The following is a 109902-nucleotide window of genomic DNA, read 5'->3' on the forward strand; positions in this document are numbered from 1 at the left end:
CTTGGCCAGCTCGACGGCCTCGTTGATGGCGACGCGGTAGGGGACTTCGACGTGCTGGACGAGCTCGAAGCTGCCGATCAGCAGCACGGCGTGCTCGATGGGGGACAGCTCCGCCAGGGGCCGGTCGATGTAGGGCACGAAGCGCTCGCGCAGCGCGGCGGCCTGGCCGGCCGCCCCCTGCAGCAGGGTCTGGTACCACTGGGCGTCGGCCTGGTCGAAGTCTTCGCCATCGCGCACGTGGGCGTCGATCTCGCCCAGCTCGGCCAGATCGGCGCCGCCGCGCAGCAGCCAGGCGTACACGCCCTGCAGCGCGAATTCGCGCGCCAGACGGCGCGCGCTGCGGGCATTGGCGCGGCCGCCGGCGCGCGCGGGCTTGGACTCAGTCATCCACGTCCTCTTCGTCCTCGTCCTCGTCGTCGAAGTCGTCGTCCTCGTCTTCGTCGTCGTCCGATTCGGGCTCCAGGGCGGCCACCAGATTGGCCATCTCGACGGCGGCGCGGGCGCAGTCGCGGCCCTTGTCGGCCGCGCGGGCCTGGGCCTGCTCGTCGGTGTCGGTGGTGAGCACGCCGTTGGCGACCGGGATCCCGGTTTCCAGCGCGATGCGGCTGATGGCCGACGCCGATTCGTTGCTGACGATCTCGAAGTGGTAGGTTTCGCCGCGGATTACCGCGCCCAGGGCGATCAGGGCGTCGAATTCAAAGGTTTCGGCCATCTGGGCCAGGGTCACGCCCAATTCCAGCGCGCCGGGCACGGACACCACCATGACGTCGCGCTCGTCCACGCCCAGGGCGGCCAGCTCGTCCAGGCAGGTCTGCAGTTCGGCCTGGCCGATTTCCTCGTTGAACCGGGCGCGCACGATGCCGATATGCAGGCCCTCCCCGTTCATGTCGGGAGTCATCACGTAAGGGTTCATGGTCGCGATTCCTTGATCAGGTCGCGGCGTCGGATACGCCGGGTTCGTTATGGTAACCCGTAATGGTCAGGGAGAACCCTGCCATGCTGGGCATTTTGCGCGGCCGCGCCAGCAGCCGGGCCTGGCCCACGCCGAGGTCGCGCAGGATCTGCGCGCCGATGCCGAAGGTGCGCAGGCCGTGGCGTTCGCCGTCGGTGGCCGGCCGCCCGGCCTGGGCGTCGCCGCTGCGCGCCCAGGCATCGAACTGGGCGAACAGCAGATCGGCGTCGCCATGGCAGTTCAACAGCACCAGCACGCCGCTGGGCGAGGCCGCGATGGCGCCCAGGGCCTGGGGAATGGTCCAGCTGTGGCGGGTGGCGCCTTCGCACAGCAGGTCCAGCACGCTGGCGGGCTCGTGCACACGCACCAGGGCTTCCTGGTCGGGGCGGATGTCGCCGTGCACCAGCGCCAGGTGCGGCGCGTTCGAGGCGCGGTCCCGGTAGGCCACCGCCTGGAACGAACCCCAGGGCGTCTTCACCGGCCGCTCGACCAGGCGCTCGATCATGGATTCGTGCTCGCTGCGGTACTGGATCAGGTCGGCGATGGTGCCGATCTTCAGTCCGTGCTCGCGGGCGAAGACCATCAGGTCCGGCAGGCGCGCCATGCTGCCGTCGGGCTTGAGGATCTCGCAGATCACGGCGGCCGGCGTCAGGCCCGCCATGGCGGTGAGGTCGCAGCCGGCTTCGGTGTGGCCCGCGCGCACCAGCACGCCGCCCTGGACGGCGCGCACCGGGAAGATGTGGCCGGGCTGGACCAGGTCGGCCGGCCGGGCGTCGCGCGCCACGGCCGCCTGGATGGTGCGGGCGCGGTCGGCGGCGGAAATGCCGGTGCCCACGCCCTCGGCGGCTTCGATGGAGACGGTGAAATTGGTGCCGTAGCGCGTGCCGTTCTGGTTGGCCATCAGCGGCAGCTGCAGCTGGGCGCAGCGTTCGTGGGTCAGCGTCAGGCAGACCAGGCCGCGCGCGTGGGTCACCATGAAATTGATCGCGTCGGGCGTGACGAAATCCGCCGCCAGGACCAGGTCGCCCTCGTTCTCGCGGTCTTCCTCGTCCACCAGGATGACCATGTGGCCGGCCCGCAGCTCGTTCACGATCTCCTGGACCGGGGAAATATCGAAGGGCGGCTCGTTCGATGCCGCGCCGGATGCCATGTTCATGCCATACCTGTCGAATGGAAACGGAATGCGGGCATTTTAGCCCGTGCCTCAGGCCCTGTCGGTCTCGGGTCCGCCCAGCAGCGCGTCGGCGAACTCCGCCGCGACGAAGGGCTGCAGGTCCTGCATGCCCTCGCCCACGCCGATCCAGTACACGGGCACCGGCCGCACGCCCTGGCTGCCCGCCGCCACCGCCGCCAGCGTCCCGCCCTTGGCCGTGCCGTCGAGCTTGGTGACGACCAGGCCGGTCAGGCCCAGCGCGGCGTCGAAGGCGCGGATCTGCGCGAGCGCGTTCTGGCCGGTGTTGCCATCCACCACCAGCAGGATCTCGTGGGGCGCCGCCGGATCGGCCTTGCCGATGACGCGCTTGATCTTCTTCAGTTCTTCCATCAGGTGCAGCTGGGTCGGCAGCCGGCCGGCGGTATCGACCAGCACCACGTCCGCCGAACGCGCGCGCCCGGCGTTGACCGCGTCGAAGGCCACGGCCGCCGGATCGCCGCCTTCCTGGGCGATGACGGTGACGCCGTTGCGCGCGCCCCAGGCCACGAGCTGCTCGCGCGCCGCCGCGCGGAAGGTGTCGCCGGCCGCCAGCAGCACCGAGGCCTGGCGTTCCCGCAGGGCATGGGCGAGCTTGCCGATGGAGGTGGTCTTGCCCGCGCCATTGACCCCCGCGATCATGACCACCATGGGCGCGGCCTCGCCCACGACGAAGGGCTTTTCCAGGACCTTCAGGTGCTCGGCCAGGATGTCGCGCAGCGCGGCGCGCACGGCCTCGGGCCGCTCGATGCGCTGGCGCCGCACGCGCGCGCGCAGCTGCTCCAGCAGCTTTTCCGTGGCCTCGACGCCGGCGTCGGCCATGATGAGCGCGGTTTCCAGTTCCTCGAACAGGGCCTCATCGACCTTGACCCCGGTGAACAGGCCGCCCAGGCTCTGGCCGGTGCGCGACAGGCCGCGCCGCAGCCGGCCCAGCCAGGAGCCCGAGGACGCGGGCACGGCCGCCTCGGCGCTGGCCGCGCGGTCCAGCCGGACCAGGGGATCGGCGGTCTCGTCCGGCCGGTCCGACCAGGCGTCGGGGGGCTGGACGGGCGCCGCGGCGGGCGCCGGCCCGGCGCCCGAAACGAACTCGGACACGGGCTCGGCCGCCGCGGCCGGCGCCTCGTGCGCGGGCGCATCGGCGCCGGTTTCGGGCAGCCCGCCGGCATCCGCCGGCCAGGTGTCGGGCAGTTCGGTCGGCGCGACCGGCGCCACTTCCGGCGCGTCCGGGGATGCGGCGGCGCCGAGGGCTTCGTCCCGCCCGGGCGCCGCTTCCTGCGGCGCGGGCGCCTTCTTGCGTTTAAAGAAACTGAACATAGGCTTTACACTGAAAACGATCCGGCCAAGGCCCGGCACGGACCCAGCGGACCGCGCATGAAGAAACACCAGATCCGTATTGTAGGCGGTGCCTACCGCCGCACGCCCATTTCCGTCCCCGACGGCGATCACCTGCGCCCGACGCCCGACCGCGTGCGCGAGACCCTGTTCAACTGGCTGGCGCATTTCTGGGGCGGCACGTTCGCCGGGCGCCGGGTGCTGGACCTGTTCGCCGGCAGCGGGGCGCTGGGCTTCGAGGCCGCGTCGCGGGGCGTGGAGACCGCCCAGCTGGTCGAGCAGGCGCCGGCCGCGCTGGCCGGCCTGCGGGCCGTCCAGGCGCGCCTGAAGGCGCCCGCCATCCGCATCCACGCGGGCGACGCCTGCGCCTTCCTGCGCGGCCAGCAGGCCCCTTCCTACGACCTGGTGATGCTCGATCCGCCCTTCGGCGCGGGCTGGCTGGCGCGGCTGTGGCCCCTGCTGGACCGGGCCGTGCTGCCGGGCGGGCTGGTGTACCTGGAATCGGAGGCCGCCTGCGCGCCGCCGCGGGAATGGGAACTGCTGCGCCAGGGGCGGGCGGGCCAGGTGCACTACGGATTGATACGATTTGCTGCAACGCAAAAAAATATGAATAATGAACGTTTGGGGACACTCTGAACGGCCGCCCGCGCGTCCGGCACCCGGGAACCCCTGGATCCGCATACCGATTCCGTCAACCTATACGGAGACCGCATGATCACCGCCGTCTACCCGGGCACTTTCGACCCGCTCACCCGTGGACACGAGGACCTCGTGCGACGGGCGGCCAGCCTGTTCGACCAGGTCGTCGTGGGCGTGGCCCACAGCCAGAACAAACGGCCGTTCTTCACCCTCCAGGAACGCCTGGAGATCGCCGAGGAGGTCCTGGGGCATTACCCCAACGTGCGGGTGCGCAGCTTCGGCGGCCTGCTCAAGGATTTCGTGCGCGAGCAGGACGCCCGCGTCATCGTGCGCGGCCTGCGCGCCGTGTCGGACTTCGAGTACGAATTCCAGATGGCCGGTATGAACCGCCACCTGCTGCCCGAGGTCGAGACCCTGTTCATGACCCCGTCGGACCAGTACCAGTTCATCTCCGGCACCATCGTGCGTGAAATCGCCATCCTGGGCGGGGACGTCAGCAAGTTCGTGTTTCCGTCGGTGGAGCGCTGGCTGCACGCCAAGGCGAAGGTCCTGCGGGAAGCGCAGGACGCGGCCAACGGGAAATGAAGCCTAGCCGGGCCAGCTCACCGGCCCGGCGTCCGGATGCACCTTCACCAGCCGGCAGGGCTGGCCCAGCCACTGGGAAAACCAGGCCGCGGCCAGCTCGCCCTCGTCCACCACCCGGACGGCGCGGCCGCCGATCCGCGCGGTGCGCTCGACGCTGTCGTCGTCCTCGATCACGTCCAGCGGCACGTCCAGGCGCAGCATGCCGGCCGCGCGCAGCACCAGGTAGCCGAAGCGCAGGCTGATTTCCAGGCCCGCCAGGCCCGGTGCGCGGACGGCATCCAGCCAGCCGTCCCGGTCGTCGACCACCAGCCAGCGGCGGTCGTAGGGCCTGGCGGCCTCGTCCGCCAGGGCGGCCCCCCCGGCGATCGGCTGAAAAACGGTCTCGGTCGTCATCGCGTGTGCTTTCCTCGTGTCTCTCATTGTCCCAGCAGGCCCTTGAGGGCCTTGCCGATGCGCTCCACCGGATCGGCGCCGGCGGCCGGCGCGGCGGAATTCCGGGGGGCGGCGCCGGCCGCCTCCGGCTCGGGCGCCGGCAGGGCCTGATCGATCAGGTCCCGGCCCTGGAGCAGGTCCATCAGCCCCGATTTCAGGGCGCGCTGGATGGACGGATTGCGGATGTTGGACCAGTCCACGTCGTACTCGGGACGATCCCAGGCGCCGCGGATGCGGATGGGGATGGTCGAGCCCAGCAGCGGCGTCAGCGCGGCATCCAGGCCCTTGGGCAGCCGCGCCGCCACCTGGGCCTGCAGGACCAGGTCCAGGGTGCGGCCGGGCACGTCGATGCGCGCCGGCTTGCCCTCGGACAGCTTCACCAGGTCGGACACCAGGGACAGCTTCGACAGGGTGCCCTGGCCGTCCTTGAGATCGAGGCGGGCATCCAGGCTGCTGAAGGCGGTGCTGCGGCGGCTGTCGAACGGCGAGGCCACGGCGTCCAGGCGCCCCTTCAGGACGTTGCCCAGCGCCGCCGCCACCTCCGCCAGGGTACGCGCGGCGTCCACGCCCTGCACCGCGCCGTCGCGCACCTGCAGGGCCACCCGGCCCGCCAGCGAGCGCTGCAGTTCGTCCACCGTGGCGCCCTGGGCGCGCAGATCGATCTGCGCCGCGCCGCGCCCCGACAGCAGGCTCATGCCCGCCGCGGCCTGGATCAGGGGCGCCACGGCGATCTTGTCCAGGTTCAGCTTCAGGCCGAAGGTCTGGTCGGCCGCGGCGTTGAACTGGCCCGTGAGCGTGCCTTCGTACAGGCCGGCCGCGAGCCTGGAGACGGCCAGCGCGCCCTTCTGGACGCGCGCCTGCAGGCCCACGCCCGTCAACTGCACGTTGCGCACCCGCAGGTCGCCGATCTTCACGTCGCCTTCGATGTCCAGCCCCCGCAGGAAGGACAGGTCGACGGGCGTGGGCGCAGGCGCGGGCGGCGGCGCGGCGGCGGCCTGCTCCGGCGCCTTGTCCGCCGCCTTGTCCTTCGGGGCCTCCTTGCCGCCGCTGGCCGGCTTGGCCGCGGCGCCGGCGGACGGCGGCACGGGCAGCCAGCGGTTCAGATCGAGCTTTTCCGTATTGAGGGTGAAGCGGGTCTGGGGCTGGGGCGCGGTCAGCCCCGTGGTCTGGGACTTGAAGACGGCCTGCCCGCCGTCGATCACGGCGCTCAGGTCCGCCGACAGCAGGTCCTGCACCAGGTCCAGGTGCACGCTGCCGATCATGGGGAATTCATAGCTGCCGGAGGGCAGCGCCCGGTCGCGCACGCCCATGTCGCCCTTGATGGCGTTCAGGGCGCCCTTGCGCAGGGACATGTTCCAGGCCAGCGGCGAGGTCAGCTTCAGGTGCAGCAGGCGTTCGCCCTGGGTCAGCGCGCCGTCCAGGCTGGCGGCGCGGAACTGCCATTCGTTGGCGTTGCCCGACAGCCCTTCCAGGCCGAGCGAGACGGCCAGCGTGTCGTCGCCGGTCCATTTCAGGGTGCCGGTCACGGGATCGGCCTGGGCGGAATCGGGCGAAATCGCCAGGGCCGGCGCGTCCAGGGCCAGGTCCAGCGCGCGCTTGCGGTCCTGGCCCACGGCGCGCAGGGCGAGCTTGTCGATCTTGAGCGCGGTGTTGCGCTGGTCCAGGCGCAGCTGCGCGGCCGTCAGGCTGGCCTTCAGCCCCTGGATCGGATGGGCGCCGACGATGTTGCCGTTCAGGGCCAGCTCCAGGTTGTCGGCGGAAAAATGGCGGGCCTCGCCGTCGTAGGCCAGGTTGCCCCGCAGCGTGGCCTGCGACTGGTCCAGATTGCCCAGACGTCCGCTCAGCTGCACGTTGATCTTCTGCGCCGAATAGCCGCGCACGGCCGGGTTCAGGCGCAGCAGCGCCTGCGCCTGGAGCTGGGCGTTCTGCACCGGATCGTTGCCCGTGATCGCGGCCTTCAGGGACACGTCGAACGGCTGGTCGTAGGTGACCCGGCCGGTGTTCGCCTCGATCTGGTCGAAGACCGTGGACAGGCCGTCGCGCTGGTCGACGTACTGGACCCGGCCGGACTTCAGCTCCAGGCCGGCGATGTCGATGTTGAAGTCCGATCCGGCGCCGGACACCGCCGCCGCGGCGGCCATGGGCGCGGGCATGGCGGCGGCCGCCGACGCCGTCCGGGCATCCAGCAGGTCGCTGAAATTGAAGCGGCCCTGGGCGTCCCGCACGACATAGGCCTTCAGGCCGGTGACGGCCACGTGGTCCACCACCAGGCGGTTGGACAGCAGCGGCCAGATCGCCACCGCGAAGCGGGCGCTGTCGACGGAGACGAAGGTGTCCGGAGCGTCGCGTTCGGACAGGGACACGTCGCTGACGGACAGGCCGATGCGGGGGAACAGCGACAGGCCGATGTCGCCGCCGATGGTCAGCGTGCGCGCGGTGCGCTCGAACACGAAGGATTCCAGCCTGGACTTGTAGGCGTTCGGATTGAAGGTCAGCAGGAAGATCGCCAGCCCGACCACCGCCAGCAGCAGCGCCACGACCAGGCTGAACAGCACCCGCTTCAACCAGACATTCATATCGCAACCCGCATTCTGACCCGCCTCATCGATCCTCGCCGCCCGCACATGCCGCACGGCAAACGAAATGCTAACCCATGCCCGCGCGCGGCACGGCCGTTTGCGGCGCCCGGGCGCATTCTATTGCACCACATTGCATTTCGTAGAAGAATGCACAGGACTTTATATGACACGACGCTATATGAAAATAGGGCCATAGACCTTATGCTGCAACGGCATTCGCCGGTACGATGGTCGATCGCCCCATAAACACGCAGTTCAGAGGAGACTTCCCCATGACCCGCCGTTTCGAGACCCTGGCCATCCACGCCGGCTACTCCCCGGACCCCACGACCAAGGCCGTCGCCGTGCCGATCTACCAGACCACCTCGTACGCGTTCGACGACACCCAGCACGGCGCGGACCTGTTCGACCTGAAGGTGGCGGGCAACATCTACACCCGCATCATGAACCCCACCACCGCCGTCCTGGAAGAGCGCGTCGCCGCCCTGGAAGGCGGGGTGGCCGCGCTGGCCGTGGCCTCGGGCATGACGGCCATCACCTACGCCATCCAGACCCTGGCGCAGGCGGGCGACAACATCGTCTCCACCAGCAAGCTCTACGGCGGCACCTACAACCTGTTCGCCCACACCTTCCCGCGCCAGGGCCTGGAAGTCCGCTTCGCACCCCACGACGACGTCGCCGCCCTGGAGGCCCTGATCGACGAGCGCACCCGCGCGGTGTTCTGCGAATCCGTCGGCAACCCGGCGGGCAACATCATCGACATCCAGGCGCTGGCCGAGGCCGCGCACCGCCACGGCGTGCCGCTGATCGTGGACAACACGGTCGCCTCGCCCGCCCTGTGCCGCCCCATCGAATGGGGCGCCGACATCGTCGTGCACGCCCTGACCAAGTACATGGGGGGACACGGCACCAGCATCGCCGGGGCCGTCGTGGACAGCGGCAGATTTCCCTGGGCCGAGCACCGCGACCGCTTCCCCATGCTGAACGAGCCGGACCCGTCCTACCACGGCGTGGTCTACACGGAAGCCTTCGGGCCGGCCGCCTTCATCGGCCGCTGCCGCGTCGTGCCGCTGCGCAACACCGGCGGCGCGATCTCGCCCTTCAATTCCTTCCTGGTGCTGCAGGGCATCGAGACCCTGGCCCTGCGCATGGAACGCCACTGCGCCAACGCCCTGGCCGTGGCGCGCTTCCTGCGGGACCACCCCCAGGTCGCCTGGGTGAACTACGCCGGCCTGCCGGACCATCCCGAGCACGCGCTGGCGCAAAAATACATGGGCGGGCTGCCCGCCAGCATCCTGTCCTTCGGCATCCAGGGGGGCCGCGCCGCCGGCGCCCGCTTCATCGATGCCCTGCAACTGATCCTGCGGCTGGTCAACATCGGCGACGCGAAATCCCTGGCCTGCCATCCGGCCTCGACCACGCACCGCCAGCTCAGCCCCGAAGAACTCGCCCGAGCCGGAGTCGGCGAAGACATGATCCGCCTGTCCATCGGCATCGAGCACATCGACGACATCCTCGACGATCTGCGCCAGGCGCTGGACGCCAGCCGCTGATCCCGGCCCCGCGTTCCGCCTGAAACCCTCAAGACATCAAGGAAAACCCCATGCAGCAAGACTGCCACATCCCCGCCGGGAGGCCGCCATGCAGGTAGGCATCCCCCGTGAAACCCTGCCCGGCGAGACCCGGGTCGCCGCCACGCCCGAAACCGTCAAGAAGCTGGCCCAGGCCGGCCATCGGGTGCTGGTCGAGCGCGGCGCCGGCACGGCCGCCCGCCATCCCGACGCCGACTACGAAAAAGCGGGCGCCGAACTGGCCGACGCCGGCGCCGCCCTGGGCGCCGAGCTGGTCCTGAAGGTGCGCCGCCCCGACGCGGCCGAACTGGCGCGCATGAAATCCGGCGCCGTGCTGCTCGGCATGCTCGATCCCTTCGACCGGGACGGCCTGCAGGCCCTGGCGGGCGCGGGCCTGACGGCCTTCGCCCTGGAGGCCGCGCCGCGCACCACCCGCGCGCAAAGCCTGGACGTGCTCTCGTCCCAGGCCAACCTGGCCGGCTACAAGGCCGTGCTGCTGGCCACCCAGTACTACGGCCGCATCTTCCCCATGATGATGACCGCCGCCGGCACCCTGAAGGCGGCCCGCGTGGTCGTGCTGGGCGCGGGCGTGGCCGGCCTGCAGGCCATCGCCACCGCGCGCCGCCTGGGCGCCGTGGTGGAAGCCTCGGACGTGCGCCCCGCCGCGCGCGAGCAGGTCGAGTCGCTGGGCGGCAAGTTCATCGACGTGCCCTACGAGACCGACGAGGAACGCGAGATCGCCGAAGGCGTCGGCGGCTACGCCCGGCCCATGCCGGCCGCGTGGATGGCGCGCCAGGCCGCCCTGGTGGCCGAGCGCTGCAAGCAGGCCGACATCGTCATCACCACGGCCCTGATCCCCGGGCGCCCGGCGCCGACCCTGATCCAGCCGGACACGGTCGCCGCCATGAAGCCGGGCTCGGTCATCGTCGACCTGGCCGTGGAGCGCGGCGGCAACTGCCCGCTGTCGGTGCCGGGCGAGGTCGTCGAGCGCGACGGCGTCACCCTGGTCGGGCTGGCCAACCTGCCCGCCCTGCTGGCGACCGACGCCTCCGCGCTGTACGCGCGCAACGTGCTCGATTTCCTGAAACTCGTCATCGACGCCGAGGGCCGCTTCGTCCTCCCCGCGGACGACGACATCGTCAAAGCCTGCCTGGTCTGCAAGGACGGCCAGGTCCTGAGGAGCGCCTGATGGAAGCCGTCAACCCCACCCTGATCAACATCATCATCTTCGTGCTCGCCGTCTACGTGGGCTTTCACGTGGTCTGGAACGTGACCCCGGCCCTGCACACCCCGCTGATGGCCGTCACCAACGCCATCTCGGCCATCGTCATCGTCGGCGCCATGCTGGCGACCGGCCTGACCGACGGCGGCCTGGCCCAGTCGATGGGCGTGTTCGCCGTGGCCCTGGCCGCGGTCAACGTCTTCGGCGGCTTCCTGGTCACCCAGCGCATGCTGGAGATGTTCAAGAAGAAGGAACGCAAGGGAGGCCAGGCATGATCTCGGCCAACCTCGTCACCCTGCTCTACCTCGTCGCCTCGGTCTGCTTCATCCAGGCGCTCAAGGGCCTGTCCCACCCCACCACCTCGCGGCGGGGCAACGCCTTCGGCATGATCGGCATGGCGATCGCCATCGTGACCACGGCGGCGCTCATCGTCGGCCTGGCGCGCGACGGCGCCACCGCCGCCGGCCTGGGACGCGTGGTCCTCGGCCTGCTGGTCGGCGGCGCCATCGGCACCGTGCTGGCGCGCAAGGTCCAGATGACCAAGATGCCGGAGCTGATCGCCTTCATGCACAGCATGATCGGCCTGGCGGCCGTGGCCATCGCCACGGCGGTCGTGGCCGAGCCGCACGCCTTCGGCATCGCGGCCGTCGGCGCGCCGATCCCGGTCGGCAACCGGCTGGAACTGTTCATCGGCACTTTCGTCGGCGCCATCACCTTCTCCGGTTCGGTGATCGCCTTCGGCAAGCTGTCGGGCAAGTACAAGTTCCGCCTGTTCCAGGGCGCGCCGGTGGTCTTCCCCGGCCAGCACATGCTGAACCTGCTGCTGGCGGTCCTGATGCTCGCCTGCGGCTTCTGGTTCATGGCGACGCAAGCCTGGCTGCCCTTCATCCTCATGACGGCCATCGCCTTCCTGCTGGGCGTGCTGATCATCATCCCGATCGGCGGGGCCGACATGCCGGTGGTGATCTCCATGCTGAACAGCTACTCGGGCTGGGCGGCGGCGGGCATCGGCTTCTCGCTGAACAACCCGATGCTGATCATCGCCGGCTCGCTGGTGGGCTCCTCCGGCGCGATCCTGTCCTACATCATGTGCAAGGCGATGAACCGGTCGTTCTTCAACGTGATCCTGGGCGGCTTCGGCGCCGAGCCGTCCGCCGCGGGCACCGCGGACCAGGTCCAGCGCAGCGTCAAGTCCGGCAGCCCGGACGACGCCGCCTTCCTCATGAGCAACGCCGAGACCGTCACCATCGTGCCGGGCTACGGCCTGGCCGTGGCGCGCGCCCAGCACGCGCTCAAGGAACTGGCCGCCAAGCTCTCGGCCCAGGGCGTGACGGTGAAATACGCCATCCACCCGGTGGCCGGGCGCATGCCGGGGCACATGAACGTGCTGCTGGCCGAGGCCGAGGTCCCCTACGACCAGGTGTTCGAGATGGACGACATCAACGGCGAATTCGGCCAGACCGACGTGGTGCTGGTGCTGGGCGCCAACGACGTGGTCAACCCGGCGGCCAAGACCGACCCGAATTCGCCCATCGCGGGGATGCCGATCCTGGAGGCCTACAAGGCGCGCACCGTGATCGTCAACAAGCGCTCGATGGCGGCGGGCTACGCCGGCCTGGACAACGAGCTGTTCTACATGGACAAGACCATGATGGTGTTCGGCGACGCCAAGAAGGTCCTGGAGGACATGGTCAAGGCCCTCGAATAGGGGTCCTCGTCCTCCCGGGAAGGCCCGCGCATGCGGGCTTTCCCGCATTCCCGGAACGCCGTCTTCCGGGACCCTATCGTTTAGAATTCATCCTTGTCGCACTCTAGGCGCAGCCCACGACCATGCCCTTCCAGGAAGACGATCCCTGTCTGGTATCGCAATCACTCGAAATCAATTCCATCCTGCAGGGCCTGCTCAGCCAGCGCGTGCTGGTGCGTCTGGACATTCCCGGCAAGGCGGTCTCGATCATCTCCACGCTGCTCGACGTCGATCCGAAGAGCGGCACGCTGCTGCTGGACACCGCCTCCGAGGAGCAGATCAACACCCAGCTGCTGCGCGCCGAGGCCGTGCGCCTGCAAGGTTCGCTGGCGCGCGTGATGATCGAATTCTCGGGGCCGGTCAGCCCCGCCATGCACGACGGCAAGCCCGCCCTCTCGATGGCCTGGCCCACCCAGCTGCGGCGGGTCCAGCGGCGCGAGTTCTTCCGGGTGGACGTGCCGGCCAGCAGTCCCGCCCACTGCCTCATCGAGGACGCCTCGCTGCCCTCGGGCAAGGCCCGCTTCCGCATCGCCGACATCAGCGCCGGCGGCCTGCAGCTGGTGGACCGGGACAATCTCCTCACCCAGACGCCCGTGGGCACGATCTTCGACGAATGCACGCTGGAACTGCCCGCCGCCGGCGAACTGGACGTCGCCCTGCGCGTGCTGCGGTCCACCCACCTGATGCAGGACAACGGCAAGCCGCAGCACCAGGTCGCCTGCCGCTACTTCAACCTGCCGGACAACCGCCAGGTCGCCATCCAGCAGTACATCGTCTCCCTGGAACGCGCCGTCCTCGCCCGCCGCTGGGGCATGGAATGAACACCCGGCCCGTGTAAATATATTGGTTGAATATTTACCGCGTCTGTGAAATCATCCCCGGTATCGGACCCATGCGGGGTCCTGACCGGCAACCATCATGAACGCTTCCTCCTGTGACGTCGCCATCGTGGGCGGCGGCATCATCGGCCTGAGCTGCGCCCTGTACCTGCGCGAAGCCGGGCACGACGTCGTCGTGGTCGAACGCAACGACCCGGCCAGCGGCGCCAGCCGGGGCAACGCGGGCGCCCTGGCCTTCGCCGAAATCCTGCCGCTGGCCTCGCCGCGCATCATCCGCAAGGCGGTGCGCTGGCTGTTCGACCCGCTGGGGCCGCTCAGCCTGCCGCCCGCCTACCTGCCGCGCATCGCGCCCTGGCTGCTGCGCCTGTGGCGCGCCAGCTGGCCGTCGCATTACCGGGCCAACATCCAGGCCCAGGTCGCCCTGATCGGCCTGGCCGAACGGGAAATGCTGGCCATGCTGGCCCGCACGGGGCTGGAGCGCCACCTGGGCACCGAAGGCGTGCTGGAAGTCTACGAGGGCGCCGAGCGCTTCGCCGCCGCCCGGGAAACCGCCCGCCAGCGGCGGGCCCACGGCATCGAAAGCCACCCCGTCCAGGGCGCCGAACTGGCCGAACTGCAGCCCGGCCTGGCGCCGCGCTTCACCCACGGCATGCTGGTGCCCCGCTGGCGCAACGTGGACGACCCCCAGGCGCTGGCCGTGGACATCGGCCTGCGGGCGCAGGCGCTCGGCGCCCGGCTGCTGCGCCGCGAGGTGCGCGCCGTCGAGCCCGCCGCCGCGGGCGCGCGCCTGCTGCTGGACGACGGCACCGCCCTGCAAGCGCGCCGGGTGGTGATCGCCGCCGGCGCCTGGTCGCACCAATTGAGCCGTCCGCTGGGCGATCCCATCCCCCTGGAGACCGAGCGCGGCTACAACACGACCCTGCCGCCGGACGCGCTCGACCTGCGCCGCCAGATCACGTTTTCCGACCACGGCTTCGTGGTCTCGCCCCTCGCCTGCGGCATCCGCGTGGGCGGCGCCGTCGAGCTGGGCGGCCTGGAACGCCCGCCCGACTATCGCCGCGCCCAGGCCATGCTGGACAAGGCCAAGGCCTTCCTGCCGGCGCTGCGCACCGAGGGCGGCGAGCAGTGGATGGGCTTCCGGCCCAGCCTGCCCGACTCGCTGCCGGTGATCGGCCGCGCGCGGCGCCATCCGGACATCTTCTACGCCTTCGGCCACGGCCACCTGGGCTTGACGCAGTCGGCGGCCACCGCCCGCCTGATCCGCGACCTGATCGGCGGCCAGCCCACGGCCATCGATCCCGCCCCCTACCGGCCGGAACGCTTCTTCTGAGGACACATCATGCATCGCATCGCCATCCTGGATTCCCACACCGGCGGAGAGCCCACCCGGCTGGTGCTCGACGGCTTTCCCGACCTGGGCGGCGGCTCCATGGCCGAACGCCGCCGGCTGCTGGCCGAGCGGCACGACGCCTGGCGCAAGACCGTGATCCTGGAGCCGCGCGGCAGCGACGTGCTGGTCGGCGCCCTGCTGTGCGCGCCCGTGGATCCCGCCGCCACGGCCGGCGTGATCTTCTTCAACAACACCGGCTACCTGGGCATGTGCGGCCACGGCACCATCGGCCTGCTGGCCTCGCTCGCCTGGCTGGACCGCATCGAGCCGGGCGAGCACCGCATCGAGACCCCGGTGGGCACCGTCACCGCCACGCTGCACGAGGACGGCTCGGTCGGCGTGCGCAACGTCCCCGCCTACCGCCACCGCAAGGCGGTCGCCGTGGACGTCCCCGGCCACGGCACCGTGCGCGGCGACATCGCCTGGGGCGGCAACTGGTTCTTCCTGGTGGACGCCCCCGACCGCGTGGTGCCCGGCGCGGACCGGGCCGCGCTGACGGAATACGCCTGGGCCATCTGCCAGGCCCTGGACGCCCAGGGCATCCGCGGGCGCGGCGACGCGCGCATCGACCACATCGAGCTCTTCGGCGCCGACGAGGACGCCGACAGCCGCAACTTCGTGCTGTGTCCCGGCAAGGCCTACGACCGCTCGCCCTGCGGCACCGGCACCAGCGCCAAGCTCGCCTGCCTGGCCGCCGACGGCAAGCTCGCGCCGGGGCAGGTCTGGCGCCAGTCCAGTATCATTGGCAGTCAGTTCGAGGCCAGCTACGAGCCGGGCGAGGACGGCGAGGTCGTCCCGACTCTGCGCGGGCGCGCCCACATCAGCGGCGAAACCACCCTGATCCTGCAGGACGACGACCCCTTCCGCTGGGGCATCGAACCGCAGTCCTGATTCCATGACATCCGCATCCCCCACCGTCAAGATCCGCGCCACCGAGGCGGCCTACGACCGCATCGAGCAGATGATCGCCACGCTGCAGCTGGAACCCAACCAGCCCATCGTGGAAAGCGACCTGATCCAGATGACCGGCCTGGGCCGCACGCCCATCCGCGAAGCCCTGATGCGGCTGATCGCCAGCGGCCTGATCGAGCAGCAGCCGCGGCGCGGGCTGCGCGTGAGCGAGATCCGCATCGCGGAGCACCTGATCCTGATCGAGACGCGGCGGGTGCTGGAACGCCTGATCGCCGGATCGGCGGCGCGCCGCGCCACGGCGGGGCAGCGCGCCGCGCTGCTGCAATGCGCGCACGACATGACGGAGGCCGCGCGCCGCGGCGACCTGGAAGGCTACATGCGGGCCGACCAGGCGCTGGACCGCGTGACCCACGAGGCCAGCCGCAATCCCTACGCGGTGCAGGCCATCATCCCGATGATCATCCAGTGCCGGCGCTTCTGGTACGCCTACCAGCACGAAGGCGACCTGGAACGCGGCGCCCGCTGCCACCTGATGCTGGCCGAGGGCATCCACGCCAACGACCCGGACCGCGCCATCGCCGGCGCGGACGCGCTGATGGACTATCTGACGGAATTCACCCACACCGTCATCGAAGGATGAAAAAGGCGCCTTACGGCGCCTTTTTCATCCTCAGTTCACATACCAGATCGTCTTGACCTGCTGGTACTGGTCCAGGGCCTCCAGGCCGTTGTCGCGGCCGCCGAAGCCGGACTGCTTGTAGCCGCCGAACGGGGTGGTGATGTCGCCTTCCGAGAAGCCGTTGACCGACACCGTGCCCGCCTGGATGGCGCGCGCCACGCGCTGGGCGCGGCCCACGTCGCGGGTGTACAGGGACGCGGCCAGGCCGTAGTTGCTGTCGTTGGCCAGTTCGATGGCCTCGGCCTCGGTCTCGAAGGTGGACACGGCCAGGATGGGGCCGAAGACCTCTTCGCGGAACAGGCGCGATTCGCGCGTGACGCCGTCGAAGATGGTCGGTTCGACGTACCAGCCGCTGCCCAGCTCCGCATGGATGCGGCCGCCGTGCGCCAGGCGCGCGCCCTCGGCCGCCGCGCCTTCCAGGAAACCGCGCACCTTGTCGAAGTGCGCGCGCTCGACCATGGGGCCGATCTGCACGGACTCGTCCGTGGGCAGGCCGACCTTCCAGTCCGACAGGCGGGCGCGCAGGCGGTCCAGTACGGCGTCCTTGACGCCCGCCTGGACGATCAGGCGCGAGCCGCAGCTGCAGTTCTCGCCCATGTTCCAGAAGGCGGCGGCCAGCACGTGGTCCACCAGTCCGTCCAGGTCCGCGTCCTCGAAGATCACCTGCGGGCTCTTGCCGCCGCATTCCAGGACGATCTCCTTCAGGTTGCTCTCGGCCGAGTATTTCAGGAAATAGCGGCCGACCTCGGTGGAGCCGGTGAAGGACACCACGTCCACGTCCATGTGGCGGCCGAGCGCCTGGCCGACTTCCTCGCCCAGGCCGGTCACCAGCTGCAGCGCGGCGGCCGGGACGCCGGCCTCGTGGGCCAGCTGGGTCATGCGGTAGGCGCTCAGGGAAGTGAGCTCGGCCGGCTTGACGATGACCGAATTGCCGGCCGCCAGCGCGGGCGCGACCTTCCAGGCGTACATCTGGGCGGGGAAGTTCCAGGGCAGCACGGCCCCCACCACGCCGATGGGCTCCTTGACGATCAGGCCCGTGGCGGCCGGCCCGGTCGGGGCGATGCGGCCGAAGCACTTGTCGATGGCTTCGGCGTACCAGCGGAAGGTGTCCAGCGTGGCCGGCAGGTCCGTGTTCAGGCATTCGGTGATCGGCTTGCCGGCGTCGATGCAGTCCAGCGCCGCCAGTTCCTCGGCGTGGGCCTCCATCAGCTCGGCCCAGGCCAGCAGCACGCGCTTGCGTTCCGCGGGGGCGCGCTGCGACCATTCGCCGGACTTGAAGCTGGCGCGCGCCACGCGCACCGCCAGGTCCACGTCGGCGGCGGTGCCCGATTCCAGGGCGCCGATCACGCTGTTGTCGATCGGCGTGGTGTTGTCCATCCGGACGCCCGGCACGTCGTGGCCGGGGATCAGGTGTCCGGCCCACAGGCTGCCCGCGCGGGCCTGGGCGAAAATCTGTTCCTTGGTTTGCGGCATGGCGGTCTCCTCAGCCCTGGTAGGCGTCCAGCAGCGCCAGGAAGGCGCGTTCGTCCTGTTCCGGCAGCGGCGCCAGCGGCAGGCGCACCGGGCCGGCCTCGATGCCGTGGCGGCGGCAGCCGAGCTTGGCCTTCTGGTTGTAGTCGCCGGATTCCATGGACTGGATCACGGGATACATGGCGCTCATCAGGCGGCGCACCTCATCCCAGCGGCCTTCGCCCGCGGCCTTGACCATCGCGGCCTGCTCGGCCGGGAAGACGTTGGCGCCGCCGCTGATCCAGCTGCGCACGCCCCAGAACAGGAAGTCGGCCGCCATGTCGTCGGAGCCGCTGATGATCTGGAAATCCGGGATGCCGGCCTGGATCAGGGCCAGGGCGCGGTTGAAGCTGCCGCTGCTTTCCTTGATGCCGACGATGTTGGGGATGCGCGCGAGTTCGATCACCGTGTCCACGGCGATCTGCACGCCCACCCGCGCCGGGAAGTCGTACATGATGATGGGCAGCTGCGTGGCCTGCGCGACCGTGCGGAAGTGCTGCGCGATGCCGGCCTGCTCGGGCAGGCTGTAGGGCGGCGTGGACAGCATCAGGCCGTCGTAGCCCAGCGCCTCGGCCTGGTGCGCGTTGCGGATGGCCTGGGTCGTGGACAGGGCGTTGATGCCGGCGATCGCCGTCACGCGGCCGCGCGCGGCCTCGGCCACCGTGCTCAGCACGAGCTCGCGTTCCTCGTCCTCCAGCGCATAGTATTCGCCCGTGGTGCCGCAGGCCACGATGCCGGCGACGCCGGCCTCGATGAAGCGCTCCACCAGCCGGCGCAGCGCGTCGGCGTCGACGCGGCCGTCCGCCGCGAAGGGGGTGACGATGGGAACCAGGACTCCTTCGGTGTTCATGTGCTTTTCCTAAAACAAAAAGGCTGCCCGCGGACCGGGCGGGAACGGGGCGCGAGGCCCCGCGGTCGGATTCAGAACCCCACGACGCGCTGCGGCAGCCAGGTGGCCAGGGCCGGGAACAGCACCACCAGCGCCAGGGTGGCGATCTGGACCAGGATGAAGGGCACCACGCCCTTGCAGACCTGGCCGTATTTCATGTCCGGCGGCGCGATCGACAGCAGGTAGAAGATCGAGGACGCCATGGGCGGGGTCAGATAGCTGGTCTGGATGACGATGATCACCAGCGTGCCGAACCAGATCGGATCCACCCCGGCCGCCGTCAGCACGGGCAGGAACAGCGGCACGCAGATCAGCACGTTGGCGGTCCAGTCCAGCACGAAGCCCAGCAGGAACACGATGAACAGGAACAGCACCAGGGTGCCCGGCAGGCCCAGGCCCATGTCGGAGATCAGCCCCTGGATCAGGCGCGAGCCGCCATTGGCCGCGAAAATCCCCGTGAACATGATACCGCCGGCCACGATCAGCAGGATCATGGCGGAGATCCGCACCGTGATCGCCAGCGATTCCCGCATCACGCCCAGGCTGAACCTGCCATAGCAGATGCACAGGATCAGCGCGCCGATCGCGCCGACCGCCGCGGCCTCGGTGGGCGAGGCGATGCCGGCCATCAGCGAGCCCAGCACGGCCACGATCAGCAGCATGGTCGGCAGCAGGCCGCTGAACGTGATCTTCAGTTTTTCCATCACCGGCAGGCGCATGTCCGGGTCGTCGGCCCGGGGGCCTTTTTTCGGGTCCAGGATGCAGACGGCGATGATGTACAGGATGAACAGCCCCACCATCACCAGCCCCGGGAACAGCATGGCGGCGAACAGCTCGCCCACGGAGATCTGCGCCAGCGAGGCGTACACCACGGCCACCACCGAGGGCGGGATCATGGTGCCCAGCGAGCCGCCCGCGCAGATGGTGCCGGCGATCAGCGAGTTGTCGTAGCGGAAGCGCTGCATGGCCGGAATGGCCATCAGGCCCACCATGACCTCGACCGCGCCCACCACGCCGGCGGCGGCGGCGAACGTGGCCCCCATGGCGATGGTCGCCACGGCCAGGCCTCCGGGCAGCCGCCCCAGCCACAGCTGCATGGTGCGGAACAGCCGCGCGGCGATGCCGGAGCGCTCCAGGATCGCGCCCATGAGCACGAACATGGGGATGGCCGACAGGATGTAGTTGGTGGCGGCCGAATACAGGCCGCCGTAGAGCTGGTTGAACACCTGGTCGCCGAAGGCGAACCAGCCCGCGATCACGGCGGGGATGATGAGGGAAAAGGAAACCGGGATGCCCAGGAAGATGAGCAGGAACATCCCCGGAAACATCAGGGCGGCGATGGTCGGATTCATCAGTGGTCCTTCCGGGCGGCGGAATCCAGGCCGCGGAAGGCCTGCAGGCCCCCCACCGCCAATTGCAGGGTCAGGGCGATCAGCCCGAGCGCGATGCACAGATAGAACGGCCACATCAGCGGCGCCCAGGGGCTGACCGTCTCCACCTCGTGCAGCACCCAGGCCCGCCAGGTGTGCGATACGGCGATCCAGGACAGCATCCCGAAGAACGGCGCCAGGATCAGCAGGTAGGCGATGCCCTGGACTCCGCGGTTGAAGCGGACGGGCAGGCGGTTGCGCAGCACGTCGATGCGGATGTGGGCGTCTTCCCGCAGGACGTAGGCCACGCCCAGCAGGAAGACGGCGCCATTGGCCATGTAGGCGATGTCGAAGGCCCAGGCCGTGGGCGCGTCGAACACGTAGCGGGCGGCCACCTCGTAGACCATGGCCACGGTCAGGACGGCCGCCGCCACGCTGGCCAGCTGGGAGGCGCACCAGGACACGCCGTTCGCAAATCGGGTCAGGACATCGAGCATCTCGGCCTCGCTGGGTGCAGTCGCGGATCGGCCGCGGATCAATCGCGGATCAGGTAGCCGCTCTCGGCCTTCCAGCGCTTGTGATAGGCCTCGTATTCGGCCAGCACCTCGGCCATGTCCGGCTTGCCGGCGGCCTTCTGCGCCTCGGCCGTCTTGTGCATCCAGTCGTAGCCCGCGTCGGACAGCTGCTTCACGAACTCGGGACTGAGCGTGATGATCTCGTTGCGGCCGCTGCGGTACTTTTCCATGGCCTTCATGTCCGCGTCATAGAAATAGTCCAGGCTCTGCTCGGTGGTCAGGTGGGCGGCGGCCTCGATCAGCGGCTTCAGTTCCGCGGGCACCTTGTCCCAGGTGTCCTGCTTCACGACCACTTCCCACATGAAGGTCGGCTGGTGCACGCCCGGCACGACAATGTACTTGGCGGCCTGGTGGAAGCCTTCCGGCATGTTGGCCGACGGCGGCGCCCATTCCACGGCGTCCACGCCCTTGCGCTGCAGCAGCGTGTAGGTCTCACCCGGCGGCACCACGGTCGGCACGGCGCCGAAATAGTCGCGCATCACTTCCGCCCAGGGGCCGGAGGTGCGGTATTTCAGGCCCTTGAGGTCTTCCGCGCCGCGGATGGGCTTGTTGGCATGCGCCAGGATCTCGGAAGATCCGATGCCGACGATCATGGTCTTCAGGCCCTGGCCGGCGCGCAGCTTTTCCAGCCTTTCCTTGCCGCCGCCCTGGTACAGCCAGGCCTTGTAGGCGTCCGGCCCCATGCCGCCGGGGAAGCCCGAGAAAATGGCGTTCTGCGGGTCCTGGTTGACCAGGTAGCTGGAGGTGGAATGGCCCGCCTCGACCACGCCGTCGCGCACCGCGTCGAACACCTTCAGGGCCGGCACGATGACCCCGGCGCCGAAGGGCTGGATCTCGACCCGGCCCGCCGTCAGGGTCTTGACGTTGGCGGCGAAGCGCTCCAGGAAATTCTGGTAGAAGGGCGAACCCTCGGGCACCGAGGTCGGTACGCGCCAGGTCACGTCGGCCGCCGAGGCGGCGCCCATCGCGCACATCGTGAAGGCCGCCACGGCCAGGCTGCGAAACATTTTCTTCATGGTCTCCCCCTTGGATATGGAATACGCGACGGCCCTCCAGGCATGCGCGTTGGCACCAGTCTAATATCCAATAAATATATTTACAACATATCAAGGGTAAATACCGATGCCGCCGGCGGGGGAAAGCGGTCGTCCGGGGGAGGAGGAAGGAGAGGAAGCGGCCGGGTGCGGGCCGTGGCCGTGGCCGTGGCCGTGGCCGTGGCCGTGGCTGGGGAGGCGGGAGGCGGGAGGCGGGAGGCGGATTATGCTAGCCTCCCTCTCCTCACTTCACCGGAGCCACGCCATGCCGACCATGCACATCGAATTGTTCGAGGGCCGCACCCCCGAAAAGAAACGCGAACTCGTCCGTGCCCTGACCGAACGCACCTGCGAAGTCCTGGGCTGCGCGCCGGAATCGGTGGACATCATCCTGACGGAGATCAGCAAGGACCGTTGGGCCACCGGCGGCGTGTTCTGGTCCGAAAAAAACTGATTCCGCCCGGGCGGAACGCTCGCGCGATCCTGGAGCCGGCGGACGGCATCCCCGCCGACCCCGCGCCTCCGGCCGCCGGGCGGATCGGCTCCGGGGCCGGACGGACCCGGCGCATCGCCGTCACTGGCCGACCATGCGCTCGACCTTCTGGCGCAGTTCGGGATTCTCGCGCACGGCGCGGCTGATGCCGTTGTATTCGGCGACGCTCATGCCACCCGCTTCGACCTGGTCCACCATCTTCTGGTCGGCCTCGACGCGGACCGCCTGCTTGGCCGGCTCGTCCTGGGCGGCCTCGAGCTTGGGCTGATATTCCGCCGCCACGGCGCTGACCTTGCGCACGGCGGCCGCATAACGCTGCAGCTGCTCGTCGGTCGGCTGGTCCACGGCCTCGTAGGCCGTCTGCGCGCCCGCCGTCCGGGGCACCGCCAAAGGACCCGCCAAGCCCAACGCGATAACGGACGCGGCTAGAAAGCCTTTCATCAGCTGGCTCATCCTGTACTCCTGCATGACGTGATCGACCGCTTCATGATCGCGGCGGAGGCGGGGCATTTCAAGTTTCCCGATGTATGGGCCTGTGTCGTCATGACACAGGGATTTCCCGTCCCCTCCCGCCGCCGGCCCCCGCCCGCCGGTATGTATCGCAAAACCCATATTCGCACTATCAGGATCCCGGCATGCCCATGAGGCCAACACTTCGTTACGTTAGCGGGGCGCCGCATCAGGCGCGCGGCATCGCGGAACATCCGCCGCCATCCCTCTCGAAAACAATAGCACTGGAGACACTATGCAAAAACAGCCGCTGCGCCTGCTGGCCGCCACCTGCCTCGGACTGAGCGTATCCGCGGGCACCGCCCACGCCGCCAACTGGAGCGACAACTTCGTCGGCTACCGCTACAGCCCGTCGTACACGGAACCCACGAATCCGGAAACCATCACGAAGAACATCCTGTCCTTCACCCACGCCAGCGGCTACGACTACGGACAGAACTTCCTGAACATCGACATCCTGCAATCCAGCAGCAACGACCCGACGAACGGCGGCTCGCGCAACGAAAGCAGCACGGGAGGCGCGACCGAGGCCTACCTGACCTACCGGCACCAGTTGCTCCTGGACAAGGTCTTCGATCGGGACCTGGCCTTCGGTCCCGTCAAGGACGTCGCCTTGACGGCGGGCTTCGACCTGAGCACGAAAAGCACGGCGTTCGCTCCCCGCAAGCGCCTGCTGGTGCTCGGCCCGACGCTCAAATTCGACGTGCCCAAAGGCTTTGTCGACCTGAGCCTTCTCTGGGGCAAGGAATGGAACCATTGCGGCCTGGGCGCCCCGGCCTGCCCCGAGGCCAACGTCGCATTCGATCCGCAATGGATCGTGAGCCTGGCCTGGGGTCTGCCGTTCCAGGCCGGACGGGTCCCCCTGAAATTCCAGGGCTTTGCGAATTACAACAGCAAGAAGGGCCGCGACTACGCCGATGTGGCAACCGAGCCGGAAATCCTGGTGCGGGCTTCGCTCATGGCCGACGTCGGACAGATGATGTTCGACAAGAAGAACACGCTATGGGTCGGGGTCGGCTATGAATACTGGCACAACAAGTTCGGCAACCGCTACTTCGGCAACGGCGCGAAGAAGGACGGCATCCTGACGACCGCGCCCACGCTGCAGGTCGAATACCACTTCTGACCGCCACCCAGGGAACCATCCAGGAACCGCTACACTGGGGACTTGCGGTTTCCGGATGGAACATGAGACATGGATACGGATTTCTGGCTGCAACGCTGGGAGCACGGGCAGACCGGCTTCCATCAATCGCGCGTCATGCCGCTGCTGCAGAAGCACTGGCCCGGGCTCGGCCTGCCGGCCGGCAGCCGGGTGCTGGTGCCCCTGGCGGGCAAGTCCCTGGATGTCGCCTGGCTGGCGGAACAAGGCCACGCCGTGCTCGCCGTGGAACTGTCGCCGATCGCCGTCGGGCAGTTCTTCGAGGAACACGCGCTGCGGCCCGACATCCGCACCACGCCGCGGGGCACGCTGTACCGCGCCGGATCGATCGAGTTCCTGTGCGGCGACATCTTCGGCCTGGATGCGGCCACCCTGGCCGGCTGCGCGGCCTGCTACGACCGTGCCGCCCTGATCGCCCTGCCGCCGGCATTGCGCACGCGCTACGTGCGCCACGTCTACGACCAGCTGCCCGCCGGCTGCCGCACGCTGCTGCTGACCCTGGACTACCCGCAGGCGGAAATGGACGGCCCGCCGTTTTCCGTGCCGGAATCCGAGGTCCGCGCGCTCTACGGCGAGCGCTGGCGCATCGAACGGCTGGAGCACCGCGACATCCTCGACCAGGAGCCGCACTTCGCCGCCCGCGGCATATCGCGCCTGGGCACCGACGCCTACCGCCTGACGGCCACCTGAAGCCTGGAGCGATTCCCATGCGATTCCCGCATGAACAAAGGGGTTAAGCGGCGATAAACGAAATACTGGGGCGGCTATTGCCCGCTGCTGTATCGATCATGAGCCCAGGGTTTTCCCTAACATTGAGGGTATCCTTCCCCACACGGCGTACGCCGCCGAACCCTCATGAAAAACCTCAAGATCAGCACGCGGCTCGCCGCGGCTTTCGGCTTCATCCTGTTCCTGGCGCTGATCCTGGCGCTGATCGGCATCTGGAACGCATTCAACGCCCAATCGATCGCCGCTGAAGTCGGCCAGCGCCAGCAGGCCAGCCAGCTGATGGACCAATGGACCCGGGACGTGGACGTCCGGGCCAACCAGGTCATGGCCTACGCCCTGGCCTCGGATCCGAAGATGATCGGGTACTTCAAGCAGGGCATCGACGGCGCGACGGCGCGGATCGCGGACTACACGCGGCAGGCGGACGCCCTGTTCACCGTGCCTGAATCGCGCCGCCTCTTCCAGCACATCATGGACCAGCGCGCCAGCTACCTGAACACCCTGGACACCATCTACAAGGCGCTGGACGCCCGCCAGGCCACGGCCGCCCTCGACGTCGTCCGTGAACGGCTGCCGGAGATCAACCGGACCTATCTCGCCAGCATCGAGGCCCTGCGCAGCTACCAGCAGGAGCAGGTGGACCACGCCCAGCGGCGGGCGGCGGACCAGGCCGTGCTGAGCGAACGCATCCTCGCGCTGGCCACGATCCTGGCCCTGATCCTCGGCCCCCTGTTCGCCTGGCGCGTCATGCGCGCCATCACCGGGCCGCTGCGCCGCGCGGTCGCGGCCGCCGAGGCCATCGCGCAGCGCGACCTCAGCCATGAAATCCACGTGGATTCGGCCAACGAAATCGGCCAGCTGCTGAGCGCGCTGGCCACCATGACGCGCAACCTGCGCGGCGCCATGACCGAGGTGCGCACCGGCTCGGACGCCATCGCCTCGGCCTCAAGCCAGATCAGCGCCGGCAACCTGGACCTGTCCTCGCGCACCGAGCAGCAGGCCAGTTCCCTGGCCGAGACCGCCGCCACGATGGAGGAAATCACCGCCACCGTACGCCAGAACGCCGACAACGCCCAGCAGGCCAACACCCTGGCCGCCTCGGCCGCCAAGACCGCCACCGACGGCGGGGCCATCGTCGCCGAGCTGGTCTCCACCATGAGCGAGATCAACACCAAGTCCCAGCAGGTCGCCGACATCATCGGCGTGATCGACTCCATCGCCTTCCAGACCAACATCCTGGCGCTCAACGCCGCGGTCGAGGCCGCGCGCGCCGGCGAACAGGGCCGCGGCTTCGCCGTGGTGGCCTCCGAGGTGCGCGCGCTGGCCCAGCGCTCGGCCGGCGCGGCCAAGGAGATCAAGGGCCTGATCGACACCTCGGTGGAATCGACCGCCAAGGGCAACGAGCAGGCCTCGCGCGCCGGGGCCACGATGCAGGACATCGTCGACAGCATCAACCGCGTCACCGACATCATGGGCGAGATCAGCGCGGCCAGCCGCGAGCAGACCACCGGCATCGAGGAGATCAATGCCGCCGTCACGCAGATGGACGACGTCACGCGCCAGAACGCCAGCCTGGTGGAAGAATCGGCCGCCGCGGCTTCCAGCCTGCAGGAGCAGGCCGACACCCTGGCGCACCTGGTCGCCACCTTCACGCTGAGCCAGAGCGATGCGGCCGGCGCCCAGGGCGGCGCCCATGCGCGCGCCCGGACCGGTGCGCAGGCCGGTGCCCAGGCGGGCGCGCGCGCGGCCCAGGCGGAGGCCGCCGCCGCGGGCGCCGGCGCCGCACGCGCGGCCCAGCCGGCGCGCCTCCCCTCGGCGCCGGAAAAGGTCGTCAGTCCCGCGCCGCACCGGCCCCGCCACGACGCCCCGGCCGATGCGCCCGCGCCGCGCGCGGCCGCGAAGCCGGCCCTGCGCGCGCCCGGCAAGCCCGCTCCGGCCTCGGCCGCCACCGAGGAATGGACCGAGTTCTAGCACGAGCCTCAAACCTGGGCAGGGGCCGACCGCCCCGGGCCTGCGCACCGCGGGCCGCAGGCCGGCCATTTTCTTGACCCGCAGCATCTTTCCGCCCGTTTCCGACCGAACTGTGGCAGCACCGGGCGGCTGTTAGCCGATTTGAAAACGGAACAGCTTCGTACAATCGGACACAAACAATCGTTCGATCCGCAGCGGAAGGCTGCCAACGCGGGTTCAGGAGACATCCAGCCATGACGCGAGTACATCATGCGTAATATGAAGATCGGCACCCGACTGGCCCTGGGCTTCGGGCTCATCATCATCCTGTTGCTCATCATGTCGGCCATCGGCGCCTGGCGCATGATCGACAGCCAGCGGGCCAACGACAATCTCGAAGAACGGCAGACCGCGAACGCCCTGATCCTGCAATGGGCCCGCCAGGTGGAAGTCAACGCCAACCAGGCCCTGGCCGCCGCCAACCTGACCAATCCGGACGTGCTGGCGGTCTTCAAGAAGGGCATGGATACTTCGGACCAGAATGCGACCGACATCCGGGCGAAGATCGAGACCATGATCTCCACCCCCGAGGCCAAGACGCTGTACGACAACGCGATGAGGGTCCGCGAGGCCTACATCCAGGGCCGCACCCAGGCCTTCAAGGATCTGGACAACGGCGACTACGCCAAGGCCGATACCTTCTTCAACCAGGAAATGCCCAAGATCACGGCGCAGTACATCGCCGAGATCGACAAGCTGTCCCAGTTCCAGAGCAACGTCGTCGCCCGCCTGTTCGGCGAAAGCGAGCAGGACACCCGGCTGGGCCTGACCGTGCTGGCCGTGGCCACGCTGCTGGCCCTGATCCTCGGGCCGCTGTTCGCCTGGCGGGTGACGCGGTCCGTCACCCATCCGCTGCGGCATGCCGTGAAGCTGGCGGAAGCCGTGGCGCACCGCGATCTCAGCGCCGACGTCGTCGCCCGCGGCAGCGACGAGATCGGCCAGCTGCTGAGCGCGCTGGCCACCATGACGCGCAACCTGCGCAGCGCCATGACCGAGGTGCGCACCGGCTCGGACGCCATCGCCTCGGCCTCAAGCCAGATCAGCGCCGGCAACCTGGACCTGTCCTCGCGCACCGAGCAGCAGGCCAGTTCCCTGGCCGAGACCGCCGCCACGATGGAAGAAATCACCGCCACCGTGCGCCAGAACGCCGACAACGCCCAGCAGGCCAACACCCTGGCCGCCTCGGCCGCCAAGACCGCCACCGACGGCGGGGCCATCGTCGCCGAGCTGGTCTCCACCATGAGCGAGATCAACACCAAGTCCCAGCAGGTCGCCGACATCATCGGCGTGATCGACTCCATCGCCTTCCAGACCAACATCCTGGCGCTCAACGCCGCGGTCGAGGCCGCGCGCGCCGGCGAACAGGGCCGCGGCTTCGCCGTGGTGGCCTCCGAGGTGCGCGCGCTCGCCCAGCGCTCAGCCGGCGCGGCCAAGGAGATCAAGGGCCTGATCGACACCTCGGTGGAATCGACCGCCAAGGGCAACGAGCAGGCCTCGCGCGCGGGCGCCACGATGCAGGACATCGTCGACAGCATCAACCGCGTCACCGACATCATGGGCGAGATCAGCGCGGCCAGCCGCGAGCAGACCACCGGCATCGAGGAGATCAATGCCGCCGTCACGCAGATGGACGACGTCACGCGCCAGAACGCCAGCCTGGTGGAGGAATCCGCCGCCGCGGCTTCCAGCCTGCAGGAGCAGGCCGACACCCTGGCGCGCCTGGTCGCCACCTTCACGCTGAGCCAGAGCGATGCGGCCGGCGCCCAGGGCGGCGCCCATGCGCGCGCCCGGACCGGTGCGCAGGCCGGTGCCCAGGCGGGCGCGCGCGCGGCCCAGGCGGAGGCCGCCGCCGCGGGCGCCGGCGCCGCACGCGCGGCCCAGCCGGCGCGCATTCCCTCGGCGCCGGAAAAGGTCGTCAGTCCCGCGCCGCACCGGCCCCGCCACGACGCCCCGGCCGATGCGCCCGCGCCGCGCGCGGCCGCGAAGCCGGCCCTGCGCGCGCCCGGCAAGCCCGCTCCGGCCTCGGCCGACACCGAGGAGTGGACCGAGTTCTGAGTATTACAATCACGCATGATTCGTGCACGGCCCGCAATCGCGGGCCGTGCTTCATTCAGGAGACATCCGCCGTGAACATCCGCATCCCCGGTGCCGCCCTGGCTGCCGCCCTGGCCCTGGCCTTTCCGCTCCACGCCCATGCCCAGGTGAAAGTCGGCGTGGTGGTGTCCGCCACCGGCCCGACCGCCCTGGTCGGCATCCCCCAGAAGAACACGGTGCCGCTGCTGCCGACCCAGGCGGGCGGGCAGAACATCGAATACATCACGCTGGACGACGCCAGCGATCCGACGCAGACCGTCACGGCCTTCAAGAAGCTGATCACCGAGGCCCGCGTGGACGCCCTGATCGGCCCCACCGGATCGCCCAATTCCATGAGCGTGCTGCAGTTCGCCGCCGAATCCGGCACGCCGATGCTGGCGCCGGTGGGCGCGGCCTCGGTGGTGCTGCCCATGACCGAGCAGAAGAAGTGGGCCTTCAAGACCACCCAGAACACCGAGATCATCGCCCAGGCGCTGGTGCAGGACATGGTCGCACGCGGCATCAAGACCGTGGGCTTCATCGGCTTCGCCGACGCCTACGGCGACGACTGGTACCAGGTCTTCAGCCGCATGGCCAAGGACAAGGGCCTGAATCTGACCGTGGTCGAACGCTACCAGCGCACCGACAGCTCCGTCACCGGGCAGGCCCTGAAGCTGCTGGCGGCCAAGCCCGACGCCATCCTGGTCGCCGGCACGGGCGGCGCCGCCGCCCTGCCGCAGGCCACGCTGGCGCAGCAAGGCTACAAGGGCCGCTTCTACCAGACCCACGGCGCCGCCCTGCCCGCCTTCCTGAAGTTCGCCGGCAAGTCGGCCGAAGGCACCATCCTGGCCGCCAGCCTGATGCTCGTGCTGCCCGAGATCCCCGACAGCAATCCGTCCAAGCCCATCGCCCAGGACTACATCCAGCGCTACGAGGCGAAATACGGCGAGAAGCCCGCCACCTTCGGGGCCAACGTCTACGACGCCGGCCTGCTGCTGCAGCACGCCATCCCCGTCGCCCTGAAGTCCGCCAGGCCGGGCACGCCGGAATTCCGCCGCGCCCTGCGCGACGCCCTGGAGCAGACGCACGAACTGGTGGCCACCCAGGGCGTCTACACCATGAGCCCCGAGGACCACAGCGGCTTCGACCAGCGCGGCCGCGAACTCATCACCGTCAAGGACGGCGCCTGGACGCTGCTGAAGTAACCGCCGTCGGGCGCGCCGCCAGCGCCCTGCGCATGATGCACCCCCGCCTTTCATTCACAGTGCGGGGGGCGCTTTCAGGACTGAGCGTCCAGCTTCTTCTTCAGCGCTTCCAGCGGCAGCGCGCCGTTGACCCGGCTGCCGTCGGCGAAGAACAGGGCCGGCGTGCCCTGCACGTTCAGCTTGCGCCCCAGGGCCAGGTTGGCCTGGATCGGCGTGTCGCATTCGGCCTTGGCGGGGTTCGTACCGTCCAGCATCCAGGCCTTCCAGGCCTTGGCCGGATCGGCCGCGCACCAGATGTCGCGCGAGCGGGTGGTGGAGTCCGGCGACAGGATCGGGAACAGGAAGGTGTAGACCGTGACGTCGTCCACGTCTTCCAGCGTCCGGTGCAGCTGCTTGCAGTAGCCGCAGTTGGGATCCTCGAACACGGCGACCTGGCGCGCGCCGGTGCCCTTGACCTGCTTGATCGCGTGGTCCAGCGGCAGGCTGTCGAAGGCCACCTGCTGCAGGGCTTCGAGCCGCTCGGCCGTCAGGTCGCGGCGCGCATGGGCATCGATCATCGAGCCCTGCAGCACGTAGTCCACCTGGGCGTCGGTGTACAGCAGGTCCAGGCCCACCTGGACCTCGAAGATCCCGTTCATGGGCGTCACCCGCACGGCATCCACGTGGATGCCGGGAAAGCGCTGCTCGAAGGCGCGGCTGACGGCCTGGGCGGGCGCGGTGGACAGGACCTTGTCCGCCGCGCCGCCGCGCGCGGCCGGTTCGGCCGGCGTGACCGGCGTGGCCGGCGCGGCCTGATCGGAGGGCGGCCGGGTGCTCAGGACCTGGTCGCCGGAGGGCTGCGCCAGGGCGGACAGGCTGCCGCACAGCAGCAGCGCGGCCAGGCTCAGGGAGTATTTCATGGAATAGGACCTCAATGGAAAAACGGGCCGGCGTCCAGGGGACTGTGCGTACCGGACAGACCCTAGTCGCCGGCGGCCGCCCGGATCAGGCGGCGTTTCAGGAAAGGCAGGCCATCGACGAGACGCATGCCCTGGTTGCGGGCCCAGGCCACCGGGGCGTTGGACGTGCCGAACAGCCGGTGCAGGCCGTCGGTGACCAGGCCCATGGCGCAGACGGGCTCGGCCCGGCGGCGGCGGTAGCGCGCCAGGATCCGCGGGTCGCCCGGCGCGCGCTGGGGTTCGCGCGTGCGCAGGACGTCCAGCAGGTCCCGCACGTCGCCCAGGCCCAGGTTCAGGCCCTGCCCGGCAAGCGGGTGGACGCGGTGCGCGGCATCGCCCACCAGGGCGACGCCCGGGGCGATCATGGCGCTGCGTTCGAGCGTCAGCGGAAAGCCCTGGGGGCGCGTGCGCAGGCGCAGCGGCCCCAGGCGATCGCCCGTGATGGCCCGCGCATGCGCGGCGAAGAACGCCTGCTGGGCGTCGGCGTCCAGCGCCAGCCATTCGCGCGCCCGGCCTTCGTGCATCGACCACACCAGGGACGCCTGCGGACCGTCGGCCGTGTCCGGCATGGGCAGCAGGGCGAACACGCTGTCGCCGGTGAACCACTGGCAGGCGCGGTTCTGGTGCGGCAGGCCGATGTCCAGGTGCGCGACCACGCCCATGTCGCCGTACGGCGTGTAGTGATGCTCGATGCCGGCCGCCAGCCGCACCGGCGACCGCGCGCCGTCCGCGCCCACCAGCAGGGCCGCGTCCAGCACACGGCCCTGCGCGGTCGTGACGCGCACGCCCAGGCCGCGGGTCTCCAGGCGCTCGAAGCGGTCCTCGTGCCAGGCGATCCCCATGACCCGCACGGCCTGGTGGAGCGCACGCTCCATCTCGCCGGCCTCGACGATCCAGGCCAGGGTGTCGCGCGCGTCCTGCCAGGCGGACAGGTCCAGGCGGCCGTCGGCGTCGCCATGGACTTCCATGGCCTCGACGGCGGTGATGCGGCGCGCATCCATCAGCGGCCAGGCGCCGAGCCGGTCGAGCAGCTCGCGGCTGGCCGGCGAAATCGCATAGACGCGCGGATGGTAGTCGTCGGCCGCGCGCACGGCAGGGCTCTGGCGCGGCCCCAGCAGGGCGGCGGGCAGGCCCGCCCGGGCCAGCCCCAGCGCGCAGGCCAGGCCGGCGATGCCGCTGCCGCAGACGAGTATGGGTTCCTGAGTCTTCATCCGGTCATCTTACCGCGCGGCGGCGCGGCGCGCGTTGCGGCACGCCAAGGAAAACGGGTTTCACAGGCCGGCCGCCAGGCCGGCTCAGCGCGCCGACGGCGCCCCGGCGCGCGCCGGCCACAGCAGCCACATCCGGCCGGACTGCTTCATGCGGCCGGCGCGCGCGCCGGCCTCGTCGCCCGTGCCCCAATAGAAGTCGGCCCGGGCCGCGCCCTTGATCGCCGCGCCCGTGTCCTGGGCGAACACCAGCCGGCGCAGCGGCTCGGCCCCGCCCTGGGGGCCGGCTTCGAGGAAGACCGGCGTGCCCAGCGGCACGTAGGCCGGATCGACCGCGATCGCGCGCCGCGGCAGCAGCGGCACCCCGTAGGCGCCCCGGGGGCCGAGCTCCGGATCGACGATGGGCTCCTCGCGGAAGAACACCATGGCCGGGTTCACGTTCAGCAGCTCCGGCACGCGCTCGGGATGCGCGCGCGCCCAGGCCTTGATGTTCTGCATCGACGTCTGGGCCAGCGGCATCTCGCCCTGCCGGGCCAGCCATTGGCCGATGGAGACGTAGGGCCGGCCGTTGTGGTCGGCGTAGGCCAGCCGCAGCACCCCGCCATCGGGCAAAATGGCGCGCCCCGAGCCCTGGATCTGCAGGAAGAAGGCCTCGACCGGGTCGTCCGCCCAGACGATCACGGCCGGCTGCCGGGCCGGGTCGGAGGCGATCTGGGCGCGCGTGTCGTAGGGCACCACGCGGCGCCCGTCGAGCTTGCCGCGCACCCGCTTGCCGGCCAGTTCCGGATAGACCGAGCCGAGGTCGATGGTCAGCAGGTCGTCGGGCGTGGCGTAGAGCGGCCACTGGTAGGCGCCCCCGCGCGTGCGCGAGGCCCGGATGAGGGGCTCGTAATAGCCCGTCACCGTGCCGCTGGCGGCCTGCCCGGAAGCGTCGTCCAGCCGCCAGGGCCGCAGGTGGTCCTGCAGGAACCGGCGCACCGCCGGGCCGCCGGCCTCGGTCCCCAGGCCGGATTGCACCGCCGCCTGGCAGACCGGCTGCCAGGCCCGGGGCGCCGCGCGCGCCGGCAGCGCGAGCGAGCCCGCCACGGGCCGCATCAGGCCGCGGCAATCATTCAGCAGCGCCTTCCAGACGTGGTTCAGGTCGTCGCCCCCCCAGCCCGGCACGCCGTCCCAGGAAACCGCCGTGTAGCGTCCCTGCAGGGGCCGCACCGGCGTTTCCGGCAGGGCCGAGAGCGGCGGGACGACCAGGGGCTGCTCGACCGAAACCGGGGCGCCGGCCTCGCCGCCCGGCGCCGGTTCTTCGGGCGGCACCGTGGAACAGGCGCTCAGGACGACCAGCGCGGCAGCGGACAACCAGTGGATTTTCATTCCGGATTGCGGCACCCGGGGGTGCACTAAAATGAAGGCTGCAAAACCGTCATCATGACATATCCGGACCCTCCCCCGCCATGACCGAACTGCCCGCCGCCCGCATCGCCCCCAGCCTGCTGTCCGCCGACTTCGCCCGCCTGGGCGAGGAAGTCGCCGCGGTGGTGGCCGCCGGCGCCGACTGGATCCATTTCGACGTCATGGACAACCACTACGTCCCGAACCTGACCATGGGCCCCATGGTGTGCGCCGCCCTGCGCCCGCACACCACCGCTCCCATCGACGTGCACCTGATGGTCGAGCCCGTGGACGCGCTCGTGCCCGCCTTCGCCAAGGCCGGCGCGGACATCATCAGCTTCCACCCCGAAGCCTCGCGCCACGTGGACCGCACCCTGGCCCTGATCCGCGACCACGGCTGCCGCGCCGGGCTGGTGTTCAACCCGGCCACGCCGCTGGAATGGCTGGACCACGTCATGGAGCGCCTCGACCTGGTGCTGCTGATGTCGGTGAACCCGGGATTCGGCGGCCAGTCCTTCATCCCGCATACGCTGGACAAGCTCGCCCAGGCGCGCGCCCGCATCGACCGCTGGCGGGACCGGGGCGGCCAGGCCATCGACCTGGAAGTCGACGGCGGCGTCAAGGCCGACAACATCGCCGACATCCGCGCCGCCGGGGCCGATGCCTTCGTGGCCGGCTCGGCCGTGTTCGGCCAACCCGACTACCCGCGCGTGATCGCCGCCCTGCGCGAGGGCATCGCCCAGGGAGACGCCCGGCGCCGCGTGGCCGGCGCACAGGGTTCGTAACCAAACAGGGGCGGCATATTCTTCCTGGTGATGATACGATGACGCCCGCCGATGCCCGGGCGTCCACACGCGCCCCGACGCTCTCATGATTCACCTGGCCGCCGATCCGGCACGGCCGCTTTCCCCAGCGCGCGACACCATGCAATTTCCCGGAATTCTGTTCGACCTGGATGGGACCCTGCTGGACACCATCCCCGATCTGGCGGACGCCGCCAACGCCATGCGCCAGGACATGGGCCTGGCGCCGATCGCCGAGGACGTCATCGCCACCTACGTCGGCAAGGGCGTGGAGCAGCTGGTCATCCGCACCCTGGGCCACGACGGCCGTCCCGCCAGCGTGGACATGGTCATGCGCGGCCTGGCGCGCTACCAGGACCACTACCGCGCCCTGAACGGCCAGCGCAGCCGCGTGTATCCCGGCGTGGTGGCGGGCCTGCAGGCCTTCCGCGCCCAGGGCTCCCGCTTGGCCGTGGTCACCAACAAAGGCACCGAATTCACCGCTCCCCTGCTGCGCCAGATGGGCCTGGACGGCTATTTCGACGCGGTGGTCTGCGGCGATACCTGCGAGCGCAAGAAGCCCGATCCCATGCCGCTGTTCCACGCCTGCGACCTGCTCGGCATCGTGCCCGCCCAGGCCCTGTTCATCGGCGACTCGATCAACGACGCCCTGGCCGCCAACGCCGCCGGCATGCGCGTGCTGGCCCTGCCCTACGGCTACAACGAAGGCCGTCCCGTGCAGAGCCTGCCGGTGGATGCTATAGTTGATTCCATCGTCGCGGCCGCCCAGTGGGCCGCCGATGCGACTTCGCACACCGAACACGCATGAACATCATCCGTTATTACCCGATCACCGCCGGCGCCTATTGGCGCTGGTGGTGTTCTCGTTCCGGGTAATGATGGTCACCCGGCGCGCGGGGCTACCCGTGGCGCCCACCTGCAGCCCGGACCCTTGATCGGCCGGGCTGTTTCAATTCTGTCCCGGTCCATACCCCCACCCAGAGACCCCCATGACGGAAATCGAATTCAACGCACTGGCCGCCCAAGGCTACAACCGGATTCCGCTGATCGCGGAAACCTACGCCGACCTGGACACGCCCCTGGCGATCTACCTGAAGCTGGCCCATGCGGGACCGGAAGCCGGGCGCAACAGCTGCCTGCTGGAATCGGTGGTGGGGGGCGAACGCTTCGGCCGCTATTCCTTCATCGGCCTGCCGGCCAGGACCCTGATCCGCGCCACCGGCACCACCACCGAGGTCGTCACCCGCGGCCAGGTCGTGGAAACCCACGAAGGCGATCCCCTGGCCTTCATCGAAGCCTTCCAGAAACGCTTCCGCGTGGCCCTGCGCCCGGGCATGCCGCGCTTCGCCGGCGGCCTGGCGGGCTATTTCGGCTACGACACCGTGCGCCACATCGAGCCGCGCCTGGGCCCCTGCGTCAAGCCGCGCCCGACCGGCCAGCAGCCGGGCACGCCCGACATCATGCTGCTGCAGATCGACGAACTGGTCATCGTGGACAACCTGGCCGGCCGCACCTACCTGATCGTCTACGCCGACCCCCAGCAGCCGGAAGCCTACGCCCTGGCGCGCCGCCGCCTGAAGGCCCTGCGCGAGAAGCTGCGCACGCCCGTGGTCATCCCCTATGCCTACGCCAGCATGCAGACGCCCACGGAGCGCGACTTCAAGAAGGACGACTACCTGGCTGCCGTGCGCAAGGCCAAGGACTACATCGCCGCCGGCGACCTGATGCAGGTGCAGATCGGCCAGGTGATCGCCAAGCCCTTCCGCGACTCGCCGCTGTCGCTGTACCGGGCGCTGCGGTCGCTGAATCCCTCGCCCTACATGTACTACTGGAACTTCGACACCTTCCACGTCGTGGGCGCCTCGCCGGAGATCCTGGTGCGCCAGGACCGCGAGTTCGAGAACGGCCGCGCCCGCGAGATGGTCACCATCCGTCCCCTGGCCGGCACGCGCAAGCGCGGCGCCACGCAGGACGAGGACCTGCGCCTGGAGCAGGAACTGCTGGCCGACCCGAAGGAGCGCGCCGAGCACGTCATGCTCATCGATCTGGCGCGCAACGACATCGGCCGCGTGTCCAAGCCCGGCACGGTCGAAGTCACCGACACCATGGCCATCGAGCGCTATTCCCACGTCATGCACCTGGTGTCCAACGTGCGCGGCGAGCTGAACGACGGCATGAGCAACATCGACGTGCTGCGCGCGACCTTCCCCGCCGGCACGCTCACCGGCGCGCCCAAGGTCCGTGCCATGGAAATCATCGACGAGCTGGAACCCGTGCGCCGCGGCATCTACGGCGGCGCCGCCGGCTACATGAGCTACGGCGGCGAGATGGACCTGGCCATCGCCATCCGCACCGGCATCATCCGCGACGGCATGCTGTACGTGCAGGCCGCCGCCGGCATCGTCGCCGATTCGGACCCCGAAAAGGAATGGCAGGAAACCGAGGCCAAGGCCCGCGCCCTGCTGCGCGCCGCCGAGCAGGTGCAGTTCGGGCTGGACGAGCCTATCTAGGACCCCAAAAGGGGGGCGCTTCTTGCCTTGGGACGGCCCGGCGGCAAAAAGAAGGCCCCCACGCCGCGCAGGCGGCAAGCGGTCGGGCCCACGCGGTACGGTTTCAGGCGCGCACCAGCAGATCCGGCGTGATGTCGGCGATGGTGCGCGCGCCGGTCAGGGTCATGGCCACGCGCATTTCCTTTTCGATCAGGTCCAGCAGATTGGCGACGCCCGCCTCGCCGCCCACGGCCAGGGCGTACAGCCAGGCGCGGCCCAGCAGCACGCCGTCGGCGCCCAGCGCCAGCATGCGCACCACGTCCAGGCCGGTGCGCACGCCCGAATCCGCCAGCAGGGTGATCCGGCCCTTGACCGCGTCGGCGATCGCGGGCAGCGCGCGGGCGGTGGACAGCACCCCGTCGAGCTGCCGCCCGCCGTGGTTGGACACCACGATGCCGTCGGCGCCGAAACGCACGGCGTCGCGCGCGTCGTCCGGATCCAGGATGCCCTTGATGACCATCGGCCCCTGCCAGAAGTCGCGGATCCACTGCAGGTCCTTCCAGGAGATCGAAGGATCGAAATTGGCCCCCAGCCAGCCGATGTAGTCCTCCAGGCCGGTGGGCTTGCCCAGGTACCTGGACACATTGCCCAGGTCGTGCGGCCGGCCCCGCAGGCCCACGTCCCAGGCCCAGCGCGGGTGCAGGACGGCCTGGACGTAGCGGCGCAGGGCGGCGCACGGGCCGCTCATCCCGGCATGGGCGTCGCGGTAGCGCGCGCCCGGCACCGGCATGTCCACGGTGAACACCAGCGTCGACACCCCGGCCGCCCGGGCGCGCTCCAGCACGCTCTTCATGAAGCCGCGGTCCTTCAGGACGTAGAGCTGGAACCACAGGGGCCGGCTGATGGCGGGCGCGACCTCCTCGATGGGGCAGACCGACACGGTGGACAGGGTGCAGGGGATGCCCTTGCGGTCCGCCGCCCGCGCCGCCTGGACCTCGCCGCGGCGGGCGTACATGCCGGTCAGGCCCACCGGCGCCAGGGCCACCGGCATGGACAAGGTCTCGTCGAACAGCCGCGTGGACAGGTCCAGCTGCGACATGTCGTTGAGCACCCGCTGGCGCAGCGCCACGCCCGACAGGTCGCTGACGTTGTGCCGCAGCGTGTATTCGGCATACGCCCCGCCGTCGCCGTAATGGAACAGGAAGGGGGGCAGGCGGCGCCGGGCGGCTTCGCGGTAATCGGTGGAGGCGGAAATGATCATGATGTGAGAGAGAAAGGGGGCAAACGGGATGAACGGGCGCGCCGCGCCTCGTCTTCGTCGAGCTTGCGCACGCTGCCGTGCACGAACTCCAGGTGCCGCCAGACGGTCGTCCGGGCGGCTTCGGCGTCACCGCGCAGGATGGCTTCCATCAGCGCCTGGTGCTGGGCCGTCAGCTGATCCTGGGTATGCTGGATCAGGTACATGCGCTGGCGGTTTTCCGTGACGGTGGACCGCAGCAGCTCGAATACGCCGCGCATCATCTGCAGCAGCACCGCGTTGTGGGAGGCCTCGGCGATGGCCAGGTGGAAGCGGGCGTCGGCGCGCGCCGACAGGGCGGGATCGCCGCTGCTCTGGAAACGCACGATGTCCTCGAAGCAGCGCTGGATCGCCCGGCGGTCCTCCGCCGTGGCGCGCAGCGCGGCATGCCAGGCGGTGCCGCCTTCCAGCGCATGGCGGGCCTCCAGCACGTCGTAGCGGTATTCGGGGTCGTCGGACACCAGCTCATCGAGCGGCCGCACCAGGTGCCTGTCGGGCCAGTCGTCGGCGGCGGACTCGCGCGCCTGGACGTAGGTACCGCCGCCCTGCCGGCTGCGCAGCAGCCCCTGGCTGGCCAGCTGGCGGATGGCCTCGCGCACCGAGGGCCGCGAAGCCCCCAGCGCCTCGGCCAGCCGGCGTTCGGCCGGCAGGCGGTCGCCGGGCCGCAGTCCCTGTTCGTCGATCAGGGACCGGAGCTGTTCCGCGAGTCGGTCGGAAAGGCGCATGGCGAGAAGAAGCCGAAGGGATGCGAGGAGATTCGGGGGGATTCGATCGACGGCCGGTTCATCGATGTCCGATCCATTGCTTGCCGGTTTCCGGGGACCGGTTTCTGATGGACGGCTTATTGGTCTTACCATTTTCCCGGATCGTGAACCGGCCACCGCATTATAAAAATGCGGCACGGCCCAGGTCAATCTTTATCTGGATCTACGTTTACCCTGGAACCTCGCCAAAACCCAGTATTCAAGCGCATTTCCGGTAGAAAAGCAGCGTATGTCGTCCGCGCGCTCCAGCAACGGCCGCACACCTGTATATGCCCCGCCCACCCATAATGGTATGACCATTTAGAGGAAATCCCGGCCGAGCCCGATGAGCCGGGCGGATGCGGGGAAGGCGTAGGGAACGCCCGCGTCCACCGGTATTTACCCCGCTCGACAGCGCCCGCGCCGCACAGTAGAATGCTTGCCATGATTTCACACGCGACCGTGCACGCTTCGTTCTGGTGGCGCTCCTCCTAGGGGCGGCATCCTCATGCGTGATTCATCGCACCTTGCCGCCGTTCTGGCAGGCATAGGTCTTCGTGAATCTATCTCCGGTGCGGCGGCTCCTGACTCCAAGGAAGACCATGTCCGTATCGCATTCCCCTCTCCGCATCACCCGGCTTCCGCGGCCCGCCTCGCTGCGCGCGTCCGCTTCCCGACACTGACCAGGACGACCCGATCATGAAGCTGCTGATGCTGGACAACTACGATTCCTTCACCTACAACCTGGTGCAGTATTTCGGCGAACTCGGCGCCCAGGTCCAGGTCGTGCGCAACGACCAGATCGACCTCGCCGGCGTCGAGGCCATCGATCCCGACCGCATCTGCGTGTCGCCGGGGCCGTGCTCGCCGGCCGAGGCCGGCATCTCCATCGAGCTGATCCGCCATTTCGCCGGCAGGAAGCCCATCCTGGGCGTCTGCCTGGGCCATCAGGCCATCGGCGCGGCCTACGGCGGGCGCATCGTGCGCGCCCGGGAAATCATGCACGGCAAGGTCTCGCCCATCACGCACCGGGGCACCGACGTCTTCGCCGGGCTGCCGTCGCCCTACACCGTGACCCGCTACCATTCCCTGGCGATCGAGCGTGCCTCGCTGCCCGACTGCCTGGAGATCACCGCCGAGACCGCCGACGGAGAAATCATGGGCGTCGCGCACAAGACCCTGCCCGTCTACGGCGTGCAGTTCCACCCGGAATCCGTGCTCAGCGAACACGGCCACGCGCTGCTGCGCAATTTCCTGGAACTGTAGGGCGTCGGCGACGGTCCATTCCGAAAACGGGTTCCGCAGGCACGCAGACACAGGCACGCAGACGCAGCAGGCCCGCCGACATCCGGACACGCCGAGACACAGAAACGCAAAAACGCAGACACACGAATACACGAAGACAGAAGGAATCATTCATGCCGCCGATCACCCCCAACGAGGCCCTGGCCCGCTGCATCGAGCACCGGGAAATCTTCCACGACGAGATGCTGGAACTGATGCGCATGCTGATGCGCGGGGAAATGTCTCCCCAGCTGGCCAGCGCCCTGCTGATGGGCCTGCGCGTCAAGAAGGAGACCGTGGGCGAGATCACGGCGGCGGCCCAGGTCATGCGCGAATTCGCCCTGGCGGTGGACACCCCCTACCCCGAGGACCTGCTGGACATGTGCGGCACGGGCGGCGATGGCTCGCACACCTTCAACATCTCCACCGCCGCGATGTTCGTGGCCGCAGCCGGCGGGGTCAAGATCGCCAAGCACGGCAACCGCAGCGCCTCGTCCTCCTCGGGCAGCGCCGACGTGCTGGAAGCCCTGGGAGTGCGCATCGCCGCCACGCCCGCCCAGGTCGCCGAATCCATCGAGGCCACCGGCATCGGCTTCATGTTCGCCCCGGCCCACCACGGCGCGATGAAGAACGTCGCCGCCGTGCGCCGCGAACTGGGCGTGCGCACGATCTTCAACATCCTCGGCCCGCTCACCAATCCGGCCGGCGCGGCCAACCAGCTCATGGGCGTGTTCCACCCCGACCTGGTCGGCATCCTGGTGCGGGTGCTGCAGCGCCTGGGCTCGCGCCACGTGCTGATCGTGCACGGCAAGGACGGCATGGACGAGGCTTCGCTGGGCGCGGCCACCCTGGTGGGCGAGCTGAAGGACGGCGAGGTGCGCGAATACGAGATCCACCCCGAGGATTTCGGCATGACCATGGTGTCCAACCGCAGCATCAAGGTCGCCAACCGCGACGAATCCGCCCAGCTGGTGCGCGCCGCGCTGAACAACACGGCCGGCACGGCGCGCGACATCGTCGCGCTGAACGCGGGCCTGGCCCTGTACGCCGGCAACCGCGCCGACTCGATCGGCGCCGGCATCCGCCAGGCCTTCGAGCTGATCGCCTCGGGCGCCGCGCGCGACAAGCTGGAACAATTCCGCCAATACACGCAAAGGTTCTCCGCATGAACGACATTCTGGCCCGGATCCTGGACACCAAGCGCACCGAAGTCGCCACCGCGCGGCAGATGCGCAGCGAATCCGAAGTGCTGCGCGAAGCCCAGAGCCGCCAGGACATCCGCGGTTTCGCGCGCGCCATCGAAGACAAGATCGCGCAGGGCAAGCCCGCCGTGATCGCGGAAATCAAGAAGGCCTCGCCCTCCAAGGGCGTGATCCGCGAGGACTTCCGCCCGGCGGACATCGCCACCAGCTACGCCGGCCACGGCGCCGCCTGCCTGTCGGTGCTGACCGACGTGCAGTATTTCCAGGGCGGCTACGACCACCTGCGCCAGGCGCGCGCGGCCTGCAGCCTGCCCGTGCTGCGCAAGGATTTCCTGATCGACCCCTACCAGGTCATCCACGCCCGGGCGCTGGGCGCCGACTGCGTGCTGCTGATCGCCGCCGCCCTGTCGCCCGCCCAGCTGCGCGAGCTGGAGTCCGTGGCCGCGAGCCTGGGCATGGACGTGCTGGTCGAAGTCCACGACCGCGACGAGCTGGACGCGGCCCTGTCCCTGGACACGCCGCTGATCGGCATCAACAACCGCAACCTGCGCACCTTCGAGACCCGCCTGGAAACCACCCTGTCGATGCTGCAGGACCTGCCGGAAGGCAAGCGCGTCGTCACCGAAAGCGGCATCCTGCTGCCCGAGGACGTCGACCGCATGCGCGACCACGGCGTGCAGGCCTTCCTGGTGGGCGAGGCCTTCATGCGCGCGCCCGATCCCGGCATCGCGCTGCAGGAGCTGTTCTTCGCCCGCTGATGCCGAATCCGCCCCGCGCCCGCGCCCGCGGGCGGCGGGCCCCTGCACCGCTTTCGCTGCCGCCATGGCCTTTTCCCCCGACTGCCCGCTCTGCACTCCGGACCACGCCGCCCTGCTCTGGCAGGACGACCGCCTGCGGATCGTCCGCGTGGACGATCCCCGGCACCCCGGCTACCTGCGCATCGTCTGGCACCGCCACGTGGCGGAAAACACGGACATCGATCCCCTGGGCCGCCTGCACCTGATGCGCACCGTGTTCCAGGTCGAGCGCCTGCAGCGCGCCTTCCTCGCGCCCGACAAGGTCAACCTGGCCAGCCTCGGCAACCAGGTGCCCCACCTGCACTGGCACGCGATCCCCCGCTGGCGCGCGGATCCCTGCTTCCCGGACGCCATCTGGGCGCCGCCGCGGCACGATGCCGCCCGCGCGGCCGCCTGGGCCGATTTTGCCGCCGCGCTGGCCCCGCGCGCCGAGCGGCTGCACCGCTTCCTGTCGGCCCGGGGCCCGGCGGCCGACATCCCCGAGCCCGATGCCTGAGGCGCCCGGTCTTCCGCCCAGCCTTCCTTGACGGCCCGGCCATGCCGAAGATCCGGCCGGCGCCCTCGGGCGTGGTGTGATGACGATGTAGCCGAAAACGGAATGCCGATCGGGTTCAGGCGGATGCGCGGGGATGAAAAAAAGCGCCCCGAAGGGCGCTCGCGCTTTTTTGCGTCTTTGCGAACCGGGCCTGGGGACGGGGCCCGAACGGACCGATCCATCGGAGCCGCCCGCCGGACCCACCCGGCCGGCCCGCGGGACGGGCCGGATCGATCGATCCGGCCGAAGCCACTCAGTGGGAGCTGCGTTTCTGGCTGAACTTGCGCGCGGCGGCGGCCTGGGCCGCCAGCATGGCGAGCTCGGCTTCGACCACGGCGATGTCGGCCTTTTCCTTGGTGTTGCGCAGGGCTTCCTCGGCGCGCTCGCGCGCGGCGACGGCCTTGGCCTCGTCCAGGTCGGCCGCCCGGATGGCCGTGTCGGACAGCACCGTCACGGCGTGCGGCTGGACTTCCAGGATGCCGCCGGCCACGAAGATGTGCTCTTCGGTGCCGTCGGGACGCCGGATTTTCAGCGTGCCGGGACGCACGCGCGAGATCAGCGGCGTATGCCCCGGCAGGATGCCGAGGTCGCCCGACTCGCCCGGCAGGGCGATGAAGGCCGCCTCGCCGGAGAAGATCGAGGCCTCCGCGCTGACCACTTCGATGTGAAGAGTCGCCATGTGCAATCCTTATTGGAGGGTTTTGGCCTTCTCGAAGGCTTCGTCGATGCCGCCCACCATGTAGAAGGCCTGCTCGGGCAGCGCGTCGCACTCGCCCTCGACGATCATCTTGAAGCCGCGCAGGGTCTCGGCCAGCGGCACGTACTTGCCGGGCGAGCCGGTGAAGACTTCGGCCACGTGGAAGGGCTGCGACAGGAAGCGCTGGATCTTGCGGGCGCGGGCCACGGCCTGCTTGTCTTCCGGCGACAGTTCGTCCATGCCCAGAATGGCGATGATGTCGCGCAGTTCCTTGTAGCGCTGCAGCGTCTGCTGCACGGCGCGGGCCACGTTGTAGTGCTCTTCGCCGACGACCTGCGGGTCGAGCTGGCGGCTGGTGGAATCCAGCGGATCCACGGCCGGGTAGATCCCCAGGGCGGCGATGTCGCGCGACAGCACCACGGTGGAGTCCAGGTGCAGGAAGGTGGTGGCGGGCGACGGGTCGGTCAGGTCGTCGGCCGGCACGTACACGGCCTGGATGGACGTGATGGAGCCGGTCTTGGTGGACGTGATGCGTTCCTGCAGCTTGCCCATTTCCTCGGCCAGCGTCGGCTGGTAGCCCACGGCCGACGGCATCCGGCCCAGCAGGGCGGACACTTCGGTGCCGGCCAGGGTGTAGCGGTAGATGTTGTCCACGAAGAACAGCACGTCGCGGCCTTCGTCGCGGAACTTTTCCGCCATCGTCAGGCCCGACAGGGCCACGCGCAGGCGGTTGCCCGGGGGTTCGTTCATCTGGCCGAAGACCATGGCGACCTTGGATTCCGCCAGGTTGTCGAGCTTGATGACGCCCGCGTCGGACATTTCGTGGTAGAAGTCGTTGCCTTCGCGGGTGCGCTCGCCCACGCCGGCGAACACCGACAGGCCGCTGTGGGCCTTGGCGATGTTGTTGATCAGTTCCAGCATGTTGACGGTCTTGCCCACGCCGGCGCCGCCGAACAGGCCGACCTTGCCGCCCTTGGCGAAGGGGCACACCAGGTCGATCACCTTGATGCCGGTTTCGAGCAGTTCGACCGAGGGGGAAAGCTCGTCGAATTTCGGGGCGGCCTGGTGGATGGCGCGCTTTTCATCGGACTGGATGTCGCCGCGCTCGTCGATGGGACGGCCCAGCACGTCCATGATGCGGCCCAGGGTGCCGGCGCCCACGGGCACCGAGATCGGCGCGCCGGTGCCGGCCACGGACATGCCGCGGCGCAGGCCGTCGGACGAACCCATGGCGATGGTCCGCACGACACCGTCGCCCAGTTGCTGCTGGACCTCGAACGTCAGGCCCTTTTCCGCGAAGGCGGAGGACTCGTCGGTCAGGGTGAGCGCGTCGTAGATGTTGGGGATGCTGTCGCGGGGGAACTGAATGTCCACCACGGCGCCGATGCACTGAACGATGGTACCGTTGCTCATGTTTAGTCCTATAAGTATCTCTGGGTTGCCGGTGCCTGCGTCGATCAGACCGCGGCGGCGCCGCCCACGATTTCCGAAATTTCCTTGGTGATGGCCGCCTGGCGGGTCTTGTTGTAGACCAGCTGGAGGTCGCCGATGACTTTCTTGGCGTTGTCGGACGCGGCCTTCATGGCGACCATCCGGGCGGACTGCTCGCTGGCCATGTTTTCCGCCACGGCCTGGTAGACCAGGCCTTCGACGTAGCGCAGCAGCAGCTCGTCGATCACGGTCTGGGAATCCGGCTCGTACAGGTAGTCCCAGCCGTACTGGCTCTGCAGGGCGTCCTCGTCCTGGGACCCGGTCTGGAAGGGGTCTTCCAGGCCCGAGGGCAGCGGCAGCAGGCGGATGAAGCTGGGATCCTGCTTCATGGTGTTGACGAAGCGGCTGGTCGCCACGTAGACCGCATCCACCTTGCCGTCGATGAAGTCGTCGAGCTGGACCTTGATGGCGCCGATCAGGCGTTCCAGGTTGGGCGCGTCGCCCAGCTGGACTTCCGAGGACACCACGTTGACGCCGACGCGGTTGAGCAGCCCCAGGCCCTTGGAGCCCAGCGCCGTGGCCTGGACGCGCACGCCCTGCTGCTCGAATTCCTTGATCCGCGCCAGCACCAGGCGCGAGATGTTGGTATTCAGGCCGCCGCACAGCCCCTTGTCGGTGGTGACCAGCACGACGCCCACGGACGACAGCTTCGGGCGTTCCACCATGTAGGGGTGGGTGTAATCCGGGTTCGCCTGCATCAGGTGGGCCGCGATGGCGCGCACCTTGGTGGCGTAGGGACGGCCCATGCGCATCCGGTCCTGCGCCTTGCGCATCTTGGACGCGGCGACCATTTCCATCGCCTTGGTGATCTTGCGCGTGTTTTGCACGCTCTTGATCTTGGTTCGTATTTCCTTGATTCCGGCCATTCCACTATCCTGTCAGGGCGGTCCGGGACGCGCGCCGCGCGCCCCGTGCGCTACTTAAAACGTGCCGTGCTTCTTGAATTCCTGGATGGCGGCGCCCAGAGCGGCGTCGTCTTCCTTGGAGAGTTCCTTCACGTCTTCGATGCGCTGGATCAGGGCTTCGTGCTTGGCCTTCAGGTAGTCCTTCAGGGCCTTTTCAAAAGCCAGCACCTGGCCGACTTCGAGGTCGTCCAGGTAGCCGTTGTTGACAGCGTACAGGGCGACCGCCAGTTCCCAGACCTGCTGCGGCTGGTACTGGGGCTGCTTGAGCAGTTCCACCACGCGCTTGCCGCGTTCCAGCTGGCGGCGGGTGGCGTCGTCCAGGTCGGAGGCGAACTGCGCGAAGGCGGCCAGTTCGCGGTACTGCGCCAGGTCGGTCCGGATGCCGCCCGAGAGCTTCTTGACGACCTTGGTCTGGGCGGAGCCGCCCACGCGCGACACCGAGATGCCGGCGTTGATGGCGGGCCGGATGCCGGCGTTGAACAGGTCGGTTTCCAGGAAGATCTGGCCGTCGGTGATGGAAATCACGTTGGTCGGCACGAAGGCGGACACGTCGCCGGCCTGGGTTTCGATGATCGGCAGCGCGGTGAGCGAGCCGGTCTTGCCCTTGACGGCGCCGTTGGTGAACTTTTCCACGTATTCGGGGTTCACGCGGGCGGCGCGCTCCAGCAGGCGGGAGTGCAGGTAGAACACGTCGCCGGGATAGGCTTCGCGTCCGGGCGGACGGCGCAGCAGCAGGGACACCTGGCGATAGGCCCAGGCCTGCTTGGTCAGGTCGTCGTACACGATCAGGGCGTCTTCGCCGCGGTCGCGGAAGTATTCGCCCATGGTGCAGCCCGAGTAGGCGGCCAGGTACTGCATGGCGGCGGAGTCGGACGCGGCGGCGGCCACGACGATGGTGTATTCCATGGCGCCGTGTTCTTCGAGCTTGCGCACCACGTTGTTGATGGTGGACGCCTTCTGGCCGATGGCGACGTACACGCAGGTGACGCCCTTGCCCTTCTGGTTGATGATGGTGTCGACGGCCACGGCGGTCTTGCCGGTCTGGCGGTCGCCGATGATCAGCTCGCGCTGGCCGCGGCCGACGGGCACCATGGAGTCGATGGCCTTCTGGCCGGTCTGCAGCGGCTGCGACACGGACTGGCGGGCGATCACGCCGGGCGCGACCTTTTCGATCACGTCGGTTTCCTTGGCGTTGATCGGGCCCTTGCCGTCGATCGGGTTGCCCAGGGCGTCGACCACGCGGCCGCGCAGTTCCGGGCCGACCGGCACGGACAGGATCTTGCCGGTGGTCTTGACGGCGTCGCCTTCGGAGACGCCGACGTAGTCGCCCAGAATCACGGCGCCCACGGAATCGCGTTCCAGGTTCAGGGCCAGGCCGAACCGGTTGTTGGGGAATTCGAGCATTTCGCCCTGCATCACGTCGGACAGGCCGTGGATGCGGGTGATGCCGTCGGTGACGGACACGACCGTGCCCTGGGTGCGGACATCGGTGGATGCGCCCAGGCCTTCGATGCGGCTCTTCAGCAGTTCGCTGATCTCGGACGGGTTAAGTTGCATGGTAAGACTCCTGGAATCCTGTTGTATGGCCCGCCATCACGCGGCCAGCGTATCGCGCAGGGCGGCCAGCCGGGCCTGCACGGAAGTGTCGAGCACGTGATCGCCGACGGCGACGCGCACCCCGCCGATCAGTTCCGGGTCGACCGTCACCTGGGACTTGAGCTTGAGGCCGAACTTGCGCTCCAGCCCCTGCAGCAGGGCGGCCACCTGGGCATCGTCGAGCGGGTAGGCGCTGGTGATGCGCGCCAGGGCGGTGCCTTCGAGCTGGTTGCGCAGCAGTTCAAATTGCTCGGCCACCTGGGGCAGCGCCTGGACGCGGCCGTTCTCGACCACGAGGGCGACGAGATTGGCCGCCTGCGCGGGAAGCTCCTGGGGGACCAGGCCCGTCAGCAGTCCGGTGCGCTGCGCGTCGGACAGGCGCGGATCGGCCATGGCCTCGAGGACGTCGGGCATGCCGGACACCTGGGCCAGCAGCGACATCACGCCGGACCAGTATTCGAGCCCGCGCGCGTCGTCGCGCACGGATTCAAACAGGGCCTCGGCGTAGGGCCGCGCGATAGTGGATAGTTCAGCCATGACTCGCCCTGATTCAGAGTTGGGCCTGGAGCTGGTCGAGCAGCTCGGCGTGCGCCTTGGCATCGACCTCGCGGCGCAGGATCTGCTCGGCGCCCTTGACGGCCAGCACGGCCACTTCGGCGCGCAGGGTCTCGCGCGCACGCTGGACTTCCTGGGCGGCGTCCTGACGGGCCTGGGCGAGGATGCGGGCCTTTTCGGCTTCGGCTTCGCGGCGGGCCTGATCGATCAGCGAGGTGGCCTGCTTTTCGGCTTCGGCCAGGCGCGCGTGGTTTTCCGTTTTGGCAGCCGCTTCCATCAGACTGACGCGAGCCTGGGCCTGGGCCAGATCGGCCTTGCCCTTCTCGGCGGCGGCCAGACCGTCGGCGATTTTCTGGCGACGATCATCCATTGCCTTCGTCAGGGGCGGCCAGATGAATTTCATCGTAAACCAACCCAGAACGAAAAACACGATCATCTGGAAAAAGAGAGTCGCGTTTAAATTCACGGTCGTTTTCCTAATTTACCCGTTCGTGCCTCGCGGCGATTCCGCAAGGCACCTAATCCGGCCGCCCGCGACCCGCGCGGGCCGCCGACGAACCCCTGGCCTGCGGCAAGCGCCCAGGCCTGCGCCGACATCAGCCCACGAAGGGGTTGGCGAACGCGAACAGCATGGCCAGACCCACGCCGATCAGGAAGGCCGCGTCGATCAGGCCGACCAGCAGGAACATCTTGGTCTGCAGGGTGTTCATCAGTTCGGGCTGGCGCGCGGAGGCTTCCAGGTACTTGCCACCCATCATGCCGATGCCGATGCAAGCGCCGATGGCGCCCAGACCGATGATCAGACCGCAAGCGAGAGCAACGAACGCAACGTTGGTCATAACAACTCCTTGGTAAGTAAACGTTGTTTAGTCAAAAAATCAAGAACCAGAAATCAGGGCAAGCCCCGCGAGCCCGCCCGGGAAGCCCGGGCGAATTTTAGTGGCCTTCGTGCGCCTGCCCGATATACACCAGGGTCAGCATCATGAAGATGAACGCCTGCAGCAGCACGATCAGGATGTGGAAGATCGCCCATGCCGAACCGGCGAGCACGTGTCCGAACGCAAGGCTGATACTGGAAGCATTCGCCCCCGTCCAGGCACCACCCAGCAAGGCGATCAGCATGAACAGCAGTTCGCCCGCATACATATTGCCGAACAGCCGCATGCCCAGCGACACGCACTTGGCCGCATATTCGATGAGGTTCAGCAGGAAATTGAAGGGCGCCAGGACGAGCGCCGCGACGCCGTGCGCGTGGAAGGGCGCGGTGAAGAGTTCCTTGACGAAGCCGACCGGGTGCTTGATCTTCACGCCGTAGTACAGCATCAGGACCAGCACGCCCAGGGACATGCCGATGGGGATGTTGAGGTCGGCGGTGGGCAGGATGCGGTGGTAGTACAGCGGATCGGAGTGCTCGGCGCCCAGGCCGGTGATGCGGAAGATCCAGCCGGCCAGATCGACGGGGATCAGGTCGAGCGTGTTCATCAGCGTGATCCAGAGGAACACGGTGAGCGCCAGCGGCGCGGCGAACTTGCGCGTGGTTTCGTTGGGGATGATGCCCTTGGCTTCCTCGTGGACCATGCCCACGAGCATTTCGATGGCCATCTGGAAGCGGCCCGGCACGTCGGTGGTGGCCCGGCGCGCGGCGCGCCAGAGGAAGAAGATGACGATGGCGCCCATCAGGATCGACCAGAACAGCGAGTCGTAGTTGACGACGTCGAAGTTGGCGATGATGTCCTGCTTGTGCCCGAGATTGTTCAGGTGAACCAGGTGGTGCTGAATGTATTCGGACTGAGGCGTGCTTGCAGCGTCGGTCATCGGAAACCCTTTTTCGTATTCAAATCATGGCAGCCGGCGCAAGGCCAGCAGCACCACGTACCCCTTCATGACGCCCAGCAGGCCCAGCAGGAAGGCCAGCCAGTTCAGCCAGCCGCCCCACCGCCACGCCACCAGGACCACCACCCCCGCCACGACCAGCAGCTTGAGGAATTCGCCCCAGAAAAAGGCGAGCGATCCCGGGCGTTTCGGCCCGAAGTACCCCAGCAGCAGCCGCAAGGCGAACAGCGCATTGGGCACGAAATAGGCCGCCGCCCCGATGAGGGCGGAGAGCCCGGCGTCCTTCCCAGCAATTCCCCAGGCGCCCAGCACCACCAGCATCCCCGTGAATGCCTGGGCAGCCAGCGCCTGAAACAGACCGATCCGTGAACGGCGGGCGATGATCGCGCGATCCCGGTCGGACAGCGCCAGCGCCGCGACCGAAGACGCCCCGCCACCCAAGCCATCGCGCGGATCCGGCGCGGACCGATCATCCATAAAAGCCCGTTCACAACCAGGCACCCTAAAGCCCCCAAAACGCGGTCCCAAGGAATACCAGGCGATACAGTCAAACTATTGAATTATAGCTTTTTTTGGCGGGGCGTTCAGCGCCCCAGTCCAAAAGGCGCACCATTTTAGCCTAGATCGGCCTCCCGTGTCTCAGGCCGCACCCGCCCGACAGACTAGGCCGTTTCTCCGACGGCCGGCCGACCGCCCACCCGGCAAACGGCGTAGCGATTCCGGCCTATGGATGGCCGCGGGGCCGGCCCATAACATTCTCCACACGGCATCACAGTTCGACACGTTCGGCAAAGATCGTCGCAGCGGACAGGAGAAGCGCATGCGGTCCATGGGTTTGCGGCTCGGCATCATCATCGCGGCGCTGCTGGGCGCGGCGGCCGCCGCGCAGGAGCCCGGCCAGGAGCCGCGCGACCTGGACCAGGGCCGGATCGACAGCGATCCCCTGCGCGGCCTGGTGATCGGCCGGACCGTCACCGTGCTGGGCTGGGAATTCTACAAGAGTTTCTCGGAAATCTGGCAGGCGCTGTATCCCGATTCGCAGGACACGATCACCGTCATCGAACGGCCGACCGCCCAGTTCGGCAGCGAGATCTGGATCAGCTACGACAACCAGACCCTGTTCCACACCTTCCTGTCGCCCGCCCGCTCGCGGACGCGCCAGGAAAGCAAGGAGGCCGTCGGCATCGTCCACGACGGCATCGAATCCATCCACATTCAGCGCAGGTTCGTCCAGGACGCCGACCTGGGCCCGGAGGAGATGTAAATGAGCACGCACGAAGCGCACAAAACAGGTACGCACACAGGCAGCACAGGCAATCCGCACAGGGCCCGGGGCCGCCTGCAGGCCGCGCTGGCCGCCGCCGGGCTGCTGCTGTCGGGCACCGCCCCGGCGGGCCAGCTGGTCTACGTGCCGGTGAACCCGTCCTTCGGCGGCAATCCGCTGAACGGCTCCTACCTGCTGCAGAGCGCCCAGGCGCAGAAGCGCTACCCGTACCCCCTGGACGACCTGGGCCTGGACGGCAACGGCGAGATCAAGATCCTGAACGCCGGCACCGCCCCCATCATCCAGGTCGGCAACGGCGTCTACATCTACGACTCGACCAAGGGCCAGTGGATCCCCTTCGATCTGGACAGCCTGCCGGCCGGCGGCTCGGCCGCGGCGGCCAGCGCCGCCAGCCTGCTCGCGCCGGCCCAAAGCCCGGCGAGCATCGACAGCGGAGTCCTGCAATGAGCGCGCTGCCGATCCCCGCGCGCGCCCGGCGCGCCCGCCTCTGCCTGGCCGCGCTGGCCGCGCTCACGCTGTCGGCCTGCGCGCTGCAGAAGCCGGCGAACGTCTCGAACGAGGCGCGGCTGACGCCGGCCACGCCCTCGACGGTCGACCTCATGCGGCTGCCGCCGCCCCAGCGCAAGATCGTGGCGGCCGTCTATGGCTTCCGCGACGAGACCGGCCAGTACAAGCCGTCCCCGGACAGTTCTTTTTCCACCGCGGTGACGCAGGGCGCGGCCTCGATGCTGATGAAGGCCCTGAAGGATTCGGGCTGGTACGTGCCGGTGGAGCGCGCGGGCCTGCAGTCCCTGCTGACCGAGCGCCGCGTGCTGCGCGCGGTGGGCGAGCATCCGCAGGGCGGCGGGCAGCAGGGCGGCGGGCAGCAGGGCCAGGTGCCCAACCTGCTGCCGGCCACCATCATCCTGGAAGGCGGCGTCATCGCCTACGACAGCAACACCCGCACCGGCGGGCTGGGCGCGCAGTTCCTCGGGATCGGCCTGTCCACCCAGTACAGCGTGGACCAGGTCACCGTCAACCTGCGGGCGGTGGACGTCCTGAGCGGCGCCATCCTGAACAGCGTCTCGACGACCAAGACCATCTATTCGTACGAAATCCACCCCAGCTACTTCCGCTTCGTCAACTACTACGACCTGCTGGAAGTCGAGGGGGGCTACACCCACAACGAGCCGGCGCAGCTGGCCGTCAAGGAAGCCATCGACGCCGCGGTCATGCACCTGACCGTGCAGGGCATCAAGGACAACCAGTGGCGCCTGAAGAATCCAGGCGACTGGAACGATCCCCTGATCCAGCGCTACCTGGATGCCGAGAAGGACTACACCCTCACCGTGACGCCGCGGCAGGCCGCGGGGCCGGCGGGCGCCGCCCCGGCACAGGGCGACGGCCATGCGGCCACGCTGTAGCGGCATCCGCCATCCCGCGAATCAGGAGACCTCCATCATGCACGAATTCCTTCCGACCTCCCCGCGCCGGCCCGCCCGGCGGGGACTGGCCCTGTGCGCCGCCGCCCTGCTGGCCGCGGCCCCCCTGGCCGGATACGGCGCCGGCGCCGAGCCGGCCCGCCCGTCCGAACTGCCGCCGGCCGAACTCGGATCGGCGTCGCTGCGGGCAGACTCGGTCCAGCAGGGCGCGATGAACGCCAGCCGGATCCGCCAGCAGGGCGCGCGCTCGTCGGCTGCCGTCACGCAGCGGGGCGACGGCAACGGCGCCGCGATCACGCAGGCCGGCGCCGGCAACCGGGCGTCCGCCAGCCAGGCCGGCTCCGGCAACCAGGTGGAGATCACCCAGGTGGGCAACAGCGACACGGCCATCGCCCAGCAGGTGGGGAGCGGAAACCTGGCCGTGATCGAGCAGTACACCAGCAACGCCAGGGCCACGGTGGACCAGTTCGGCAGCATGAACGAGGCCCGGGTGCTGCAGAAGAAGCCGGGGTCTTCCGCCCCCGTCCTGCAGTTCGGCGACCGCCTGAAGATCACCGTGGTCCGGTAGGCCCGCCCCGGCGCCCATCCGCCCGGCCTTCCCGCTTTCCGCTTCCTGTTTTCCGGTTTTCCGTTTTCCGACGAAGCCCGGTCCAAGACCGCCGGGCGGCGTATTTCCCAAACCGGTCTTATCGACTCCTGAGGAGCATCATCATGAAAACGCAACTTCGCGTCCTGGCATCCGGTCTCGCCCTGGCTTTCGCCGGTTCGGCGGCATTCGCGGGCAGCACGGGCAGCACCGACCAGCGCGGCTTCAACAACGACGCGGCGATCACCCAGTCGTACAACACCAACGCGTCGGCCTACATCGACCAGGAAGGCGACCGCAACGTCGGCAAGATCAGCCAGACCGGCGTGATCGGCCAGGCCAAGATCTGGCAGGCGGGCGTCAACAACACGGCCGACGTGCAGCAGACGCACACGCACGCCCGCGCCGAGGTGGTGCAGAAGGGCAGCCAGAACGTGGCCAACGCGATCCAGTCGGACGGCTCCGGCCAGGAATCCTCGATCCGCCAGTCCGGCTTCAACAACACCGCCAGCACCTCGCAGAAGTACGACTCCTTCGCCGAGGCGAGCATCATCCAGGAAGGCGACCAGAACGTCGGCAACATCACGCAGAAGAACGGCTGGGGCCAGGAAGCCAGGATCTACCAGGCCGGCTTCAACAACACGGCCAACGTCAGCCAGACCGGCGCCTCGCTGTACGCCTCGGCGGTACAGAAGGGCAACATGAACGTCAGCACCATCACCCAGACCGGCTGGTAAGCCGCCGGGCCGGCGGCCCCGCGCCCGGGACGGCCGCCCCCGGCCGGCCCGGGCGCCTCCCTCCTCCGGCGCCGCAGCATCAGGAGACGACCATGATGGCAATGGATGCAGGCCTGCAGGTCTGGCTGGACACCGTGCCCGGCACGCGGCCCGGCATCATCATCCCCTACGTGCGCAGCCCCGAGGACGGCACCCTGCGCTACCAGTTGAGCGCCGTCCGGCAGGGGCGCAGCGGAACGTCCTCCCTCCAGCAAAGCGGCAGCGTGCCGCTGCGCGCGGACACGCCGACCGCCCTGACGCGATTTTCCCTTTCCGTCGGCGAACGGGACCAATGCCGGATCGAGCTGGTCCTGTACGCCAACGGACATCCGGCGGGCACGTACACCTTCGCGTGCCCCCGCACCCCCTGAGCCGCGTCCGCCATGAAGCCCGCCCGACCCGCCCGGCCGCCGGCCGCCGCGCTCATCGTGCTCATCGCGCTTGCAACGTGCGTCATCCTGGCACTGCCCGGCACGGCCGCGTGCGCCCCGACGCAGGCGACCCAGGCGATCCAGGCGACCCAGGCGACGCAAGGGACGCAAGGGACACGAGGGACGCAAAAGACGCAGGAGGCGCAGGATTACGACGCATTGATCCGGCAGGCCCGCGCGGGCGACCACCAGCCGGCGCTGGACATGCTGAAGCGGCGCCTGCAGCAGACTCCGGAAGACCGCCGCGCGCTGGAGGACTACGTCACGATCGCCGGCTGGGCGGGCCAGCCCCATGCGGCGCTGGAACTCGCCACCGCGGCCTACGAGCGGGCGCCGGACGCGCCCGGGGTGGCGCACGCCTACGTCCTGGCCCTGCGGCAGGCGCGGCTGCCCCGCGCGGCCCTGCGCATCGCGCAGGCGCATCCCGGCCTGGCCGACCCCGCCCTGGTCCGCGCGCTGCAGGCCGACGCCGCGGCCCAGCTGACCCGGACCGCGTCGGCCGACGCCCGGGGCGAGGCCGAGCGGTACGTCCTGGCGGACCGCGCCCTGGCCGAATACGACCGGCTGATTCCGCAATGGCGCGCCCTGGGCCCGCAGGCCCGCGGCGACGTGCGGCGCGCCGAGACGGACCGCCTGCAGGCCCTGCGCGCACGCGGCCGCATGAGGGACCTCGCGGCGGGCTACGAAGCCATGCGGGCGGAGGGCACGCCCGTCCCGGATTACGCGCTCGACGACGCGGCGAGCGCGTACCTGGCCCTGCGCCGGCCGGAAGAGGCCGCGCCCCTGTTCGAGCGCTCCCTGGCCTCCACCGCGGGCCAGGACGCGACGGCCCGGGCGGCCGGCCAGATCGGCCTGTTCTACGCGCTGTCCGAGTCGGACCGGACCGGCGCGGCCAACGCCGAGCTGGACCGGGCGCTGGCCGCGCTGCCCACCTGGGTCTGGATCAAGGGCGATCCGGTGCGCCATCCCAATCCCGCGAAGCTGGACGCCGAACTGGTGCGCGCCCTGGGCGCGCTGTACCAGGGCGATACGCTGGACGCCCAGGCCCGCCTGGACCGCATGGCCGGGGAAGCGCCCGGCAACACCGGCCTGCGCGTGGCGCGGGCGGAAGTCTGGCGCGCGCGGGATCTGCCGCGCCGGGCGGAAAGCGAACTGAAGATCGCCGAAACCCAGGCGCCCCGATCCATCGAGGTCGAGCTCGGCCAGGCCGAGACCGCCCTCGCCCTGCAGGAATGGCGCCAGGCCGGGCTGCTGCGCGACGACCTGATGGCCCGCTTCCCGGAATCCGCCGCGGTGCAGCGGCTGGACCGGGCATGGACCGCGCACCGGCAGGCCGAATGGCGGACCAGCGCCAGCCGGGGCGGCGCCAGCGGCGGCGCGGTGCTGGGCAGCCGCGAGGCGAGCATCGACACCGTGCTGTACTCGCCGCCGCTGGACGAGAACTGGCGCGCGTTCGCCGGCACCGGCTACGCCGAGGCCCGGTTCGAGGAAGGCACCGGCCATTACGCCTGGGCGCGCGCCGGCCTCGAATGGCGCGGCCGGGACCTGACGGCCCAGGTGGAAGCCTCGGGCAACCGCTACGGCCACGGCACCCGGGCCGGGGCCGCGTTCTCGGCCTTCGTGGACCTGGACGACCACTGGCAGGCGGGCGTGGGCGCCTCCCTGCTGTCGCGCGACACGCCGCTGCGGGCCTTGAAGCACGACATCAGGGCCAATGGCCTGAGCGCCTCCCTGCGCTGGCGCGGCGACGAGCGCCGGGAATGGACCCTGACCGTGGCGCCCGCCTTCTTCTCCGACGGCAACCGCCGCCTGGAGGCCGGCCTGTCCGGACGCCAGCGCCTGTACACCGCGCCCAGCGTGCGGATCGACGCGCTGCTGGACCTGTCCGCCTCGCACAACACGGCCGACGACGCCCCCTACTTCAATCCCCGCTCGGACCTGACGATCCTGCCGGCCCTGCAGCTGGCGCACACCCTGTACCAGCGGGGCGATGTCCGGTGGGAGCAACGGGCGCAGCTGGCGGTCGGCGCCTACGCGCAGCAGGGCTATGGCACGGGCGGCCTCTACACCCTCGGCTACGGCCTGCGCTACCGCCACGGTCCCGCGTTCGAGATCGGCTTCCTCGCCTCGGTCGCTTCGCGGCCCTACGACGGCCAGCGCGAGCGCAGCTTCAACTTCCTCGTCGACGCGACGATCCGGTTCTGACTCGGGAGCGCGCCATGCCACGATCCTTCACCTGCGGTCCGCGCCTGTTCCTGCTGGCGTGCTGCCTCGCGCTGCTCGCCGGCTGCGCGCGCGACATCCCGGCGTTCGTGCCGCCGGCCCAGAGGCCCGTGGCCGCCATCGACCGGCCCTGGCCCGCCAATCGCGTGCTGGCGCTGGCCTACCACGACGTGGAGGACAGCGATCCCGACCAGCGGTTCCTGGCGGTGCGCACGGACCAGCTCGTCGCCCAGCTCGAATGGCTGCGGAACAACGGCTACCAGGCCGTGTCCGTCGACCAGATCCTGGCCGCCGGCCAGGGTGGCGCGCCCCTGCCGCCCAAGGCCGTGCTGCTCAGCTTCGACGACGGCTACCGCAGCTTCCGCAGCCGCGTCTACCCCATCCTGAAGGCCATGGGCTGGCCCGCCGTCTGGGCGCCCGTGGGGCGCTGGATCGACACCCCGCCGGACCAGCCCGTGCGCTTCGGCGAGCTGCGGGTGCCGCGCGACCGCTTCGCCACCTGGGAGGACGTGCGGCAGATGGCCCGCTCCGGCCTGGTCGAGATCGCCTCGCACACCGACGACCTGCACCAGGGCATCCCCGCCAATCCCCAGGGCAACGCGGAGCCGGCCGCCGCCACGTACCGCTACGACGCCGGCGCGCGCGCCTACGAGACCCCCGCGGCCTACCGGCGGCGCATCGCGGACGACGTCCGGCGCATCACGCGCAAGATCCGCCAGGCCACCGGCAAGGCGCCCCGCGTCTGGGTCTGGCCCTACGGCGCCGCGAGCGGCGAGGCGCTGGACATCGTCCGCAGCCAGGGATACCGCATGGCCCTGACCCTCGACGGCGGCCTGGGCAGCGTGGATGCGCCGCTGTCCATGCCCCGCATGCTGGTGACGGACTCGCCCGACATGCCGGCGTTCGCGCGCTCCGTGCTGGGCGCCGAGTCCCGCGGCGACTTCCGCGTGGCGCAGGTGGATCTGGACTACGTCTACGATCCCGACCCGGCCCAGACGGACAGGAACCTGGGCGCCCTGGTGCAGCGGATCGCCGACCTGAAGATCGACACGGTCTTCCTGCAGGCCTACGCCGATCCCACGGGCGACGGCCTGGCGCGCGCCGTCTATTTCCCCAACCGCCGGCTGCCCATGCGCGCCGACCTGTTCAACCGCGCCGTCTGGCAGCTGCGCAACCGCGCCCGCGTGAAGGTCTACGCCTGGATGCCGGTGCTGAGCTTCGACCTGCCCGGCATCGGCCGCGTCCTGCGCCTGGACCCCGCACATCCGGACGCGCCTCCGGCGCCGGATCCCGCGCAATACCGCAGGCTGTCGCCCTTCGACCCGCGCGCCCGGGCGGCCATCGCGGACCTGTACGAGGACATGGCGCGCGCCGCGCCGATCGACGGCGTCCTGTTCCACGACGACGCCCTGCTGGGCGACTTCGAGGACGCCGGCCCGGCGGCGCTCGCCGCCTACCGGCGGGCGGGCCTGCCCGATTCGATCCCGGCGCTGCGCGCCGACCCGGACACCCTGCGGCGCTGGACGCGCTACAAGAGCCGCGCGCTGACCGATTTCACGCTCGCGCTGGCGCGGCGCGTGCGCGCCATCCGCGGGCCGCAGGTGGAGACCGCCCGCAACCTGTACGCCGAGCCGGTCCTGAACCCGGCCAGCGAAGCCTGGTACGCGCAGAACCCGGACGACTTCCTGCAGGCCTACGACTGGACCGTGCCCATGGCCATGCCGCTGATGGAGCGGGTCCCCCTGGCGCGTTCCGGCGCCTGGATCGACCGCCTGGTCGCGGCGATGCGGCAGCGCCCGGGCGCGCTGGAGCGCACGCTGTTCGAGCTCCAGGCCCGCGACTGGAGCGCGCCGGGCCGCCCGCCCGTGGACAGCCGGATCCTGGCCGGCTGGATGCAGCGCCTGCAGCGCGCCGGCGTGCGGCATTTCGGCTACTACCCCGACGATTTCGCGCACGACCGGCCGGCGCTGGAGACCATCCGGCCCGCGCTCTCGACCGCCTGGTATCCCCACCGCTGAGGAGAATCCGTGATGACGGACCGACTGTTCGCCTTCCTGATCCTGTGCCTGGTCGCGGGCGCGCCCTTCGGGGCGGCCCTGCTGTGGACGGGCAACCTGATCCTGGACTTCGTCTTCTTCTATCCGCTGTTCATGTCGGGCCTGTGGATGTTCGGCGGACTGTACTACTGGCTGCACTGGGAGCGGTACTGGCCCTGGGGCCCGGACACCGCCCCGCCAGCACTGCGCGGGCAGCCCTGGGTTTCCATCCTGATCCCCTGCCACGACGAGGCCGAGCACGGCGCCGACACGATCCTGTCGGCACTGGGCCAGCGCTATCCGCGGGTGGAGGTGATCGCCATCGACGACGGCTCCACGGACGACACGGGCGCCCTGCTGGACCGGCTGTCCGAGACGCACACGCGCCTGCGGGTGATCCATCTCGCCCGCAACCAGGGCAAGGCCATGGCCCTGCGCATGGGCGCGCTGGCGGCCCGCAGCGAATACCTGGTCTGCATCGACGGCGACGCCATCCTGGACCGCGACGCCGCGGCCTACCTGGTGGCCCCCCTGATCGACCACCCGCGGGTCGGCGCGGTCACCGGCAACCCGCGCATCCGCACCCGATCCACGCTGATCGGCCGGGTCCAGGTGGGCGAATTCTCGTCCATCGTGGGCCTGATCAAGCGCACCCAGCGCGTCTACGGCCAGATCTTCACCGTGTCCGGCGTGGTGGCCGCCTTCCGGCGCGGCGCCCTGGACCGGGTCGGCTACTGGAGCCTGGACATGGTGACCGAGGACATCGACATCAGCTGGAAGCTGCAGCGCGATCACTGGTCGATCTTCTACGAGCCGCGCGCGCTGTGCTGGATCCTGATGCCGGAAACGCTGCGCGGCCTGTGGAAGCAGCGGCTGCGCTGGGCGCGGGGAGGCGCCGAGGTCTTCCTGAAGAACCTCCCCGGCATCCGGGCCTGGCGCCACCGCCGCCTCTGGCCCATGGCGCTGGAATACTGCGTATCGACGATCTGGGCCTTCGCCCTGGCCCTGTCCCTGGGGCTGTGGGCGGCGGGCCTGTTCGTGGCCCTGCCCGAGCGCATCCACGTCGAGACGCTGATCCCGCCCGCCTTCACCGGCATGGCGCTGGCCGCGGCCTGCCTGCTGCAGTTCTGCGTCAGCGTCTTCATCGACCACCGCTACGAACGCGGCCTGTTCCGTTCGCTCTACTGGGTCATCTGGTATCCCCTGGCCTACTGGATGATCAGCCTGCTCACCACGCTGTGGGGCTTTCCCCGCGTCATGCTCCGGCGCCGCCGCGACCGGGCCCGCTGGAAGAGCCCCGACCGCGGCATCAAGGCGCCGACATCATGATGATCATCCAGACTCCCCGCTCCGCCCTCGCCGCCGCGCTCGACGGCCTGCTCACGACGCTGGCATGGGCCGCGTTCGGCTTCCTGTTCGCCTCGGGCGTCCACTCGATCATGGCGGGCACGGCGCATGCGGCCGCCAGCCCCGCCGTGTCCCGCCTGCTGCCGGACGCGCAGGCGCTGCTGGCCTACGCGCTGGTGGCGGCCTGCATCGGACTGCTGCTGTCCGCCTGGGCCTGCTACAACGCCGTGCGCTTCAGCGGCCTGCACCGGCGCAGGCCGCCGGGCGCCCCGGGGCCGGAGACGCTGGCGCGGCATTTCGGCGTCAGCCTGGCGCAGCTGCGGATCCTGCGCACCAGCCGGAGCCTCCTCATCCACCATACCGACGAAGGCCGGATCAGCATGATCGACTTCGCGCAGCGCCCGGCCGAGGACGCCGAGCCCGGGCACATGGCACTACAAATGCAACAATGATCCCTACAGATTGGTTATGAGTGGAAAGATTAGTCACACATGGAAAATTAAGGATTGTCAAATCCGCCTTACCCATCAAGAATTGAACACCCGTTTCACTGCGTGTAACCAAAGTCCTTCTCAAAGGAGCATCACGATGGTGACCATCACGGTAGTGGAGCCCAACGCGCTCCTGCGCATGGGACTCCTGACGCTGCTGCGTACGCTGGACTGCGCCTTCACCAGCACGGGCATCGACTACGCGCAGCTGTTCCACGACACTCCGCGGCGCAGGGAGACGGACCTGATGCTGCTGTCGGTGCCGGGCGTCTACGACCGGACGATCGAGCTCGTCACCGCGGCGCAGGAACACTATACGCCGCGCCGCCTCCTGCTGCTGTCGGAAACCTGGACCCTGCCCTACTCGCTGCTCAACCTGCCTCCCGTGCTGGCGGGGTACATTTCCAAGCACGCCTCGCAGGACGTGCTGAAGACGTCCGTCATGCTGGTCCTGGCCGGCGGCAAATGCTTTCCGCATCCCGACGCGCGCCCGGCCGACGTCCTGCAGCCCGACGGCCGGGAGCAGCCGAGGCGGCGCTGGTACGACCGCCTGGAACTGCCTTCCCTGCCCCGATGCGACGAGCCCCAGCCCGACAACCTCCTGCACCTTCCGGGCGGTGGCCACGCGCCGCCCGCGCCGCGAGCCGGAATCCAGGCCCTCACGCCCGAACTCGTCGCCCGCGAAGCCCCCATGCTGCACCTGACGCACCGCCAGTACGAAGTGCTGGTGCTGCTGGCCCAGGGCTACCCGCTCAAGAAGATCAGCCGGGAACTGAACATCTCGGTGGCCACCGCCAAGACCCACGCCGAGGCGCTCTACCAGCGCCTGGCCGTCAACAGCCGCAACGCCGCGGTCTACGCGGCCGTGTCGCGCGGCGCCACGCTGGGCTGGCACGACCCCGCCACGATGCGGCGCGATACGGCCGCCTAGGACGACAGGCACCACTGCGCGAGGACTCGCGCGGCCCGGCTGGCAGCGGCATCGGGCCGATAGCGCGTGACCGGCTGCTTGCACGCCAGGGCCTCGGGCAGGCACGCATCGCGGCGGATGGCCTGCGGCAGCAGGCGCGGCCCGTAGTGGTGGCGCCAATCCAGCACGACGTCGCACGCCAGCGGCCAGGACGGCTCGAAATCGTTGATCAGCAGGTGGCTGGCCGCGCCCAGGCCGATCTGCGCCAGCAGCACGTGGGCGGCGACGTCCGGCTGGGCGACCAGCACGTCCAGCGTGCTGCGGAAGCGCAGCGCGCGCGCCTGCCGGCCCGGATAGGCGGGACAGTCGAACAGCACCCAGTCGAAGTCCCCGGCCAGGCCGGGCAGGGCGCGCAGCCAGAAATCGTCGCCATGCAGCAGGGGCGACATCCCCGTGTCCTCGACGGCCGCGCGGCCGAACGGCACCAGCGCCAGGCCCGGGGCCAGCTCGAACGCCTGCTGGCGCCACTCGAACGGGAAGCCGGCGGCGACCCAGCCATGCCCGTCCCGGTGCGGCACGCCGAAATGCAGGCGCAGCAGGTCCGAGGCATTCAGGTCCACCAGCAGCACCCGCTGGCCCAGCGCATGCAGGGCATCCCCCAGCATCCCCGCGACCGTCGTGGTGCCCTCGCCGCCGCGCACGCCCGTCAAGGTGAGGATGTTCATCGCGCCGCGTCCGGATCGTCGTCCCGTGCGGACGGCGCGCGCCGGCTCCGGGCCAGGTAGCGGTCCATTTCCGCCAGCAGCGGCCAATGGGCCAGGGCCTGGCGGAACGACGGGCCGTCGGCCGGATCGGCCGGATCGGTCTCGCGCCGCGCCCGCGCGCCCGGATGCGCCCGCAGGGCGGCCGGGGCGGGGCCGCGGCCATGCAGCAGTTGTGTCTCAGCCATCGCACCCCCGTAACCAGGACCAGGTCGTTCAAGACATTCTGTATCCGGTGACGATAAGGGTTTTCCGGCGCACCCGTAAGGGATGAACGGCCGATCGGCCGTTCGGGCTAGGCCCGTCCATCCGCGGGAGGACGGGCCGGCGCCCCGGGGAGGAGCCGCGCCTAGCGGTGCTTGAAGTCCGGCTTGCGCTTTTCCACGAAGGCGCGCATGCCTTCCTTCTGGTCCTCGGTGGCGAACAGGGCGTGGAAATTGCGCCGCTCGAACAGCAGCGAGTCGTCCAGCGAGGCCTCGAAGGCGCGGTTGACGCATTCCTTGGCCATCATCACGGCCTGCAGCGGCATCGAGGCGATGGTCGCGGCGGCTTCGAGGGCCTCGTCCAGCAGGCGTTCGACCGGGACGATGCGCGACACCAGCCCGGCGCGCTCGGCCTCGGCGGCGTCCATCATGCGGGCCGTCAGCACCAGGTCCATGGCCTTGGCCTTGCCCACCGCGCGCGGCAGGCGCTGGGTGCCGCCATAGCCGGGGATCACCCCCAGCTTGATTTCCGGCTGGCCGAACTTGGCGTTCTCGGCGGCGATGATGAAGTCGCACAGCATGGCCAGCTCGCAGCCCCCGCCCAGCGCGTAGCCGGAGACGGCCGCGATGAGGGGCTTGCGGGCGCGGCGCAGCGCGTCCCAGTTGCCGCCCAGATAGTCGGCCTTGTAGACGTCCATGTAGGTCCAGCCGGACATGGCGCCGATGTCGGCCCCGGCGGCGAAGGCCTTCTGGCTGCCGGTGAGCACCATGGCGCCGATGCCGTCGTCGGCCTCGAAGGCGCGCACGGCGGCCGACAACTCATCGATGACCTCGTTGCTCAGGGCGTTCAGGACCTGCGGGCGGTTCAAGGTCAGCAGGCCGACACGGCCCCGGACCTCGACCTTGACGAACGATTCGCTCATGGTGCCTCCAAAGTAAACTACCGCTATGAAAAATGTGAAAGACGAACAGATGATCCGCTATCAGGTGCGGCTCGCCGACCCGGCCGGGCACCGCTACGCCGTCCGCCTGACGATCCCGCGCCCCGATCCGGCCGGCCAGAAACTGCGCCTGCCCGCCTGGATTCCAGGCAGCTACCTGATCCGTGATTTTGCCCGACAGATCGAAACTTTGCAGGCCCGCTGCGGCGGGCACCCGATCGAGGCGCGCAAGACCGACGGCAGCACCTGGCGCTGCACCCCCTGCGCCGGGCCGCTCACCGTGGACTACCAGGTCTACGCCTGGGACCTGTCCGTGCGCGGCGCGCATTTCGACGAAAGCCACGCCTTCTTCAACGGCTGCAGCCTGTTCCTGGCCGCCGTCGGCCAGGAATCGCAGCCCTGCCTGCTGGAACTGTGCCCGCCCGCCCATGCGCGCGGCTGGCAGGTCCACACCAGCCTGCCGTCCGCCGCCGGCCATCCGGACGCGGCGCCCCCGCGCGGCTTCGGCCTCTACCAGGCGCGCGACTACGACGCGCTGATCGACCATCCCGTCGAGATCGGCACGCCCCAGTGCGTCAGCTTCGAGGCTCACGGGGCGGTCCATGACCTGGTGTTCACCGGCCTGGCCCCCGGCCTGGACCTGGAGCGCATCGCCGCCGACGCGCAGAAGATCTGCGCCGCGCAGATCGAGTTCTTCGAGCCCGACACCCGCCGCGCGCCGTTCCTGGACAGCGCCGGGCGCTATGTGTTCCTGGTGACGGTCACGGGCGACGGCTACGGCGGCCTGGAACACCGCGCCTCCACGGCCCTGATCACCCGCCGCGCCGATCTGCCCGCGCGCGGCTGCGAGGCGCCCGAAGGCTACGTCACCTTCCTCGGCCTGCTCAGCCACGAATACTTCCACACCTGGAACGTCAAGCGCATCAAGCCCGCCGCCTTCGTGCCCTACGACCTGAGCCGCCCCAACCACACGGAACTGCTGTGGGTGTTCGAGGGCTTCACGTCCTACTACGACGACCTGATGCTGCTGCGCGCGGGCGTGATCGACGAGCCCGCCTACCTGAAGCTGGTCGGCCGCACGCTGGACCAGGTGCTGCGCGCCGGAGGCCGCCTGAAGCAGTCCGTGGCGGCCAGCTCCTTCGACGCCTGGACGCGCTACTACAAGCAGGACGAGAACTCGCCCAACGCCCTGGTCAGCTACTACACCAAGGGCGCGCTGGTCGCCCTGGGCCTGGACCTGGAAATCCGCCGCCAGAGCGGCGGCGCGCGCAGCCTGGACGACGTGATGCGCCTGATGTGGCGGCGCTACGGCCGCGACTTCTACCAGGGCCGTCCGCGCGGCGTGGCCGAGGGCGCCATGCCGGACCTGATCCGCGCCGCCACCGGCGCCGACGTGGCGGACTTCATCGCCCGCCACGCGCGCGGCCGCGAGGACGTGCCCCTGAAAGCCGCCCTGGCGCGCGCCGGCATCGAGCTGTCCGCCCAGCCCGAGGGCACCCGCCCCGAGCTGGGCGTGCGCACCCAGGCCGATCCGGCGGGCGTGCGCCTGGCCACCGTGTACGAACACGGCCCGGCGCACCGCGCCGGCCTGTCGGCCGGCGACCTGCTGATCGCCGCCGACGGCCTGCGCATCGCCGACGCCGCCGGCCTGGACCGCCTGCTGGACGCGCGCCGGCCGGGCGAGCGCCTCGCCCTGCACGTGTTCCGGCGCGACGAACTGCGGCGGTACACGGTGCGGCTGGGCAAGCCGGCCGTCCTGCGCCACCAGCTGCGGCGGGCCGGCCCGGCAGAAGCGGCCTCCGGCGCCCCGGAGGCCGCGTGAGCGCGCCGGGCGGACCCGGGCGCCCGGAAGGCGGCGGGGCCACCCGGCGCGTGATCCTCGACGCGCTGCGCGTCCAGGCCCCCATCGGCATGCTGGAGCACGAACGCCGCGCCGCGCAGCCGCTGACGATCCGAGCGGAATTCGACACCGACGCCGCGCGGCCCGTGGACGACGCCGACATCGGCACGGTGCTCGACTACCGCCTGCTGCGCGCCGCCCTGGTCGAGGAAGCCACGCGCGCCCACACCGACCTGCTGGAAACCCTGGTGGACCGCACGCTCGACCGCGTCCTGCGCGATTTCCCCGCCGTCCTGGAGGTTAAAATCCGCATCTGCAAGCCGCGGGCCTTCGACGACTGCACCGTCTGCATCGAACAGTCCCGCCGCCGCTGAACCCGTCTCCGCCCGCCCTATGACCACTTCCTTTCCGGCGCCGTCCGCGGCGGCCCCCGAATCCGCTCCGATCCAGGCCGCCGATCCCGCGCCGGTCCCGGGCGCCGGCGCCGCGCAGATCCCCGCCGCCAGCCAGGCCGCCGACGCGCAGCCGCGCGCGCCGCAGCGCCGCAGCGTCAGCGAGAACAAGCTCGTCAAGCGCCTGCTGCGCGAAACCGGCAAGGCCATCGCCGACTACGGCATGATCGAGAACGGCGACCGCGTCATGGTCTGCCTGTCGGGCGGCAAGGACTCCTACGGCCTGCTCGACATCCTGCTGACGCTGCGCCAGCGCGCACCCATCGACTTCGAGATCGTCGCCGTCAACCTGGACCAGAAGCAGCCCGGCTTCCCCGAGCACGTGCTGCCCGACTACCTGAGCGCGCGCGGCATCCCCTTCCACATCGAGAACCAGGACACCTACTCCGTCGTCAAGCGCCTGATCCCGGAAGGCAAGACCACCTGTTCGCTGTGCTCGCGCCTGCGGCGCGGCATCCTCTACCGCGTCGCCCGCGAGCTGGGGGCCACCAAGATCGCCCTGGGCCACCACCGCAACGACATCCTGGCGACCTTCTTCCTGAACCTGTTCTACGGCGGGCGCATGAAGGCCATGCCGCCCAAGCTGGTGTCCGACAACGGCGAGCACGTCATCATCCGGCCGCTGGCCTACGTGCGGGAAAAAGACCTGGCCGCCTACGCCCGGCTGCGCGAATTCCCCATCATCCCCTGCAATCTGTGCGGCTCGCAGGAAAACCTCAAGCGCAAGGAAGTGGGCCGCATGCTGGAGGAATGGGACCGCCACTTCGCCAACCGCACCTGGAACGTCTTCCGCGCCCTGTCGCACGTGGTGCCCTCGCACCTGATGGATCCGGCGCTGATGGACTTCGCCGGCCTGCGGCCCACGGGCCGGGCCGACGCCGACGGCGACCGCGCCTTCGACGAAGAGGACTTCCCCGCGCCGGCCTTCTCCGAGGACGAGGACGACGACATCCGGGACGCGGACGGCCCCGTCGAGCAGGTGATCGCCCGGCCGCGCGTGCGCAGGCCGGATGCGCCCTAGGACCGCCATGGTCCGCTGGACCCTCGCCGCCTTCGCGCTGGCCTTCATCGCGGGGGCGTTCTGGTGGCTGAGCCTGCAGCCGTCGAACGACCGCGACTGGGCCGACGAGGTTTCCCGCCCCCTGCGCGGCAGCATCCAGGGCTCCGTCGCCACGCTGCACGACATCCGCGATTTCGACTGGCGCAGCGACACGGACTACACCGCGCGCTGGCACGACGGCGTCTACGACCTGGACGAGCTCGCGTCCGTGGACATGGCGCTGTCCTACTGGATGGGACCGGCCATCGCCCACACGCTGGTGTCCTTCGGCTTCATGGACGGGCGCCACGTGGTGTTCTCCGTCGAGATCCGCCGGGAACGCGGCGAGGCCTTTTCCACCGTGGGGGGCTTTCTCAAGCAGTTCGAGCTGGCCATCGTGGCCGCCGAGGAGCGCGACATCCTGCACGTGCGCGCCGGCCCGCGCGGCGAGCAGGTCTTCCTGTATCCGATCCGCATGCCCGTGCCGGCCATGCGCGCCCTGTTCCGCTCCTACGTGGCGCGGGCCAACCGGCTCGCGGACGAGCCGCGCTTCTACCACACGCTGACGGCCAACTGCACGACCCTGGTCTACGACATGGTCCGCCCGCTGGTGCCCGGCCTGCCGCTGGACATCCGGCTGATCCTGTCGGGCTACCTGCCCGAATACCTGTACCGCCACGGCGGCCTGGACACCAGCCAGCCGCTGGAGGTCCTGCGCGCCCGGGCCGACATCACGCGGCGCGCCGCCCGGCCGGGAACCGCGGCGGAATTCTCGCGGCGCATCCGCGCGCCGGAGCCGGCGGGCGGGCCCGCGCCTCCGCCCCCGCCCCCGCCTCCGTCATGAATGCCCCGGCCATGGACGCCCCGGCCATCGGCGCCGCCGTTGCGGACGCCCGCGCCGCGCGCCCCCCCATCATGGGGCGCTCCGGAAGCGCGGGCCGGACATCCGCGGACCGGACATCCGCGGACCGGACATCCGCAGTCCGGACATCCCCGGCCCGCCTCGCGCGCTGGACCGGACTGCTGCTGGCGGCCTGCCTGCTGGCCGGCTGCGCCGGCGTCCGCATCCGCCCCGTGAGCACCCAGGAATTCATCACCCAGCGCCGCGGCGACATCCTCAGCTCCGGCGCGCTCAGCATCGCCGCGCGCGACACCCTGTCGGTCATCGGCCAGGACCCGGCCCCCTGCCGCCGGGACCCCGCGCCCTGCATCGAGGCGCTGTCCAGCCCCTCGGGCCTGGGCACGGAAAAACGGCTCTCGGCGCTGGCGGAACTGTGGCTGGCCCGGGCCTTGAACGAGGACGTCCCCGACAGCGCGGCCGGCCTGGACACCTACCTGCAGGCGGCCCGGCACGCCTACGCCTACCTCTTCCACACCGAGCGGCCGCCCGCCCTGCGCACCTTCGAGGACCGCCAGACCCAGGTGCGCGACTACTACAACTACGCCACCCAGCAGGCCTCGCTGAAAGCCTACCGCCATTACCGGGAGCACCCGGCCGAGCTGCGGCGCGGCGGGCCCGGGCTGCGGACGGCGAACTGGCGGCTGCGCATCCGCAACGCCGACCTGCGCCTGCCCGAGGGCGAGCGCCTGCCCGACGAGCTCATCCCCGCCAGCACGCTGACCTTCCGGGGCCTGCGCAGCATCTACCGGCGCGACGGCCTGGGCGCCGAACTGGTCGCGGTCACCCGCACCGGCCGCGAGGACGCGGAAGACCTCCGGCAGCCCTGGAGCGAGCCCGCCTTTCCGGCCGTGACCGCCGTCCTGTCGTTCCCGGGAAACGACCTGGAGGCCGTCCTGCGCACCCGCGAGGCCGCGCTCACGGTCTACGACCCCTACCGGCACGACGCCATCCGGCTGGCCGGCGACACGGTGCCGCTGGCGGCCAACTTCACTTCCGGCTACGGCCTGTGGCTCGCCCGCTCGGGCTTCGCCGCCCAGGCCATCCGCAACGTCCTGGGCAGCGCCGACGGCCTGCGCGCGCCGCGCATCTACCTGCTGCAGCCCTACGATCCCGAACGGCGCATCGTGCTGATGCTGCACGGCCTGGCCAGCAGCCCCGAGGCCTGGGTCAACGTGGCCAACGAAGTCCTGGGCGACGAGGAACTGCGCCGCAACTACCAGATCTGGCAGGTCTACTACCCCACCGGCCAGCCGCTCGCCTACAACAACCAAGCCATCCGCCAGGCGTTCCGGGACACCCTGGCGCACTTCGATCCCGACCGCGCCGCGCCCGCCAGCCGCGACATCGTGCTCATCGGTCACAGCATGGGCGGCGTGCTGGGCCGCCTGCTGGTGTCCTCGTCGGGCAACGTGCTGTACGACGCCATCCAGGCGCACTATCGGCCGGGGCCGGACCTGCAGGCCCGGATCGTGCGCGACTTCGGCGGCCTGCTGCACTTCACCCCGGTCGCGGGCATCAGCCGCGCGGTGTTCATCTCCGCGCCGCACCGCGGCACGCCCTACGCCGACAACAACCTGGCGCGGCTGGCCTCGTCGCTGATCCGCCTGCCCGTGACCCTCCTGGAGCAGTTCGGCGGCCTGACGCGGATGGCGCAGCCGGGCAAGGCGGACCGCGCCCTGGTGGCCAACGGCATCGACAACCTGAGCGAGACGGACGACTACCTGCAGTTGAGCAACGCCATGGCGATCTCGCCGGCCGTGCGCTATCACAGCATCATCGCCCGCCGCTCGGAGGCCGGCCCGCTGGAGGATTCGGACGACGGCCTGGTGCCCTGGCGCAGCGCCCACCTGGACGGCGCGGAATCGGAAAAAATCATCCCGGGCTCGCACAGCGTCCAGGAAACCCCGCCGGCGATCCTGGAAATCAGGCGGATCCTGGACGAGCACCTGCGGACGCTTGCGCCGTCCCGCTGAGGGCCCGCTCGCGGGCCGGGCGCGCATGCCGGGCCCGCCATTCGCTGGGCGACAGCCCGAAGCGGCGGCGGAAGGCGTGGCTGAACGCCGAGGTGTCGATGAACCCGTGCGCATAGGCCAGCTCGCCGATCTGGCGCGTACAGGCGGGATCGGCCAGGAGTTCCCGGCACCGCTCCAGGCGGGCGCCGAGGATGTAGTCCGCCGGGGTGAGCCCCCGGGCGGCGAACAGCTTGTACAGATAGCGGCGGGACATCCGGAAGCGCCGCGCCAGGGTATCGGCGTTCATCGCGCCGTCGTGCAGGTGCTCGTGCACGTGATGCAGGATGACGCGCAGCTGGCCCTGGCGGACGTCCTCCAGGCTCGACGCGCCGCCCCCGTCGGCATGCTCGCCCAGGCTGAGGGCGAACAGCCGCATCACCGTCGAGGACACCTCGAACGCCAGCTCCGGCCCCAGCGCCGGGCCCTGGGACACCAGCGCCCGCAAGGCGTCCATGGCGACCCGCGCGCTGCCGCTGCCCGAGCCGAAGCGCCGGGCGAGCTGCGACTGGATCCAGGGCTCCCACACGGAGAGCACGTGCGCTGGCACCTGCAGCACGAGGAAATGCGCATTCGGTTCTTCGCTGATCTCGTAGGGCCGCGAGGTGTCGTAGATGCCCCAGTCGCCCGGATCGAGCAGGGCCGAGCGCCCGTCCTGCGCGATCAGCGTGCGGCCGGAGATCTGCACGCTGAACTTGTATTGCGCGCTTTCGGAGCGGCTGGCCAGCACGCGGGTGCGCCGCACCCGCTGCGCCGACGTCACCAACTCGGAGACCTGGAGGCAGCCGAGCGTCTCGTTGGCCGCCAGATTGCGGAACGGGCCGTTGCCGCCGGGCTCGACTTCGAGGGGCACGAAATGCTCGGAAATCGCGTCGGCCCAGGCGCAGCGCGTGTCGAACCGCCGCAGCGGCGTGCGCAGCCACGTCGGCTTGAAGGCGGAGACCGCAGATTGAGGCATGGGAGCGGACATGGTGTCGATCTCTCCTGCTAATATCTAAGCAATCTACCCTCCGGAAAGGATCACGGCCAGCAGGGCAAACCCCTAGCCGGACGTCCGGAACCGGACACTCCGGCGCGGATCGAAGCGGCGCGCACCTGGCAAGCCCCGGCCGCACCGGAACCGGGGGTCAGTTCGATCCATAGAGATACGGGGCGGGCGTCAGGCCCATCTGCTGCAGCCGGGCTTCCAGCCGCCGCCGCTCGGCCACCACGTCGTCGAAGCGGTACGGCCGCGCCGCCCCCACCTCGCCGGCCGTGAACGGCCTGAAATCGGGCGCCAGCGCGTCCGGGCTGTAGTTGGCGACCATCCAGTTCAGGACGTCCGCGAGCTCGGCGTTGCCCAGCTGCGACTGGGCGGCGCCGGGGACGCGGATCATGTATTCCCGGCCCTCGGGCAGGCGGGTGAACAGGCCGATCGAATTGCGGAAGCTGGGCACCGCGTTGCGGGCCACGCCTTCGCCGTCGTAGCGGTGACAGCCGCCACAGTTGAGCATGTAGTCCTTGTAGGCCGATACGCTGGCCCCCATGGACTCGATCGCCGCATGCCGGGCGGGCCCGGCTTCCCCGGCCATGGCCGCGGCCGACAGGGCCAGCGCCAGGCAGGGGAGCAGACCGGTCCGCAGCGCGCTCGTGAACTTGGACATGATCCGCTCCCCCCGGGGTCAGTTCTTGCCCAGCCCCACGATGGTGGAGACCGTGCAATGGTACGTCGTGTTGCTGTTGGCCATGCACCAGTTCACGTCGTTGTGCAGGAAGAACTCGTAGCCCGGCCGTTCGCGCACCTGGCCGCCGCAGTAACAGCGGCCGCAGGCCGTCTTGCCGCAGCAGTCGTGGTAGCTAACCAGATAGTCCTTGCCGTCCTTGGGATTGTGGCAGGTGCCGACCCACGAGATGGGCGAGGGCTCGCTGCCCGGCGGGCACGTGGTGGCCGAGCCGCCGCAGCAGGTGCACAGGAAGCCGTCCACCGCGCAATAGCGCCAGTAGTCGCAGGAGGCGAGTTCTTCCTCGGTCGCGGTCTCCAGGTCCGTCTTGGGCGCCGCTTCGGCGGCGCGGGCGATCCGGGCGACCGGCAGCACCGGCATCACGAAGGCCGTGCCCACGAACACCTTGCCGATCGAGCACAGCACGCTGCGCCGCGACGAAGCATGGGCCACCTTGCGGGTCAGGGATTCACCGAAACGATCAAGCCAGCGCATTGCCATTCTCCTTGCGTACGATTTCCTGGACCTGCGTGCCGCGCTCCAGCCATTCCTGAGCCGAGGCCACGCCGATCTCCTTGGCCGTGAACAGGCTTTCGAGCTGTTCGCGGGAATTGATCAGGCCCTTGGCCCGGACGATGCCCTGCTCGTCGATCAGGATGGCGTAGGGCAGCTTGCTGACCTGGAAGCGCATGCCGATCTCGGTGGACAGGACGTAGGGGAAGGGTTCCAGGCCGGCCTTGCGGTAGAAGGCCAGGTGCTCGGGCATCTCGCCGTCGCTCGCCAGGACGATGTCCAGCCAGGCGGCCTCGGTGCGCGCCACCGACTTCAGGATGGGCAGCAGCTTCTTGCACACCGGGCAGGTGGGGGACACGAAGAACAGCAGCTGGCCGCGTCCGCCGCCGTAGCCGATGCGCTGGGCGCGGCCCAGCAGGTCGTCGAGCTCGAATTGCGGCGAGGCGGCGCCCACCGCCGGACCCTTGTCGATGGTCAGGGCGCCCATCGGCGCAACCCGCTCGTACAGCACGCCGATCTGGCGGGACAGCGCCAGCACCACCAGCAGCAGGGCCAGCACCACGGCCCACAACACGATATTGGATACGATCAATGCCGTCATGATTGACTCCTTTTGCGCATCTCGAGATGGGATGCGAGCAACTGGTTGAAAGCGAGATAGAGGCCGATCAGGGCCAGCGACATGCCGAAGAAGGTGATGCCGTCCAGCCACACCAGGTCGCGCGGCGAAGGACCGCCGGCCTGGGGCCACGCGAGCAGGGCCAGGACCGCCAGCAGGCCGTTGCGCAGCACGACCCACCAGGACAGGCTGGTCGGCGCCTGCGACAGGCCGCCGCAGCCGCAGTCGATGTCGGTGCGCCCGCGCAGCAGGTTCACGGCCACGCCCAGCGAGGCCGCGGCGAGCACGGCCAGGGCCGTCAGGATCCCCGCGGTGCGCGCGGCGGGCAGCAGCAGGAGCCCCCCGGCGAGCACTTCGGCGGCGATGAACGCCAGGGCGAAGGGCCGCTGCAGTACGGCGGGCATCAGGCGGTAGCCGGCCACGGCGGCCTCGAAGCCGGCGAAGTTGCGCAGCTTGTGCAGGGCGCCCAGCCAGAAGAGCGCGGCCAGCACGGCCAGTGCGGCATACGCGATGACGGGATCACCCATTGCCGCCTCCCGCATAGCCCATCACCTGCAGGGCGGTCTCGCCCGCGGCCGTGATGGTGCGCAGGAGCTTGGGCTCGGGCGCGGAGATGTCGTAGATGTTGACGTTCCCGCCGTCCAGGGTCAGCAGCTGGGGCTTCTTGCCCGGGATGACGGACATGGACAGCGCGTCCTTGCCCGGCACGCGGGCCACGCGCTTGCGGGTCTTCAGGTCGTAGACCCAGATCTCGGCGGCGGGATTCTTGTGCGAGCCCTCGACGCCGTCGGGATGCATGAAGACGTACAGGCGCTCGCTGCGCGGCTCGACCGCCAGCAGGTTGTAGCCGCCCGGCACCCAGTGCTTGGCCCGGTCCGCTTCGTCGAGCAGCGACCAGAGCGGCTCGAACTTCATGGAACCATCCTTCTGCGGCCGGGCCGTGTAGACGTTGCCGTAGAAGGACACGAACACCAGCCCGTCCGACAGGCGGCCCGGCGTGATGAAGATGGGGTCGTCCTTGACGGGGAACATGGGCTCGCTGCGCTTCTGCGACGCCACCTTGCCGTCGTCTCCCAGCGTGATGGTCAGCAGGGCGCCGTCGCCGCAGATCGTGGAGAAGCTGCGCGGCGTGCCGGGCACGGGAATGATGCTCCAGCAGCCGGCCGTGGCGGTGATCTCGTCGACGAAGGCGCCCTTCTTCATGTCCACCACGCTCACCGAGGCCGCCGGCGTGGCGTTCTGCACCAGGACGAAGCGGCCGTCGCCGGTCTGGCGGAACATGCCGTCGTAGTTCAGCGAACCGGCCCGCTTGGGCGGGATCTTGATCTCGCGCACGAAGCTGAGCTTGTCATTGTCCCAGACCTCGACCACGTCGGTGCGTTCGCCGCGGGTGACGCGCTCGAAGTAGGTGGTGGTGACGTAGACCTGCTTGCCGTCCTTGGACAGCTGGGCATGGCCGTTGAACGAGGTCGGGATCATGCCCAGGAATTTCCCGGTGCCGCGGTCGTACATGTTGAGGCGGCTGTCGGTCAGGTGGAAGAACACGGCGTCCATCACGTAGATGCGCTCGGCCGGGTCCACCTTGACGGAATGGCCGCCGGTCAGCTGCTCGACCGGCAGGGGCGGGGCGGCCTGGACGCCCACGGCGGACCCCAGCAGCAGGGCCGCCGACAGCAGGCCGGCCCCGGTCGGGATCCTGAAGGGTGTTTTTTTCATGGCATGAGTCTCCTGGGTTCGGCCTAGAAGGCGTAGACGTAGCGCAGCTGCACGCCGCGCATGCGCGGACCGTTCTCGACCTTCAGGTCGTGGATGTACTGCAGCTGCACCTGGTTGGCGTCGTTGATCTGGTGGGTCACCTCGAAGGCGAGCTGGTGGTTGTTGGCGCGCGAGACCATCTCGACGCCATCGACCTTTTCGCGGCCGCCGGTCTCGTAGCGGTAGCGCATGCCGACGTAGGTGCTTTCGGTGATGTTGGTCGATGCCAGCGCCATGAGGCGGATGGCCGGCGACTTCTTCAGGGTGCTGCCGTAGTAGTTGTCGTTGTCGCCGAAGAACTCGAATTCGGCCACGGCTTCGAGGAAGGTCGATTCCCCGATCCCCTGGACGAAGGCGAAGTCCTGGAGGGTGGTCCAGCGGTGCTTGCCCGGCGAGGCGTCGGCCTGGCCGCCGCGGTACAGGCCCGTGGGCACCGTGATGAACGGCTCCCAGGCGAACCAGGTCTTGGTCTGCTCGTTGTTGACGAACCAGACCGCCGCGCCCAGCTGGGCGTCGCCCACGCCCGTGACGCGGTCGTCGGGCATGCCGCTGACGCCGATGGTGGTGCGCAGGGCGGGCAGGATCAGCTCGTACTGGACGGTCTTGCCCAGGATCTCGCTGAAATACATGGGCCGCAAGACCAGGCCCTGCACGTCCACGGTGGGCCCGTCGGGAACCCGTTCGCCGCGGTCGTAGAAGCCGTGGGAACTCAGGCCGAGCAGGTAGGTGGCGAACACGCTGGTGCCCGGGGGCGCCGGAATCCAGTCCCGCGCGCTGGGGTCTCCGGCGTGGGCCGTGCCCGCCGCCGCCAGGGCCGCGGCCAGCGCGAACCGGCGCATGGTGCGCATCATCGTCATGCTAAGTCTCCTCATGGCCGGCTTCGGAGCCGGCTCTGCTGGAATGAAAAAAACGCTAGATCATGGAACTGCTTGAATGGCTCGAATATTGCTCGATTACTGCTCGAATTTCTGGAGTTTCTGGAATTTCTGGAATGAAATCCGGAGCCGGCCCGAAACCGGGCCTCAGGCCGCCCCCGGGTAGGCGATGCAGACCGACTTGGTCTCGATGTAGTTGTCGATCACGGCGCGGCCATGCTCGCGTCCGATCCCGGACTGCTTGTAGCCGCCGAACGGCATGCTCGGATCGAGCATGTTGTGGGTGTTGACCCAGACCGTGCCGGCCTGGATGCGCGGCACCAGGCGGTGCACGCGTCCGAGGTCGTTGCTCCAGATGCTGGCGCCCAGGCCGAAGCGCGTGTCGTTGGCCAGGGCCACGGCCTGGTCCTCGTCGCGGAACCGCGCGGCCACGACGACCGGGCCGAAGATTTCCTCGCGCACGATGGAGGCGTCGGGCGCCGCGCCGTCGAACACCGCCGGACGCACGAAATAGCCCGGGCCGTCCCAATCCCGCCCGCCCGCCACCAGGCGCGCGCCCGAGGCCTGGCCGGCCGCGATGAAGTCGGACACCCGCTGGCGATGGCGCGCGGACACCATGGGGCCGATCTGCGTGTCCGGATCGAAGCCGGAGCCGATCCTGAGGCCGTCGGCCACCGCCGCCAGGCCTTCCAGCACCCGGTCGTAGAGGCTGTCCTGGATAAACAGCCGCGAGCCGGCCGTGCAGACCTGGCCCTGGTTGAAGAAGATGGCGCCGGCCGCGCCCTGGATGGCCTGGTCGATGGGGCAGTCGTCCATGATGAGGACCGGCGACTTGCCGCCCAGTTCGAGCGAGACGCGCTTCATGCCGTCCATCGCAACGCGGCCGATGAGCTTGCCGACCTCGGTGGAGCCGGTGAAGGTGATCTTGTCGATGTCCGGATGGGCGACCAGCGCCGCGCCGGTGGTCTCGCCCCGGCCCGTGATCACGTTGACCACGCCGGGCGGGAACCCGACTTCCAATGCGAGCTCCGCCAGGCGGATGGCCGTCAGCGGGGTTTCCTCCGCCGGCTTGAGCACGACCGTGCAGCCCGCCGCCACGGCCGGCGCGATCTTCCAGACGGCCATCAGCAGCGGAAAATTCCAGGGCACGACGGCGGCGACCACGCCCACGGGCTCCGCCCGGGTATGCGCGTGGTAATGGATGCCGGGCGGAAAGGGGATCGACAGGTTCAGGCTTTCGCCGGTGATCTTGGTGGCCCAGCCCGCCATGTAGCGCAGCCACTGGGCGCTGGCGCCGACTTCGAGCATCTGGGACAGGCCCAGCAGCTTGCCGTTGTTGAGCGTCTCGAGCCGGGCCAGGGCCTCGCCTTCGGCTTCGAGGCGGTCGGCCAGGGCGAGCAGCAGGCGCTCGCGGCCCGCCGGCGGCATGGTGCGCCAGGCGGAGGACTCGAAGGCGCGGCGCGCTGCCTGCACCGCCTGATCCACCTGGGCCGGGCCGGCCTCGACCTGATGGGCAATGACGTCGCCCGTGGCCGGATCATGAACGGGCAGCCGGCCTTCCCCCTGGGTGCACGGCTTGCCGTCGATGATCATGTGCTCACGAATGGCGGCCTGCTCGGGGCGCGTATCCGTCGCGGTCATGTCTACCTCTTCCTGGAATTGATTTACAACCAAAGCATACCCGCGCCCGCCGGCCGGCGATTGTCCCGCCGTGCACCGAAAGATGTCCCGCCGTGCACGCACCGCCCGGCGCGGGGGCACGCGGGGGAAGCCCGACGAGGGCGCGGGGAGGGACGCGCGGGACGCCGTGCGGACGGACCCGCGCCTGCGCCGGCTAGGGATGCGCCGGCCGCGCGCCGCCCGCCAGGATGTCCACCCCGGCGAGCCGTTCCTTGACGAAATCGATGAACACCCGCGCGCGGGCCGGCATCATGCGGGACGGAAACAGGGCCGCCATGGGCATGGGCGCGAAGGACCAGTCGGGCAGCACCCGGACCAGGCCGCCGCCCTTCATGTCCTGGATGGACAGGGGCACGATGCCCATGCCCGATTCCCCCATGCGGCGCAGCATCAGCACCTGGTTCAGCGCGATCCGCCCCCGCACCCGGACCTGCTGCTCGCGCCCGTCCTCGGCGAACAGCGTCCAGACGGAATCCCCGCGCTCGGTGCTGGAGCGCAGGCATTCGTGGCGCGCCAGGTCCGCCGGGCTGGCGGGCACGCCGTGCGCGTCGAGGTACTCCCGGGACGCGTACAGACCCAGGACGAGGGTGCCCAGGCGCCGCGACACGACCCCGGAATCGGGCGGCTGCCCCACCCGGATCACCACGTCGTAGGGGTCCGAGCGCAGGTCGATCGGGCGGACGCTGAGGTCGTATTCGCATTCGATCTCGGGGTAGCGCAGCGAGAATTCGCGCAGGGCGTCCGACAGCAGGGACATGGCCAGCGTGGACGGCATCGAGACCTTCAGGCGCCCGCGCGGATTGCAGGCCCCGTCCACCAGCATTTCGTGGGCGATGCGCGCTTCCTCCACGATGTGCTGGCAGCGGGCGAAATACGCCGCGCCCGCCTCGGTCAGGCTCACCTTGCGGGTGGAGCGGTTCAGCAGCCGCACGCCGATGGATTTTTCCAGCGCGGCGATCCGCCGCGAGATCGTGGAGGCCGGCATGTCCAGCGCCTCGCCCGCGCGAGTGAAGCTGCTGCCGCGCGCCACCTCGACGAACAGCTCGATATCGTTCAACGAAGGAGACATGGCTTCTTTCCAGGGCGGGACCCGGCGGCCCCGGCATGGCGGCATTGTCCCGCATTCCCGGCCTCATTGCTTTCATCAATGGAAAACTGAATTCGCATCCAGGCCATTTATCGAGAGGCAGCCGCGGCGCAGAATACGTTTCACCGAGGCAGGACATGTCGCGCAAAACGGAAAGCCCGCAGCGCCCTGCCCCATTTACCCACTTTGATTGAAGGAAACCATCATGAAAGCCACCGCCACCCTCGCCGCCCTCACGCTCGGCCTCGCCACCGCCGGCCTGGCCCAGGCCGCCGACCTGAGCCGCGCCCAGGTCGTGGAGCAGCTGCACACCGCCCAGGCCCAGGGCCTCGTCACCTTCGGCGAGCATCCCGGCTACCCGGTCGAAAGCACGCCCAGCACCCTGAGCCGCGCCGAAGTGGTCAATGCGCTGCGCCTGGCCCAGGCGCAAGGCCAGGTCGAGCCCGGCGAGCAGGCCGCCTACCCGCAGGCCCAGACCGCTGGCGCGTCCAAGACCCGCGCCCAGGTGCTGGCCGAACTGGCCGCCGCGCGCGCCGACGGCTCGGTGATCGTCGGCGAAAGCGAACACTATCCGCTGTAATCGCCGGCGGCCGGGGGAGCTGCGGCCCGGGGCGCCCGCGCCGGTCTGGCCCGCGCCGGACTGCCTGGCTTGGCTGGCTTGGCCGGTCCGGCCAGCCTGCCGGAACACATCCTGCGGACCCTGGACGGCATCAAGACCCTGCCCGCGGACTTCTTCGAGGTCAGTTCGGCCGCGCCAGCAACTGCGCCATGACGCCTTCGTCGCGCGCCTGCGCCCGCTGCGGGTAGCCGCGCCCCGCGGCCGCCTGCGCCATGCCGTCGATCAGGGCCTGGCGGGTGGCCGCATCCAGCCTGGGCTGCCCGAGGCTCGCCCACCACGCTTCCACCGCATCGCCCAGCTTGTCCAGGAAGCCCGCCATGCCCAGTTCGCCGCCGGACAGGTCGAAGATCTCGTGCGGGCCGCAGACGGCCCAGCGCGCGCCCAGGCCTTCGGTCACGGCGCGATCCACGTCGGCGACGCTGGCATAGCCATTGACCGCTAGGTAGACGGCCTCGCGCCACAGCGCCGCCTGCAGGCGGTTGACGAGATGCCCGGTGATCTCGCGGTTCAGCCGCACCGTCCGCTTGCCCAGCCCGCGGTAGAAGGCCTCGGCCTCTTCCACCGCCCAGCCGGCCGTTTCCCGGCCGCCGCAGATTTCCACCAGCGGCATCAGATAGGGCGGATTGCAGGGATGGGCGATCACCAGGCGTTCGGGATGGCGCATGCCCGCCTGCAGGGCGCTGGGCATGATGCCCGACGAACTGGATGCGATCACGCAGCGATCGGGCGCCGACGCCTCGATCTGCGCATAGACCCGCTGCTTCAGTTCCAGCTGCTCGGGCAGGACCTCCTGGATGTGGTCCGCCCCCGACACGGCCTGGCCCAGGTCGTCGCCCAGGACGGGCTCGCGCACCTCGGCGGCCAGCCCGCCGAGCGCCTGCAGCGTCCGCCGCGCGCGCTGCAGCGCATCGTCCAGCCGGGCCCGGGCGCCGGGGTGGGCATCCACCACGTGGACGTCCAGCCCCTTGCAGGCAAAGAAGGCCGCCCAGCCGGCCCCGATCACGCCCGCGCCGACGACCGCCACGCGGCGCCGCCGCTCCTGGACGCCCGCCGGCGCCTCGTCGCCCGCTGCCGCTTCCTGCAGATGCTGTTCCACTTCAGACTCCCAGATAGTGTTCCACGACCTCGCCGTCGCGCCGCAGCGCCGCGCTGTCGCCGGACCGGACGACCCGGCCCTTCCCGATGATGCAATGACGCTGCGCCAGGCCGCAGGGCCGCGCCGACTGATGACGGTTCGCCGCGGTGGCGAGCAGGTTTTCCTCGGCCGTCGGCATGGGGAAGATCGGGCGCCCCCCAGGCACCAGCTCCAGGCCCCGCCGCGCCACCTCACAGGAGGGCAGGCCGCTGATCTGCCGTCCTTCCAGGCGTATTTCGCCCACGTGCGTGGACAGCATGCCCATGACGCGCTTGAGCGTCGTGGAGGACCTGGACAAGCGCAGCACAGAATCCGCAAAGGAACAACCATACCCCATCCAGGGAAGTCATACCCCCATCGCGTCTAGGCTGCACCTGGAACCCCTTGGCAAGGCTTGGCAAGAAAAAACCGCCGACTCAATGAGTTAGGCGGTTTTCTTGGCACAGCTTGGCAATCGTTGCAGTGATTATGGTGGGCGGTACTGGGTTCGAACCAGTGACCCCTGCCGTGTGAAGGCAGTGCTCTACCACTGAGCTAACCGCCCAATCGGGCTGCGCAGGATCCGCATGCGATGCGGGGCAGCCGACTGGAAAGACCGCCATTATACATGTTTTCGGGCGGTGCGCCGGGCACCGCTTCAACACCGGTCGCTTCTATTTAGCGTTGACAGCGCCGCTTCAACACCTCGACGCTTCGGTACTTCGGCACGCCGCCTCGGACAGCGCCGCTGACGGGCGCCGTCCCCGCCCGCCTCAGCCCGCCACGCCGTCCGCCTCGACGGGGATTTCGAGCTGGCGCCACAGGCAGGGCTTGCCCGCGGCCTTGTCGAGGCCGTCCAGGTAGGCCTCGTGGGCCTGCAGGGCCTGGGCATCGACCTGGATGACCGGCAGGCGGGACACATCGAAGCGGCCCAGGGCCCCGGCCGCGCCGGCGCCGGCCCCGCCCGCCGCATCGTCGGGCGCCTCGTCCAGCAGCGAGTCCTGGCCGCGCGTCATGGCCAGCCACACCTCGCCCAGCAGTTCCGAGTCCAGCAAGGCGCCGTGCAGCGTGCGATGCGCGTTGGAAATGCCGAACCGCTCGCACAGCGCATCCAGGTTGTTGCGCTTGCCGGGGAACATTTCGCGCGCCACCATCAGCGAATCGGTGATCTTGGCGCACAGCTCGGTGAATGGCGGAAGACTGGCGCGGCGCAGTTCGGCGTTGAGGAACTTCACGTCGAAGGCCGCGTTGTGGATGATGACCTCGGCGTCGCGCACGAAATCCACCAGTTGCTGGGCGACTTCCGGAAAGCGCGGGTGGCCGGACAGGAATTCGGTGGTCAGGCCGTGGACCTGCAGCGCCTCGGGGTCGCTGTCGCGGTCCGGGTTCAGGTACAGGTGCAGGTGGCGGTCGGTGACCCGGCGGTTGAGGATCTCGACGCAGGCCAGTTCCACCACGCGGTGGCCCTGCTCGGGCTCCAGGCCCGTGGTTTCGGTATCCAGGATGATCTGACGCATGGAGTTCCTTGCCGGCCGGCGCGGCCGGCCGTATGGCAAAAATTCAGGAGGCGCGGGTGCCCTGCGGGTCCTCGACGCCGAGGTTGGCCAGGGCGTCCGCCCGCTCGTTGCCCGGATCGCCGGCATGGCCCCGGACCCACCGCCAGTGTAATTCATGCTGCGCGGCCAGCTCGTCCAGGGTCCGCCACAGGTCGGCGTTCTTCACCGGCTTTTTGTCGGCCGTGCGCCAGTCGCGCCGCTTCCAGTTGGGCAGCCATTCGGTCATGCCCTTCTGGACGTAGGAGGAATCGGTGTGCACCGTCACCACGCAGCGCCGCTTGAGCGCCCGCAGCGCCTGGATCACGGCCATCAGTTCCATGCGGTTGTTGGTCGTGGCCGGCTCGCCGCCGTGCAACGACTTCTCGTGCGGCCCCTGGCGCAGCAATACGCCCCAGCCTCCCGGGCCGGGATTGCCCTTGCAGGCGCCGTCCGTCCAGGCGTCCACCCGGGGCGCGGGGGTCTGTTTCAGTTCGGGCCGCGGTTCGGCCACGCATTCAGCCATGCATATCCTCGTTGATTCGATTGGCGACGGGCGCCACCGCGCCCCGGCGCACGCGGCGGCGGCGCGGCTGGCGCCACGCCGGCCCGACCAGGCGCATGCCCGACACCCGCTTGACTGCCGCGATCGCGTAGACGGCGCCGCCGGCGGGCCACCAGCGGTCGCCCGCGTGTTCCATGAAGCGCCAGCGGCGCAGCCAGGTCTGGGTCGCGCACAGGGGCGCATAGCAGCCGAAGCGGCCCCGGTCCAGCTCGAAGGAGAGCAGCCTGAACCAGTCCTTCAGGCGCGCCGGCGACACCTGGGACGGCACCGACACCGGCAGGCGCAGTTCCAGGCCCGGCAGGGATTCGCGCAGGCCCCACAGGCTGTAGGGATTGAAGCCGGTGAGCACCACGCGGCCCTCGGGCATCAGGATCCGCTCGACCTCGCGCAGGACCTGATGGGGATCCGCGCACCATTCCAGGGTGTGCGGCATGACCACCAGATCGATGCTCTGCGTGTCGAAGGGCAGCTGCTCCGGTTCGCAGACCAGGCGGCCGGCCCGCGTGCCGAAAGGCGCGCTGGGGCTGTGCGCCCAGGCCTTGTAGGGGATGCGGTTGGCCTGCAGCAGGTTCCAGTGCGGCAGCCCGATTTGTATGGCATGATAGCCGAACGCATTGCTGACCATGGCATCGACCTGGCGCTGTTCCCAGGCGCGCACGTACCGCCCCGCCGGGGTTTCCAGCCATTCGGCCAATTCGATCGGCATTTCGCGCTGCGGTGCCACACTGACTCCCTCGCCATGAATCCGTCCGCCCACATCCCGGCCGAGCCGGCCGTCCTGACGCCCATCCCGGCCCTGTCGGACAACTACATCTGGATGGTACAGAAAAACGGCCGCGCACTCGTCGTGGATCCGGGTGAACCCGGCCCCGTCGAGGCCCTGCTGCGCGACGGGCCGATCCTGGAAGCCATCCTGATCACGCACCATCACGGCGACCACGTCGGCGGGGTGCGTGCATTACAACAGCGAACCGGGGCGCGCGTCTACGGGCCGCGCCACGAAAACATCCCGGTCTGCGACGTGCCCCTGGCCGAAGGCGACACCGTGGACCTGCCCGGCATGGGGCTGCGGTTCCAGGTGCTGGACGTGCCCGGCCACACGGCCGGCCACATCGCCTACGCCGGCCTGCTGGATCCGGGCCGGCCGGCGGTCTTCTGCGGCGACACGCTGTTCGCCGCCGGCTGCGGGCGCCTGTTCGAGGGCACCCCCGCGCAGATGCTGGCGTCCCTGGACAAGCTCGCCGGGCTGCCGCCGGACACCCTGGTGTGCTGTGCGCACGAATACACGGCGTCCAACATCCGCTGGGCCCTGGCGGTCGAACCCGGCAACGCCGCCCTGCGGCAGCGCGCGCAGGACGTCGCCCGGCTGCGGGCCGACGACCTGCCCACCGTACCCTCGACCCTCGGCCTGGAACTGGCAACCAATCCTTTCCTGCGCACCGGCCGGGCCGACGTCCGCGAGGCCGCCGCCCGGCACGCGCAGGCGTCCCTGGACACGCCCCAGGCGGTCTTCGCCAGCCTGCGGGAATGGAAAAACGACTTCCGCTAGCGTGCCGCCGGCCCGCCGCCGCGGCCCGTGCCCCATGGCGCGGCCGGCCCCCTCGCGCGGGACGGCGATTCGGGCGATTTCCGAAGTCTTCTGCACAAACATGTGATTACCTGGGTAAAATCGGGCAACTTCGCGCTCGAATCCCCCCGATGATCCACCCATGAAAATCCTGCGACTCCTCCTGCCGCTGATGCTGGTGGTGCTGGCCGGCTGTGCCACCCGCCACCCGCCGGCCGATCAGCGCCAGGCCTATGTGGCGGAAGACACCTCGCGCACGGTCGACCTGACCCACCCGCCCCGCGACATGTGGGACCGCATCCGCCGCGGCTTCGCCATCCCCAACCTGCGCAACGAACGGGTCGACTACTGGACGGACTACTACGCCTCGCACCCGCAATCGGTGCTGCTCATGAGCCAGCGGGCCGGCAAGTACCTGTACTACATCGTCGACGAGCTCAACCGGCGCGGCCTGCCCACGGAACTGGCCCTGCTGCCCTTCGTCGAATCGGCCTACAACCCCAACGCCCTGTCGCGCTCGCAGGCCTCCGGCCTGTGGCAGTTCATCCCCAGCACCGGGCTGCACTACAAGCTGGAACAGGACTGGTGGCGCGACCAGCGGCGCGATCCGGTGGCCTCCACCCAGGCGGCGCTGGACTATCTCAGCTACCTGTACGACTTCCAGGGCGACTGGTACCTGGCGCTGGCCTCGTACAACTGGGGCGAGGGTGCCGTGAAGCGCGCCATGGACAAGGCTGCCGACGCCGGCAGGCCGACCGGCTACACCGACCTGGACATGCCCGAGGAAACGCGCAACTACGTGCCCAAGCTCCAGGCCATCAAGAACATCATCGCCCGGCCGGAAAAATTCGGCATCACCCTGCCCGGCGTCAGCAACACGCCGTACTTCACCACGGTGCACAAGTCGCGCGACATGGACATCGCCGTGGCCGCCGCCCTGGCGGAAATGCCGCTGGAGGACTTCCAGGCGCTGAACCCCTCGTACAATCGGCCCGTCATCCTGGCCGCGCACAACCCGGCGCTGCACCTGCCGCTGGACAAGGTCGGCGTCTTCAACGAAAACCTGGAATCCTATACGGGCCGCCTGTCGTCCTGGCAGATCTACCATCCGAAAAAGGGCCAGTCCCTGGCCAGCATCGCCAAGGCCCACGGAATCACTCTGGATCAGCTGCGCCAGGCCAACAAGCTGGGATCGAAGCAGACCGTCGCAACCGCCGCCGTGCTGATCCCCGCCCAGGAAGCCCCGGCAAGCGGCGGCCTCAGGCTGGTGTCCTACCAGGCCTCCGCCGCCGAGCCGGCCGCCCCGTCCACCCGGAACGTCAGGCGCGTCAATCTTCCGACCCAGGCTTCCGCCCGGCTGCACGCCCCGGACCTGCGGCCCAAGCCCGTCGTCCGCACCCACACGATCCGCCCGGGCGACACTCTGTATTCACTGGCGCGGCGCTACAACACCTCGGTGGACGCCCTGCGCAAACTCAACAACCTGAAGGGCTCCTCGCTGTCCACCGGCCAGCGCCTGCGCGTACCCGGCACGGCAGTGCAAGGATGAGACAGGACATGGCATAGTCCCCTGCGGACTATGCCATGCCTGACGAATCCAAGCGGCTTGCAAGCCGCGCGGTGGAGAGACCTTCGCTTTAAATCGAACTTTTCAGACTGGAACACACCATGGGCTTTCTGAACGGCAAACGCATCCTGATCACCGGCGTACTCTCGAACCGATCCATCGCCTACGGCATCGCGCATGCCTGCCGCGCCCAGGGCGCCGAGCTGGCCTTCACCTACGTCGGCGAACGCTTCGAGGGCCGTGTGCGCGGCTTTGCCGAAGAACTCGGCAGCAGCATCGTCATTCCCTGCGACGTCGCCGACGACGCCCAGATCGAAGCCACCTTCGCCGCCCTGCGCGAGCACTGGGACGGCCTGGACGGCCTGGTGCACTCCATCGGTTTCGCCCCGCGCGAGGCCCTGGAAGGCGATTTCCTGGACGGCATGACGCGCGAGAACTTCCGCATCGCCCACGACATCTCCGCCTACAGCTTCCCCGCGCTGGCCAAGGCCGCCCTGCCGCTGCTGGAAGGCCGCAACGGCTCGGTCCTGACCCTGACCTACCTGGGCGCGGAAAAGGCCATTCCCAACTACAACATGATGGGCCTGGCCAAGGCGTCCCTGGAAGCCAGCGTGCGCTATCTGGCCCGATCCCTGGGCAGAAAGGGCCTGCGCGCCAACGGCATCTCCGCCGGGCCGATCAAGACCCTGGCGGCCAGCGGCATCCGCGACTTCTCCAACATGCTGAAATACGTGGAATCCCAGTCGCCCCTGGGCCGCAACGTCACCATCGAGGACGTCGGCAACGCCGCCGCCTTCCTGCTCTCGGACCTGGCGAGCGGCATCACCGGCGAAATCCTGCACGTGGACTGCGGCTTTTCCAACACCGTGCCGGGCATGGACTGAAGCCCGGCGGCCAGGCCGCGTGTCAGGCCGGCCGGCACGCCAGCGCCACGGGGGCGCAGCGCGTGACCGCGGGCGGCGCGGCCAGCAGCGCATCGAAACGCCCCAGCGCCTCGCGCACCGGGGCGAGCGCCATGTGCGTTTCCCAGGCGGCCTCGTCCCGGTACCATTCGCACAGCAGGAACACGTCGGGACTGTCCTCGCGGCGCTGCACGGCATAGCAGACGATCCCGGGCTCGGTCCGCGCCGTCTCGGCCAGCGCGCGCAGCACCGGCTCCAGTTCGTCCAGGCGCTCCGGGCGGGCGCGCAATTCCACCATCAGAATGTACATGGCATGCTTCCTTCGTCTCAAGGGGATGGAGCGCACAGCATGCCAGCCGCTTCCAGGCGGGTATTGTAGAAATGCGTCCTCGCGCGCGCCGCCGCCAGCCAGGCGCCCGGCGGCATGCCGACCCGGCCCGCGAAATCCCGCACGAAATGCGCCTGGTCCCAGTACCCGCCCTCCAGCGCCGCGTCGACGACGCGCGCCCGGCGGTCCAGCATCAGGCGGCGCACCGTGCGCTGGAATCTCGCCAGGCGGGCGAACTCCGCCGGCGACTGGCCCGTCTGCGCCCGCCAGCGCCGTTCCAGCTGCCGGCGCCCCAGCCCCAGCCTGTCCGCGAGGCCTTCCACGCGCAGCCGCCCGCCTTCCCGGTACGCCAGGGCCATGCCCGCCTCGACCCACGGGTCGGCGGCCCGGGCGCGCACGCGGGCGAGCAGGAAGCGCTGCAGCAGCGCCGCCCGCGCATTCCAGTCCGCCGCCTCCGACAGCCGCTCCTGCAGGCGCCGGCCCTCGGGCCCCCACACCTCATCGAACGAAGGCGCCTCGTCCCGCAGCGCGGACTCCGCCATCGGCACGAACCGGCCCACCGCGCCGGCCCTGAAGCGGACCGCGACGAAGCCGACGCCCGGCTGCGGCGCCAGGTCCGCGACGGCGCGGCGCAGACAGAGCAGATGGCCCGCCGCCAGGGGCGCCACCGGGCCGTCCGCCCCGCGCAGGCGAAAGGGCGTGCCGTAGTGGAAGTACAGTTCCGCGCCGGTGCCCGGCAGCAGGGCCGGCAGGCCGATGGACTCGCCAGGCGCCGTCTCCCAGCCCCACAGGCGGTCGACGAAGGGGCGCAAGAGCGGCGCCGGGGCTTGCTGGAACGTGATCATGAGGCGGGACGGAAACCGCGCCCCGCCGCGCAGCGGGGCGCCGGACGGATGCACGGAGGAATGGGACGGATACGCGGCCGCACGGGGCGGATGTGTGGACGCACGGGACGGATGCGAGGACATACGGGGCGGATGCACGGGCGCACGGGACGGATGCATGGACGCACGAATGGACGGACGGAGAGGGATCGCCAGGGCCGCCGGCGCCGCATGCTCAGCGCAGCGAGTGCAGGCCGATCATGTTGCCCTCGGTGTCCCCCACCAGGGCGATGAATCCGTGCTGGCCGATGGAAAACTTGTCCTTGAAGACCTTCCCGCCGCCGGCGCCGGCACGCGCCGCCTCGATCGAGCAGTCCTCGCAGGAAAAGTAGACGATCGTGCCGTTGCCCCCGGGCGAAAATCCCTCCATCCTGACCAGGGCCCCCGGAGCGCCCGGCTGCCCGGGCCGCATCGGAAACCCCCACATCTCGATGTCGGGACTGTCCAGCCGCTCCAGCCGGACGGAAAAGACGGCCTCATAGAACTGCCTGGCCCTGTCCATGTCCTGCACGTAGATCTCAAACCAGCCGACGGAATTGCTTGTCATGGCGACGTCTCCTGCGGGCGACGAGAAGGTTCGATAGTAGCGCAGGATCGGCGGCCAAGGCGATCATGCCAAGGTCCTCATGCCAAGGTCCTCATGCCAAGGTCATGCCAAGGTCATGCCAGGTCCGTGCCAGGTCCGTGCCAGGTCCGTGCGGACCGTACGGTCACACGCCACGCGAAGACGCGGCGGACGAGAACGCTGGCGGCAAGGCTGAAGGCCCGCTCATCCCCGGCGACATACGCCAGCAGACGCAAAAAAGCCCGCGATGCGAGGAAACATGCGGGCTTTCCATACTGCTGTCTGCTGTTGCAGACGAATTCCTGGCGGACAAGGGGGGATTCGAACCCCCGATACGCTATTCACGTATACACGCTTTCCAGGCGTGCGCCTTCAACCACTCGGCCACCTGTCCTGCACGCCCGCGCGCCATTGCGGCAGACGAAGTCCGCTATTCTAACAGAGAAATGCCGAATCCGCCCTGGGACTCAGGCGGCGCCCAGCCCCGCGGGTGCGGCCATCCCCATGCCGCCCACCATGCGCTCGACGTAGCGGGCGATCAGGTCGATCTCCAGGTTGACCGGGGAGCCGACTTCCAGGTTGCGCAGGGTCGTGACCTGGACGGTGTGCGGGATCAGGTTGATGGAGATCTCCGTGCCCTCTTCCTGGTCGTCCACGCGATTGACCGTCAGGCTCACGCCGTTGACCGTGACCGAGCCCTTGTAGGCCAGGTATTTCGACAGGTGGGCCGGGACGATGATGCGCAGTTCGGTCGATTCCGCCACGGCGTCGAAGCAGGTCACGCGGCCCACGCCGTCGACGTGGCCGGACACCAGGTGCCCGTCCAGGCTGTCGCCCAGCCGCAGGGCGTGCTCCAGGTTGACCTCGCCGGGGCGGTCCAGGCCGCAGGTGCGGTCCAGGCTTTCGCGCGAGACGTCGACCTCGAAGGCATCCTCGTGCAGGGCGACGACCGTCATGCAGGCCCCCTGGATGGCGATCGAGTCGCCCAGGCGGGTCGCCGCCAGCGGCAGGCCGCCGGCCTGGATGGACAGGCGCACGCCCGCTTCCTCGCCGTCGCCCAGGGGACGGACTTCGGTGATGCGGCCGACGGCCGCGATGATTCCGGTGAACATGGGGCTCTATCCTTTTTTCAAACCGCAGGCCTCGACCAGCGCGTCCCAGTGCGCCGGGTCGCGCAGCCGCAGCCGCATGTCCCGGCCCAGTTGCAGGACGTCCTGGAACTCGTAGCGGTAGGCCTGGTCCAGGCCCGCCAGGGGGGTGGGCAGCGCCGCCAGGCCCTGGCCGTCGCCCAGGACGCTGGGCGCCAGGTAGGCCACCCATTCGTCGACCAGCCCGGCCTGGACCAGCGCGCCCTGCAGCCGCGCGCCGGCCTCGACGTGGACCTCGTTGATCTCGTGATCCCCCAGCCAGCGCATCAGCGCCGCCAGGGACAGGGCGCCGCGCTCGTCCGGGGGCAGCACGATGACGCGCACATTGCGCGCCGCCAGGCGGGCGGCCTTGCCGGCATCGGGCCGCGCCGTGAAGATCCACACCGGATCGCCGTTGACGATCCGGGCCTGCTCTCCCAGCACGAACTGCGTGTCCAGCACCGCGCGGATCGGCTGGCGCGGCGTCTCGACGGCGCGCACGTCCAGCATGGGGTCGTCGGACAGGATCGTGCCGATGCCGGTCAGCACCATGCAGGCCCGCGCCCGCCAGCGGTGCCCGTCGTCGCGGGCGACGTCCCCGGTGATCCACTGCGAGCGGCCGTCGGGCAGGGCCATGCGCCCGTCGAAGGACGCGGCGGACTTCAGCCACAGCCAGGGCGTGCCGCGCGTCATGCGCGCGCAGAAGCCGGGGTTCTGCGCCAGGACGTCCTCGGCGAACAGGCCGACGTCCACCTGGATGCCGGCGGCGCGCAGCCGTTCGATGCCGCCGCCGGCCACCTTGGGGTTGGGGTCCCGCAGGCCGACCACGACCCGCGCGACGCCGGCCGCGACCAGCGCATCGGCGCACGGCGGGGTGCGGCCCGTGTGGCTGCAGGGTTCCAGCGTGACGTAGGCCGTGGCGCCGCGCACGTCCACGCCCTGGAGGGCGGCCTCGTGCAGGGCCTGGGCCTCGGCGTGGCGCCCGCCCGCCCGCTGGGTGCTGCCCTCGGCCAGCCAGCGGCCGTCGCGCACCAGCACGCAGCCGACGCGGGGATTGGGGCTGCTGACGAACAGCGCCTGCTCGGCCACCCGCAGGGCGCGCCGCATCCAGCGGTGGTCCTCGGTGGAGAAGACAGGCCCCCCGCGCGGCGCCTGCGGTTCGCCGCCCGCCGGGGGAGCGCTTTCCGCCGGAGGGCGGCCCGGCGAGGGAGAAAGGGCGTCAGGCCTTGTCATCGACATCGTCCGCGCCGCGGAATTCGTCGATGGCCTGGACGAATTCGCGGATGTCCTCGAAGCTGCGGTAGACCGAGGCGAAGCGCACGTAGGCCACCGGATCGAGCTGGCGCAATTCCGACATGACCAGCTCGCCGATGTAGTCCGAGGGCACCTCGCGCCGGCCGCTGGTCAGGAGGCGTTCCTGGATGCGCGCGGCGGCGGCGTCCACCGCCGAGGCGCTGACGGGGCGCTTGCGCAGCGCCAGCGCCATGCTGCCGCGCAGCTTGGCCGGGTCGAAATCCACCCGGGTGCCGTTGCGCTTGACGATGGCGGGCATCATCAGGTCCACCCGCTCGTAGGTGGTGAAGCGGCGGTCACAGGCCGTGCAGCGCCGGCGGCGGCGGATCGTGTCGCCTTCCTCGGAAACCCGGGAATCCACGACCTGGGTATCGGCACAACTGCAGAACGGACACTTCATCTGCGCTGCGGGCGCCCGCGGGCGCCCGTTCCGGTTGGTTTAGCGATAGACCGGCAGGCGCGCGGTCAGCTCGTTGACCTGCGCGCGCACCCGGGCGACGTTGTCGGCATCGTTCGGATTGTCGAGCACGTCGGCGATCAGGTTGCCGGTGAGCTCGGCCTCGGCTTCCTTGAAGCCGCGCGTGGTCATGGCCGGCGTGCCCAGGCGGATGCCGCTGGTGACGAAGGGCTTTTCCGGGTCGTTCGGGATGGCGTTCTTGTTGACCGTGATGTGGGCCTCGCCCAGGACGGCCTCGGCGGCCTTGCCGGTGATGCCCTTGGCGCGCAGGTCCACCAGCATCACGTGGCTTTCGGTGCGGCCGGACACGATGCGCAGGCCGCGCTTGACCAGGGTGTCGGCCAGCACGCGGGCATTGGCGGCCACCTGGGCGGCATAGGCCTTGAATTCGGGCCGCAGGGCCTCGCCGAAGGCCACCGCCTTGGCGGCGATGACGTGCATCAGCGGACCGCCCTGGATGCCGGGGAAGATGGCGGAATTGACGATCTTCTCGAATTCGGCCTTCATCATGATCACGCCGCCGCGCGGGCCGCGCAGGGACTTGTGCGTGGTCGAGGTGACGAAGTCGGCGTGCGGCACCGGGTTGGGGTAGACGCCGCCGGCCACCAGGCCCGCGTAGTGGGCGATGTCCACCATGAACAGGGCGCCGTTGTCGTGGGCGATGCGCGCCATGCGCTCGAAGTCGATGCGCAGCGAATAGGCCGAGGCGCCGCCGACGATCAGCTTGGGCTTGAGGGTGCGCGCGAGTTCTTCCAGCTGGTCGTAGTCCAGGACCTCGTTGGCGTCCAGGCCGTAGGAATGGAAGTCGTACAGCTTGCCGGAAGCGTTGACCGGCGAGCCGTGCGTCAGGTGGCCGCCTTCGGCCAGGCTCATGCCCAGCACGGTGTCGCCCGGCTTGAGCACGGCCATGTACACGCCCTGGTTGGCCTGGGAGCCGGAGTTCGGCTGCACGTTGGCGGCTTCCGCGCCGAAGATCGCCTTCAGGCGGTCGATCGCCAGCTGCTCGACCACGTCCACGTACTCGCAGCCGCCGTAATAGCGCTTGCCGGGATAGCCTTCGGCGTACTTGTTGGTCAGCTGCGTGCCCTGGGCCTGCATGACGGCGGGGCTGGCGTAGTTTTCCGAGGCGATCAGCTCGATGTGCTGTTCCTGGCGGACGTTTTCCTGCTGGATGGCGGCCCAGATGTCCGGGTCGGCCTGATCGAGGGTGCGGGAACGGTCAAACATGGGGTAGTGGTCCTGAAAGGCGGAGAAGTCGGGAAAATCGGGTCATTCTAGCGCGAACCCCCGCGCGCCCACAGCCTACAGGGCGTGCAGGCGGGGATTCAGGGTATAGGTGCCGGTCAGGGACGCCTGGGCCAGGATGTGCCCGCGCATGGCTTCCAGGACCTGCGCGCCGGTGAAGCGGCCGGACACGCCCAGCTCGGCCACGTCCAGCGCGTAGACCGTGAAGACGTAGCGGTGGACGCGCGCGTCGTTCCAGGGCGGGCAGGGGCCGTCGTAGCCGAAGTAGTCGCCGCTCATGTCGCGGTCGGAGGCGAACCAGCCGGTGTAGTCGTTCAGCCCCTGGCGCGTGCCGTCCAGGGCCAGCGGGCCGGCCTTGCCGCGCGGCGTGATGCCGTTGGAGTAGTCGCCTTCGGCGAGGGCGCGCGTGTCGGGCGAAACATCCACCAGGACCCAGTGGAAGAAGTCGGTGCGCGGCAGGTCGGCCGGGACCTCGCGGCCTTCCTGGTTGACGTCGTCGGGGCGCGTGGGCACGTCCGGATCGACGCACAGGATGGCGAAGGACCGCGTGCCCTCGGGCACGTCCGTCCAGCTCAGCTGCGGATTGCGGTTGCCGGCCAGGGTGACGTGGGTCTGCGGATCGATCCGCGCGAAGGCGTTGCGTTCGGGAATGACCCCCTGATCGGGGAAGGATTCGCTGTGCAGTTTCATGGGGTCCTCCGTGGGTGCTTCGGGTTCAGGTCAGGGTGACCCGGGCGAACTTGCGCTTGCCGACCTGCATGACGTAGGTGCCCGCCGGCAGCAGCAGGGATTTGTCCTCGACGCGGTCGCCGTCGATGCGCACGCCACCCTGCTCGATGTTGCGCTGGGCCTCGGACGCCGAGGCCGCCAGCCCCGATTCGCGCAGGACCTTGAGGATGCCCATCGGCGCGGCGCCGGCGGTGACCGCAGGCATGTCGTCGGGAATCGCGCCGTCGCGGAACCGGGCGTTGAACTGCTCCAGCGCGCGCGCGCCCGCCCCGGCGCCATGGAAGCGGTCGACGATCTCGCCGGCCAGCAGGACCTTGGCGTCGCGCGGATTGCGCCCGCCGGCGACTTCCGCCTGCAGGGCGCCGATGTCTTCCAGGGAGCGGAAGGACAGCAGCTCGAAATAGCGCCACATCAGGGTGTCGGAGATCGACATCAGCTTGCCGAACATGGAATCCGGCGCCTCGGTGATGCCGATGTAGTTGCCCTTGGACTTGGACATCTTCTCGACCCCGTCGGTGCCTTCCAGCAGCGGCATCGTCAGGACGCACTGGGGCTCCTGGCCGTATTCCTTCTGCAGCTCGCGGCCCACCAGCAGGTTGAACTTCTGGTCGGTGCCGCCGAGTTCGAGGTCGGCCTTCAGGGCCACGGAATCGTAGCCCTGCAGCAGCGGGTAGAGGAATTCGTGCACCGAGATCGGCACGCCGCCCTTGAAGCGGCGGGTGAAGTCGTCGCGCTCCATCATGCGGGCCACGGTGTAGCGCGAGGCGAGCTGGATCAGGCCGCGCGTGCCCAGCGGGTCGCACCATTCGGAGTTGTAGCGGATCTCGGTGCGGTCGGGGTCCAGCACCAGGCTGGCCTGGGCGTAGTAGGTCTTGGCGTTTTCGCGGATCTGCTCGGGCGTGAGCGGCGGGCGGGTGGCGTTGCGGCCGCTGGGGTCGCCGATCTGCGCGGTGAAGTCGCCGATCAGGAAGATCACGGTATGGCCGAGATCCTGCAGCTGGCGCATCTTGTTCAGCACCACCGTATGGCCCAGGTGGATGTCGGGCGCGGTGGGGTCCAGGCCGAGCTTGATGCGCAGGGGCATGCCGGTGGCGCGGCTGCGCGCCAGCTTGGCGGCGAATTCGGAGACGACGAGCAATTCGTCGCAACCCCGCTGGGCCACGCGCAGATCTTCGGCGATCCGGGGGTCGACGGGGTCGGAGGGGGACGACATGATATACGCTTTTACCAGAAAAAAATGAAAAACCGCTCGAAAAAACAGCAGGTATGCGCTAGCATAACGTGCCATCGCAGCTTCTGTACAACACATTCGACGCCAGTCCGGGCGGCGGGGATCTCATGTTAGCAGAACCCTCTTCTCGCCCAGGACAGGCGCAGCCCAATCCACCACACCGATCCCGCCCATGATGCCCGAGGCCTCCCAGCCGCAACGCCGCCGTCACGTCACCCGCAGTCTGTTGTTCGCCGCCGGCGGCCTGTTCCTCACCGCCGCCGCCCTGGCCGTCGTCCAGCCCTCCGCCCCTCCCGAACCCGTCTTCCAGGCGCGCCAGACGCTCGACCTGCCGCCCCTGGGCGCGCAGGCCGGCCACGACGCCGCGCCCTACATCGCCGCCACCCGCATCCGCCGCGGCGACACGGTGGCCGACCTGCTGAACCGCCTGGGCGTGAACGAAGACGGTCTGCTCACCTTTTTGACACACGACGAGCGCGCGCGTTCCATCTACAAGCTCTACCCCGGCCGCACGGTGCAGGCCGCCCTGGACGACCAGGGCCGGATGGTCTGGCTGCGCTACACCCACACGCCGGGCGCCACCGGCAAGTCCGGCATCGAATCCTCCTGGCTGGAAGTGCGTCCCGCCGCCGACGGCGGCTTCTCCGCCCAGGAACGCACCATCGCCGCCGCGCGCGAGACGCGCATCGCCGAAGGCGAGATCACCAGCTCCCTGTTCGGCGCCGCCGACCAGGCCCAGGTCCCCGACGCCATCACCATGGAAATGGTGGACATCCTGGGCAGCCGCATCGACTTCCTGAAAGACCTGCGCAAGGGCGACCGCTTCCGCATCGTCTACGACGCCTACATGCACGACGGCGAGGAAGTCGGCACCGGCCACATCCGCGCCCTGGAATTCATCAACCACGGCAAGACCTACAGCGCGGTCTGGTTCCAGAACGGCCAGGAGCCCGGCGGCTACTACGATTTCTCCGGCGCCAGCCTGAAGGGCGCCTTCCTGCGCACCGCGATCAAGTTCACCCGCATCAGCTCGGGCTTCGGCATGCGCATGCATCCGATCCACAAGCAGTGGATCGGCCACAAGGGCGTGGACTACGCCGCGCCCGCCGGCACGCCGATCCACGCCACGGCCGACGGCACGGTGGAATTCATCGGCCAGCAGAACGGCTACGGCAACGTCATCATCCTGAAGAACTTCGGCAAGTACTCCACGCTGTACGCCCACCAGAGCCGCTTCGCCAAGGGCCTGAAAAAAGGCGACCGCGTCCAGCAGGGCCAGCTGATCGGCTACGTGGGCTCGACCGGCTGGGCGACCGGCCCGCACCTGCACTACGAATTCCGCATCGACAAGCGGCCGGTCGATCCGCTGTCGGTGGACCTGCCGGTGGCGCGCACCCTGGAAGCGGCCGACCGCAAGGCCTTCCAGGCCGTGGTGGCCCGCTACCAGCCGCAGATCGAGCTGATGGCGCGGCTGCAGGACAGCCGCATCCAGGTCGCGCAGCAATAGCGGACCCGTCCGCGCGCCCCGGAGACCGCCTTTTGAATCCGCGCGCCGCCGAACGCCGGACGTCCGGCGGGATGCCCGACGGCGCGCCCGGCCCGGCATCCGAACCGTACATCGGCCTGATGTCGGGCACCAGCACGGACGGCGTGGACGGCGTGCTGGCGGACCTGGGCGGCGGCGCGATCCGCGTGCTGGCCAGCGCCGCCCTGGCCCTGCCGGACGGGTTGCGCCACGAACTGCTGGCGCTGAACACTCCCGGCCCCGACGAACTCGCCCGCGCCGCGCGCGCGGCCAACGCCCTGGCGGACTGCTACGCGGCCGTCGTGCGCGAGCTGCTGGCGCGAACCGGCCTGCCCGCCGCCCGCGTCCGCGCCATCGGCGCCCACGGACAGACGGTGCGCCATGCGCCCGAATCGGGCTACACCATCCAGATCAACGCGCCGGCGCGGCTGGCCGAGCACACCGGCATCGCGGTCGTGGCCGACTTCCGCAGCCGCGACGTCGCCGCCGGCGGCCAGGGCGCGCCCCTGGTGCCGGCCTTCCATGCCGCGCGCTTCGGCTGCGGCGCGGGCCGCGCCGTCCTGAACCTGGGCGGCATCGCCAATCTGACCGTGCTGGAAGACCCGGTGCGCGGCTTCGACACGGGGCCGGCCAACATGCTGATGGACGCCTGGACCCGCCGCCACCTGGGCCAGCCCTACGACCGCGACGGAGCCTGGGCGGCGCGCGGCCGCTGCCACGACGGGCTGCTGGCCGCGCTGCGGGCCGAACCCTGGTTCGGCCTGGCGCCGCCGAAATCGACCGGACGGGATCTGTTCAGCCTGGGCTGGCTGGACGCCCGGATCGACGCCCTGCCCGCCGCCGGCCGGCCGGCGCCCGCCGACGTGCAGGCGACCCTGCTGCGCCTGTCGGTGGAGACGATTGCCGAGGCGGTACGCCGGCACGCGCCGGACACGCGGGAAATCCTGGCCTGCGGCGGCGGCGCGCGCAACCCGGTGCTGATGGCCGCGCTGGCGCGGGCCCTGCCCTGCCGCCTGACGACCACGGACGCCCACGGCGTACCCGCCCAAGACGTCGAGGCGCTGGCCTTCGCCTGGCTCGCGCAGGCGCACGTCCAGGGCCGCCCCGCCTGCCTGCCGGCGGTCACGGGTGCGCGGCACGCGACCCTGGCCGGCTGCCTGTATCCAGCCTGAATTGCGCCGTCGCTCACCTCGCGGCCCGCATGCCGCCCGGATTCGCCCGGCATGGGCCAGTCCGCCGGGGCCGACCCATGTCCCGCCTCATCCCGGCGGCAAGAAGATCGCTCAGGGCGCGAACGAGGACCCGCAGCCGCAGGTGGTGTTGGCGTTGGGGTTGCGGATGACGAACTGCGAGCCTTCCAAGTCGTCCTTGTAGTCGATCTCGGCGCCAACCAGGTACTGGAAACTCATGGGGTCCACCAGGAGCTGGACGCCGTCGCGCTCGATGGTGGTGTCGTCCTCGGCCACGTCCTCGTCGAAGGTGAAGCCGTACTGGAAACCCGAGCAGCCGCCCCCCTGGACGAAGACCCGCAGCTTCAGGCCGGGATTGTTTTCCTCGATCAGCAGTTCGCGCACCTTGGCGGCGGCGGCGTCGGTGAAGATCAAGGGGCTGGGCGGAACGTCGAGATCCGCGTGTTCGATGGTGCTCAAGGCTAGACTCCTGCGCGGTCGGGGGCCGCGCGGTTCAGGTCGGCGTCCTGGGAGGCCCGGACCGTGTCGCCTTCGAGGATTTCGAGGCGGACCGACTGGATCGAGAGATCCGGCACCCTTTGCAGGACGCCCGTGCTGCGCTGGAACTGGTCGAAGACCAGGGCCAGCGGATCCGCCCCCGGGGCGGACGCGGCGGCCTCGCCGGCGGCGGGGGCCACCGGCGGGCTCAGTTCGATTTTAACGGCTTTGCCCTGCGAAACGCCATTGGCCACGAACCGCATGCGGCCTTTGAAGGGCTCCGCCTGCGGCGCGGCGTTGCGCGTCAGCAGCACCCGATAGCGCAGGAATTCGCCGTCTTCCTGGATGTCGAAGGCGCGCACCGCCACGGCGCCCGCCGGACCCGGCGGGATCAGCTGTTCGTAGAACGCCAGCTGGTCGCGGGTGCGGCCCAGTTCCTGCTGCAGTTCGGCGTTCTTGTCCTGCAGCACGCGCTGGGTGCCGGCCTGGACTTCGGCCGCGCTGCGCTGGGCCGCCAGATCGGCCTGGGCGCGCGACAGTTCCGCCTGCAGGGATTCGATCCGGGCCCGCTGCGCCTGGATCTCGGCGCCCTGCTCGGCGTGCATGCCGAAATGCATGGCGAGCGCCCCGACGACGAACACCACCAGCAGCAGCACGAGCCGGGACAGGCCGCGCACCAGCCACACGCTGAAGCCGCCGCCGCGCGCGGGAGAGGGGGACGTCATGCGGATTTCCTCATGGCAGCACCGCGACGTGCCGCAGGCCGGTGGTTTCCGGCAGGCCGAACATCAGGTTCATGTTCTGCACGGCCTGGCCCGCGGCGCCCTTGACGAGATTGTCCTGCACCACCAGCACCACCAGGGTGTCGCCGCCTGCGGGACGGTGCACGGCGATGCGCAGCATGTTCGAGGCGCGCACCGAGCGCGTCTGCGGCAGGCTGCCCGCCGGCATGACGTCGACGAAGGGCTCGTCGGCGTAGCGCCGTTCGTACAGCGCCTGGAAGTCGGTGTCCAGGGCATCGGGCAGGATGCGCAGGTACAGGGTGGAGAACATGCCCCGGATCATGGGCACCAGGTGCGGCACGAAGGTCAGGCCCACCGGCGCGCCCGCGATGCGCGCGAGGCATTCGGAGATTTCCGGATGGTGGCGGTGCCCGGCCACGCCGTAGGCGGCGAAGTTGTCGGCGGCCTCCGAGAACAGGGAGCCGACCTGGGTCTTGCGCCCCGCCCCCGACACGCCGGACTTCGAGTCGGCGATGACGTGCGCGGTGTCGATCAGGGGCCGGCCGGCCTGCAGCACGGGGGCGAGCCCGAGCAGCACCGTGGTCGGATAGCAGCCGGGATTGCCCACCACCCGGGCCTGGCGGATGCGGTCGCGGTCCAGTTCGGGCAGGCCGTAGACGGCTTGCTTGAGCACGTCCGGGCTGCTGTGCGGCATCTTGTACCACTGCTGGAAGGTATCGACGTCCTGCAGGCGGAAATCTGCCGCCAGGTCGATCACCCGCACGCCGTGGTCCAGCAGGCCGCGCGCCTGTTCCATGGCCACACCGTGCGGGGTGGCGAAGAACACCACGTCGCACTGGTCCAGCGCGGCCTCCTCGGGCGTCTGGAAGCGCAGGTCCACATGGCCGCGCAGGTTGGGGAACATGTCGGCCACCGGCATCCCGGATTCCTTGCGCGAGGTGATGGCGTGCAGCCGGACGTCCGGGTGCTGCGACAGCAGCCGCAACAGCTCCACGCCCGTATAGCCGGTGCCGCCGACGATGCCGGCCTTGATGGGAGTGGAGGTATGCGTGCTCATGCGCTGAAATCCTGTCTGCTGTCCGGAAAAAGACCCGCCCGCGGCGGGAGCGGGACGGGGATTTCCCTAGATTATGGCACGCGCGGCGGCGGCGCACGACGCCCAGAACGGCGCCCCGCACGGCGCGCGCGGGAGCCCGCCCGCCCCGGGGCGCGCCCAACGAAAAAACGCCATCCAAACGGATGGCGTTTTTCCTGGCGCCGGGCGGCAAGCCGCCCGGATCGCGGATCAGCGCTTGCTGAACTGCTTGCGCCGGCGGGCCTTGTGGAAGCCGACCTTCTTGCGCTCGACCTCGCGGGCGTCGCGGGTGACCAGACCCGCCTGCTTCAGCGGCGACTTGAGCGTTTCGTCGTAGTCGATCAGGGCGCGCGTGATGCCGTGGCGCACGGCGCCGGCCTGGCCGGATTCGCCGCCGCCGTGGACGTTGACGTGAAAGTCGAACGATTCCAGGTGGTTGGTGACTTCCAGCGGCTGGCGCACGACCATGCGGCCGGTTTCGCGCGCGAAGTATTCATCGACGGGGCGGCCGTTGACGACGATCTTGCCCGTGCCTTTTTTCAGGAACACCCGCGCCACAGACGTCTTGCGGCGGCCAGTGCCGTAATTCCAGTTACCGATCATGATGGCCTATCCTCAGAAGTCCAGGGGTTGCGGCTGCTGCGCGGTGTGCGGGTGCTCGGCACCGGCATAGACCTTCAGCTTCTTCGCCATGGCGTAGCCCAGCGGGCCCTTGGGCAGCATGCCCTTGACGGCCTTCTGCAGGGCGCGGCCGGGGAAGCGCTGCTGCATCTTCTGGAAGTTGGTTTCCGTGATCCCGCCCGGGTAGGTGGAGTGACGGTAGTAGCGCTTGTCCTGCGCCTTGGCGCCCGTGACGACGATGTCGGCGGCATTGATGACGACGATGTAATCGCCCGTGTCCACGTGCGGCGTGAATTCGGGTTTGTGCTTGCCACGCAGGCGGCGTGCGACTTCGCTGGCCACACGACCCAGGACCTTGCCCTTGGCGTCGATCACAAACCAGTCACGCTTGACTTCATGCGGCTTGGCCACAAAGGTCTTCATGATGGTGTTCCTGATGAAATGAATGAAAGGATTTCCGCTGATCCGCCAGGGCTTTATGAAGGGGCTTGGCCCAAAAAGGCATCGCCAATCCCGCAACCCGTACGGTGATGAACTCAAACGAAAATCCTACCATTGTACATGGACGGCAACGGATAGACAAACCGTGACTCAACCGTGACTCAACCGCGGCCTGCCCTGTCGGGCGCCGGCACGGGCAGGCCGGGCCGGCGCCCGGCGGCATGCCGAAAAAAAGGCGCTTCCCGCGAAGCGCCTTTTTTTCGTGCGGCCGGGATTATTTCTTCCGGCTGGCCAGGGCGGCGCCCAGGTAGTTGTCGTAGGAACCTTCGGCCACGCGGAACCAGGGCACGATGTTGTCGCGGAAGGCCATGTAGCTGTCGAAGATCTTCTTGAAGCCCGGGTCCTTGTCGCAGAATTCCTTGTAGACCTGGTTGGAGGCCTCGAGCGAGGCGTCCATGACTTCGCGCGGGAAGCTCTTGAGCACGGCGCCCGCGGCGATCAGGCGGCGCAGGGCGTCCGGGTTGTTGTTGTCGTAGTATTCGACCAGGTGGTTGCCGGCGGCGCGCGAGGCCACATCGACCGCCGCCTGGTAGCTCTTGGGCAGTTCGGCGTAGGCTTTGTCGTTGACGTACAGCGACACCTGGGCCGAGCCTTCCCACCAGCCCGGATAGTAGTAGTACTTGGCGACCTTCTGGAAGCCCAGTTTTTCGTCGTCCACGGGGCCGACGAATTCCACGGCGTCCAGCGCGCCCTTTTCCAGGGCCGGATAGATGTCGCCCGTGGGGATCTGCTGCGGCACCACGCCCATGCGCGACAGGACTTCGCCCGCGAAGCCGGCCGTGCGCATCGTCAGGCCTTTCAGGTCGGCGACGGACTTGATTTCCTTGCGGTACCAGCCGCCCATCTGGGCGCCGGTGTTGCCCATGGGGAAGTTGACGATGCCGCGCGGCGCGAACAGCTCGCGCAGCAGCGTCAGGCCGCCGCCCTCGTACATCCAGGCGTTCATCTGGCGCACGTTCAGGCCGAAGGGCACCGCCGTGTCGAAACAGAAGGCGGGATCCTTGCCGTAGTAGTAGTAGGACGCGGTCTGGCCGCATTCCACCGTGCGGTTGCCGACGGCGTCCATCACGCCGAAGCCCGGCACCAGTTCGCCGACCGGATACAGGCGGATGTTGAAATTGCCGTCGGTCAGGTCCTTGACCATGCTGCAGAACAGCTGCGCCGTGGAAAACAGCGCCGGTGTTGCCTGCGAGTACGTGGTCGTCATCTTCCAGTTGATCTGGGGGTTCGACTGGGCGATGGCCGGGGCAGCCGCGGCCGCCGTGCCCGCCACCGCGCCCAGACCCGCCTTTTTCAGAAATGCGCGACGCTGCATGATGAAGGATCTCCTGTGGGTTTGAATATTTGGTATGGGTTGCTACCAGGCCGTTCGATATTACACTGCGGGACCTCGCGCTGCACGCCGCGCCGCACGAGAATCCGCGCGGCCTACAGCCCGGCGACCGCCATGCCGTCGATCAGCACCGAGCCGGTGGATTTGGCGCCCCGCGCATGCACGTCGGCCCCGACGGCGACGATCCCGCGGAACATGTCGGCCAGGTTGCCGGCGATCGTGATTTCCTGTACGGGATGGCGGATGACGCCGTCCTGCACCCAGTAGCCGAAGGCCCCGCGCGAGTAGTCGCCGGTGACGTAGTTCACGCCCTGGCCGATGAGCTCGGTGACCAGCAGCCCGGTGCCCATCGCGCGCAGCAGGGCGGGCAGGTCGTCGTCCGGCCGGGTCAGGCGCGAGCGCAGGCTGAGATTGTGCGAGCCGCCGGCGTTGCCGGTGGTCGCCATGCCCAGCTTGCGGGCCGTGTAGGTGGACAGGAAATACCCCGTGAGCACGCCGCCGTCCACCACCCGGCGGGCCTGCGTGCGGACCCCTTCGGCGTCGAACGGCGAGCTGCCCTGGGCGCCCGGGATGTAGGGGTTCTCGATCACGTCCAGGTGGTCGGCCAGCACGGGCTTGCCCAGCGTGTCCAGCAGGAAGCTGGCCTTGCGGTAGAGCGCGCCGCCGCTGGCGGCCTGCACCAGCGCGCCCAGCAGGCCGACGGCCAGCGGGGCCTCGAACAGCACCGGATAGCGGCCCGTCTTCACGGGGCGCGCGCCCAGGCGCGAGAGGGCGCGCTGCGCCGCGTAGCGGCCCACCTCGGCCGGCGCGGCCAGGTCTTCGGCCCGGCGCGCGGACGTGTACCAGTAGTCCCGCTGCATGCCGTCGCCGCGCCCGGCGATGGGCGCCACCGACAGGCTGTGGCGCGAATAGGGATAGCCGCCCAGGAAGCCGCGCGAATTGCCCAGGACGAAATGGCCTTCCATGGTGTCCAGCGAGGCGCCTTCGGAGTTGGTGATCTGCGGGCTGGCGGCCAGCGCGGCGCGTTCGGCCTGGATCGCCAGGCGGGCCGCGCCCGCGGCGTCGATGGCCCAGGGATGGTGCAGGTCCAGGTCCGGGTAGTGCAGGGCGAAGAGCTCGGGCTCGGGCAGGCCGGCGGCCGGATCCTCGGCGGTGTAGCGGGCGATGTGCCAGGCGGCGTCCACGGTGCGGCGCAGCGCATCGGCGGAAAAATCGGAAGTCGAGGCCGAGCCGCGGCGCTGGCCGGCGAACACCGTCACCGCCATGGAGCGGTCGCGGGTCTGCTCGATGGTCTCGATGGCGCGCCGGCGCACCGAGACGGACAACCCCCGGCTTTCGGAGATTTCCACGGCGGCATCCGTGGCGCCGGCCTGCTTCGCGTGGCGCAGCGCATCTTCGGCCAGTTCGCGGAACTGGGCCTGCTGGGCGGGAACATCGAGGAAATCGTCGGTACGTGGGTTCATGCAAAATCCGCTGGTGTCGAGACGGGTGTTCGGGACGGTTATCATAGACAATCACGGACCATTTTATGCCCGAACCCATGCACGACACGCCCCAGCCCGCCGCGCCGGAAGACTTCCCGGAAGACCGGCGGCCCAGCAAATCCCAGGTCAAGCGCGACATGCACGCCCTGCTGGACCTGGGCCGCGAACTGATCGACCTGCCTCCCGCCAGGCTGGCCCGGCTGCCGCTGGACGAGCCGCTGCGCGAAGCCATCGCCCTGGCCCAGCGCATCCACAGCAACGAGGGCCGGCGCCGCCAGGTGCATTACGTCGGCAAGCTGATGCGCCACGCCGACGCCGCCGCCCTGCGCGCCCAGCTCGACCTGTGGGCGAGCGGCTCGCGCGAGGAGACCCGCGCCATGCACCGGCTGGAGGACCTGCGCGACCGCCTGCTCGACAGCGACGAGGTCCTGACGCAATTGCTGGAACGCTTCCCCGGCCTGGACATCCAGGCCCTGCGTGCGCAGATCCGCGCCGCCCGCAAGGAAGCGCGCGACAACGCCGCCCTGCCCGAGGGCCGCGAACCGGCGCGCAAGCACTACCGCGCCCTGTTCCAGACGCTCAAGACCCTGGATTTCGACGACGAGACCTCCCGATGAACCCGACCCTCCTGGACACCATCGAACGCATTACCGGCCCCGAGCCCACGCACAGCGTGATCTGGCTGCACGGCCTGGGCGCCGACGGCCACGATTTCGAGCCCGTCGTGCCCGAACTGATCCATCCCGGCCTGCCGGCGCTGCGCTTCGTGTTCCCGCACGCGCCCGTGCGCCCGGTGAGCCTGAACCAGGGCATGCCGATGCGCGCCTGGTACGACCTGTACGGCCTGGACCGCGACGCGCGCGAGGACATCGACGGCCTGCGCGCGGCGCGGCACGCGGTCACCGAGCTGATCGAGCGGGAGAACCAGCGCGGCATCCCGGCCGAACGCATCGTGCTGGCGGGCTTTTCGCAGGGCTGCGCCACGGCCCTGTACACCGGCCTGCGCCATCCCGAGCGCCTGGCCGGCCTGATCGGCCTGTCGGGCTACCTGCCGCTGCGCAACACCCTGGCCGCCGAGCGCCACCCCGCCAACGCCGGCACGCCGGTCTTCATGGCGCACGGCACGATGGACATGGTGGTGCCCCTCACCTACGCCGAGACCAGCCGGGACGCGATGGCCGCCCAGGGGCAGCCGGTGGAATGGCACACCTACCCGATGCCGCACGGCCTGCATCCGCAGGAACTGGACGACATCCGGGCGTTCCTGACGCGGGTGACGGCGACGGTCTGACAGGCCGGTCGGATGCCCCAGGCGCCTGACGGTCCGCAGATACCGTCAGGCGTCCAGGTTCATCCAAAGCCTCCGCATGCCGGGGTCGGATTCATCGGGATCGTTGCGCATGCCCAGGGACGTCATCAGGCCCAGCATGGGGCGGTTGGTCGCCAGGACGATGCCTTCGATGTAGCCCAGGCCCTGGCGGCGCGCGACGCTGATCAGGCTGCGCATCAGCGCCGCGCCGACGCCGCGCCGCTGCCAGTCGTCGGCGATCACCAGCGCGTATTCCGCGCCCTGGCCGTCGGCGTTGCGCAGGTAGTGCGCGAAGCCCACGATGCGCTCGCGCAGCAGGCCGCGGTTTTCCGGATTGGACACCTGGGTCGTGGCGACCAGGGCGACCTCGCGGTCGTAGTCGATGCGGGTGTAGCGCGCCAGCATGCGCGGCGTGAGCTCGCGCAGCATCGACACGAAGCGCATGTAGCGCGATTCGTCGGACAGGTCCCGCACGAATTCCTGCAGCAGCACCGCATCCTCGGGGCGGATGGGCCGCAGCAGCCATTCCTGGCCGTCGTCGCGGATCATCGGCCGCACCAGGCGGCGCGGATACGGGTGGATCGCCATGTGGCGGTAGGCGCGGTTCTCGGGGCGCTCGCCGTCGTAGTCCGGGTCCAGCCCGACGCGGATGCCGCCGGCATACAGGCTGGTGTCGTCCCACCAGAGCGGGTCGATCGACAGGGTGCGGATGCCGGGCAGTTCGCTGACGATCTCGGAAATCCGCTCCAGCGCCTCGCGCAGCTGCTCGAAGGCGGCCGGGCTGAGGTCGCGTTCGAGCACGCGCGACCAGAACTTGCCGCGCTGGATCAGCTGGCGCGCCAGGTAGTTGTTCAGCGGCGGCAGCTCGATTTCCCGGTGGGGCGAGGCCAGCCGGGCGGAATCGCCGCCGGGCCCGAATTGCATGTACGGCCCGAAGCGCGCGTCCTGGCGCACGTGGATGGCCATGGACACGTGCTCGCGGGCGGCGGCGGGCACGGGCGCGTCGTCCGGCCGGATCGGCACGTGGAAACAGTCCAGCAGCCAGCGGCAGCTGGACGGGTCGAGTTCCGTGCGGCCCGACATGATGGCGTCGTTCAGCAGGGTGCGGGCCTCGTCCAGGCGCGGCGGCCGGCTGAGCATTTCCGGCGGCAGGGTCTGCTGCGCCAGGGTCTGGTTGTATTGATAGGACGCCAGGATGCCGAAGGCATTGGCGGCCGATTCGGGGGTGCGGAAGGCGGGCAGCCCCACCGAGTCCAGCCGGTGGCGCTGCGAGCGCATCGAGGCGTCGCCCAGGAAGCAGGACATGATGGGCTTGGGCGAGGCCTGGGAGAACCGCGCCAGGGCCTCGGCGGCGGCGTCCATGTCCGACAGGGCGTCCGGCGCGATCAGCACCAGCACGCCGTCCACGTTGGCGTCGCCCGCCAGCACGCCCAGGGCCTGCTGCAGCCGGTCCGGGTCGAGCGGCGCATGGCTGATGACGGGGTTGTCCAGGGCCGCGCCGGGCTCCAGCATCGCCGCCAGGTCGCGCCGCGTCTGCGTGGACAGGTCGGCCCGCGACACCGGGCCGCTGCCGTCGATGACGTCCAGCGCCAGGTGGGCCGCGCCGTAGCCGTTGGAGAACAGCGCGATGCGGCGCCCCCGCTGGCGCTTGGCATGGACGAGGACCTTCAGCGCCGAGAAGAGCTGCACGAAGAAGCGGATCCGCACCGCGCCGGTGCGCCGCACCAGCGCGTCGAACACCGCGTCGGCGGCCGGGCTGGTGTCCGAGCGGCCGGCCTTCAGCAGGATGACCGGCTTGACGCTGGCGGCGGCCATCAGCGCGCTGGTGAAGCGGCGCGAGGAATCGGCTTCCTCCAGGTAGAGCACGATGCTGTCCGTGCGCGGATCCATCGACAGGTATTCGAGGACTTCGGCCACGGTGACGCCGTCCGCCTCGCCGGCCGAGACCACCGCGGAAAAGCCGAGCTGGATGTCGCCCGCCCAGTCCAGCACGGCGGCGGCCACCATGCGCGACTGCGCGACCAGGGCGACCCGGCCCACGGGCGCGCCGCCCGGATCGAGGCTGAGGTTCAGCCCCAGGTGCGGACGCTGCACCCCCAGCGCCCCGGGGCCGAGCACCAGGCAGCCGTTCATCCGGCCCCAGGACTGGCAGTAGGCGCGGGTCTCGACGGGATCGGCGGCGGGCGTGGGGTGTGGCAGCAGCAGCAGGGCGCGCGGCCGGTGCTGCTTGAGCGCCCCCAGCGCGGCCGGCAGCAGGGCGGGATCCAGGCACAGCAGGGCCATGTCCAGGCGCTGGCCCTCCTGCAGGAAATCCAGCCGCTGGGGCATCTGCCAGCGGCCGTCGTCGCCGATGCGCACGTCGGCGATCCGGCCCTTGAGCAGGGCGGGCGGCGTTCGCACGACGGGCAGTTCGCGTGAACTCAGGATCAGCAAGGAGCGCGGCTCGAACAGGGCCGCCAGGCGGTGGCGCAGCATGGACAGGACTCCGGACGCCCCCGAACGGGTCGTCCCTTAAAATAGCATATCGACCTTCCGATTCTACAGGGGTTCGCCGGCATTTTGTTGCAGTGCACCAACCCCACCCGAACCATCACCATGACCGACTCCTCCACGCGCCCCGTGCGCACCCGCTTTGCTCCGTCCCCCACCGGCTACCTGCACCTGGGCGGCGCCCGCACCGCCCTGTTCTCCTGGGCCTTCGCCCGCCACTTCGGCGGCACCTTCGTGCTGCGCATCGAAGACACGGACCTGGAGCGCTCCACGCCCGAGGCCGTACAGGCGATCCTGGACGGCATGCAATGGCTGGACCTGAAGGCCGACGAGGGGCCGTTCTACCAGATGCAGCGCATGGACCGCTACCGCGCCGTGATCGCCGACATGCTCGCCCAGGGCACGGCCTACCACTGCTACAGCACGCCCAAGGAAGTCGAGGCCATGCGCGAGCGCGCCCGCGCGGTCGGCGCCAAGCCGCGCTACGACGGCACCTGGCGGCCCGAGCCCGGCAAGACCCTGCCGCCGATCCCGGCCGGCGTGCAGCCCGTGGTGCGCTTCCGCAGCCCGCAGGACGGCGTCACCGCCTGGGACGACCTGGTCAAGGGTCCCATCAGCTTCGACAACGGCGAACTCGACGACCTGGTGATCGCCCGGCCCGACGGCACGCCCACCTACAACTTCTGCGTGGTGGTGGACGACTGGGACATGCGCATCACCCACGTCATCCGCGGCGACGACCACGTCAACAACACCCCGCGCCAGATCAACATCCTGCGCGCCCTGGGCGGCGAGCTGCCGCGCTACGGCCACGTGCCGATGATCCTGGGGCCGGACGGCGAAAAGCTCTCCAAGCGCCACGGCGCCGTCAGCGTCATGGAATACGACCGCATGGGCTACCTGCCCGAAGCCATGGTCAACTACCTGGCGCGGCTGGGCTGGAGCCACGGCAACGACGAGCTCTTCACCCGCGAGCAGTTCGTGGAATGGTTCGATCCGCGCAACCTCAGCCGCTCGGCCGCCCAGTGGGATCCGAAGAAACTGAACTGGGTCAACGCCCACGCGATGCGCGCGCTCGATCCGGCCGACCTGGCCGCGCGCGTCGCGCCGCGCATCGTCCGCCGGGGCGGCGATCCCGCGTCGGCCGACCTGCCGGCCATCATGGCGCTGCTGCGCGACCGCGGCGAAACCCTGGAAGACCTGGCCGAAGGCGCCATGCTGTTCTGCGGCCCCTACGCGCCCGCCGACGACGCCCTGCGGGCGGAAGTCCTGGACGACGCCGCGCGCGTCCTGCTGGAGGATTTCCGCCAGCGGGCCGAGGCCCTGCCCGCCTGGACCGAGGCGGAGCTCGACGGCCTGATCAAGGCCATCCTGCGGGACCACGGCGCCAAGATGCCGAAGCTGGCGATCCCCCTGCGCGTGGCCGTCACCGGCCGCAAGCACACCCCGTCCATCGGCGCCGTGCTGGCCCTGCTGGGCCGCGAGACCGTGCTGGAGCGCCTGGCCGCGAGCCTGGCCCGGTCCTGAGCCAGCCTGGCCCAGCGCTGATCCGGGTCCTGATCCGCGCCCGTCCCGCGCTTTCGCCGTGGGGCGCGGCGCGGGGATTCGTCCGCGGATTCGCTAGAACGGCAGGCGGTAGCCCGGCGACATGCGTCGCGCCTTGACGGCGCCGGACGGGCCGTTCATGCGCAGTTCCGTCGCATCGACCCGCTCCACGCGGTGGCGGTTGGTGTAGATCGGGTCGTCCAGGTTCACCGGCGAGCCGTTCGATTCCAGGGTGCGCAGCACCAGCGTCTGCCCTTCGCGCGACCAGCAGCCGGCTTCGTACAGGCCCTGGGACGGCGTGCGCGGACGCTTGATCTGCTCGACGTAGCTCATGGTGCCGTCGGCGTTCAGCGTGTAGAGCGTGCGCAGCGCGCCCGCCACGCCTTTCTGCGAACTGACCGACAGCCAGTTGCCGACCAGGGGGTCGCCCGCCGCGGCGGGCGTGCAGGACGGCCGGGCGGCCTCGGCCGGAGGCTGGGCCGGCTTGATCGGCGCGCAGGCGGCCAGGGTGCCCAGGAGGACCGCGCAGGCGGCCCAGGCATGAATACGAATGCGATCCATTGCTTGATTCCCATCCATGACAAATGTCATCCAATACCCGGGATCGGCGCAGGGCCGCAGCGGGACCCCGGGGCCTGGCGGCCTACAATTTCCCGGTGCGCGCGCATCCAGCGGGCAAGCCATCATTCTACCGACATGAGCCACTCACTACTCGTTACGCTGCACCTGTTCGCCGCCATCCTGTTCGTGGGCACGGTCTTTTTCGAGGTCCTCATCCTGGAAGGCATCCGCAAGCCGCTCGGCCGCGAGGCCATGCGCAACGTCGAGCTGGCCATCGGCCGGCGCGCGCGGCGCATCATGCCCTTCGCCATGATCGTGCTGTTCGGCGCGGGCCTGGGCATGGCCTGGCAATTCCGCGAATCGCTCGCCCATCCCTTCGCCAGCAGCTTCGCCACGCTGCTGTGGATCAAGATCATCCTGGCCTTCAGCGTGCTGGGCCATTTCATCACCGCCATGACGCTCAGCGGCACCGGCAAGCTGAAATCGCGCCATTTCCAGCTCATCCACATCAGCGTTTTCTGCCACGTCGTCCTGATCGTCTTTCTCGCCAAGGCCATGTTCTACCTGACATGGTGAATCCGGTCGGACGGAGCGGGCACGCCGGAGCATTCGCGTGGAAATCGGCGCGAACGCCCGCTTGAAAATCCATCCGGCGACACGCGTGAAAACGTGCGTGGAAAACCGCCCCGAAATACCCGCGGAAACGGGGTCCGGAAATAGGAACGCGACTTTTTCGAGACAGGCGCAATCGAATATCGATCTCATCGGGTGTCGCGCCTGGAATAGTGCTTGGAACGCGACAGGGCTTACGCTAGACTTGAAGGCGTGCAATATTCGTGATATTGCGCGCCTGCGCCATTTGAGATGAGCCGCACGCCCCGTGGGGGTCATATCAAATGGGTGGACACCCTCTTCGATCCCAAGGAGCATGACGATGGCAACCGCCAAGAAGGCCTCTGTCGCACCGGCCAAGAAATCCGCAGCCCCGAAGTCCGCACCCAAACCGGCAGCCAAGAAGTCCGCCCCGGCCGCCAAGCAAGCCTCCCCCGCAACCTCCGTCAAGAAAGCCGCTCCGGCCAAGAAAGCCGCGCCCGCCAAAAAAGCGGCGCCGGTGAAAGCCGCCGCCAAGAAGGCCGCCCCCGCCAAGAAAACCGCCGTCAAGGCCGCCGCCAAGAAAGCCGCGCCGGTGAAGTCCGCGGCCACCAAGGCCGCGCCGAAGAAAGCGGCCGCGACCAAGACCGCCGCGGCCAAATCCGCTGCAACCAAGACCGCCGCCACGAAGACCGCGGTGAAAAAGACCGCCGCCAAGACCGCCGCCCCGGCCAAGAAAACCGCGGCCAAGACCGCGGCGAAAAAAGCGCCGGCGAAAAAGGCCGCCGCCAAGAAGGCGGCCAAGGCCCCCGCGAAAAAGGCGGCCAAGCCGGCCGCCGCATCCGAGCCTGCGCCGGCCAAACCGGCAGCCAGGAAAGCCGCCGCCAAGCCCGACACGCCCGCCCCCGAGGCGCGCACCGACGCCAACCCCGCCGGCGCCTGGCCCTTCCCCACCGGCAAGCGGCCCTGAGCGCATCGGCCCGTCCTTTCCCCGGGGCAGGACATACGCGGCACACCAGGCCCGGCGGCATCCGCCGGGCCTTTTCATTCGCCAGACACGGGCGCTTGATGCGACAATGAGCGCTACTCAATGACCGCTGTTTTTCCGCAGCCTACGAGCACCGCATGGCCCAAGACATCCTGCAGTTCCTGATCGACATCGTTTTCCAGCTCTTCGGCATCGCCCTGATCCTGCGGGCCTGGATGTTCGCCATCCGCCTGCATCCCTTCAACCCGTTTTCCCAGGCCATCCTGCGGGCCACGGAATGGCTGGTGCGGCCGATCCGCCGGATCGTGCCCGGCAGCGGCCGGTTCGACTGGTCCAGCATCCTGGCCTGCTGGCTCACGGCGATCCTGTATCTGCTGCTGACCTGGCTGGTCGCCATGGGCGGCCTGATGCCCGCCGCCTCGGCCATCGGCCCCCTGCTGCTGTCGGGCCTGCTGGTCGGCCTGAAATGGCTGTTCA

Annotated in this window: 113 protein-coding genes and 2 tRNA genes (2 of these 115 only partly in view); 52 read left to right on the forward strand and 63 right to left on the reverse strand. The window is 69.6% G+C overall.

Going from position 1 to position 109902, the window contains the following annotated elements; all coding sequences use genetic code 11:
• The 4 genes in view from nusB to ftsY are tightly spaced (at most 48 nt apart) and all read right to left on the reverse strand, a layout consistent with a single transcriptional unit that may run on beyond the window.
• Nucleotides 1-387 carry the 5' portion of a transcription antitermination factor NusB gene (gene nusB / locus BN940_RS16560; RefSeq protein ID WP_043684822.1) on the reverse strand. Its footprint begins 102 nt before the window's first position, so 387 of the gene's 489 nt are visible here — the first part of the coding sequence; its start codon is at nucleotides 385-387; its stop codon lies off the left edge, out of view.
• Entirely contained in the window at nucleotides 380-913 is a 534-nt protein-coding gene (ribH, locus tag BN940_RS16565; protein WP_043684824.1) for a 6,7-dimethyl-8-ribityllumazine synthase, read from the reverse strand. Before ribH ends, nusB begins: the two co-directional genes overlap by 8 nt.
• 16 nt (nucleotides 914-929) lie before the next feature.
• Nucleotides 930-2108 (reverse strand): bifunctional 3,4-dihydroxy-2-butanone-4-phosphate synthase/GTP cyclohydrolase II, encoded by a 1179-nt coding sequence (gene ribBA / locus BN940_RS16570; protein WP_052355974.1) that lies wholly within the window; start codon nucleotides 2106-2108, stop codon nucleotides 930-932.
• Between the two features lie 48 nt (nucleotides 2109-2156).
• Nucleotides 2157-3455, reverse strand: coding sequence for a signal recognition particle-docking protein FtsY (gene ftsY, locus BN940_RS16575; protein ID WP_043684826.1), 1299 nt, complete (start codon nucleotides 3453-3455; stop codon nucleotides 2157-2159).
• Between the two features lie 57 nt (nucleotides 3456-3512).
• Here ftsY and BN940_RS16580 point away from each other — a divergent pair, with 57 nt between their 5' ends.
• Together BN940_RS16580 and coaD are read left to right on the forward strand one after the other, a co-directional pair.
• Nucleotides 3513-4109, forward strand: a complete 597-nt coding sequence (locus BN940_RS16580) for an RsmD family RNA methyltransferase (protein ID WP_043684829.1) — start codon at nucleotides 3513-3515, stop codon at nucleotides 4107-4109.
• Nucleotides 4110-4184: 75 nt separating this feature from the next.
• Entirely contained in the window at nucleotides 4185-4697 is a 513-nt protein-coding gene (coaD, locus tag BN940_RS16585; RefSeq protein ID WP_043684832.1) for a pantetheine-phosphate adenylyltransferase, read from the forward strand.
• 3 nt (nucleotides 4698-4700) lie between these two features.
• On the opposite strand, the gene BN940_RS16590 is transcribed toward coaD, so the two are convergent.
• Both BN940_RS16590 and BN940_RS16595 read right to left on the reverse strand, forming a co-directional pair.
• A complete protein-coding gene (locus BN940_RS16590) occupies nucleotides 4701-5090 on the reverse strand; it encodes an MOSC N-terminal beta barrel domain-containing protein (protein ID WP_043684835.1) in 390 nt (129 codons plus the stop codon).
• A 23-nt stretch (nucleotides 5091-5113) separates the two neighbouring features.
• Nucleotides 5114-7705, reverse strand: coding sequence for an AsmA family protein (locus tag BN940_RS16595; RefSeq protein ID WP_084330746.1), 2592 nt, complete (start codon nucleotides 7703-7705; stop codon nucleotides 5114-5116).
• Between the two features lie 275 nt (nucleotides 7706-7980).
• Here BN940_RS16595 and BN940_RS16600 point away from each other — a divergent pair, with 275 nt between their 5' ends.
• From BN940_RS16600 to BN940_RS16635, 8 genes are all read left to right on the forward strand, one after another.
• Nucleotides 7981-9261, forward strand: a complete 1281-nt coding sequence (locus BN940_RS16600; protein ID WP_043684838.1) for a bifunctional O-acetylhomoserine aminocarboxypropyltransferase/cysteine synthase — start codon at nucleotides 7981-7983, stop codon at nucleotides 9259-9261.
• Between the two features lie 88 nt (nucleotides 9262-9349).
• Entirely contained in the window at nucleotides 9350-10468 is a 1119-nt protein-coding gene (locus tag BN940_RS16605; protein ID WP_043684841.1) for a Re/Si-specific NAD(P)(+) transhydrogenase subunit alpha, read from the forward strand.
• Nucleotides 10468-10776 (forward strand): NAD(P) transhydrogenase subunit alpha part 2, encoded by a 309-nt coding sequence (locus BN940_RS16610; protein ID WP_043684843.1) that lies wholly within the window; start codon nucleotides 10468-10470, stop codon nucleotides 10774-10776. The genes BN940_RS16605 and BN940_RS16610 overlap by 1 nt, the downstream gene beginning before the upstream one ends.
• On the forward strand, nucleotides 10773-12209 hold the full coding sequence (locus tag BN940_RS16615) for an NAD(P)(+) transhydrogenase (Re/Si-specific) subunit beta (protein WP_043684846.1): 1437 nt from the start codon (nucleotides 10773-10775) through the stop codon (nucleotides 12207-12209). The genes BN940_RS16610 and BN940_RS16615 overlap by 4 nt, the downstream gene beginning before the upstream one ends.
• 122 nt (nucleotides 12210-12331) lie before the next feature.
• Entirely contained in the window at nucleotides 12332-13069 is a 738-nt protein-coding gene (locus tag BN940_RS16620; protein ID WP_043684850.1) for a flagellar brake protein, read from the forward strand.
• 97 nt (nucleotides 13070-13166) lie between these two features.
• Nucleotides 13167-14417: an NAD(P)/FAD-dependent oxidoreductase gene (locus BN940_RS16625; protein ID WP_043684853.1), complete on the forward strand. Its 1251-nt coding sequence runs from the start codon at nucleotides 13167-13169 to the stop codon at nucleotides 14415-14417.
• A gap of 9 nt (nucleotides 14418-14426) precedes the next feature.
• Complete coding sequence (locus tag BN940_RS16630; RefSeq protein ID WP_043684856.1) at nucleotides 14427-15368, forward strand: 4-hydroxyproline epimerase; 942 nt, start codon at nucleotides 14427-14429, stop codon at nucleotides 15366-15368.
• Nucleotides 15369-15372: 4 nt separating this feature from the next.
• Nucleotides 15373-16029, forward strand: a complete 657-nt coding sequence (locus tag BN940_RS16635) for a GntR family transcriptional regulator (protein WP_043684859.1) — start codon at nucleotides 15373-15375, stop codon at nucleotides 16027-16029.
• A gap of 30 nt (nucleotides 16030-16059) precedes the next feature.
• Here the strand turns inward: BN940_RS16635 and BN940_RS16640 are convergent, their stop codons facing one another.
• The 5 genes from BN940_RS16640 to dctP all read right to left on the reverse strand — a co-directional run bounded on the left by BN940_RS16640 (nucleotide 16060) and on the right by dctP (nucleotide 21427).
• Nucleotides 16060-17541 carry an aldehyde dehydrogenase gene (locus BN940_RS16640; RefSeq protein ID WP_043684861.1) on the reverse strand — a complete coding sequence of 494 codons (1482 nt, stop codon included), beginning with the start codon at nucleotides 17539-17541 and terminating at the stop codon, nucleotides 16060-16062.
• Nucleotides 17542-17551: 10 nt separating this feature from the next.
• The gene (gene dapA, locus BN940_RS16645; RefSeq protein WP_043684866.1) at nucleotides 17552-18427 is read right to left on the reverse strand and encodes a 4-hydroxy-tetrahydrodipicolinate synthase; all 876 of its coding nucleotides are present in this window, start codon (nucleotides 18425-18427) and stop codon (nucleotides 17552-17554) included.
• A 71-nt stretch (nucleotides 18428-18498) separates the two neighbouring features.
• Nucleotides 18499-19818 (reverse strand): TRAP transporter large permease, encoded by a 1320-nt coding sequence (locus BN940_RS16650; RefSeq protein WP_043684869.1) that lies wholly within the window; start codon nucleotides 19816-19818, stop codon nucleotides 18499-18501.
• Nucleotides 19818-20333: a TRAP transporter small permease subunit gene (locus BN940_RS16655; RefSeq protein ID WP_043684872.1), complete on the reverse strand. Its 516-nt coding sequence runs from the start codon at nucleotides 20331-20333 to the stop codon at nucleotides 19818-19820. The genes BN940_RS16650 and BN940_RS16655 overlap by 1 nt, the downstream gene beginning before the upstream one ends.
• Nucleotides 20334-20371: 38 nt before the next feature.
• Nucleotides 20372-21427, reverse strand: a complete 1056-nt coding sequence (gene dctP, locus BN940_RS16660; RefSeq protein WP_043684875.1) for a TRAP transporter substrate-binding protein DctP — start codon at nucleotides 21425-21427, stop codon at nucleotides 20372-20374.
• A 244-nt stretch (nucleotides 21428-21671) separates the two neighbouring features.
• On the opposite strand from dctP, the gene BN940_RS16665 reads away from it, so the two are divergent.
• Complete coding sequence (locus BN940_RS16665) at nucleotides 21672-21899, forward strand: 4-oxalocrotonate tautomerase (protein ID WP_084330747.1); 228 nt, start codon at nucleotides 21672-21674, stop codon at nucleotides 21897-21899.
• Nucleotides 21900-22019: 120 nt separating this feature from the next.
• Here BN940_RS16665 and BN940_RS19295 read toward each other — a convergent pair whose 3' ends face one another.
• Nucleotides 22020-22322 carry a DUF4168 domain-containing protein gene (locus tag BN940_RS19295; protein ID WP_242404334.1) on the reverse strand — a complete coding sequence of 101 codons (303 nt, stop codon included), beginning with the start codon at nucleotides 22320-22322 and terminating at the stop codon, nucleotides 22020-22022.
• 361 nt (nucleotides 22323-22683) lie between these two features.
• Between BN940_RS19295 and BN940_RS16675 the strand changes: the two genes are divergently transcribed.
• The 5 genes from BN940_RS16675 to BN940_RS16695 all read left to right on the forward strand — a co-directional run bounded on the left by BN940_RS16675 (nucleotide 22684) and on the right by BN940_RS16695 (nucleotide 29627).
• Entirely contained in the window at nucleotides 22684-23574 is an 891-nt protein-coding gene (locus BN940_RS16675; protein WP_043684883.1) for a hypothetical protein, read from the forward strand.
• A 69-nt stretch (nucleotides 23575-23643) separates the two neighbouring features.
• A complete protein-coding gene (locus BN940_RS16680) occupies nucleotides 23644-24300 on the forward strand; it encodes a thiopurine S-methyltransferase (RefSeq protein WP_043684886.1) in 657 nt (218 codons plus the stop codon).
• A gap of 165 nt (nucleotides 24301-24465) precedes the next feature.
• Nucleotides 24466-26310, forward strand: a complete 1845-nt coding sequence (locus tag BN940_RS20180; RefSeq protein WP_043684889.1) for a methyl-accepting chemotaxis protein — start codon at nucleotides 24466-24468, stop codon at nucleotides 26308-26310.
• A 249-nt stretch (nucleotides 26311-26559) separates the two neighbouring features.
• Nucleotides 26560-28404: a methyl-accepting chemotaxis protein gene (locus BN940_RS20185; protein ID WP_043684892.1), complete on the forward strand. Its 1845-nt coding sequence runs from the start codon at nucleotides 26560-26562 to the stop codon at nucleotides 28402-28404.
• Nucleotides 28405-28475: 71 nt separating this feature from the next.
• Nucleotides 28476-29627: an ABC transporter substrate-binding protein gene (locus BN940_RS16695; RefSeq protein WP_043684895.1), complete on the forward strand. Its 1152-nt coding sequence runs from the start codon at nucleotides 28476-28478 to the stop codon at nucleotides 29625-29627.
• A 74-nt stretch (nucleotides 29628-29701) separates the two neighbouring features.
• On the opposite strand, the gene BN940_RS16700 is transcribed toward BN940_RS16695, so the two are convergent.
• The 3 genes from BN940_RS16700 to mltA form a co-directional block, all read right to left on the reverse strand.
• Nucleotides 29702-30526 (reverse strand): DsbC family protein, encoded by an 825-nt coding sequence (locus BN940_RS16700; protein WP_043684898.1) that lies wholly within the window; start codon nucleotides 30524-30526, stop codon nucleotides 29702-29704.
• 62 nt (nucleotides 30527-30588) lie between these two features.
• A complete protein-coding gene (locus BN940_RS16705; RefSeq protein WP_043684901.1) occupies nucleotides 30589-31776 on the reverse strand; it encodes an FAD-dependent monooxygenase in 1188 nt (395 codons plus the stop codon).
• Nucleotides 31777-31860: 84 nt separating this feature from the next.
• On the reverse strand, nucleotides 31861-33141 hold the full coding sequence (mltA, locus tag BN940_RS16710; protein ID WP_043684904.1) for a murein transglycosylase A: 1281 nt from the start codon (nucleotides 33139-33141) through the stop codon (nucleotides 31861-31863).
• An 80-nt stretch (nucleotides 33142-33221) separates the two neighbouring features.
• Here mltA and rpe point away from each other — a divergent pair, with 80 nt between their 5' ends.
• The 3 genes from rpe (at nucleotide 33222) to trpE (ending at nucleotide 36472) form a co-directional block, all read left to right on the forward strand.
• Nucleotides 33222-33944, forward strand: a complete 723-nt coding sequence (rpe, locus tag BN940_RS16715; RefSeq protein ID WP_043684906.1) for a ribulose-phosphate 3-epimerase — start codon at nucleotides 33222-33224, stop codon at nucleotides 33942-33944.
• Between the two features lie 139 nt (nucleotides 33945-34083).
• A complete protein-coding gene (locus tag BN940_RS16720) occupies nucleotides 34084-34770 on the forward strand; it encodes a phosphoglycolate phosphatase (protein ID WP_043687898.1) in 687 nt (228 codons plus the stop codon).
• 181 nt (nucleotides 34771-34951) lie between these two features.
• Entirely contained in the window at nucleotides 34952-36472 is a 1521-nt protein-coding gene (trpE, locus tag BN940_RS16725; RefSeq protein ID WP_043684910.1) for an anthranilate synthase component I, read from the forward strand.
• Between the two features lie 103 nt (nucleotides 36473-36575).
• Here the strand turns inward: trpE and lldD are convergent, their stop codons facing one another.
• On the reverse strand, nucleotides 36576-37712 hold the full coding sequence (gene lldD, locus BN940_RS16730) for an FMN-dependent L-lactate dehydrogenase LldD (RefSeq protein ID WP_043684913.1): 1137 nt from the start codon (nucleotides 37710-37712) through the stop codon (nucleotides 36576-36578).
• On the reverse strand, nucleotides 37709-38473 hold the full coding sequence (lldR, locus tag BN940_RS16735) for a transcriptional regulator LldR (RefSeq protein WP_043684916.1): 765 nt from the start codon (nucleotides 38471-38473) through the stop codon (nucleotides 37709-37711). Before lldR ends, lldD begins: the two co-directional genes overlap by 4 nt.
• Before the next feature lie 717 nt (nucleotides 38474-39190).
• Here lldR and BN940_RS16740 point away from each other — a divergent pair.
• From BN940_RS16740 to BN940_RS16755, 4 genes are all read left to right on the forward strand, one after another.
• Nucleotides 39191-39757: an anthranilate synthase component II gene (locus BN940_RS16740; RefSeq protein ID WP_043684919.1), complete on the forward strand. Its 567-nt coding sequence runs from the start codon at nucleotides 39191-39193 to the stop codon at nucleotides 39755-39757.
• A gap of 152 nt (nucleotides 39758-39909) precedes the next feature.
• A complete protein-coding gene (gene trpD / locus BN940_RS16745; RefSeq protein WP_043684922.1) occupies nucleotides 39910-40944 on the forward strand; it encodes an anthranilate phosphoribosyltransferase in 1035 nt (344 codons plus the stop codon).
• Nucleotides 40941-41735: an indole-3-glycerol phosphate synthase TrpC gene (gene trpC, locus BN940_RS16750; RefSeq protein WP_043684924.1), complete on the forward strand. Its 795-nt coding sequence runs from the start codon at nucleotides 40941-40943 to the stop codon at nucleotides 41733-41735. Before trpD ends, trpC begins: the two co-directional genes overlap by 4 nt.
• Nucleotides 41736-41799: 64 nt before the next feature.
• Complete coding sequence (locus BN940_RS16755; protein ID WP_052355978.1) at nucleotides 41800-42270, forward strand: HIT family protein; 471 nt, start codon at nucleotides 41800-41802, stop codon at nucleotides 42268-42270.
• Between the two features lie 292 nt (nucleotides 42271-42562).
• Here the strand turns inward: BN940_RS16755 and BN940_RS16760 are convergent, their stop codons facing one another.
• The 9 genes from BN940_RS16760 to BN940_RS16800 form a co-directional block, all read right to left on the reverse strand.
• The gene (locus tag BN940_RS16760; RefSeq protein WP_043684927.1) at nucleotides 42563-42988 is read right to left on the reverse strand and encodes a F0F1 ATP synthase subunit epsilon; all 426 of its coding nucleotides are present in this window, start codon (nucleotides 42986-42988) and stop codon (nucleotides 42563-42565) included.
• Between the two features lie 9 nt (nucleotides 42989-42997).
• On the reverse strand, nucleotides 42998-44419 hold the full coding sequence (gene atpD / locus BN940_RS16765) for a F0F1 ATP synthase subunit beta (protein WP_043684930.1): 1422 nt from the start codon (nucleotides 44417-44419) through the stop codon (nucleotides 42998-43000).
• A 44-nt stretch (nucleotides 44420-44463) separates the two neighbouring features.
• Entirely contained in the window at nucleotides 44464-45363 is a 900-nt protein-coding gene (gene atpG / locus BN940_RS16770; RefSeq protein WP_043684933.1) for a F0F1 ATP synthase subunit gamma, read from the reverse strand.
• A gap of 54 nt (nucleotides 45364-45417) precedes the next feature.
• On the reverse strand, nucleotides 45418-46959 hold the full coding sequence (gene atpA, locus BN940_RS16775) for a F0F1 ATP synthase subunit alpha (RefSeq protein WP_043684936.1): 1542 nt from the start codon (nucleotides 46957-46959) through the stop codon (nucleotides 45418-45420).
• A 36-nt stretch (nucleotides 46960-46995) separates the two neighbouring features.
• Nucleotides 46996-47535: a F0F1 ATP synthase subunit delta gene (locus BN940_RS16780; protein WP_043684939.1), complete on the reverse strand. Its 540-nt coding sequence runs from the start codon at nucleotides 47533-47535 to the stop codon at nucleotides 46996-46998.
• A gap of 13 nt (nucleotides 47536-47548) precedes the next feature.
• On the reverse strand, nucleotides 47549-48019 hold the full coding sequence (locus tag BN940_RS16785) for a F0F1 ATP synthase subunit B (RefSeq protein ID WP_043684942.1): 471 nt from the start codon (nucleotides 48017-48019) through the stop codon (nucleotides 47549-47551).
• 130 nt (nucleotides 48020-48149) lie between these two features.
• Complete coding sequence (gene atpE, locus BN940_RS16790) at nucleotides 48150-48392, reverse strand: F0F1 ATP synthase subunit C (protein ID WP_043684944.1); 243 nt, start codon at nucleotides 48390-48392, stop codon at nucleotides 48150-48152.
• A 97-nt stretch (nucleotides 48393-48489) separates the two neighbouring features.
• Entirely contained in the window at nucleotides 48490-49368 is an 879-nt protein-coding gene (gene atpB, locus BN940_RS16795; RefSeq protein WP_043684947.1) for a F0F1 ATP synthase subunit A, read from the reverse strand.
• Between the two features lie 24 nt (nucleotides 49369-49392).
• The gene (locus BN940_RS16800; RefSeq protein ID WP_084330749.1) at nucleotides 49393-49863 is read right to left on the reverse strand and encodes an ATP synthase subunit I; all 471 of its coding nucleotides are present in this window, start codon (nucleotides 49861-49863) and stop codon (nucleotides 49393-49395) included.
• 343 nt (nucleotides 49864-50206) lie between these two features.
• On the opposite strand from BN940_RS16800, the gene BN940_RS16805 reads away from it, so the two are divergent.
• The 11 genes from BN940_RS16805 to BN940_RS16855 all read left to right on the forward strand — a co-directional run bounded on the left by BN940_RS16805 (nucleotide 50207) and on the right by BN940_RS16855 (nucleotide 60913).
• Complete coding sequence (locus BN940_RS16805) at nucleotides 50207-50650, forward strand: curli production assembly/transport protein CsgE (protein WP_052355979.1); 444 nt, start codon at nucleotides 50207-50209, stop codon at nucleotides 50648-50650.
• On the forward strand, nucleotides 50651-51118 hold the full coding sequence (locus tag BN940_RS18105) for a curli assembly protein CsgF (RefSeq protein WP_052355980.1): 468 nt from the start codon (nucleotides 50651-50653) through the stop codon (nucleotides 51116-51118).
• Nucleotides 51115-52074 carry a CsgG/HfaB family protein gene (locus BN940_RS16815; protein WP_043684951.1) on the forward strand — a complete coding sequence of 320 codons (960 nt, stop codon included), beginning with the start codon at nucleotides 51115-51117 and terminating at the stop codon, nucleotides 52072-52074. The genes BN940_RS18105 and BN940_RS16815 overlap by 4 nt, the downstream gene beginning before the upstream one ends.
• Nucleotides 52075-52111: 37 nt before the next feature.
• On the forward strand, nucleotides 52112-52660 hold the full coding sequence (locus BN940_RS18110; RefSeq protein ID WP_052355981.1) for a hypothetical protein: 549 nt from the start codon (nucleotides 52112-52114) through the stop codon (nucleotides 52658-52660).
• A gap of 143 nt (nucleotides 52661-52803) precedes the next feature.
• A complete protein-coding gene (locus tag BN940_RS16825; protein ID WP_043684954.1) occupies nucleotides 52804-53415 on the forward strand; it encodes a hypothetical protein in 612 nt (203 codons plus the stop codon).
• A 92-nt stretch (nucleotides 53416-53507) separates the two neighbouring features.
• Nucleotides 53508-53825 carry a curli-like amyloid fiber formation chaperone CsgH gene (csgH, locus tag BN940_RS16830; protein WP_084330752.1) on the forward strand — a complete coding sequence of 106 codons (318 nt, stop codon included), beginning with the start codon at nucleotides 53508-53510 and terminating at the stop codon, nucleotides 53823-53825.
• Nucleotides 53826-53837: 12 nt separating this feature from the next.
• Nucleotides 53838-56090 (forward strand): poly-beta-1,6 N-acetyl-D-glucosamine export porin PgaA, encoded by a 2253-nt coding sequence (pgaA, locus tag BN940_RS16835; RefSeq protein WP_043684960.1) that lies wholly within the window; start codon nucleotides 53838-53840, stop codon nucleotides 56088-56090.
• A 14-nt stretch (nucleotides 56091-56104) separates the two neighbouring features.
• Nucleotides 56105-58126 carry a poly-beta-1,6-N-acetyl-D-glucosamine N-deacetylase PgaB gene (gene pgaB, locus BN940_RS16840; protein WP_052355983.1) on the forward strand — a complete coding sequence of 674 codons (2022 nt, stop codon included), beginning with the start codon at nucleotides 56105-56107 and terminating at the stop codon, nucleotides 58124-58126.
• 12 nt (nucleotides 58127-58138) lie between these two features.
• Nucleotides 58139-59473: a poly-beta-1,6-N-acetyl-D-glucosamine synthase gene (gene pgaC / locus BN940_RS16845; RefSeq protein WP_043684962.1), complete on the forward strand. Its 1335-nt coding sequence runs from the start codon at nucleotides 58139-58141 to the stop codon at nucleotides 59471-59473.
• On the forward strand, nucleotides 59470-59943 hold the full coding sequence (pgaD, locus tag BN940_RS16850) for a poly-beta-1,6-N-acetyl-D-glucosamine biosynthesis protein PgaD (protein ID WP_043684965.1): 474 nt from the start codon (nucleotides 59470-59472) through the stop codon (nucleotides 59941-59943). Before pgaC ends, pgaD begins: the two co-directional genes overlap by 4 nt.
• Before the next feature lie 136 nt (nucleotides 59944-60079).
• Nucleotides 60080-60913: a response regulator transcription factor gene (locus BN940_RS16855; protein WP_043684968.1), complete on the forward strand. Its 834-nt coding sequence runs from the start codon at nucleotides 60080-60082 to the stop codon at nucleotides 60911-60913.
• Here the strand turns inward: BN940_RS16855 and bcsQ are convergent.
• The 3 genes from bcsQ to BN940_RS16870 all read right to left on the reverse strand — a co-directional run bounded on the left by bcsQ (nucleotide 60910) and on the right by BN940_RS16870 (nucleotide 62779).
• Nucleotides 60910-61617, reverse strand: a complete 708-nt coding sequence (bcsQ, locus tag BN940_RS16860; protein ID WP_043684971.1) for a cellulose biosynthesis protein BcsQ — start codon at nucleotides 61615-61617, stop codon at nucleotides 60910-60912. The genes BN940_RS16855 and bcsQ overlap by 4 nt on opposite strands.
• Complete coding sequence (locus BN940_RS16865; protein WP_043684974.1) at nucleotides 61614-61841, reverse strand: hypothetical protein; 228 nt, start codon at nucleotides 61839-61841, stop codon at nucleotides 61614-61616. The genes bcsQ and BN940_RS16865 overlap by 4 nt, the downstream gene beginning before the upstream one ends.
• A gap of 161 nt (nucleotides 61842-62002) precedes the next feature.
• A complete protein-coding gene (locus BN940_RS16870) occupies nucleotides 62003-62779 on the reverse strand; it encodes an enoyl-CoA hydratase (RefSeq protein ID WP_043684977.1) in 777 nt (258 codons plus the stop codon).
• Nucleotides 62780-62804: 25 nt separating this feature from the next.
• Between BN940_RS16870 and BN940_RS16875 the strand changes: the two genes are divergently transcribed.
• The 5 genes from BN940_RS16875 (at nucleotide 62805) to BN940_RS16895 (ending at nucleotide 69002) form a co-directional block, all read left to right on the forward strand.
• Nucleotides 62805-64619 carry a M61 family metallopeptidase gene (locus tag BN940_RS16875; RefSeq protein WP_084330754.1) on the forward strand — a complete coding sequence of 605 codons (1815 nt, stop codon included), beginning with the start codon at nucleotides 62805-62807 and terminating at the stop codon, nucleotides 64617-64619.
• A complete protein-coding gene (locus BN940_RS16880) occupies nucleotides 64616-65011 on the forward strand; it encodes a dihydroneopterin aldolase (protein WP_276807765.1) in 396 nt (131 codons plus the stop codon). Before BN940_RS16875 ends, BN940_RS16880 begins: the two co-directional genes overlap by 4 nt.
• Nucleotides 65012-65030: 19 nt before the next feature.
• Nucleotides 65031-66110: a tRNA 2-thiocytidine(32) synthetase TtcA gene (gene ttcA, locus BN940_RS16885; protein ID WP_084330755.1), complete on the forward strand. Its 1080-nt coding sequence runs from the start codon at nucleotides 65031-65033 to the stop codon at nucleotides 66108-66110.
• Nucleotides 66111-66117: 7 nt separating this feature from the next.
• Nucleotides 66118-66972 carry an Lnb N-terminal periplasmic domain-containing protein gene (locus tag BN940_RS16890; protein WP_242404223.1) on the forward strand — a complete coding sequence of 285 codons (855 nt, stop codon included), beginning with the start codon at nucleotides 66118-66120 and terminating at the stop codon, nucleotides 66970-66972.
• A gap of 230 nt (nucleotides 66973-67202) precedes the next feature.
• Nucleotides 67203-69002 (forward strand): alpha/beta fold hydrolase, encoded by a 1800-nt coding sequence (locus tag BN940_RS16895; RefSeq protein ID WP_242404224.1) that lies wholly within the window; start codon nucleotides 67203-67205, stop codon nucleotides 69000-69002.
• On the opposite strand, the gene BN940_RS16900 is transcribed toward BN940_RS16895, so the two are convergent.
• From BN940_RS16900 to BN940_RS16940, 9 genes are all read right to left on the reverse strand, one after another.
• Complete coding sequence (locus tag BN940_RS16900) at nucleotides 68953-70008, reverse strand: AraC-like ligand-binding domain-containing protein (RefSeq protein WP_242404225.1); 1056 nt, start codon at nucleotides 70006-70008, stop codon at nucleotides 68953-68955. The two genes, BN940_RS16895 and BN940_RS16900, sit on opposite strands and share 50 nt — an antisense overlap.
• Nucleotides 70009-70165: 157 nt before the next feature.
• The gene (locus tag BN940_RS16905) at nucleotides 70166-70681 is read right to left on the reverse strand and encodes a cytochrome c family protein (protein WP_052355984.1); all 516 of its coding nucleotides are present in this window, start codon (nucleotides 70679-70681) and stop codon (nucleotides 70166-70168) included.
• 18 nt (nucleotides 70682-70699) lie between these two features.
• Nucleotides 70700-71233, reverse strand: coding sequence for a methylamine dehydrogenase light chain (locus tag BN940_RS16910; protein WP_043684979.1), 534 nt, complete (start codon nucleotides 71231-71233; stop codon nucleotides 70700-70702).
• Nucleotides 71220-71852 (reverse strand): methylamine dehydrogenase accessory protein MauD, encoded by a 633-nt coding sequence (mauD, locus tag BN940_RS16915; protein WP_043684982.1) that lies wholly within the window; start codon nucleotides 71850-71852, stop codon nucleotides 71220-71222. The genes BN940_RS16910 and mauD overlap by 14 nt, the downstream gene beginning before the upstream one ends.
• Nucleotides 71849-72397 (reverse strand): MauE/DoxX family redox-associated membrane protein, encoded by a 549-nt coding sequence (locus BN940_RS16920; protein ID WP_043684985.1) that lies wholly within the window; start codon nucleotides 72395-72397, stop codon nucleotides 71849-71851. Before BN940_RS16920 ends, mauD begins: the two co-directional genes overlap by 4 nt.
• Nucleotides 72390-73586 (reverse strand): amine dehydrogenase large subunit, encoded by a 1197-nt coding sequence (locus BN940_RS16925; protein ID WP_043684988.1) that lies wholly within the window; start codon nucleotides 73584-73586, stop codon nucleotides 72390-72392. Before BN940_RS16925 ends, BN940_RS16920 begins: the two co-directional genes overlap by 8 nt.
• 23 nt (nucleotides 73587-73609) lie before the next feature.
• Nucleotides 73610-74482 carry a transporter gene (locus BN940_RS16930; protein ID WP_242404226.1) on the reverse strand — a complete coding sequence of 291 codons (873 nt, stop codon included), beginning with the start codon at nucleotides 74480-74482 and terminating at the stop codon, nucleotides 73610-73612.
• Between the two features lie 165 nt (nucleotides 74483-74647).
• On the reverse strand, nucleotides 74648-76141 hold the full coding sequence (locus tag BN940_RS16935) for an aldehyde dehydrogenase family protein (RefSeq protein WP_043684991.1): 1494 nt from the start codon (nucleotides 76139-76141) through the stop codon (nucleotides 74648-74650).
• 193 nt (nucleotides 76142-76334) lie between these two features.
• Nucleotides 76335-77249 (reverse strand): LysR family transcriptional regulator, encoded by a 915-nt coding sequence (locus tag BN940_RS16940; RefSeq protein WP_052355985.1) that lies wholly within the window; start codon nucleotides 77247-77249, stop codon nucleotides 76335-76337.
• Nucleotides 77250-77472: 223 nt separating this feature from the next.
• On the opposite strand from BN940_RS16940, the gene BN940_RS16945 reads away from it, so the two are divergent.
• Nucleotides 77473-77847 (forward strand): DUF4148 domain-containing protein, encoded by a 375-nt coding sequence (locus BN940_RS16945; protein WP_148305001.1) that lies wholly within the window; start codon nucleotides 77473-77475, stop codon nucleotides 77845-77847.
• 69 nt (nucleotides 77848-77916) lie between these two features.
• The gene (locus BN940_RS20190; RefSeq protein WP_277355901.1) at nucleotides 77917-78039 is read left to right on the forward strand and encodes a hypothetical protein; all 123 of its coding nucleotides are present in this window, start codon (nucleotides 77917-77919) and stop codon (nucleotides 78037-78039) included.
• Here the strand turns inward: BN940_RS20190 and BN940_RS16950 are convergent.
• The 6 genes from BN940_RS16950 to BN940_RS16975 all read right to left on the reverse strand — a co-directional run bounded on the left by BN940_RS16950 (nucleotide 78008) and on the right by BN940_RS16975 (nucleotide 81821).
• Entirely contained in the window at nucleotides 78008-78982 is a 975-nt protein-coding gene (locus BN940_RS16950) for a 3-hydroxyacyl-CoA dehydrogenase family protein (RefSeq protein ID WP_198408276.1), read from the reverse strand. The two genes, BN940_RS20190 and BN940_RS16950, sit on opposite strands and share 32 nt — an antisense overlap.
• A gap of 1 nt (nucleotide 78983) precedes the next feature.
• Nucleotides 78984-79319 (reverse strand): ATP-binding cassette domain-containing protein, encoded by a 336-nt coding sequence (locus BN940_RS19550; RefSeq protein WP_198408277.1) that lies wholly within the window; start codon nucleotides 79317-79319, stop codon nucleotides 78984-78986.
• Nucleotides 79320-79490: 171 nt separating this feature from the next.
• A tRNA-Val gene (locus tag BN940_RS16960) sits at nucleotides 79491-79565 on the reverse strand.
• A 208-nt stretch (nucleotides 79566-79773) separates the two neighbouring features.
• Nucleotides 79774-80517, reverse strand: a complete 744-nt coding sequence (dnaQ, locus tag BN940_RS16965; protein ID WP_043684994.1) for a DNA polymerase III subunit epsilon — start codon at nucleotides 80515-80517, stop codon at nucleotides 79774-79776.
• A 43-nt stretch (nucleotides 80518-80560) separates the two neighbouring features.
• On the reverse strand, nucleotides 80561-81058 hold the full coding sequence (gene rnhA / locus BN940_RS16970; RefSeq protein WP_052355988.1) for a ribonuclease HI: 498 nt from the start codon (nucleotides 81056-81058) through the stop codon (nucleotides 80561-80563).
• On the reverse strand, nucleotides 81051-81821 hold the full coding sequence (locus BN940_RS16975) for a class I SAM-dependent methyltransferase (protein WP_409360339.1): 771 nt from the start codon (nucleotides 81819-81821) through the stop codon (nucleotides 81051-81053). Before BN940_RS16975 ends, rnhA begins: the two co-directional genes overlap by 8 nt.
• A 15-nt stretch (nucleotides 81822-81836) precedes the next feature.
• Here BN940_RS16975 and gloB point away from each other — a divergent pair, with 15 nt between their 5' ends.
• The 3 genes from gloB to fabI all read left to right on the forward strand — a co-directional run bounded on the left by gloB (nucleotide 81837) and on the right by fabI (nucleotide 85115).
• A complete protein-coding gene (gene gloB, locus BN940_RS16980) occupies nucleotides 81837-82646 on the forward strand; it encodes a hydroxyacylglutathione hydrolase (RefSeq protein WP_084330759.1) in 810 nt (269 codons plus the stop codon).
• A gap of 160 nt (nucleotides 82647-82806) precedes the next feature.
• On the forward strand, nucleotides 82807-84213 hold the full coding sequence (locus tag BN940_RS16985) for a transglycosylase SLT domain-containing protein (RefSeq protein WP_043684996.1): 1407 nt from the start codon (nucleotides 82807-82809) through the stop codon (nucleotides 84211-84213).
• Nucleotides 84214-84332: 119 nt separating this feature from the next.
• Nucleotides 84333-85115: an enoyl-ACP reductase FabI gene (gene fabI / locus BN940_RS16990; RefSeq protein ID WP_043684999.1), complete on the forward strand. Its 783-nt coding sequence runs from the start codon at nucleotides 84333-84335 to the stop codon at nucleotides 85113-85115.
• Nucleotides 85116-85137: 22 nt separating this feature from the next.
• On the opposite strand, the gene BN940_RS16995 is transcribed toward fabI, so the two are convergent.
• From BN940_RS16995 to tyrS, 10 genes are all read right to left on the reverse strand, one after another.
• Nucleotides 85138-85443: a putative quinol monooxygenase gene (locus tag BN940_RS16995; protein WP_043685002.1), complete on the reverse strand. Its 306-nt coding sequence runs from the start codon at nucleotides 85441-85443 to the stop codon at nucleotides 85138-85140.
• A gap of 17 nt (nucleotides 85444-85460) precedes the next feature.
• Nucleotides 85461-86306, reverse strand: a complete 846-nt coding sequence (locus tag BN940_RS18115) for a helix-turn-helix domain-containing protein (protein ID WP_084330760.1) — start codon at nucleotides 86304-86306, stop codon at nucleotides 85461-85463.
• A 214-nt stretch (nucleotides 86307-86520) separates the two neighbouring features.
• Nucleotides 86521-86892 (reverse strand): VOC family protein, encoded by a 372-nt coding sequence (locus tag BN940_RS17010; RefSeq protein WP_043685004.1) that lies wholly within the window; start codon nucleotides 86890-86892, stop codon nucleotides 86521-86523.
• Nucleotides 86893-87213: 321 nt separating this feature from the next.
• Nucleotides 87214-87304, reverse strand: a tRNA-Ser gene (locus BN940_RS17015).
• Nucleotides 87305-87377: 73 nt separating this feature from the next.
• Nucleotides 87378-88022: a riboflavin synthase gene (locus BN940_RS17020; protein ID WP_043685007.1), complete on the reverse strand. Its 645-nt coding sequence runs from the start codon at nucleotides 88020-88022 to the stop codon at nucleotides 87378-87380.
• Between the two features lie 6 nt (nucleotides 88023-88028).
• On the reverse strand, nucleotides 88029-89276 hold the full coding sequence (gene ribD / locus BN940_RS17025) for a bifunctional diaminohydroxyphosphoribosylaminopyrimidine deaminase/5-amino-6-(5-phosphoribosylamino)uracil reductase RibD (protein ID WP_277355902.1): 1248 nt from the start codon (nucleotides 89274-89276) through the stop codon (nucleotides 88029-88031).
• Nucleotides 89257-89730, reverse strand: coding sequence for a transcriptional regulator NrdR (gene nrdR, locus BN940_RS17030; protein WP_043685013.1), 474 nt, complete (start codon nucleotides 89728-89730; stop codon nucleotides 89257-89259). The genes ribD and nrdR overlap by 20 nt, the downstream gene beginning before the upstream one ends.
• A gap of 39 nt (nucleotides 89731-89769) precedes the next feature.
• Entirely contained in the window at nucleotides 89770-91014 is a 1245-nt protein-coding gene (gene glyA / locus BN940_RS17035) for a serine hydroxymethyltransferase (protein WP_043685016.1), read from the reverse strand.
• A 75-nt stretch (nucleotides 91015-91089) separates the two neighbouring features.
• The gene (locus tag BN940_RS17040) at nucleotides 91090-91722 is read right to left on the reverse strand and encodes a YbhB/YbcL family Raf kinase inhibitor-like protein (protein WP_043685018.1); all 633 of its coding nucleotides are present in this window, start codon (nucleotides 91720-91722) and stop codon (nucleotides 91090-91092) included.
• A gap of 25 nt (nucleotides 91723-91747) precedes the next feature.
• On the reverse strand, nucleotides 91748-92974 hold the full coding sequence (gene tyrS / locus BN940_RS17045) for a tyrosine--tRNA ligase (RefSeq protein WP_043685020.1): 1227 nt from the start codon (nucleotides 92972-92974) through the stop codon (nucleotides 91748-91750).
• 190 nt (nucleotides 92975-93164) lie between these two features.
• Between tyrS and BN940_RS17050 the strand changes: the two genes are divergently transcribed.
• Nucleotides 93165-94499, forward strand: coding sequence for a M23 family metallopeptidase (locus BN940_RS17050; RefSeq protein ID WP_043685022.1), 1335 nt, complete (start codon nucleotides 93165-93167; stop codon nucleotides 94497-94499).
• Nucleotides 94500-94570: 71 nt separating this feature from the next.
• Nucleotides 94571-95689, forward strand: coding sequence for an anhydro-N-acetylmuramic acid kinase (locus BN940_RS17055; protein WP_043687956.1), 1119 nt, complete (start codon nucleotides 94571-94573; stop codon nucleotides 95687-95689).
• A gap of 111 nt (nucleotides 95690-95800) precedes the next feature.
• Here the strand turns inward: BN940_RS17055 and erpA are convergent, their stop codons facing one another.
• The 7 genes from erpA to pmbA form a co-directional block, all read right to left on the reverse strand.
• Nucleotides 95801-96166, reverse strand: a complete 366-nt coding sequence (gene erpA / locus BN940_RS17060) for an iron-sulfur cluster insertion protein ErpA (protein WP_043685024.1) — start codon at nucleotides 96164-96166, stop codon at nucleotides 95801-95803.
• Nucleotides 96167-96168: 2 nt separating this feature from the next.
• Nucleotides 96169-96909 (reverse strand): DUF6776 family protein, encoded by a 741-nt coding sequence (locus BN940_RS17065; protein WP_052355990.1) that lies wholly within the window; start codon nucleotides 96907-96909, stop codon nucleotides 96169-96171.
• Nucleotides 96910-96919: 10 nt separating this feature from the next.
• On the reverse strand, nucleotides 96920-97984 hold the full coding sequence (gene argC / locus BN940_RS17070) for an N-acetyl-gamma-glutamyl-phosphate reductase (RefSeq protein WP_043685025.1): 1065 nt from the start codon (nucleotides 97982-97984) through the stop codon (nucleotides 96920-96922).
• 228 nt (nucleotides 97985-98212) lie between these two features.
• Nucleotides 98213-98605, reverse strand: a complete 393-nt coding sequence (gene rpsI, locus BN940_RS17075; RefSeq protein ID WP_043685028.1) for a 30S ribosomal protein S9 — start codon at nucleotides 98603-98605, stop codon at nucleotides 98213-98215.
• A gap of 12 nt (nucleotides 98606-98617) precedes the next feature.
• Nucleotides 98618-99046 (reverse strand): 50S ribosomal protein L13, encoded by a 429-nt coding sequence (gene rplM, locus BN940_RS17080; RefSeq protein ID WP_043685031.1) that lies wholly within the window; start codon nucleotides 99044-99046, stop codon nucleotides 98618-98620.
• A gap of 292 nt (nucleotides 99047-99338) precedes the next feature.
• A complete protein-coding gene (locus BN940_RS17085) occupies nucleotides 99339-100439 on the reverse strand; it encodes a TRAP transporter substrate-binding protein (protein ID WP_043685034.1) in 1101 nt (366 codons plus the stop codon).
• A 113-nt stretch (nucleotides 100440-100552) separates the two neighbouring features.
• Nucleotides 100553-101920 carry a metalloprotease PmbA gene (pmbA, locus tag BN940_RS17090; RefSeq protein WP_043685036.1) on the reverse strand — a complete coding sequence of 456 codons (1368 nt, stop codon included), beginning with the start codon at nucleotides 101918-101920 and terminating at the stop codon, nucleotides 100553-100555.
• Nucleotides 101921-101997: 77 nt separating this feature from the next.
• On the opposite strand from pmbA, the gene yjgA reads away from it, so the two are divergent.
• Both yjgA and BN940_RS17100 read left to right on the forward strand, forming a co-directional pair.
• On the forward strand, nucleotides 101998-102558 hold the full coding sequence (yjgA, locus tag BN940_RS17095; protein WP_043687959.1) for a ribosome biogenesis factor YjgA: 561 nt from the start codon (nucleotides 101998-102000) through the stop codon (nucleotides 102556-102558).
• Nucleotides 102555-103232 carry an alpha/beta hydrolase gene (locus tag BN940_RS17100; RefSeq protein ID WP_043685038.1) on the forward strand — a complete coding sequence of 226 codons (678 nt, stop codon included), beginning with the start codon at nucleotides 102555-102557 and terminating at the stop codon, nucleotides 103230-103232. Before yjgA ends, BN940_RS17100 begins: the two co-directional genes overlap by 4 nt.
• A gap of 45 nt (nucleotides 103233-103277) precedes the next feature.
• On the opposite strand, the gene BN940_RS17105 is transcribed toward BN940_RS17100, so the two are convergent.
• Nucleotides 103278-105725, reverse strand: a complete 2448-nt coding sequence (locus BN940_RS17105) for a bifunctional acetate--CoA ligase family protein/GNAT family N-acetyltransferase (protein ID WP_043685041.1) — start codon at nucleotides 105723-105725, stop codon at nucleotides 103278-103280.
• Nucleotides 105726-105845: 120 nt separating this feature from the next.
• Between BN940_RS17105 and gltX the strand changes: the two genes are divergently transcribed.
• Nucleotides 105846-107267: a glutamate--tRNA ligase gene (gltX, locus tag BN940_RS17110; RefSeq protein WP_043685045.1), complete on the forward strand. Its 1422-nt coding sequence runs from the start codon at nucleotides 105846-105848 to the stop codon at nucleotides 107265-107267.
• Nucleotides 107268-107360: 93 nt separating this feature from the next.
• Here the strand turns inward: gltX and BN940_RS17115 are convergent, their stop codons facing one another.
• Nucleotides 107361-107846: a hypothetical protein gene (locus BN940_RS17115; protein WP_043685048.1), complete on the reverse strand. Its 486-nt coding sequence runs from the start codon at nucleotides 107844-107846 to the stop codon at nucleotides 107361-107363.
• A 135-nt stretch (nucleotides 107847-107981) separates the two neighbouring features.
• Here BN940_RS17115 and BN940_RS17120 point away from each other — a divergent pair, with 135 nt between their 5' ends.
• The 3 genes from BN940_RS17120 to BN940_RS17130 form a co-directional block, all read left to right on the forward strand.
• A complete protein-coding gene (locus BN940_RS17120) occupies nucleotides 107982-108422 on the forward strand; it encodes a CopD family copper resistance protein (protein ID WP_043685051.1) in 441 nt (146 codons plus the stop codon).
• 358 nt (nucleotides 108423-108780) lie between these two features.
• Nucleotides 108781-109407 (forward strand): hypothetical protein, encoded by a 627-nt coding sequence (locus BN940_RS17125; protein ID WP_043685054.1) that lies wholly within the window; start codon nucleotides 108781-108783, stop codon nucleotides 109405-109407.
• 155 nt (nucleotides 109408-109562) lie between these two features.
• Nucleotides 109563-109902: the 5' portion of a YggT family protein gene (locus BN940_RS17130; RefSeq protein WP_043685057.1), read on the forward strand. Its footprint extends 224 nt past the window's final position; 340 of the gene's 564 nt are visible here — the first part of the coding sequence; it begins with the start codon at nucleotides 109563-109565; its stop codon lies beyond the right edge, outside the window.

Origin of the sequence: Castellaniella defragrans 65Phen (assembly GCF_000612685.1) — a bacterium.
Lineage (GTDB): Bacteria > Pseudomonadota > Gammaproteobacteria > Burkholderiales > Burkholderiaceae_B > Castellaniella > Castellaniella defragrans.

What these genes read in the sequence shown, in the direction of transcription:
- ribH (WP_043684824.1), bottom strand. Translation starts at nt 913, where the DNA reads ATGAACCCTTACGTGATGACTCCCGACATGAACGGGGAGGGCCTGCAT.
- ribBA (WP_052355974.1), bottom strand. Translation starts at nt 2,108, where the DNA reads ATGAACATGGCATCCGGCGCGGCATCGAACGAGCCGCCCTTCGATATT.
- ftsY (WP_043684826.1), bottom strand. Translation starts at nt 3,455, where the DNA reads ATGTTCAGTTTCTTTAAACGCAAGAAGGCGCCCGCGCCGCAGGAAGCG.
- BN940_RS16580 (WP_043684829.1), top strand. Translation starts at nt 3,513, where the DNA reads ATGAAGAAACACCAGATCCGTATTGTAGGCGGTGCCTACCGCCGCACG.
- coaD (WP_043684832.1), top strand. Translation starts at nt 4,185, where the DNA reads ATGATCACCGCCGTCTACCCGGGCACTTTCGACCCGCTCACCCGTGGA.
- BN940_RS16590 (WP_043684835.1), bottom strand. Translation starts at nt 5,090, where the DNA reads ATGACGACCGAGACCGTTTTTCAGCCGATCGCCGGGGGGGCCGCCCTG.
- BN940_RS16595 (WP_084330746.1), bottom strand. Translation starts at nt 7,705, where the DNA reads ATGAATGTCTGGTTGAAGCGGGTGCTGTTCAGCCTGGTCGTGGCGCTG.
- BN940_RS16600 (WP_043684838.1), top strand. Translation starts at nt 7,981, where the DNA reads ATGACCCGCCGTTTCGAGACCCTGGCCATCCACGCCGGCTACTCCCCG.
- BN940_RS16605 (WP_043684841.1), top strand. Translation starts at nt 9,350, where the DNA reads ATGCAGGTAGGCATCCCCCGTGAAACCCTGCCCGGCGAGACCCGGGTC.
- BN940_RS16610 (WP_043684843.1), top strand. Translation starts at nt 10,468, where the DNA reads ATGGAAGCCGTCAACCCCACCCTGATCAACATCATCATCTTCGTGCTC.
- BN940_RS16615 (WP_043684846.1), top strand. Translation starts at nt 10,773, where the DNA reads ATGATCTCGGCCAACCTCGTCACCCTGCTCTACCTCGTCGCCTCGGTC.
- BN940_RS16620 (WP_043684850.1), top strand. Translation starts at nt 12,332, where the DNA reads ATGCCCTTCCAGGAAGACGATCCCTGTCTGGTATCGCAATCACTCGAA.
- BN940_RS16625 (WP_043684853.1), top strand. Translation starts at nt 13,167, where the DNA reads ATGAACGCTTCCTCCTGTGACGTCGCCATCGTGGGCGGCGGCATCATC.
- BN940_RS16630 (WP_043684856.1), top strand. Translation starts at nt 14,427, where the DNA reads ATGCATCGCATCGCCATCCTGGATTCCCACACCGGCGGAGAGCCCACC.
- BN940_RS16635 (WP_043684859.1), top strand. Translation starts at nt 15,373, where the DNA reads ATGACATCCGCATCCCCCACCGTCAAGATCCGCGCCACCGAGGCGGCC.
- BN940_RS16640 (WP_043684861.1), bottom strand. Translation starts at nt 17,541, where the DNA reads ATGCCGCAAACCAAGGAACAGATTTTCGCCCAGGCCCGCGCGGGCAGC.
- dapA (WP_043684866.1), bottom strand. Translation starts at nt 18,427, where the DNA reads ATGAACACCGAAGGAGTCCTGGTTCCCATCGTCACCCCCTTCGCGGCG.
- BN940_RS16650 (WP_043684869.1), bottom strand. Translation starts at nt 19,818, where the DNA reads ATGAATCCGACCATCGCCGCCCTGATGTTTCCGGGGATGTTCCTGCTC.
- BN940_RS16655 (WP_043684872.1), bottom strand. Translation starts at nt 20,333, where the DNA reads ATGCTCGATGTCCTGACCCGATTTGCGAACGGCGTGTCCTGGTGCGCC.
- dctP (WP_043684875.1), bottom strand. Translation starts at nt 21,427, where the DNA reads ATGAAGAAAATGTTTCGCAGCCTGGCCGTGGCGGCCTTCACGATGTGC.
- BN940_RS16665 (WP_084330747.1), top strand. Translation starts at nt 21,672, where the DNA reads ATGCTAGCCTCCCTCTCCTCACTTCACCGGAGCCACGCCATGCCGACC.
- BN940_RS16675 (WP_043684883.1), top strand. Translation starts at nt 22,684, where the DNA reads ATGCAAAAACAGCCGCTGCGCCTGCTGGCCGCCACCTGCCTCGGACTG.
- BN940_RS16680 (WP_043684886.1), top strand. Translation starts at nt 23,644, where the DNA reads ATGGATACGGATTTCTGGCTGCAACGCTGGGAGCACGGGCAGACCGGC.
- BN940_RS20180 (WP_043684889.1), top strand. Translation starts at nt 24,466, where the DNA reads ATGAAAAACCTCAAGATCAGCACGCGGCTCGCCGCGGCTTTCGGCTTC.
- BN940_RS20185 (WP_043684892.1), top strand. Translation starts at nt 26,560, where the DNA reads ATGCGTAATATGAAGATCGGCACCCGACTGGCCCTGGGCTTCGGGCTC.
- BN940_RS16700 (WP_043684898.1), bottom strand. Translation starts at nt 30,526, where the DNA reads ATGAAATACTCCCTGAGCCTGGCCGCGCTGCTGCTGTGCGGCAGCCTG.
- BN940_RS16705 (WP_043684901.1), bottom strand. Translation starts at nt 31,776, where the DNA reads ATGAAGACTCAGGAACCCATACTCGTCTGCGGCAGCGGCATCGCCGGC.
- mltA (WP_043684904.1), bottom strand. Translation starts at nt 33,141, where the DNA reads ATGAAAATCCACTGGTTGTCCGCTGCCGCGCTGGTCGTCCTGAGCGCC.
- rpe (WP_043684906.1), top strand. Translation starts at nt 33,222, where the DNA reads ATGACCGAACTGCCCGCCGCCCGCATCGCCCCCAGCCTGCTGTCCGCC.
- BN940_RS16720 (WP_043687898.1), top strand. Translation starts at nt 34,084, where the DNA reads ATGCAATTTCCCGGAATTCTGTTCGACCTGGATGGGACCCTGCTGGAC.
- trpE (WP_043684910.1), top strand. Translation starts at nt 34,952, where the DNA reads ATGACGGAAATCGAATTCAACGCACTGGCCGCCCAAGGCTACAACCGG.
- lldD (WP_043684913.1), bottom strand. Translation starts at nt 37,712, where the DNA reads ATGATCATTTCCGCCTCCACCGATTACCGCGAAGCCGCCCGGCGCCGC.
- lldR (WP_043684916.1), bottom strand. Translation starts at nt 38,473, where the DNA reads ATGCGCCTTTCCGACCGACTCGCGGAACAGCTCCGGTCCCTGATCGAC.
- BN940_RS16740 (WP_043684919.1), top strand. Translation starts at nt 39,191, where the DNA reads ATGAAGCTGCTGATGCTGGACAACTACGATTCCTTCACCTACAACCTG.
- trpD (WP_043684922.1), top strand. Translation starts at nt 39,910, where the DNA reads ATGCCGCCGATCACCCCCAACGAGGCCCTGGCCCGCTGCATCGAGCAC.
- trpC (WP_043684924.1), top strand. Translation starts at nt 40,941, where the DNA reads ATGAACGACATTCTGGCCCGGATCCTGGACACCAAGCGCACCGAAGTC.
- BN940_RS16755 (WP_052355978.1), top strand. Translation starts at nt 41,800, where the DNA reads ATGGCCTTTTCCCCCGACTGCCCGCTCTGCACTCCGGACCACGCCGCC.
- BN940_RS16760 (WP_043684927.1), bottom strand. Translation starts at nt 42,988, where the DNA reads ATGGCGACTCTTCACATCGAAGTGGTCAGCGCGGAGGCCTCGATCTTC.
- atpD (WP_043684930.1), bottom strand. Translation starts at nt 44,419, where the DNA reads ATGAGCAACGGTACCATCGTTCAGTGCATCGGCGCCGTGGTGGACATT.
- atpG (WP_043684933.1), bottom strand. Translation starts at nt 45,363, where the DNA reads ATGGCCGGAATCAAGGAAATACGAACCAAGATCAAGAGCGTGCAAAAC.
- atpA (WP_043684936.1), bottom strand. Translation starts at nt 46,959, where the DNA reads ATGCAACTTAACCCGTCCGAGATCAGCGAACTGCTGAAGAGCCGCATC.
- BN940_RS16780 (WP_043684939.1), bottom strand. Translation starts at nt 47,535, where the DNA reads ATGGCTGAACTATCCACTATCGCGCGGCCCTACGCCGAGGCCCTGTTT.
- atpE (WP_043684944.1), bottom strand. Translation starts at nt 48,392, where the DNA reads ATGACCAACGTTGCGTTCGTTGCTCTCGCTTGCGGTCTGATCATCGGT.
- atpB (WP_043684947.1), bottom strand. Translation starts at nt 49,368, where the DNA reads ATGACCGACGCTGCAAGCACGCCTCAGTCCGAATACATTCAGCACCAC.
- BN940_RS16800 (WP_084330749.1), bottom strand. Translation starts at nt 49,863, where the DNA reads ATGGATGATCGGTCCGCGCCGGATCCGCGCGATGGCTTGGGTGGCGGG.
- BN940_RS16805 (WP_052355979.1), top strand. Translation starts at nt 50,207, where the DNA reads ATGCGGTCCATGGGTTTGCGGCTCGGCATCATCATCGCGGCGCTGCTG.
- BN940_RS18105 (WP_052355980.1), top strand. Translation starts at nt 50,651, where the DNA reads ATGAGCACGCACGAAGCGCACAAAACAGGTACGCACACAGGCAGCACA.
- BN940_RS16815 (WP_043684951.1), top strand. Translation starts at nt 51,115, where the DNA reads ATGAGCGCGCTGCCGATCCCCGCGCGCGCCCGGCGCGCCCGCCTCTGC.
- BN940_RS18110 (WP_052355981.1), top strand. Translation starts at nt 52,112, where the DNA reads ATGCACGAATTCCTTCCGACCTCCCCGCGCCGGCCCGCCCGGCGGGGA.
- BN940_RS16825 (WP_043684954.1), top strand. Translation starts at nt 52,804, where the DNA reads ATGAAAACGCAACTTCGCGTCCTGGCATCCGGTCTCGCCCTGGCTTTC.
- csgH (WP_084330752.1), top strand. Translation starts at nt 53,508, where the DNA reads ATGATGGCAATGGATGCAGGCCTGCAGGTCTGGCTGGACACCGTGCCC.
- pgaA (WP_043684960.1), top strand. Translation starts at nt 53,838, where the DNA reads ATGAAGCCCGCCCGACCCGCCCGGCCGCCGGCCGCCGCGCTCATCGTG.
- pgaB (WP_052355983.1), top strand. Translation starts at nt 56,105, where the DNA reads ATGCCACGATCCTTCACCTGCGGTCCGCGCCTGTTCCTGCTGGCGTGC.
- pgaC (WP_043684962.1), top strand. Translation starts at nt 58,139, where the DNA reads ATGACGGACCGACTGTTCGCCTTCCTGATCCTGTGCCTGGTCGCGGGC.
- pgaD (WP_043684965.1), top strand. Translation starts at nt 59,470, where the DNA reads ATGATGATCATCCAGACTCCCCGCTCCGCCCTCGCCGCCGCGCTCGAC.
- BN940_RS16855 (WP_043684968.1), top strand. Translation starts at nt 60,080, where the DNA reads ATGGTGACCATCACGGTAGTGGAGCCCAACGCGCTCCTGCGCATGGGA.
- bcsQ (WP_043684971.1), bottom strand. Translation starts at nt 61,617, where the DNA reads ATGAACATCCTCACCTTGACGGGCGTGCGCGGCGGCGAGGGCACCACG.
- BN940_RS16865 (WP_043684974.1), bottom strand. Translation starts at nt 61,841, where the DNA reads ATGGCTGAGACACAACTGCTGCATGGCCGCGGCCCCGCCCCGGCCGCC.
- BN940_RS16870 (WP_043684977.1), bottom strand. Translation starts at nt 62,779, where the DNA reads ATGAGCGAATCGTTCGTCAAGGTCGAGGTCCGGGGCCGTGTCGGCCTG.
- BN940_RS16875 (WP_084330754.1), top strand. Translation starts at nt 62,805, where the DNA reads ATGAAAAATGTGAAAGACGAACAGATGATCCGCTATCAGGTGCGGCTC.
- ttcA (WP_084330755.1), top strand. Translation starts at nt 65,031, where the DNA reads ATGACCACTTCCTTTCCGGCGCCGTCCGCGGCGGCCCCCGAATCCGCT.
- BN940_RS16890 (WP_242404223.1), top strand. Translation starts at nt 66,118, where the DNA reads ATGGTCCGCTGGACCCTCGCCGCCTTCGCGCTGGCCTTCATCGCGGGG.
- BN940_RS16900 (WP_242404225.1), bottom strand. Translation starts at nt 70,008, where the DNA reads ATGTCCGCTCCCATGCCTCAATCTGCGGTCTCCGCCTTCAAGCCGACG.
- BN940_RS16905 (WP_052355984.1), bottom strand. Translation starts at nt 70,681, where the DNA reads ATGTCCAAGTTCACGAGCGCGCTGCGGACCGGTCTGCTCCCCTGCCTG.
- BN940_RS16910 (WP_043684979.1), bottom strand. Translation starts at nt 71,233, where the DNA reads ATGCGCTGGCTTGATCGTTTCGGTGAATCCCTGACCCGCAAGGTGGCC.
- mauD (WP_043684982.1), bottom strand. Translation starts at nt 71,852, where the DNA reads ATGACGGCATTGATCGTATCCAATATCGTGTTGTGGGCCGTGGTGCTG.
- BN940_RS16920 (WP_043684985.1), bottom strand. Translation starts at nt 72,397, where the DNA reads ATGGGTGATCCCGTCATCGCGTATGCCGCACTGGCCGTGCTGGCCGCG.
- BN940_RS16925 (WP_043684988.1), bottom strand. Translation starts at nt 73,586, where the DNA reads ATGAAAAAAACACCCTTCAGGATCCCGACCGGGGCCGGCCTGCTGTCG.
- BN940_RS16930 (WP_242404226.1), bottom strand. Translation starts at nt 74,482, where the DNA reads ATGACGATGATGCGCACCATGCGCCGGTTCGCGCTGGCCGCGGCCCTG.
- BN940_RS16935 (WP_043684991.1), bottom strand. Translation starts at nt 76,141, where the DNA reads ATGACCGCGACGGATACGCGCCCCGAGCAGGCCGCCATTCGTGAGCAC.
- BN940_RS16940 (WP_052355985.1), bottom strand. Translation starts at nt 77,249, where the DNA reads ATGTCTCCTTCGTTGAACGATATCGAGCTGTTCGTCGAGGTGGCGCGC.
- BN940_RS16945 (WP_148305001.1), top strand. Translation starts at nt 77,473, where the DNA reads ATGAAAGCCACCGCCACCCTCGCCGCCCTCACGCTCGGCCTCGCCACC.
- dnaQ (WP_043684994.1), bottom strand. Translation starts at nt 80,517, where the DNA reads ATGCGTCAGATCATCCTGGATACCGAAACCACGGGCCTGGAGCCCGAG.
- rnhA (WP_052355988.1), bottom strand. Translation starts at nt 81,058, where the DNA reads ATGGCTGAATGCGTGGCCGAACCGCGGCCCGAACTGAAACAGACCCCC.
- gloB (WP_084330759.1), top strand. Translation starts at nt 81,837, where the DNA reads ATGAATCCGTCCGCCCACATCCCGGCCGAGCCGGCCGTCCTGACGCCC.
- BN940_RS16985 (WP_043684996.1), top strand. Translation starts at nt 82,807, where the DNA reads ATGAAAATCCTGCGACTCCTCCTGCCGCTGATGCTGGTGGTGCTGGCC.
- fabI (WP_043684999.1), top strand. Translation starts at nt 84,333, where the DNA reads ATGGGCTTTCTGAACGGCAAACGCATCCTGATCACCGGCGTACTCTCG.
- BN940_RS16995 (WP_043685002.1), bottom strand. Translation starts at nt 85,443, where the DNA reads ATGTACATTCTGATGGTGGAATTGCGCGCCCGCCCGGAGCGCCTGGAC.
- BN940_RS18115 (WP_084330760.1), bottom strand. Translation starts at nt 86,306, where the DNA reads ATGATCACGTTCCAGCAAGCCCCGGCGCCGCTCTTGCGCCCCTTCGTC.
- BN940_RS17010 (WP_043685004.1), bottom strand. Translation starts at nt 86,892, where the DNA reads ATGACAAGCAATTCCGTCGGCTGGTTTGAGATCTACGTGCAGGACATG.
- BN940_RS17020 (WP_043685007.1), bottom strand. Translation starts at nt 88,022, where the DNA reads ATGTTCACCGGAATCATCGCGGCCGTCGGCCGCATCACCGAAGTCCGT.
- ribD (WP_277355902.1), bottom strand. Translation starts at nt 89,276, where the DNA reads ATGTCGATGACAAGGCCTGACGCCCTTTCTCCCTCGCCGGGCCGCCCT.
- nrdR (WP_043685013.1), bottom strand. Translation starts at nt 89,730, where the DNA reads ATGAAGTGTCCGTTCTGCAGTTGTGCCGATACCCAGGTCGTGGATTCC.
- glyA (WP_043685016.1), bottom strand. Translation starts at nt 91,014, where the DNA reads ATGTTTGACCGTTCCCGCACCCTCGATCAGGCCGACCCGGACATCTGG.
- BN940_RS17040 (WP_043685018.1), bottom strand. Translation starts at nt 91,722, where the DNA reads ATGAAACTGCACAGCGAATCCTTCCCCGATCAGGGGGTCATTCCCGAA.
- tyrS (WP_043685020.1), bottom strand. Translation starts at nt 92,974, where the DNA reads ATGTCGTCCCCCTCCGACCCCGTCGACCCCCGGATCGCCGAAGATCTG.
- BN940_RS17050 (WP_043685022.1), top strand. Translation starts at nt 93,165, where the DNA reads ATGATGCCCGAGGCCTCCCAGCCGCAACGCCGCCGTCACGTCACCCGC.
- BN940_RS17055 (WP_043687956.1), top strand. Translation starts at nt 94,571, where the DNA reads ATGCCCGACGGCGCGCCCGGCCCGGCATCCGAACCGTACATCGGCCTG.
- BN940_RS17065 (WP_052355990.1), bottom strand. Translation starts at nt 96,909, where the DNA reads ATGACGTCCCCCTCTCCCGCGCGCGGCGGCGGCTTCAGCGTGTGGCTG.
- argC (WP_043685025.1), bottom strand. Translation starts at nt 97,984, where the DNA reads ATGAGCACGCATACCTCCACTCCCATCAAGGCCGGCATCGTCGGCGGC.
- rpsI (WP_043685028.1), bottom strand. Translation starts at nt 98,605, where the DNA reads ATGATCGGTAACTGGAATTACGGCACTGGCCGCCGCAAGACGTCTGTG.
- rplM (WP_043685031.1), bottom strand. Translation starts at nt 99,046, where the DNA reads ATGAAGACCTTTGTGGCCAAGCCGCATGAAGTCAAGCGTGACTGGTTT.
- BN940_RS17085 (WP_043685034.1), bottom strand. Translation starts at nt 100,439, where the DNA reads ATGCAGCGTCGCGCATTTCTGAAAAAGGCGGGTCTGGGCGCGGTGGCG.
- pmbA (WP_043685036.1), bottom strand. Translation starts at nt 101,920, where the DNA reads ATGAACCCACGTACCGACGATTTCCTCGATGTTCCCGCCCAGCAGGCC.
- yjgA (WP_043687959.1), top strand. Translation starts at nt 101,998, where the DNA reads ATGCACGACACGCCCCAGCCCGCCGCGCCGGAAGACTTCCCGGAAGAC.
- BN940_RS17100 (WP_043685038.1), top strand. Translation starts at nt 102,555, where the DNA reads ATGAACCCGACCCTCCTGGACACCATCGAACGCATTACCGGCCCCGAG.
- BN940_RS17105 (WP_043685041.1), bottom strand. Translation starts at nt 105,725, where the DNA reads ATGCTGCGCCACCGCCTGGCGGCCCTGTTCGAGCCGCGCTCCTTGCTG.
- gltX (WP_043685045.1), top strand. Translation starts at nt 105,846, where the DNA reads ATGACCGACTCCTCCACGCGCCCCGTGCGCACCCGCTTTGCTCCGTCC.
- BN940_RS17115 (WP_043685048.1), bottom strand. Translation starts at nt 107,846, where the DNA reads ATGGATCGCATTCGTATTCATGCCTGGGCCGCCTGCGCGGTCCTCCTG.
- BN940_RS17120 (WP_043685051.1), top strand. Translation starts at nt 107,982, where the DNA reads ATGAGCCACTCACTACTCGTTACGCTGCACCTGTTCGCCGCCATCCTG.
- BN940_RS17125 (WP_043685054.1), top strand. Translation starts at nt 108,781, where the DNA reads ATGGCAACCGCCAAGAAGGCCTCTGTCGCACCGGCCAAGAAATCCGCA.